Source organism: Clostridium sp. AF34-10BH, from assembly GCF_003478095.1.
In the GTDB taxonomy this organism is placed as follows: domain Bacteria; phylum Bacillota; class Clostridia; order Lachnospirales; family Lachnospiraceae; genus Acetatifactor; species Acetatifactor acetigignens.
This window is the reverse complement of the sequence record NZ_QUEC01000001.1, coordinates 1-115343: the sequence shown is the minus strand read 5'-3', so window position 1 is coordinate 115343 and position 115343 is coordinate 1. Positions and strand designations below refer to the sequence as shown.

Annotated in this window: 101 protein-coding genes and 1 tRNA gene (1 of these 102 running past the window's edge); 48 read left to right on the top strand and 54 right to left on the bottom strand. The window is 43.3% G+C overall.

Translation table 11 applies throughout. The features are described 5' to 3' along the window. Positions 1 to 1254 carry the 3' portion of a methyl-accepting chemotaxis protein gene (locus tag DWZ61_RS00515; RefSeq protein WP_118537128.1) on the top strand. 843 nt of this gene lie to the left of the window's left edge, so only the last 1254 of its 2097 coding nucleotides appear in the window; its start codon lies beyond the left edge, outside the window; the stop codon is at positions 1252 to 1254. 59 nt (positions 1255 to 1313) lie between these two features. On the opposite strand, the gene DWZ61_RS00510 is transcribed toward DWZ61_RS00515, so the two are convergent. The 8 genes from DWZ61_RS00510 to DWZ61_RS00475 all read right to left on the bottom strand — a co-directional run bounded on the left by DWZ61_RS00510 (position 1314) and on the right by DWZ61_RS00475 (position 12937). After that, positions 1314 to 2201, bottom strand: a complete 888-nt coding sequence (locus DWZ61_RS00510) for an AraC family transcriptional regulator (protein ID WP_118537127.1) — start codon at positions 2199 to 2201, stop codon at positions 1314 to 1316. Between the two features lie 38 nt (positions 2202 to 2239). Continuing rightward, positions 2240 to 3589: a CapA family protein gene (locus DWZ61_RS00505; RefSeq protein ID WP_182426958.1), complete on the bottom strand. Its 1350-nt coding sequence runs from the start codon at positions 3587 to 3589 to the stop codon at positions 2240 to 2242. A gap of 27 nt (positions 3590 to 3616) precedes the next feature. Then, on the bottom strand, positions 3617 to 5170 hold the full coding sequence (locus DWZ61_RS00500; protein ID WP_117465385.1) for an LCP family protein: 1554 nt from the start codon (positions 5168 to 5170) through the stop codon (positions 3617 to 3619). Positions 5171 to 5404: 234 nt separating this feature from the next. Continuing rightward, complete coding sequence (locus tag DWZ61_RS00495) at positions 5405 to 6004, bottom strand: cytidylate kinase-like family protein (RefSeq protein ID WP_118537125.1); 600 nt, start codon at positions 6002 to 6004, stop codon at positions 5405 to 5407. A gap of 67 nt (positions 6005 to 6071) precedes the next feature. Continuing rightward, complete coding sequence (locus DWZ61_RS00490) at positions 6072 to 7430, bottom strand: SLC13 family permease (RefSeq protein ID WP_347475397.1); 1359 nt, start codon at positions 7428 to 7430, stop codon at positions 6072 to 6074. A 201-nt stretch (positions 7431 to 7631) separates the two neighbouring features. Then, on the bottom strand, positions 7632 to 10445 hold the full coding sequence (locus tag DWZ61_RS00485; RefSeq protein WP_118537124.1) for a glycoside hydrolase family 3 protein: 2814 nt from the start codon (positions 10443 to 10445) through the stop codon (positions 7632 to 7634). Positions 10446 to 10579: 134 nt separating this feature from the next. After that, positions 10580 to 11848, bottom strand: coding sequence for a GHKL domain-containing protein (locus DWZ61_RS00480; protein WP_118537123.1), 1269 nt, complete (start codon positions 11846 to 11848; stop codon positions 10580 to 10582). Positions 11849 to 12094: 246 nt separating this feature from the next. Next, positions 12095 to 12937, bottom strand: a complete 843-nt coding sequence (locus DWZ61_RS00475; protein WP_118537122.1) for an AraC family transcriptional regulator — start codon at positions 12935 to 12937, stop codon at positions 12095 to 12097. A gap of 150 nt (positions 12938 to 13087) precedes the next feature. Here DWZ61_RS00475 and DWZ61_RS00470 point away from each other — a divergent pair, with 150 nt between their 5' ends. Next, positions 13088 to 14164 (top strand): glycoside hydrolase family 88 protein, encoded by a 1077-nt coding sequence (locus tag DWZ61_RS00470; RefSeq protein WP_118537121.1) that lies wholly within the window; start codon positions 13088 to 13090, stop codon positions 14162 to 14164. Positions 14165 to 14259: 95 nt separating this feature from the next. Here DWZ61_RS00470 and DWZ61_RS00465 read toward each other — a convergent pair whose 3' ends face one another. Beyond that, the gene (locus DWZ61_RS00465; protein ID WP_118503063.1) at positions 14260 to 14799 is read right to left on the bottom strand and encodes a prolyl-tRNA synthetase associated domain-containing protein; all 540 of its coding nucleotides are present in this window, start codon (positions 14797 to 14799) and stop codon (positions 14260 to 14262) included. Between the two features lie 20 nt (positions 14800 to 14819). Further along, positions 14820 to 15446 carry a lactate utilization protein gene (locus DWZ61_RS00460; protein ID WP_118537120.1) on the bottom strand — a complete coding sequence of 209 codons (627 nt, stop codon included), beginning with the start codon at positions 15444 to 15446 and terminating at the stop codon, positions 14820 to 14822. A gap of 355 nt (positions 15447 to 15801) precedes the next feature. On the opposite strand from DWZ61_RS00460, the gene DWZ61_RS00455 reads away from it, so the two are divergent. Next, complete coding sequence (locus tag DWZ61_RS00455) at positions 15802 to 18429, top strand: cation-translocating P-type ATPase (RefSeq protein WP_118537119.1); 2628 nt, start codon at positions 15802 to 15804, stop codon at positions 18427 to 18429. Between the two features lie 5 nt (positions 18430 to 18434). Here DWZ61_RS00455 and DWZ61_RS00450 read toward each other — a convergent pair whose 3' ends face one another. Further along, a complete protein-coding gene (locus DWZ61_RS00450) occupies positions 18435 to 19994 on the bottom strand; it encodes a hypothetical protein (RefSeq protein ID WP_118537118.1) in 1560 nt (519 codons plus the stop codon). Between the two features lie 191 nt (positions 19995 to 20185). Further along, on the bottom strand, positions 20186 to 21178 hold the full coding sequence (locus DWZ61_RS00445) for a Fic family protein (RefSeq protein ID WP_118537117.1): 993 nt from the start codon (positions 21176 to 21178) through the stop codon (positions 20186 to 20188). Between the two features lie 270 nt (positions 21179 to 21448). Here DWZ61_RS00445 and DWZ61_RS00440 point away from each other — a divergent pair, with 270 nt between their 5' ends. After that, positions 21449 to 22219 carry an HAD family hydrolase gene (locus DWZ61_RS00440; RefSeq protein ID WP_118537116.1) on the top strand — a complete coding sequence of 257 codons (771 nt, stop codon included), beginning with the start codon at positions 21449 to 21451 and terminating at the stop codon, positions 22217 to 22219. A gap of 9 nt (positions 22220 to 22228) precedes the next feature. On the opposite strand, the gene DWZ61_RS00435 is transcribed toward DWZ61_RS00440, so the two are convergent. Genes DWZ61_RS00435 through DWZ61_RS00425 form a run of 3 tightly spaced genes read right to left on the bottom strand, consistent with a single transcriptional unit; the run spans position 22229 to position 23823 of the window. Further along, positions 22229 to 22876, bottom strand: a complete 648-nt coding sequence (locus DWZ61_RS00435) for a GNAT family N-acetyltransferase (protein WP_118537115.1) — start codon at positions 22874 to 22876, stop codon at positions 22229 to 22231. 30 nt (positions 22877 to 22906) lie between these two features. Next, positions 22907 to 23557 (bottom strand): SdpI family protein, encoded by a 651-nt coding sequence (locus tag DWZ61_RS00430; RefSeq protein ID WP_118537114.1) that lies wholly within the window; start codon positions 23555 to 23557, stop codon positions 22907 to 22909. Further along, positions 23554 to 23823: an autorepressor SdpR family transcription factor gene (locus DWZ61_RS00425; RefSeq protein WP_118537241.1), complete on the bottom strand. Its 270-nt coding sequence runs from the start codon at positions 23821 to 23823 to the stop codon at positions 23554 to 23556. The genes DWZ61_RS00430 and DWZ61_RS00425 overlap by 4 nt, the downstream gene beginning before the upstream one ends. A 333-nt stretch (positions 23824 to 24156) precedes the next feature. On the opposite strand from DWZ61_RS00425, the gene DWZ61_RS20015 reads away from it, so the two are divergent. Continuing rightward, complete coding sequence (locus DWZ61_RS20015) at positions 24157 to 24492, top strand: nucleotidyl transferase AbiEii/AbiGii toxin family protein (protein WP_243026323.1); 336 nt, start codon at positions 24157 to 24159, stop codon at positions 24490 to 24492. A gap of 53 nt (positions 24493 to 24545) precedes the next feature. On the opposite strand, the gene DWZ61_RS00415 is transcribed toward DWZ61_RS20015, so the two are convergent. The 5 genes from DWZ61_RS00415 to DWZ61_RS00390 form a co-directional block, all read right to left on the bottom strand. Continuing rightward, positions 24546 to 25826, bottom strand: coding sequence for a glycoside hydrolase family 3 N-terminal domain-containing protein (locus tag DWZ61_RS00415; protein ID WP_118537113.1), 1281 nt, complete (start codon positions 25824 to 25826; stop codon positions 24546 to 24548). A gap of 205 nt (positions 25827 to 26031) precedes the next feature. Further along, on the bottom strand, positions 26032 to 26895 hold the full coding sequence (locus DWZ61_RS00405; RefSeq protein WP_118537111.1) for a YitT family protein: 864 nt from the start codon (positions 26893 to 26895) through the stop codon (positions 26032 to 26034). 62 nt (positions 26896 to 26957) lie between these two features. Further along, positions 26958 to 28676, bottom strand: coding sequence for a glycoside hydrolase family 13 protein (locus DWZ61_RS00400; protein WP_118537110.1), 1719 nt, complete (start codon positions 28674 to 28676; stop codon positions 26958 to 26960). Positions 28677 to 29056: 380 nt separating this feature from the next. Then, the gene (locus DWZ61_RS00395) at positions 29057 to 30289 is read right to left on the bottom strand and encodes an ATP-binding protein (protein WP_118537109.1); all 1233 of its coding nucleotides are present in this window, start codon (positions 30287 to 30289) and stop codon (positions 29057 to 29059) included. A 151-nt stretch (positions 30290 to 30440) separates the two neighbouring features. Beyond that, positions 30441 to 30998, bottom strand: coding sequence for a DUF4366 domain-containing protein (locus tag DWZ61_RS00390; protein WP_243026322.1), 558 nt, complete (start codon positions 30996 to 30998; stop codon positions 30441 to 30443). Between the two features lie 35 nt (positions 30999 to 31033). Here DWZ61_RS00390 and DWZ61_RS20005 point away from each other — a divergent pair, with 35 nt between their 5' ends. Beyond that, a complete protein-coding gene (locus tag DWZ61_RS20005; protein WP_243026321.1) occupies positions 31034 to 31420 on the top strand; it encodes a transposase in 387 nt (128 codons plus the stop codon). Between the two features lie 473 nt (positions 31421 to 31893). Here DWZ61_RS20005 and DWZ61_RS00380 read toward each other — a convergent pair whose 3' ends face one another. The 16 genes from DWZ61_RS00380 to DWZ61_RS00305 all read right to left on the bottom strand — a co-directional run bounded on the left by DWZ61_RS00380 (position 31894) and on the right by DWZ61_RS00305 (position 45998). Beyond that, a complete protein-coding gene (locus tag DWZ61_RS00380) occupies positions 31894 to 32640 on the bottom strand; it encodes a GntR family transcriptional regulator (RefSeq protein ID WP_182426957.1) in 747 nt (248 codons plus the stop codon). Positions 32641 to 32771: 131 nt separating this feature from the next. Next, positions 32772 to 33740 carry an SIS domain-containing protein gene (locus DWZ61_RS00375; RefSeq protein ID WP_118537107.1) on the bottom strand — a complete coding sequence of 323 codons (969 nt, stop codon included), beginning with the start codon at positions 33738 to 33740 and terminating at the stop codon, positions 32772 to 32774. 25 nt (positions 33741 to 33765) lie between these two features. Further along, positions 33766 to 34605, bottom strand: coding sequence for a carbohydrate ABC transporter permease (locus tag DWZ61_RS00370; RefSeq protein ID WP_118537106.1), 840 nt, complete (start codon positions 34603 to 34605; stop codon positions 33766 to 33768). A 9-nt stretch (positions 34606 to 34614) separates the two neighbouring features. After that, on the bottom strand, positions 34615 to 35493 hold the full coding sequence (locus DWZ61_RS00365; RefSeq protein WP_118537105.1) for a sugar ABC transporter permease: 879 nt from the start codon (positions 35491 to 35493) through the stop codon (positions 34615 to 34617). Between the two features lie 26 nt (positions 35494 to 35519). Continuing rightward, complete coding sequence (locus DWZ61_RS00360; protein ID WP_118537104.1) at positions 35520 to 36890, bottom strand: extracellular solute-binding protein; 1371 nt, start codon at positions 36888 to 36890, stop codon at positions 35520 to 35522. A 31-nt stretch (positions 36891 to 36921) separates the two neighbouring features. After that, on the bottom strand, positions 36922 to 37809 hold the full coding sequence (locus DWZ61_RS00355) for a PfkB family carbohydrate kinase (protein WP_118537103.1): 888 nt from the start codon (positions 37807 to 37809) through the stop codon (positions 36922 to 36924). A gap of 17 nt (positions 37810 to 37826) precedes the next feature. Further along, positions 37827 to 38795: an SIS domain-containing protein gene (locus DWZ61_RS00350; RefSeq protein WP_118537102.1), complete on the bottom strand. Its 969-nt coding sequence runs from the start codon at positions 38793 to 38795 to the stop codon at positions 37827 to 37829. Between the two features lie 132 nt (positions 38796 to 38927). Next, positions 38928 to 39374, bottom strand: coding sequence for a ParB/RepB/Spo0J family partition protein (locus DWZ61_RS00345; RefSeq protein WP_118537101.1), 447 nt, complete (start codon positions 39372 to 39374; stop codon positions 38928 to 38930). A gap of 335 nt (positions 39375 to 39709) precedes the next feature. Next, positions 39710 to 39781 (bottom strand) — tRNA-Arg (locus tag DWZ61_RS00340). Between the two features lie 261 nt (positions 39782 to 40042). Further along, positions 40043 to 40951, bottom strand: a complete 909-nt coding sequence (locus DWZ61_RS00335) for a DUF3881 family protein (RefSeq protein WP_118537100.1) — start codon at positions 40949 to 40951, stop codon at positions 40043 to 40045. A 124-nt stretch (positions 40952 to 41075) separates the two neighbouring features. Beyond that, positions 41076 to 42362: a serine--tRNA ligase gene (serS, locus tag DWZ61_RS00330; protein WP_118537099.1), complete on the bottom strand. Its 1287-nt coding sequence runs from the start codon at positions 42360 to 42362 to the stop codon at positions 41076 to 41078. Positions 42363 to 42399: 37 nt separating this feature from the next. Then, positions 42400 to 43452 (bottom strand): HD domain-containing phosphohydrolase, encoded by a 1053-nt coding sequence (locus DWZ61_RS00325; protein WP_118537098.1) that lies wholly within the window; start codon positions 43450 to 43452, stop codon positions 42400 to 42402. A 16-nt stretch (positions 43453 to 43468) separates the two neighbouring features. Further along, positions 43469 to 43987 carry a DUF4446 family protein gene (locus tag DWZ61_RS00320; RefSeq protein ID WP_118501498.1) on the bottom strand — a complete coding sequence of 173 codons (519 nt, stop codon included), beginning with the start codon at positions 43985 to 43987 and terminating at the stop codon, positions 43469 to 43471. Positions 43988 to 44027: 40 nt separating this feature from the next. Further along, the gene (locus tag DWZ61_RS00315) at positions 44028 to 44927 is read right to left on the bottom strand and encodes a ParB/RepB/Spo0J family partition protein (protein ID WP_022313457.1); all 900 of its coding nucleotides are present in this window, start codon (positions 44925 to 44927) and stop codon (positions 44028 to 44030) included. Positions 44928 to 44953: 26 nt separating this feature from the next. Beyond that, on the bottom strand, positions 44954 to 45715 hold the full coding sequence (locus tag DWZ61_RS00310) for an AAA family ATPase (protein ID WP_022313456.1): 762 nt from the start codon (positions 45713 to 45715) through the stop codon (positions 44954 to 44956). A gap of 31 nt (positions 45716 to 45746) precedes the next feature. Next, positions 45747 to 45998 (bottom strand): hypothetical protein, encoded by a 252-nt coding sequence (locus DWZ61_RS00305; protein ID WP_022313455.1) that lies wholly within the window; start codon positions 45996 to 45998, stop codon positions 45747 to 45749. A 402-nt stretch (positions 45999 to 46400) separates the two neighbouring features. Here DWZ61_RS00305 and DWZ61_RS00300 point away from each other — a divergent pair, with 402 nt between their 5' ends. Then, entirely contained in the window at positions 46401 to 46883 is a 483-nt protein-coding gene (locus DWZ61_RS00300; protein ID WP_118537097.1) for a YbaK/EbsC family protein, read from the top strand. On the opposite strand, the gene DWZ61_RS00295 is transcribed toward DWZ61_RS00300, so the two are convergent. The 11 genes from DWZ61_RS00295 to rpmH form a co-directional block, all read right to left on the bottom strand. After that, positions 46880 to 47524 carry a response regulator transcription factor gene (locus tag DWZ61_RS00295; RefSeq protein WP_117466826.1) on the bottom strand — a complete coding sequence of 215 codons (645 nt, stop codon included), beginning with the start codon at positions 47522 to 47524 and terminating at the stop codon, positions 46880 to 46882. The two genes, DWZ61_RS00300 and DWZ61_RS00295, sit on opposite strands and share 4 nt — an antisense overlap. Before the next feature lie 38 nt (positions 47525 to 47562). Continuing rightward, the gene (locus DWZ61_RS00290) at positions 47563 to 48279 is read right to left on the bottom strand and encodes a sensor histidine kinase (protein ID WP_118501500.1); all 717 of its coding nucleotides are present in this window, start codon (positions 48277 to 48279) and stop codon (positions 47563 to 47565) included. Between the two features lie 136 nt (positions 48280 to 48415). Next, positions 48416 to 49141: a 16S rRNA (guanine(527)-N(7))-methyltransferase RsmG gene (gene rsmG / locus DWZ61_RS00285; protein WP_118537096.1), complete on the bottom strand. Its 726-nt coding sequence runs from the start codon at positions 49139 to 49141 to the stop codon at positions 48416 to 48418. An 18-nt stretch (positions 49142 to 49159) separates the two neighbouring features. Beyond that, positions 49160 to 51055, bottom strand: coding sequence for a tRNA uridine-5-carboxymethylaminomethyl(34) synthesis enzyme MnmG (mnmG, locus tag DWZ61_RS00280; RefSeq protein WP_118537095.1), 1896 nt, complete (start codon positions 51053 to 51055; stop codon positions 49160 to 49162). Positions 51056 to 51075: 20 nt separating this feature from the next. Continuing rightward, on the bottom strand, positions 51076 to 52500 hold the full coding sequence (gene mnmE / locus DWZ61_RS00275; RefSeq protein ID WP_118537094.1) for a tRNA uridine-5-carboxymethylaminomethyl(34) synthesis GTPase MnmE: 1425 nt from the start codon (positions 52498 to 52500) through the stop codon (positions 51076 to 51078). Between the two features lie 35 nt (positions 52501 to 52535). Continuing rightward, a complete protein-coding gene (locus DWZ61_RS00270; RefSeq protein ID WP_182426956.1) occupies positions 52536 to 54230 on the bottom strand; it encodes a sulfatase-like hydrolase/transferase in 1695 nt (564 codons plus the stop codon). A 123-nt stretch (positions 54231 to 54353) separates the two neighbouring features. Beyond that, on the bottom strand, positions 54354 to 54980 hold the full coding sequence (jag, locus tag DWZ61_RS00265; protein WP_118537092.1) for an RNA-binding cell elongation regulator Jag/EloR: 627 nt from the start codon (positions 54978 to 54980) through the stop codon (positions 54354 to 54356). Positions 54981 to 55014: 34 nt separating this feature from the next. Continuing rightward, a complete protein-coding gene (locus DWZ61_RS00260) occupies positions 55015 to 56310 on the bottom strand; it encodes a YidC/Oxa1 family membrane protein insertase (protein ID WP_118537091.1) in 1296 nt (431 codons plus the stop codon). Between the two features lie 38 nt (positions 56311 to 56348). Next, positions 56349 to 56558 carry a membrane protein insertion efficiency factor YidD gene (yidD, locus tag DWZ61_RS00255; RefSeq protein WP_117466812.1) on the bottom strand — a complete coding sequence of 70 codons (210 nt, stop codon included), beginning with the start codon at positions 56556 to 56558 and terminating at the stop codon, positions 56349 to 56351. Between the two features lie 13 nt (positions 56559 to 56571). Beyond that, on the bottom strand, positions 56572 to 56925 hold the full coding sequence (gene rnpA / locus DWZ61_RS00250; protein WP_022311903.1) for a ribonuclease P protein component: 354 nt from the start codon (positions 56923 to 56925) through the stop codon (positions 56572 to 56574). A gap of 52 nt (positions 56926 to 56977) precedes the next feature. Further along, positions 56978 to 57112, bottom strand: a complete 135-nt coding sequence (gene rpmH, locus DWZ61_RS00245) for a 50S ribosomal protein L34 (protein ID WP_022154017.1) — start codon at positions 57110 to 57112, stop codon at positions 56978 to 56980. Between the two features lie 556 nt (positions 57113 to 57668). On the opposite strand from rpmH, the gene dnaA reads away from it, so the two are divergent. From dnaA to DWZ61_RS00205, 8 genes are all read left to right on the top strand, one after another. After that, entirely contained in the window at positions 57669 to 59033 is a 1365-nt protein-coding gene (gene dnaA / locus DWZ61_RS00240; protein WP_022311904.1) for a chromosomal replication initiator protein DnaA, read from the top strand. Between the two features lie 320 nt (positions 59034 to 59353). Further along, entirely contained in the window at positions 59354 to 60463 is a 1110-nt protein-coding gene (dnaN, locus tag DWZ61_RS00235) for a DNA polymerase III subunit beta (RefSeq protein WP_118537090.1), read from the top strand. Positions 60464 to 60486: 23 nt separating this feature from the next. Then, the gene (locus DWZ61_RS00230) at positions 60487 to 60693 is read left to right on the top strand and encodes an RNA-binding S4 domain-containing protein (RefSeq protein WP_118537089.1); all 207 of its coding nucleotides are present in this window, start codon (positions 60487 to 60489) and stop codon (positions 60691 to 60693) included. 10 nt (positions 60694 to 60703) lie between these two features. Then, complete coding sequence (gene recF / locus DWZ61_RS00225) at positions 60704 to 61855, top strand: DNA replication/repair protein RecF (RefSeq protein ID WP_118501514.1); 1152 nt, start codon at positions 60704 to 60706, stop codon at positions 61853 to 61855. Positions 61856 to 61873: 18 nt separating this feature from the next. Next, positions 61874 to 64117 carry a DNA topoisomerase (ATP-hydrolyzing) subunit B gene (gene gyrB, locus DWZ61_RS00220; RefSeq protein WP_207664166.1) on the top strand — a complete coding sequence of 748 codons (2244 nt, stop codon included), beginning with the start codon at positions 61874 to 61876 and terminating at the stop codon, positions 64115 to 64117. A gap of 86 nt (positions 64118 to 64203) precedes the next feature. Beyond that, positions 64204 to 66804 carry a DNA gyrase subunit A gene (gyrA, locus tag DWZ61_RS00215; protein WP_118501516.1) on the top strand — a complete coding sequence of 867 codons (2601 nt, stop codon included), beginning with the start codon at positions 64204 to 64206 and terminating at the stop codon, positions 66802 to 66804. A gap of 238 nt (positions 66805 to 67042) precedes the next feature. Then, positions 67043 to 68221, top strand: coding sequence for a cation:proton antiporter (locus tag DWZ61_RS00210; RefSeq protein WP_117466802.1), 1179 nt, complete (start codon positions 67043 to 67045; stop codon positions 68219 to 68221). Between the two features lie 5 nt (positions 68222 to 68226). Beyond that, on the top strand, positions 68227 to 68976 hold the full coding sequence (locus DWZ61_RS00205; protein WP_331682142.1) for a hypothetical protein: 750 nt from the start codon (positions 68227 to 68229) through the stop codon (positions 68974 to 68976). A 36-nt stretch (positions 68977 to 69012) separates the two neighbouring features. Here the strand turns inward: DWZ61_RS00205 and DWZ61_RS00200 are convergent, their stop codons facing one another. From DWZ61_RS00200 to DWZ61_RS00190, 3 genes are read right to left on the bottom strand one after another with little or no spacing between them, the layout of a single operon-like run. Then, a complete protein-coding gene (locus DWZ61_RS00200) occupies positions 69013 to 70440 on the bottom strand; it encodes a HAMP domain-containing sensor histidine kinase (protein ID WP_118537088.1) in 1428 nt (475 codons plus the stop codon). 24 nt (positions 70441 to 70464) lie between these two features. Further along, the gene (locus tag DWZ61_RS00195) at positions 70465 to 71166 is read right to left on the bottom strand and encodes a response regulator transcription factor (protein WP_118537087.1); all 702 of its coding nucleotides are present in this window, start codon (positions 71164 to 71166) and stop codon (positions 70465 to 70467) included. A 24-nt stretch (positions 71167 to 71190) separates the two neighbouring features. Next, positions 71191 to 73572 carry an endonuclease MutS2 gene (locus DWZ61_RS00190; protein ID WP_118537238.1) on the bottom strand — a complete coding sequence of 794 codons (2382 nt, stop codon included), beginning with the start codon at positions 73570 to 73572 and terminating at the stop codon, positions 71191 to 71193. Positions 73573 to 73974: 402 nt separating this feature from the next. On the opposite strand from DWZ61_RS00190, the gene DWZ61_RS00185 reads away from it, so the two are divergent. The 18 genes from DWZ61_RS00185 to DWZ61_RS19995 all read left to right on the top strand — a co-directional run bounded on the left by DWZ61_RS00185 (position 73975) and on the right by DWZ61_RS19995 (position 91563). Next, entirely contained in the window at positions 73975 to 75333 is a 1359-nt protein-coding gene (locus DWZ61_RS00185; RefSeq protein ID WP_118537086.1) for a trypsin-like peptidase domain-containing protein, read from the top strand. Positions 75334 to 75359: 26 nt separating this feature from the next. Beyond that, positions 75360 to 76307, top strand: a complete 948-nt coding sequence (locus DWZ61_RS00180) for an HD domain-containing protein (RefSeq protein WP_118537237.1) — start codon at positions 75360 to 75362, stop codon at positions 76305 to 76307. Positions 76308 to 76349: 42 nt separating this feature from the next. Beyond that, a complete protein-coding gene (locus tag DWZ61_RS00175; protein ID WP_118537085.1) occupies positions 76350 to 77516 on the top strand; it encodes an FprA family A-type flavoprotein in 1167 nt (388 codons plus the stop codon). A 133-nt stretch (positions 77517 to 77649) separates the two neighbouring features. Next, on the top strand, positions 77650 to 79176 hold the full coding sequence (gene rlmD, locus DWZ61_RS00170; protein WP_182426955.1) for a 23S rRNA (uracil(1939)-C(5))-methyltransferase RlmD: 1527 nt from the start codon (positions 77650 to 77652) through the stop codon (positions 79174 to 79176). 287 nt (positions 79177 to 79463) lie between these two features. Further along, positions 79464 to 80153, top strand: a complete 690-nt coding sequence (locus tag DWZ61_RS00165; protein ID WP_118537084.1) for a response regulator transcription factor — start codon at positions 79464 to 79466, stop codon at positions 80151 to 80153. Continuing rightward, the gene (locus DWZ61_RS00160; RefSeq protein WP_118537083.1) at positions 80129 to 81394 is read left to right on the top strand and encodes a HAMP domain-containing sensor histidine kinase; all 1266 of its coding nucleotides are present in this window, start codon (positions 80129 to 80131) and stop codon (positions 81392 to 81394) included. The genes DWZ61_RS00165 and DWZ61_RS00160 overlap by 25 nt, the downstream gene beginning before the upstream one ends. 113 nt (positions 81395 to 81507) lie before the next feature. Next, entirely contained in the window at positions 81508 to 82182 is a 675-nt protein-coding gene (locus DWZ61_RS00155) for an ABC transporter ATP-binding protein (protein ID WP_006426335.1), read from the top strand. After that, positions 82179 to 84608, top strand: coding sequence for an ABC transporter permease (locus DWZ61_RS00150; RefSeq protein WP_118537082.1), 2430 nt, complete (start codon positions 82179 to 82181; stop codon positions 84606 to 84608). The genes DWZ61_RS00155 and DWZ61_RS00150 overlap by 4 nt, the downstream gene beginning before the upstream one ends. 211 nt (positions 84609 to 84819) lie before the next feature. Then, positions 84820 to 85857: a helix-turn-helix transcriptional regulator gene (locus DWZ61_RS00145; RefSeq protein WP_118501534.1), complete on the top strand. Its 1038-nt coding sequence runs from the start codon at positions 84820 to 84822 to the stop codon at positions 85855 to 85857. A 251-nt stretch (positions 85858 to 86108) separates the two neighbouring features. Next, the gene (locus DWZ61_RS00140; protein ID WP_118537081.1) at positions 86109 to 86387 is read left to right on the top strand and encodes a helix-turn-helix domain-containing protein; all 279 of its coding nucleotides are present in this window, start codon (positions 86109 to 86111) and stop codon (positions 86385 to 86387) included. An 80-nt stretch (positions 86388 to 86467) separates the two neighbouring features. Further along, positions 86468 to 87418, top strand: coding sequence for an ORF6N domain-containing protein (locus DWZ61_RS00135; RefSeq protein ID WP_118537080.1), 951 nt, complete (start codon positions 86468 to 86470; stop codon positions 87416 to 87418). Positions 87419 to 87576: 158 nt separating this feature from the next. Then, a complete protein-coding gene (locus DWZ61_RS00130; protein ID WP_118537079.1) occupies positions 87577 to 88494 on the top strand; it encodes a YafY family protein in 918 nt (305 codons plus the stop codon). Beyond that, positions 88491 to 88910 (top strand): VOC family protein, encoded by a 420-nt coding sequence (locus tag DWZ61_RS00125; protein WP_118501538.1) that lies wholly within the window; start codon positions 88491 to 88493, stop codon positions 88908 to 88910. Before DWZ61_RS00130 ends, DWZ61_RS00125 begins: the two co-directional genes overlap by 4 nt. Before the next feature lie 5 nt (positions 88911 to 88915). Then, a complete protein-coding gene (locus DWZ61_RS00120) occupies positions 88916 to 89602 on the top strand; it encodes a GyrI-like domain-containing protein (RefSeq protein ID WP_118537078.1) in 687 nt (228 codons plus the stop codon). Positions 89603 to 89621: 19 nt separating this feature from the next. Then, positions 89622 to 89948 (top strand): TfoX/Sxy family protein, encoded by a 327-nt coding sequence (locus DWZ61_RS00115; RefSeq protein ID WP_118537077.1) that lies wholly within the window; start codon positions 89622 to 89624, stop codon positions 89946 to 89948. Between the two features lie 198 nt (positions 89949 to 90146). Further along, a complete protein-coding gene (locus DWZ61_RS00110) occupies positions 90147 to 90509 on the top strand; it encodes a helix-turn-helix transcriptional regulator (protein ID WP_117465156.1) in 363 nt (120 codons plus the stop codon). Between the two features lie 40 nt (positions 90510 to 90549). Then, positions 90550 to 91017 carry an ORF6N domain-containing protein gene (locus DWZ61_RS20000; protein ID WP_243026320.1) on the top strand — a complete coding sequence of 156 codons (468 nt, stop codon included), beginning with the start codon at positions 90550 to 90552 and terminating at the stop codon, positions 91015 to 91017. Further along, on the top strand, positions 91018 to 91563 hold the full coding sequence (locus tag DWZ61_RS19995) for a hypothetical protein (protein ID WP_243026319.1): 546 nt from the start codon (positions 91018 to 91020) through the stop codon (positions 91561 to 91563). Positions 91564 to 91570: 7 nt separating this feature from the next. Here DWZ61_RS19995 and DWZ61_RS00100 read toward each other — a convergent pair whose 3' ends face one another. Further along, positions 91571 to 92491 (bottom strand): AraC family transcriptional regulator, encoded by a 921-nt coding sequence (locus DWZ61_RS00100; protein WP_117465158.1) that lies wholly within the window; start codon positions 92489 to 92491, stop codon positions 91571 to 91573. 159 nt (positions 92492 to 92650) lie between these two features. On the opposite strand from DWZ61_RS00100, the gene DWZ61_RS00095 reads away from it, so the two are divergent. Continuing rightward, on the top strand, positions 92651 to 93124 hold the full coding sequence (locus tag DWZ61_RS00095; RefSeq protein WP_118501544.1) for a GNAT family N-acetyltransferase: 474 nt from the start codon (positions 92651 to 92653) through the stop codon (positions 93122 to 93124). A 189-nt stretch (positions 93125 to 93313) separates the two neighbouring features. After that, positions 93314 to 94897: a glycosyltransferase family 39 protein gene (locus DWZ61_RS00085; RefSeq protein ID WP_182426954.1), complete on the top strand. Its 1584-nt coding sequence runs from the start codon at positions 93314 to 93316 to the stop codon at positions 94895 to 94897. 70 nt (positions 94898 to 94967) lie between these two features. Here DWZ61_RS00085 and DWZ61_RS00080 read toward each other — a convergent pair whose 3' ends face one another. The 3 genes from DWZ61_RS00080 to DWZ61_RS00070 form a co-directional block, all read right to left on the bottom strand. Then, positions 94968 to 95489 carry a hypothetical protein gene (locus DWZ61_RS00080; RefSeq protein ID WP_118537075.1) on the bottom strand — a complete coding sequence of 174 codons (522 nt, stop codon included), beginning with the start codon at positions 95487 to 95489 and terminating at the stop codon, positions 94968 to 94970. Between the two features lie 79 nt (positions 95490 to 95568). Further along, positions 95569 to 96930, bottom strand: a complete 1362-nt coding sequence (locus DWZ61_RS00075; RefSeq protein WP_118537074.1) for a Mur ligase family protein — start codon at positions 96928 to 96930, stop codon at positions 95569 to 95571. Between the two features lie 104 nt (positions 96931 to 97034). Further along, the gene (locus DWZ61_RS00070; protein WP_118537073.1) at positions 97035 to 97895 is read right to left on the bottom strand and encodes a RimK family alpha-L-glutamate ligase; all 861 of its coding nucleotides are present in this window, start codon (positions 97893 to 97895) and stop codon (positions 97035 to 97037) included. A 276-nt stretch (positions 97896 to 98171) separates the two neighbouring features. On the opposite strand from DWZ61_RS00070, the gene DWZ61_RS00065 reads away from it, so the two are divergent. The 13 genes from DWZ61_RS00065 to DWZ61_RS00005 all read left to right on the top strand — a co-directional run bounded on the left by DWZ61_RS00065 (position 98172) and on the right by DWZ61_RS00005 (position 115246). Then, positions 98172 to 98750 carry a xanthine phosphoribosyltransferase gene (locus tag DWZ61_RS00065; protein ID WP_022153634.1) on the top strand — a complete coding sequence of 193 codons (579 nt, stop codon included), beginning with the start codon at positions 98172 to 98174 and terminating at the stop codon, positions 98748 to 98750. 247 nt (positions 98751 to 98997) lie between these two features. Beyond that, a complete protein-coding gene (locus DWZ61_RS00060; protein WP_118537072.1) occupies positions 98998 to 100275 on the top strand; it encodes a BMP family ABC transporter substrate-binding protein in 1278 nt (425 codons plus the stop codon). A 180-nt stretch (positions 100276 to 100455) separates the two neighbouring features. Further along, positions 100456 to 102000, top strand: coding sequence for an ABC transporter ATP-binding protein (locus tag DWZ61_RS00055; RefSeq protein WP_118537071.1), 1545 nt, complete (start codon positions 100456 to 100458; stop codon positions 101998 to 102000). Beyond that, positions 101984 to 103087 carry an ABC transporter permease gene (locus tag DWZ61_RS00050; RefSeq protein WP_117465166.1) on the top strand — a complete coding sequence of 368 codons (1104 nt, stop codon included), beginning with the start codon at positions 101984 to 101986 and terminating at the stop codon, positions 103085 to 103087. The genes DWZ61_RS00055 and DWZ61_RS00050 overlap by 17 nt, the downstream gene beginning before the upstream one ends. Positions 103088 to 103089: 2 nt before the next feature. Next, a complete protein-coding gene (locus tag DWZ61_RS00045; RefSeq protein WP_118537070.1) occupies positions 103090 to 104091 on the top strand; it encodes an ABC transporter permease in 1002 nt (333 codons plus the stop codon). Between the two features lie 189 nt (positions 104092 to 104280). Further along, positions 104281 to 105486: a glycosyltransferase family 4 protein gene (locus DWZ61_RS00040; protein WP_118537069.1), complete on the top strand. Its 1206-nt coding sequence runs from the start codon at positions 104281 to 104283 to the stop codon at positions 105484 to 105486. Next, positions 105383 to 106030, top strand: coding sequence for a TVP38/TMEM64 family protein (locus DWZ61_RS19990; protein WP_243026329.1), 648 nt, complete (start codon positions 105383 to 105385; stop codon positions 106028 to 106030). Before DWZ61_RS00040 ends, DWZ61_RS19990 begins: the two co-directional genes overlap by 104 nt. A 12-nt stretch (positions 106031 to 106042) precedes the next feature. Beyond that, entirely contained in the window at positions 106043 to 107047 is a 1005-nt protein-coding gene (locus tag DWZ61_RS00030) for a glycosyltransferase family 4 protein (protein ID WP_118537067.1), read from the top strand. A 67-nt stretch (positions 107048 to 107114) separates the two neighbouring features. Then, positions 107115 to 107600: a cytidylate kinase-like family protein gene (locus DWZ61_RS00025; RefSeq protein WP_022153626.1), complete on the top strand. Its 486-nt coding sequence runs from the start codon at positions 107115 to 107117 to the stop codon at positions 107598 to 107600. Positions 107601 to 108050: 450 nt separating this feature from the next. Further along, positions 108051 to 110057 (top strand): 2-isopropylmalate synthase, encoded by a 2007-nt coding sequence (locus DWZ61_RS00020; protein WP_118537066.1) that lies wholly within the window; start codon positions 108051 to 108053, stop codon positions 110055 to 110057. A 323-nt stretch (positions 110058 to 110380) separates the two neighbouring features. Then, positions 110381 to 111550, top strand: a complete 1170-nt coding sequence (locus DWZ61_RS00015; RefSeq protein ID WP_331682139.1) for a galactokinase — start codon at positions 110381 to 110383, stop codon at positions 111548 to 111550. Positions 111551 to 111619: 69 nt separating this feature from the next. Beyond that, positions 111620 to 113122, top strand: coding sequence for a UDP-glucose--hexose-1-phosphate uridylyltransferase (gene galT, locus DWZ61_RS00010; protein ID WP_117465311.1), 1503 nt, complete (start codon positions 111620 to 111622; stop codon positions 113120 to 113122). 441 nt (positions 113123 to 113563) lie between these two features. Continuing rightward, on the top strand, positions 113564 to 115246 hold the full coding sequence (locus tag DWZ61_RS00005; protein WP_117465312.1) for a methyl-accepting chemotaxis protein: 1683 nt from the start codon (positions 113564 to 113566) through the stop codon (positions 115244 to 115246). Positions 115247 to 115343 lie beyond the last annotated feature (97 nt).

Sequence of the window (115343 nt, the reverse complement as noted above, 5' to 3'; positions counted from 1 at the left end):
GATCTGCAAAGTTTGGTAAGCACTGCCACCACGATGTCAGAGCTTTCTACGGAGCTGGAAAATGTCCTGCAGAATTTCCAGCAGGAATTTGGCATGGTGAAGCAGGAGACCGGTACCATCGAAAAAATTACAAATCAGACGAACCTGCTGGCCTTAAACGCTTCCATTGAAGCTGCCAGAGCCGGTGAAGCAGGCAAGGGCTTCGCAGTGGTAGCTGATCAGATCCGTACCTTAAGTACTGAAACCCACGCTTCCTCCGGACAGATCAGAGAAGCTCTGTCCCGTCTGGATGCTACTTCCGCTAAGATGACCGCTTCCATTGAAGAGACCTTGAAGCTGATTCAGGTTACCCTGGAAAAGGTAACACATACCGGTGAAAATGTAAATCAGATCGCATCTGATTCCGCACAGCTCGGCAGACATATTCAGGTAGTTGATAACGCAATTAAAGAAGTCGAAAGCTCCAATACCCAGCTGGTATCCAATATGGAACAGGTAACTAACATCGTGGAGACCATTACCGGCTGTATTGCACACTCCAGTCAGACCAGTGAGCGTATGCTCAGTAAATATGAAGAGACCGCTGCCAATATCAATACCATTGAAGATGTCATGGAGAACATGATGTGTGATCTGGGTATCGGCGGCTTCATGGGTATCGAAGATATTCAGCCAGGCATGAAGATCGATCTGAAATTAGCCGGTCAGGGAGATACGGAATACCTTGGAGAACTCATCGAACAGATTCCGGAAGGTCTGCTGGTATCCTGTCAGAAGGAGCTTGCACTCACCGATACCGCTTCCTGCACCTTACAGATCACTGCGGGCAACATCCTGTATTGTTGGGACAAGGCAGTCATCTCTCCTGCTCCTGAAAAGGGTGCTCATGCCTTCAAAATCGTCATTAATACCAGACCCCGGATTAATAACCGCCGTAAATACCCCCGTATGGATCTGGACAATGCCTGCACCATTAAGTTCAAAAATTCCGACACGGAATACACGGCTACCATGGATAATATCAGTGCCAACGGCTTTGCTTTCCTGGCGACAGACAATATCTTCACCCAGAGCAAGAATGCCTCGGTCACTGTCACTATCCATGATTTCGCTCTCCCGGATCACAATGTGCTGGAAGGACGTATCATCCGCTGCTCCGACGATAACGGTCTGTTCATCGTAGGCTGCCAGATGCCGGAGGACAACTTCTATATTCTGGAATATGTAGAGAAAAATCTGGAAAGTAAGAAATAGTCAAATACAAAAGGGTGCCGCTGTGCGACACCCTTTCTTGTTTGGTTTTATAGTTTCATCTATGGCTTCAGGAGCCGGGCGATCAGACCCTCGACCTCCTGGAGCTGTTCTTTTGTGCTCTCCTTATGACTTTCCTTGCGGTATTTCGAAGGGGACATTCCCTTCATAGCGTGAAAGGCCTTGGTAAATACCAGGGCATCGCTGTATCCGCAGGACAATGCAATACTCTCGATAGGATAATTCGTGGAGTCCAGAAGCTCTCTCGCCTTGGTAATACGGAAGGTAGTAAGGAACTGCTGGGGAGACATCCCCAGATAGTTCTGGAACAGCGTATATAAATAGCTGCGGTTGATACACACATAGTCCGCCACATCCGTGACCTTGATGGGGTTACAGTAGTTGCTCTGGATAAAGGAAACCGCTTTTTTCACATACTGGTTCCCCTTATCCTCTTCCTCTCTTGCCACCACACCGGCGCTGTCGGCGATCACCGACAGAAATACTCCCAGCAGTCCGTTCCGCCGCAGATCATCCGCAATGCCAAAGGTATTATGCTCCATCATATCCCGGACAATGGAATATAGTTCCTCTGATTTATCACAGGAAAAAATAGGATGTCTGTCTGACAGTCCCATGCTGTGTAAATATTCTTCTGCCCGGCTTCCGGCGAACCCCACCCACAGATAACTCCAGGGGTCCTTCGCATCTGCCTGATAAAAAGCCAGTTCATTGGGCTGGATCAGAAATCCGTAGCCCGCTTCCAGCTGGTATTCCTTGTCGTGGAATCGGAAATGTCCCTTGCCACTCAGGACATAGTGGATCAGGTAATGTGGCTTGGAGGCCGGTCCGAAGCTGTGCAGCGGTTCCGTCTGGGAGCACCCGCAGCAGTTCACGTACAGACTTCCTGTTTTATCATTGACAAAATCCAGTTTAAATGCTTTTTCCATCGTGGAACCGTACCCTTTCCGCGTTGCCGCCTTTTCCTCTAATTCACAAGAATCCCGCCGTTTTCATCAAATTCGACACCGAAATCCCGGCTGTATTCATTCATACGCTGCAAAATTCTCTTCTTATCCTCACCTGCTGCCGGAGTAGGCTTAAAATCATTCCGGGTGGACACAGAACTCACCATGCAGGGAATGATCCTGGCATTCCGGTCCTCCACCTTCTGTCCGTTTTCGAATGTAAAGGTCTGCTGGAAGATCATGGTATCCTTATCTGCCGGGTTCCGGTTCGCTCCGAAGCAGAAATTCGCCAGGCTATAGATGATATATCTGCCCTTATATTCTTCGATTCCCTGAAGGACGTGGGGATGATGACCAATGACCAGATCCACACCCCAGTCAATGCATTTTCTGCCAAGTACCTGTTGGTAATTCTCCGGATAAGTATCTTTCTCGATCCCCCAGTGACAACAGGCCAGGATCAGGTCCACATTCTGTTCCCGCAGGGTCTCGATATTGTTCTGGATCAGCTTTTCCGCCTGTGCGCCCCACTCTACCTCATTGACAGAGATTATTCCTATTTTCAGGTTCCGTTCTCCGCCGTGGGCTGCCGCACTGTCCGGGATCTCATAGATACCCACATTTTTATCATAAGCATAAATGATCCCTTCCTGCTCTAATGCCACCACAGTATCCCGGCTTCCCTGTTCGCCATAATCCAGGCGGTGATTGTTGGCGAAGCTGACGGCCTCAATGCTCCCCAGCGTCAGCAGATGAGCATAGGCTGGATCCCCTTTGATGCAGTAGGTCTGTCCCTCCCGCATCTGTTCCGATGTGGTCAGAGGCCCTTCCAGATTCACGATGGTCATATCGTCCGCCGCAAAGATGTCTCTCACATTTTCAAAGAAATAACCTTCGTCCTCCGCCTGATCATAGGCCTGACGGAAGGAGGCACTGTAGTCTTGTTCCTGATGATTTCCCAACGTTACATCCCCTGCTGCGGAGATGGTGATCGTATAACGTTCACCCGTCAAATCACCGGAGTCATGGCAAGATCCCGATGTTGTTGCGTTCTCTCCACCGGAAGCCGTCCCTGTCTGTGCCCCCGTAGCAGAATCTTCTGCCGTCTGCCCAGCCTGCGTAGTTGCATTGTAACCGCCGATAGGCTGCGCCAGATCTTCCCTTCCCGGAATGTAGACCTGCTGGGTCAGATCATCGCCACATCCACCAAGCATTATGACTGCCGCTGCACAGAACAGTGCTGCAAACCTTTGTTTTCGATACCCCATAAGCTGCTCCCTCATTATCGTAGCATGATCCGCATCTTTGGTGCTTACCGTTGCTTCGCAACTATCATGATCCCATTCGCCGTTCGTCAATCCTGCAAGCACATTGACTCTCATACGTCAATTATAATATCATTCCGCAGAAGCCTCCGATGTGGAAGTAATGTCTCCGTCTCCGTACAGATTCTCCTGCAGGAATTTCTTGTTGGCTTCGAAATCCACTTCCAGCACTGCCATCTTACGGATGGTCGCATCCTTATAGGTGCCCTCCAGTGGAATGCTGTTCTGGATAATATCGTAAGTCACGGCCTTAGGTGCCATAAGGCTCAGCCGATAGCATTCTGTCTGGGTCAGATTCGTGGTCAGATTCGGCATCAGACCATCGATCAGCTCCTGGGGATTGGTCAGCATTCCCTGCGGAAGCTTGTGGATCACCTCTGCCAATACCTTTCTCTGCCTCTCGGTTCTGCCGAAATCCGTACCGATATAACGGTTTCTGCAATACGCCAGTGCCTGCGGTCCGTTCAGGTGTACCATACCGCCGGAAGTATCTTCAAAATAGTCGGTACCTTCCGGTCTTCCCAGCAGAATGTTGTATTCCACCAGATAACCATTGACATATTCCACTTCCTTGCTGGTCAGCTCAAGATCCACACCGCCCACTGCATCCACCAGATTGGCAAATGCTTCAAAGTTCACCAGTACATAGCGGCTGATATGAATATCGAAATTCTGCTCAATAGTCTCCATCAGCAGTTCTGCGCCGCCATAGGAATATGCCGCATTCAGACGATTCCCCTTATGTCCCGGAATGTCCACATACATATCACGGAGCAGGGATGTCATGTAGATCTTCTTCGTCTTGTTGCTGATGGACAGCAGGATCATGGCATCTGATCTGCCGTCTTCACCGTTTTCACGGGAATCGTTACCGATCAGCAGAATATTGGTCACGCCTTCTTCCTTCATGGGAGAGGACGCTACCGACTCGATCTTCTCATAGTTCATCTCTCCGTAGACCTTTCCTACCAGCACATACAATCCTGCTGCCAGGAATACAAGGATCAGCGCCACTGCGATCAGGAAACGCTTGAGTCCTGACTTTTTCTTCTTTCTGCCGCTCCCGGCTCCCTTTTTATTTCCTTTTCTGTTCCTTTTATCCGCTTTCGTGTCTATCTCCTCACGCTTCCCGGATCTTCTTCCGGAGCGTTTTCTATCGTTATAATCGTCCTCATAGTCCTCTACATAGTCATCCCGTCTGCTGCGGCGGGTTCTGCCTGAGGTCTCCTGTCTGCGGTGATCAGCGTTACTGCTACGGCCGCCACCGTTACGACTCTCTGAAGTCTTACGTGCCGTCTCTCTGCGGGCTGCCTGTCTCCTGCGGTATGTGGGATCATCCCAGTCCTCTGCATAGTCCTCACGGGATCCTGCTCTTCTGTCGGATCCGATCACATCCAGTTCCTCCTCTTCCTCGTCATCTTCCCTCATATCATACATCTGCGGAGCCGGGCGGGCTGCCTCACGCTCCGCAGAGTGTGTCCCCGCATTCGCCGCCGGGCGCCCCGTACTGCGGCGGGCTCCCGCTCCGGATGCCTGCATTTCCTGCATCTCCTGTTGTAAAAAGGCTTCCAGACCCTTTTGTATATCTTCCATCTCCTGAATGGAGTCTCTTTCCTTATCGCTCATCCTGTACCTCACTTCCACATACCTGATTTTGCACTCTTTTATTCCTATTCATCTTCTAGGATAATACCATAATCTGCTGTATTCGTCACGACAGAAATCCTTAAAATTTGTTTAAATGTTATCCGGTATTTCTTAAGAAACGCCAACAAGAAAGACCATCTGCGGCAGCTACACGATTTTCTTTCGTATGCTTTCCTCAGATGGTCTCTGCATTTTTGTTGACTTATGTCTGCTTTATTTATGAGCAAGCCTTGCGTCTATGTAATTTTTCAGAGATTCCACCGTCTCTTCTACACCCAGCTTGCTGCTGTTGATAGACAGATCGTAATTACGGGAATCGCCCCATTTTACCTTACAATGACTATTGTGGTAAGACTTTCTGCGACGGTCCTTCTCGATCATACGCTCTTCCGCATGACGGGCATCCAACTCATAGATCCGCATAACACGTTCGATCTTGGCCTCTCTGTCTCCCAATACGAAGATAGAGATCAGGTGCGGATTGTCCTTCAGCACGATTTCGGAACAACGTCCTACGATCACGAAGGATTCTCCTGCCTCTGCTTTTTTCTTAATGTAATCGAACTGCATTCTGGCCACATTGTCTGCCGGAGAGCTGTTCATTCCCATTACACTGCGGTACAGGAATTTATTACGTCTCTTTTCGTCGAACTCAGCCAGCTCCTTGCTGCTTACATTCATGCTTGCAGCCACCTCATCTAACAGGTTGTGATCGTACATCGGCAGTTTGTAATACTCTGCCAGCTTCTGTGCGATCTCATGTCCGCCGCTGCCGTATTCACGGCTGACGGAGATAATCAGTTGTTCACTCATGGGTCTGCCCTCCTTATGGCTGGATGTATTTCCAAAATTTTTTAAACTCGTATTCTGCAAATACATCTTACAGATATCTTGCATAGATCATCAGCATAGAGATCCCTACTACTATTATAGTCGCAGGTGCCATAACTTTGCAATATTTTCCCCACTTAATCATATGACCGGCTTTCGCTGCGGTGGCGATACCTACTACGTTGGCAGAAGCTCCGATGGGAGTTGCGCTTCCTCCAATATCGGTTCCCATAGCCAGTGCCCATGCCAGAATGGACAGGTCCACACCCTGGGTAGCGGACAGACTGCTGATAATAGGGATCATGGTAGCCGCAAAAGGAATATTATCCACGAAGGCGCTGGCAATCGCAGAGATCCACAGGATAATAGCGATCATCAGCATCAGATTGCCGTTGCTGATGTCTCCGATGAAATTCGCCATAACTTTCAGGATGCCGGTCTGCTCCAGGCCGCCCACTACCATGAACAGTCCGATGAAGAACAACAGGGTCTTGTAATCGATCTGTTTGATCAGTTTCAGTGCGTCCTTGCCTGCTGCAATTAAAGTCACGATAGAAATGAATACACCAATACAGGATACGGTCAGACCGGTTTGTGCGTGGGTCACCAGCAGAACTACCGCACACAGGAAAATAATAGTGCTGATAATAAATCCTTTTTTATCGGTAATGGCTTCGGAAGGATCCGGGTAGGTCTGGTTGCTGCCTGCTGCAGCTGCCTCACTGGCACGCAGTTCCTTGTGGAATACCAGATAGAAATACAGTACGACCACAACCAGGGAAACGCCTGCGATCACACCGGTATTGGTCAGGAAATCCGTGAAGGAATATCCCAGGGAAGTACCGATGATGATATTGGGGGGATCTCCGCACATGGTAGCGGATCCTCCCAGATTCGCACAGAACACTTCTGCCAGAATCATAGGCACCGGATTGAATTTCAACAGTTGTGACAATTCAATGGTAACGGCTGCCAGGAACAGGATTACGGTAATACTGTCAATGAACATTGCCAGAATACCGGATAATACCATAAAGGTGACAAACAGCGGTACAACCTTATACTTGACCATCTTGGCAAGGCGCATGCACAGCCAGCGGAAGAATCCCACCCGGGCCATTCCCTCTACCATGATCATCATTCCTGCTACGAACACGATGGTCTCCCAGTTGATACCACTGGAAGCCTCTGCGGACTGTCCCGCCGTGTACCAGAAATGACTTGTGAAAAAGCTGCCTAAGTTCAAAGTCTCCAACACTGCGCTCATACTGTGCATTCCCAGTCCGAATACCAGTACCAGTGTCAGCAGGCCGCAGCCTAATGTGATAATGTGTCTCTCCCATACTTCCAGGACGATCAGTACAAACATCGCCAGAAATATGATTACTGCAAGTATTTGTGCTACCACTTTCCCTGCCTCCTTGCTAATTTTTCTTTAGAACATACAAGAGTAGATTCTATCCGAAATATCGGCATAAGTCAATTCTTCTTTTGGTTTCTATGCATAAATATTCCGTTAAGGTTTTTTACAAATTGCGACGCATAAAAAACTCCGGAAGATCCTGCCTGCATACCGATCTTTCGGAGCCTTTTTATTGCTTATATTGTTTTATTCATTTCGAAAGCTTTCGATATCGTTCTTTCCCACATAACGTAAGAACATCCGGTTCATGTCAATGCCGCTTTCTCCGAAATACAACTTCATGTACTTCTCGCCGTCCTGTCGGATTGCAAGAGTCACGGACTGTTCCACAGCCTTGCCCTCTGTGCCGTTGATGGTCACGGTCTGCTGTAATGTATTATTCAGGAACACGGAAATAGGCAGCTGCGCCAGCGGGCCCAACGTGGAACTCATCCGGAATACCAGTTCGTACCGTCCGATCTTCGTGAAACGCAGCTGGTATACCGCACCGGTACCTTTCTTTGTGGACAGCTTCTCCAGCGGAAGTTCAATCTCCTCTCCGGTCTTCGGCTCCGGCAGTTCCATCCGGGCCAGCACCTGTCCACTGTCTCCTGCTCCCTCTGTGCTTATCGGACTGTGAAGCTCCGTACACTCCTCTTCCTCTCTGCCAAGCAGCCTCTCCATGGCAACAGAACGTAACAGGAAGCAGCAGATGTTTGCAGCATTCCGCATAAGCTGCGCTCTGGTCAGCCTGCCGTCTGCCAGTCCTTCCGCAGTGTTGTCCTTATTAGAATTAGATGCTGCGTCTGCGGTCACCATGTAAATATCATTCTGCGCCCGTACCATGGGAATCGTCTGTTTCCCGGAGCCTGGCTCACCTTCCTCATTGATCTTTGCCCACCAGTCGGTCATGACAATACCCTGATAGCCCCATTCCTTACGGAGAATGGTTGTCAGAAGATCATAGCTGCCTGCGGTCCACAGTCCGTTCACCGGGCCATAGGTGGACATGATGCTGTAGGCTCCGCCCTGTTTTACGGCGATCTCAAATCCTTTCAGATAGATCTCCCGCAACGCCCTCTCGGATACAATAGCATTGGCATCATGCCGTTTGAATTCCTGATTATTACATGCAAAATGCTTGATGGTTCCGGTAACTCCATATTTTCCCATGCCTTTCAGCTGTGCCGCCGCCATGGTACCGGTGAGGTACGGATCCTCGGAAAAATACTCAAAGTTACGTCCGTTCAACGGATTTCTGTGAATATTGATGCCGGGGCCTAAGAGGGAATCAATCTTGTTCTTGCGAAGCTCCATGCCCTCCATCTCATACAGTTCTTCCACCAACTCCGGATCAAAGGTACATGCCAGCAACGTACCGTTCGGCAGTGCATAGGCCATGGTACCGCAGTCCATACGGATGCCGGAAGGACCATCGGAACAGCAGGCCACCGGAATACCGAATTGCTGCAGTCCATCCGTCACACCGCCGAAAGCTGCTGCTGTTCCGGGGGTAACTTTCGGGGAACACATGCCTTCTCCGCGGGTCATACAGATCAGATCTTCGTCTGACAGCTGTGTCAGAAACTGCTCCGGCGTGATTTTTTTGTCGTAAACATCCGCCAGTTTCCAGCCCTGATCTCCCACATATTCGCTCTGGGTGGGTCTTTCCCGCAAAATACGTTCCGCCAGATCTATGGTCCGTAAGGGCACATCCTCCCAGTTGGCGATGGCATGGTCATTCTCTCCGAAGAAAAACGGTCTCAGGCGCTTAAATGCCTGCACCGGAGCCAGTGCTTCCGTAACGGTTTGTACGACCTGCAGCTCCGCTAATGTCACTCTTCCGACTTCTCTTGCACTCCGCACATCGGTACCGACATAGAAGATATAGTCTCCTGCTTCCAATACATAGCAGGATTTATGTCCAGTGACACCACTGTCATCATAGGACGCAAGCTCCGTCAGTTCTGCTTTCAGGATCAGTTCTTCACTTGCTCCGGGCTTCAGTTCTTCCGTCTTGGCATAGGCTGCCAGCTGACGCAGCGGCTTTCCCAGCTTTCCCTGAGGAGCCTCCACATAGACCTGTATGGTCTCTCTGCCGGACATACCGCCAACATTTGTCACTTTCTCAATGACAGTTGCCTCGGTACCCTGCACTGCCAGTCCCATGCTCTCTGTCTGGAACCGGGTATAGGACAGTCCAAAGCCAAAGGGATATTTTACCTTGTCTCTGGCAAAGGTCTCAAAATAGCGATAACCTACATAGATGTCCTCGGTATAAAAATTCTCCACCGGATCCCCGAAATTCTCCGTGGAAGGATAATCCTCAATATCTTCCGCAATAGTATCGCTGAGCTTACCACCGGGATTCACTTTTCCTGTCAGGACATCTACCGTAGCTCTGCCGCCCTCCTGGCCGCCCTGCCATACATAGAGCACAGCCTGTGGCTGATACCGGTCGACCCACTTCATATCCATGATATTACCCACATTCAGCACAACGATCGTCCTGGCAAATGCATTGCAGACATTACGAAGAATTTCTTCCTCCGCAGCTGTCAGCAGATAACTGCCTTCCGCAGCACTATTATCCTTGTCTTCTCCTGCGGTTCGGCCGAGAACCACAATCGCCAGATCCGACTGTTCCGCCGCCTGTCTCGCCAGTTCTTCGCTGACGGGCATTTCTTCCTGGTTCCAGGGCTCCATGGCCCATCCCTCTCCTATATCAAAAGGATGATCCTTCAGCCATTCCCGGTACTGTGCCTCCAGTACCTCATTCACCTGTACGGTGCCGTCTTCCTTGAGACTGTCTGTAATATTGGTCACATATGGAGCATTGACCATACCTCCGGAACCCGTACCGCTCTTATAATGCTCGAACTGGGTTCTGCCGAAGATCGACACCCTCTGCCCTTTTTGCAGAGGCAGCACACCGTCTTCATTTCGAAGCAGTACGCTTCCCTCCGCCGCCACACGTCTTGCCAGTTCCGCATATTTCTCATAATCCAATGTATATTTCATATATCTGTCTGCTCCCTTCCTGTTATATCTATATTTCTGTATCTTTTATCCTAATAATAGCATTAATTTCCCAATACATCCACAAGAAAAGCTCTTTCTCTGACAGAAAGAGCCTCAAAAACATTTTATTGATTTTACAAGATGATCCGAACCACAAAATCCCCATCCTCCATAAAAAACTGATATTGTCCGCTAAGTTTTTCTACATAATATACGATGCTTCTGGCTCCCAGCCCGTGTCCCGAACGTTCTGTCACCGGAACGCCATCCGCAAATGTGGGAACACTACGCACTGTATTTTTCTCCATCAGAAGAAGATGCCCCGCCTTTTCCGACAGAGACAATTCTATGTATCGTTTATCCTCCGGCAGCTCCTGTACGGCATGCATGGCATTTTCCAGTACGTTTGACAGGATCGCACAGAACATCATTTCAGAGCAGGGAAGTTTCTCTCCAATGCTGACCTGTATCTCCCATCGGATCCTCTGCTCCTCAAACCGCATATTATAGATGGACAGTACGGAATTCACCATCTCATTTCTACAATAGGTCTTGATCACTGTATCATCATAAGTCTGGCTGACCTCATTCAGATATTCCAGCGCCTTGTCGGTTTCTCCCTGTTGGATCAGTGTTCGCAGCACCGACAGATGATGCCTCGTATCATGCCGCAAAATGGACATCTTTTTCTCGCTTTTTCTCGTATTGGTCATTTCTGTCTGGAATGAATTCAGCTGCATCTGGATCAGTTCATTGTACTGCTCTGCCTTGTTCTTCATCTCGTACTCCCGGAAATATACCAGTAAAAAGAGCAGATACGTCAGGCACATGGCAAAGCCCAGGAACTCCGGCACCGCCTTATTGCCGGAATACAACAGACTGGAAAATTTGGTCGTGGCATAGTCAAAAATGTAATAAATGATCGGCAGGCTTCCAATGATCAGAAGTTCCCGATCCGTTTTGGCAAACAGCATGGCTGTGGTCTGGCATACATACCGGCATAAAAGGATGAAAGCTCCCACCGTCACCAGAATACGACAGACATAATAGCACCATTCCTGTCCTGTCAGAGCCAAAGCAAACAGTCCCATCCAGTTACTGCACTGACAACATAGATATGCCGTGAAAATAGAAATCAGGGAAGGAAGAATACGGAATTTATAATGCAAAACCAGTACAAATAACAATGGGGCATGCACGATCAGTGGATAAATCTGATCTACTGTTTCTGTTCCAAAGAGAAGTACACACAGAACATATAGAATTCCTGAAACAACCGCCAATGACAACAATTGCAATATATTTTTCTTATCCTGCTTCACTCCCAGAAAAAATGCCGACAGGAAGATTCCAAACAGCATTGTCGTTGTATGATGTGTATATGTTAATATCTGTAGTACCATTTTCTTCTCTCTTTCGTATTCTTACCATACATTTTTTACGGTATAAACCATTTCTGTTATATGACCCACCCCGATATGCGAATAGAGGGTAGGATTGTGGGAGTGCGTAGCACGTAGGCATCAAAGCCGGGGGCCTTTGACCTCGACTTTATTATATAAGACTCTCAACGAGAAATCAATTTGTGGATGATTTGACTTTTTGCGTCACAAATGTCAGCATGTCTCGCCTGTGGGATTTAGTAGCTTCTACGCCTTTCGCCGGCGTCTGGTATCACTGGGACTGACACCATAAGCATTGCGGTAGGTTCTGGAAAAATGCACCAATGACGCAAATCCGGTCTTCTGCGCGATCTCCTGGATCGCCAGAGAAGACTCCACCAGAAGTCTTCCGGCTCTGGTCAGCCGGACATTGGTAAGGTATTCCAGAACGGTGGCTCCGGTCACCTCGCGGAAAATACGGCAAAAATAGTATTTACTTAAATGGATCTGGGATGCGATGGTCTCCAGATCTATTTTTTCCGCATAATGGGCATTGATATAGGCGATGGCATCCAGAATCTCCTGTCTGGGAGCTGCGGAGAGCTCCGGCATCTGTGTCCGCTCCTGCCTCGTATAGTAGTCTCTGCACAGTAGCAGCAGTTCCAGACAATAGTTTTGCTTTAATTTCTCGGCCACAGCATCGTGGCGGTTATAATATTTCCGCAATCGTTCGAAGACCTCTGCCAGTTCTCCGGATTGTTCCGGTGTCAGATGCAGAATATCATTCTGCAGGACCTCCAAAAACCGCTGTTTTTCCGCAGGCTTTAACATTTCATCCAGATAATCCGGTGCAAAGTTCAGAACATACCGGGCATAGAAATCCGAGGACAGGCTCTGCATATAATGGGTCTGGTAAGGCTTGATCAGGATGATGTCACCCGGATTCAGCACATGACAGACACCATCCAGAAAGATGTATCGCACTCCTTTCACCACAAAAAACAATTCGTAGGTATCGTGGTAATGATTGGTCTGCATGTCATTTTTCTTAGAGGTCTCTATGTATTCCAAAAACAGATCCGAATAGGGATCAAAAATCGTACGAAGCATCTGTTTCCTTTCCCGGAAAAGATTCCGGCAAGATTCATATTATTACTTTTCACTATCGCAAGATATGTTAAACATTATCCAAAATAAACGATTATAATGTAATTATATAATAAATCTTGTGCTATGTGAAGTATATGGGAAGGAGAACTTATGGAGAAAAGACCTTTAGATTACGCAAAAGCATCCATGGATACCATGATGCGCAAATGGGAAGCCCCCAAGCTTCCGCCCGAAGGAAGATTCCACTATCATCAGGGCGTATTCCTGTCCGGAATGTACAAAAGCTATGAACTTTGCAAGGAGGAAAAATATTTCGATTACATCAAGTCCTGGATCGATGCTGTGATCACCGGAGGTGGAGTGATCAAGCAGGCTGATATGGGGCAGTTTGATGATATGCAGCCGGGTATTCTGTTATACCCTCTCTATCATCGTACCGGTGATGCCAGATATAAGAAAGCCCTGAATTCTCTGATGGCTGCCATTGATCATTATCCCACCACTCCCGAAGGCGGCTATTTCCACAAGGCTGATCTGCCGGAAGAAATGTGGCTGGATGGTCTGTACATGGAAGGTCCCCTGCGGGCACAGTATGGTGCAGAATTTGATCACCCCGAATATTTTAATGAGGTTATCTTCCAGGCTCTGACCATGCAGAAACATACCCGTGACCCCAAAACCGGTCTGCTGTATCATGCCTGGTCCTATGACAGGAAAGTAGAATGGGCTGATAAGGAGACCGGCTGCTCCCCCGAGTTCTGGGGCAGAGCTATGGGATGGGTGCCTGTAGCCCTCCTGGACGAACTGGATTTCATTCCCGCCGATCATCCGGACAGAGCAAAACTGGAAAAAATGGCAGTGGATCTGTTAAAGTCTCTGCTCGCATTCCAGTCTGAAGACGGCAGATGGTATCAGGTGGTCAACCGTGGCGATGATCCCGCCAACTGGCTGGAGAATTCCTGCAGCTGCCTGTATGTAGCGGCTCTGTGCAAAGCGATCCGCAAAGGTCTGCTGGATGCATCTTATCTGGAATATGCCCGCAAGGGTTATGAGGGTGTGATCCGCTCCCTGACCTGGGAAGGTGATGACCTCATTATCGGTAATGTCTGCATCGGAACCGGTGTCGGTGATTATGACCACTATATCCACCGTCCCGTATCCGCCAACGACCTGCACGGGGTCGGCGCCTTCCTTCTGATGTGTGAAGAGTGCGAACAGGTATTTTAATATCTTGTAACTATTCAGAGCCATGCAAAATCAGGCTTACAGATCCTCGCTGCCGGGATTCCGGCGGCGGGCAGATCTGCTTATATTATTACTTTTTACAGCTTTACTTTTACAAAATCATGTCCCATGGCGGGAAGCACCTTTTCGATCAGATCCGCCGTCCGCATGCGGAGGCTGGAGGTATTGATGCAGGGGTGGCATCCGAAATATTCGCTGTCCAGCACCTCTTCATCGATCAACAGCTTCACCTGATGTTCCTTATCGTTCATCAGACCGAGTACACTGACAGAGCCGGGGGTGATATCCAGGAATTTCTCCATGTATTCCGGCTTGGCAAAAGAAAGCCTCGCCGAGCCGATCTGTGCCGACAGATCCTTGGTATGGAACACCTTGGTATCCGGGATCATCAGCAGATAAAAGGCGGTCTCCTGACGGTTGCACAGAAACAGATTCTTACAGACTATGGACTCCAGGATCTCATCCACTTCCTTACAGTCCTCCATGGTCATCGCCGGAGCGTGATCCACACGGTCATATTCCACACCTAAGCTATCCAGCAGGTCATAGGTGCGTATCTCTTTGTCCAGTCTGCCTGTGGTATCGACAGGTCTTCCTTTTTGTAATACTAATGTCATTGTCTTTTCCCCTTTATTGTCTAATAACCAATGGTGTCGTTTACGAGGATCACATGGATCCTGTCCGTATGTCTGGAATATCTCGTGATCAGGAACTGACAGCAGATGGTATCCGGAGACTTGCAGTCGAAGCATTTTCCGGTTTCTTTGCAGGGAGTCTTGATGTCGAATCTCTGGGCGTTGATAGGTGCAGCCACGTTTCTCGCACGCTTCATGGCGCTGTCTAAGTCTGCGCAGACCTTGTTCATGCCGACGATGAAGATTACTTTCCTCGGTCCCTGGGCTATGCAGGAGACACGGTTGGAATTGCCGTCGATATTGACCATGACACCGTCGCTGGTGATGGCATTGGCACTGGAGAGGAAGATATCCGCATCGTATGCTGCCATCAGTCCTGCTCTGGCATCCATCTTAGAGCGATCGATATAGTGGTAATTGCCTGCTTCCAGAGCGGAGGTCAGTCCGATCTCTCCGGCGCTCATGCATCCACCCATAGCGATGGTGCTTCCCTCCGGGATCAGCTCCAGTGCCTGTTTCAGCGCGGCTTCTTTATCCTCTGCGTAGTAGCCCGACATGTTGCGGGACTGTAATCCCTTGATCACTGTCTTGGCCAGCTGTTCATTTCTTTTTCTGATCATTTCGTTCATCTCTTAACCTTCCTGCCTTTCCGTAATCTGCAAACTTTATTCCTGTGGGACGATTTCTTATTGGTCCTATTTTATCAAAAAAACAATTTCGTGTATAGCAACCAATAGAAATATTTGACAATACTTTTCGCATATGCTAGGATATTTCCAATATTAGGGAGTAGTTCACATCGGGTAACCGGTGTTGTGTTGGTCGTCATCACGTTAGTGAAGCCACAGGCAGTCGCTAACCGGGCAGTACACGTCTACAGAAATGGAACGAGACTTTTATTGTATGTTTATCATGCAGTAAAAGTCTTTTTTTGCGTGATAAACAAAGGATCCGGGTACATTATTTAAGAAGGAGGATTTGTATATGACACAAAAAAACATCTGGAATATTTCTGTAAAAGAACTCCTGGAAAAATATCAGGTGACAGAACAGGGGCTTACCACTGCCCGCGCGGAGGAGCTTCGCCTGGAAAAGGGTGAAAATATCCTGCAGGAGAGCAGGCGCAAAAGTATACCGGAAGTATTTATCAGTCAGTTTGCTGATCTGCTGGTAGTAATCCTGATCATTGCGGCAGCGATCTCCATGTTTTCCGGCAATACGGAGAGTACCATTGTAATCCTGCTGGTACTGGTGATCAACGCTATCCTGGGTACCCTGCAGCATGTAAAAGCCCAGCGTTCTCTGGATAGTCTCAGGCAGCTATCTTCGCCCAGTGCAAAAGTCATAAGAGACGGTGTGAAACGGGAAATTCCATCGAAGGATATTGTGCCGGGAGACATGATCGTATTGGAAGCGGGTGACATGATCGTGGCCGATGGCCGTATCCTGCACAGCTATTCGCTGCAGGCCAATGAAAGCTCTCTGACAGGCGAGTCTGCCAATGTAGAGAAAACAGATGCCGTTATAGAGGGTGATGTGGCACTTGCTGACCGGGCAAATATGGTCTATTCCGGAAGTCTGGTCACCTACGGACGCGCCGAGATGCTGGTGACTGCTACCGGCATGGAGACGGAGCTGGGTAAGATCGCTGGGCTGATGAATGCAGCCAAAGAGCGCAAGACACCGCTGCAAGAGAGCCTGGACAAGTTCAGCAGCAGACTTGCCATACTGATCCTGATCATATGTGCTGTCGTATTCTGCCTGTGTATCTATCGCCGGATGACGCTGTTGGATTCCATGATGTTTGCAGTGGCACTGGCTGTTGCTGCGATCCCTGAGGCACTGAGCTCCATTGTGACCATAGTGCAAGCCTTTGGTACACAGAAAATGGCAAAGGAAAATGCAATCATCAAGAATCTTAAGGCTGTGGAAAGTCTGGGCTGTGTCTCTGTTATCTGCTCTGATAAGACCGGAACACTGACACAGAATAAAATGACGGTGCAGCAGATCTATATAGAAGACCGGTTATACGAGCCGGACCAGCTTGACCTTTTGAATCAGACTCATCGCTATCTGCTCTACGACGCAGTCCTCAACAATGATTCGAGCATCGTCGATGACAAAGGCATCGGTGACCCTACAGAATACGCGCTTTTAGAAATGTTCCGAAGGATTGAAGCGGATACATCTTCTATTTTGAAAGAAGCAAATATGCATGAAGATATCCTCAGGCAGAACATGCAACGCCTTGAGGAAGTGCCTTTTGATTCCGACAGAAAGCTGATGAGTACGAAATATATGCTGCATGGTGTACCCACGATCCTCACCAAAGGTGCTGTGGATGTTCTCTTAGACCGCTGTGACTATGTGCGCTGCAGCGACGGTATCCGTCCTATGACGGAAGCTGAAAAAGACAAGATCCGTATGCAGAATCAGCTTTTTTCAGAAAATGGCCTGCGTGTATTGTCTTTTGCTTACAAGGAATCGGAGGAAAATCTCGACATCCATGCGGAGTATGGCTATACCTTCCTGGGTCTGATCTCTATGGTAGATCCTCCCAGAGAGGAATCTGCGGCTGCCGTTGCAGCTTCCAAGAGAGCCGGCATCCGTCCGGTCATGATCACCGGTGATCATAAGGTAACAGCAGTGGCAATTGCCCGCCGGATCGGAATATACGAAGAAGGAGACCTTGCACTGACAGGTGCGGAGCTGGATGCCATGAGCGACAGCGAACTGGAGGAACAGATCGCACAAATCTCCGTCTATGCCAGAGTATCTCCCGAGAACAAAATCCGGATTGTCGAGGCATGGCAGCGCAGAGGTAATATTGTTTCTATGACAGGAGACGGTGTGAATGATGCTCCTGCATTGAAAAAGGCAGACATCGGTGTCGCTATGGGAATTACCGGAACCGAGGTATCCAAGGATGCTGCGGACATGATTCTGTCGGATGATAATTTCGCAACGATCATCAAGGCAGTGGCAAACGGGCGTAATGTATACAGAAATATCAAAAATGCCATTTTGTTCCTGCTGTCCGGTAATACCGCCGGTATCTTAGCCGTATTATACACATCCCTGATGGGACTTCCTGTACCTTTTACACCCGTACATCTGCTGTTCATCAACCTGCTGACCGATTCTCTTCCGGCCCTGGCAATCGGCATGGAACCGGCAGATGACGACCTTCTGAAGGAAAAGCCCAGGAATCCACGCGAAGGAATCCTCACCAGAGGCTTTATGATTACGATGATAACACAGGGTCTGCTGATCGCAGCAGCCTCCATGACAGCTTATCACATCGGACTGACCGTCAGTTCGGCTATGGCCTCCACTATAGCTTTTGCCACACTGACACTGGCCAGATTGTTCCATGGTTTTAACTGCCGTGGCAGCGAATCCATCTTCCGGCTGGGACTGACCTCGAACCGATATAGCCTCTATGCTTTCACTGCGGGAGTCTCTTTACTGGCACTGGTAATCTTCATCCCGGGACTGCACAGTGTATTCAGCGTAGCCGATCTGCCTATGACAGCACTCGGTCAGATCGTAGGGCTCGCTTTCATGCCGACAGTGCTGATACAGATAATGAAAATTATCCGGCATAGATAATTGGTTTAATCAATATCTTCCACAGACTGCAATCTTTCCTTTTTTACCATCAGATATTCTTCTGCATAATGTGTCTCTTCGTCGGTCGTCAGAATGACCTCCTGCCCCTGCGGCATATCAATATCTGTTGCCACAAGCAGGAGGGAATCCTCCTTCAGCCAGCTTTCCAGCCCTGTGAAAAACTGCGGGTCGTAGTGATCTGCCCCTTTCAGCTCATTATGATATCTGTCAAAGGAATAGTTCACGGGAGACAGTACATTATAGTCATAATAGCAGACACCCTGCCCCGACCAAAGGCTTGTCGTTACCAGATAATCGTAACCATCCTTTTGTGTGAGGAATATCTGTACGTTCCCCGCATGGGCAATGGCGAATTCCTGCGACCACAGAGGAATGATTCCATATTGTCCATCTCCCAGATATTCGTAGACCGCTACCGTTCCCCAGTTTCCGGCCTTCCGCAATGCTTCTGTGAGATTTTCGTTTTCTTCCTCCAAATGAACCTTCGTTACAATCTTTTCCTTGTAACCGTTATGGGTCAGATCATAATATCCGGTATAGACTTCTGTCATATCCGGTTCTTCTTTGTCGATATTCTCCTCTTCCAAATAACGAGAATATGTTTTTTGTACCGAAAAATCTCCCAGAGAAAAATTACCATCTTTTTGCATGGATACCGGTGCCGTTATATTAAAGCCAGTCTCATAAACCAGGTCCGCCATCTCGTTCATATTTATGCCAACCCCTACATTTGCAAAGGGCTGTCCTCCACGAAAATCATACCGGATCTGCGCCCCCACACCGATGCTTTTATAAGTGTATCCTTCCAGTTTCTGCAACAGACGGGTCTGATCCAGATCAATACTCTTCTGAGCATCTATCTTTCCGTTTTTATCCAGAAAATCCACATGAAGTGTATGGAACTGTTCATCCAGCGTATCCGCCGCAAGGATCCGTCTTTCAAAATCTTCAACCACATTTGTATATTCGGAGACCTTCGGGGTTCCTTTCTGTACATCTACATAATACAGTCCTTCCACATGGACGCCAGTTCCTGTCCCCTGTATGGTAGAAATATAGTACTCCTTGTCGCCATCCCCGTCATAATCCGCGGCTTCTACCGCAGGAGGTGCCAAATACATGTTTTGCCAGGGAATCTCCACCCGGTATTCCTCGTCGCCGTCATGGATCACCAGACAGTCTTCTGCACCGTTGCCCCAGACACTGACCGACTCGTCATAAGAATATGACAGCACCCCATATTCTCCTTCCGGCAGTTCCCGGGCAGCATTGACCGAGACCTGATCCGCCAGGGTTTTCTCCTGGTATAGTCCGGTCTGGCAGGTAAGTTTCTCCGGCTCAGGTTCCGTTGTCGTCTCCGGGATTGTCTGTGAGGTGGCTGGAGTGGCTGTAGCGGTTTCCTGACTGATTCCTTCTGCCTGAGCAGATTCGGTATCAGAGATTTCCAAAGCGTCCCTACTGCTGCCGCAGCCTGTCAGAGAAAATGCCACGATCAATACCAATAATCCGCTGCTTATTTCTTTGTGAAGCTTTCTTTTGTACATACGCCCTCCCCCTATAGCCGGTAAATGCATTTTCTATCTTTATCATATCTAACGAATCTGGCAAAGTAAAGCCCAAAAAAGCCCAAAAAGTGCCGACACCATGCTTTTCGGTATCGGCACCTTTTCTTTTTAAAATGCTGAAAATCACTCTGAAGACATTGTAACACCTAAAGCCAGCTTTAGATCAAGAATTATTGTTTTACATATCTCTGATTTTTACTATTTGGCTTTTCCGGCAATGTCATTTTTATTAGTCCCAACTCTATGGCCGGCTTGATATAATTTTTTCGAAATGTTTCCTTGGATTTCAGATGCAGTGCCTCCATGATCGCATTAGCGGTATAGGGGACATCGTACTCCATTACTTCCAGCATCCGTTTTACATATTCTGACATACTTTCATTTGTCTTATTTACCTGTATGATAACCTCATCTAATACCTGATCTATCATACTCAACATAAATTCTATAAATACATCTGAATTTCCATTCACATGACATTTTGCTATTGCATCATAATATTCTGCCTGGAATCTTTCAATCTGACTTTCCAACGGAATATATTCAAACACATTTCTCCAACGATATAGCATTACCGTATGCCATAATCTGGCCATTCTTCCATTTCCGTCTGCAAAAGGATGTATAAACACAAATTCGTAATGAAAAACAGCTGACACAATAAGCGGATGTATTGTCCCTTCACTGCTTTTAACCCATGAAAATAAATCCTTCATCAGTTCATTTACCATATTCGGCGGCGGTGCCACAAAAATACACTGATCTCCGGAAAAGACACCCTCTTCCCCTTTTCTGAATACGCCGGATTCCTCTACTGTTCTATAGGTCATTATTCCATGGATTTTTATCAGATCTGACATGCTTTTGGGATTTATTTCCGAGATTTTTTCATATGCAGCATATGCATTTTTCACCTCTTGTATTTCCTTTTGATCTCCCAATACAAGATGACCATTGATGACATCTCTCACTTCAGCCAGAGACAAAGAATTTGCTTCTATTTTTAAGGAAGAATGAATGGATCGGATCCGGTTGTTTTTCCTTAAATGCGGTCTTGCCTCTAATTCTCTGTGACTGCTTATTTTACCTACTTTTTCAGATATAGAAGAAACAAGCTCCAACATTTTATTTGAGATCGTATATGGCGGTTCATATTTTCCCATTTATGTCACTCCATCTTGCTTATTATCTTGCTTACTATCTTACTCGTTTTGGATATCATTAGCAATCTTTTTATTTTTCGCTTAAACATTTTCTTTCTCCTTTCCGCATTTTTTTTACATATACTTTTGCATATTTCCGCATTTTTTACAACATTTCTTGTAGTAATCTAGAAAAGCAGCTATTAAATAAAAATAAGTATTCATGTATAATTTATGATATACTATTGTAACTATTCAAAATTATTGTTCTGAGAGAAAGGAATTCCGACTATGGGAATCAGATTAGTCTGCAGTGACCTCGATGGTACACTTTTACAATATGGAAAAAAAGAATTGGAAGGCGAGATTTTTGACCAGATCCGGGCACTTCATGACCGGGGGATCCTGTTTTGCCCGGCGTCTGGAAGACAGTATACCAGTCTGCGGAAGCTGTTCGCTCCGGTGGCGGATTGCTGTATTTTCTTATGTGAAAACGGTGGCGTGATCTACAAGGACGAGCTGTGCATTGCGAAAAATCCCATGCCCCGTGCCCTGGCGGAAGAGATTGCAGAAGATCTGTGGAGCCGGAGTGACGGGCAGGGCGAAGTCATGCTCTCCGGACAGAATACGGCTTATCTGATGGAACGTGGGCTGGGAATGCTGGACAGAATAAAGTTTATTGGCAACAACTATCAGGTCATTCAGGATCCTTCCGAAATTCCGGAGGATATCGTAAAGGTCTCTGTATATCTCCATGAAGGCGTAGCGGCTTATGCTGATCGCTTCGTCCCCCGCTGGGAGCAGGCGAACTGCGCAGTGGCGGGACCTTACTGGATCGATACCACCCTTGCCAACAAAGGCATCGGTGTCACCTCTATCTGCAGGATCCTTGGTATTGACCTTACAGATGTCATGGCATTCGGTGACAATTATAACGACGTATCCATGCTAGATATCGTGGGACATCCTTATATTATGGACGGAGCTGCCGGTCCGTTGAGAGAAAAATATCCGCAGCACACTCCCCGGCCGGAAGAAGTACTGCAGACTTTCCTGAAATAATTTTATTTTCTATACCTGTGCGGATATTTTCCCAGCAATAATCTCTGTTACTTCTTCCAGCGATTTGTCTGTGGCGGAGGCTATCTGCTCTGCCGACAGACCATTCTTATATATTTTGCTCTCTTTTATTTCCTCCCAGTGCGCTTTTGTCATTACATTTGTATGACCAGTTCTTACTTCCTTCAGTAAAGGCACGGGAACATTTTCGCAGGTATGATGGTACACGAAACCGACCTTTTCCTGCACTCTTTTGGATTTTTGATTTCCCTCATAATATCCGCACCATATGGTGTTCATCCCAAGTTCTTCGAATCCATGGCGCAGAATTTCCTTTGCGGCCTCCGGCATGTACCCTTTTCCCCAAAATGGCTGTCCCAGCCAATAGCCCAGTTCACACTCGTCCTCACGGTCTGTCATATCCGTGTGGCCCTTCAATTTCAGTTCAATGGCACCGATTGCCTTCCCATTCTCTTTTTCACAGATGGCATAGCACTCCGGACCATTGAATACATTTCTGATCACATCGAGGCTTTCCTCTACGGACTTGTGGGGTGGCCATCCTGCGATAGGGCCGACTTCCGAATCTTTTGCATACTCATATAAACTCTCTGCGTCTGCCTCTGTCCATTTTCTTAATACTAATCTTTTTGTTTTCATAAATAATCATTCTCCCATATAAGTGCAACCTCAAACTTCTCTTTTTTCTTGGTCATAGACCTTTTTCGAGTATAATATTGCAATAATCGTTGCTGATAATAAATACACCAATAATAAAATTGTACTGGTTATTCCATTGGCAAATGCAGCCGTAATAATGGTCAATACTCCTGCAACAACAATACTGATGGCTCCAAAACGGTTACTTTTTCTCCATGTATTATCATTATACATACTCCAGGCCGTTCGAAACCCAACTACCGTATTTCGCTTTGCCTTTGTCATATAATTTCCTACTACAACAAAAATAATTCCACATAAGATGCAGGAAATCCTTGCAATATCAACTGTTACCTTTGAACCATTCACATTTTCCTGCACACAAGAGGAATAAAGGATACAATAATTCATAATTCCAAACATGATAGCCTGCGATAGTCCTACCACGCATAGTACCCTTGCGGAGGAATTTGCTTCCATACGTTCTTTATCCGTACTTGCTTTCACGGTCTTTTTTTCGAATGTACCAATTAAAAGGTGCCAAAAGAATGTAACACACAAAATAACTATCGGAAAAATAAAAATTCCGATTTTATGCGGTATCATATCCGGTATCACCTGTAACATCATACTTGCAACCACCACTGGTAGCACCGCAACAATCCACATGATTTTTTTCATCCCTTTGCTCCTCCAAACTGGTTAATCCATAGAATTAATTCATCAAAAACTGTCGTATTGATTTCGTAAAATATAAAGTTTTTTTCCTTATATTCGGATACTAAGTCGGCGCTTTTTAACAGTTTTAAGTGGTAAGACAAAGCAGCCGGTGTGACTTGTAATTTTTCGGCAATCTCCCCGGCATTTAATCGGCCATCTTTTAGCATTATCAGAATCTCTCTCCGTTGTTGATCCGCCAATACTTTAAAAATATTTGTTTCTTTCATAATCTTCTTACCCATTTAAAATTATCTTTAAATAGAATATAGCATACTCCCTTTTGCTTGTCCACAGGTATTTAAAATATTTTTGAAATAGTTGTGTCTTCCGAAACATCTTTATTCAACTGGGGTGTGACGCTAATATTTACATAGATGAGAATGACAAACAGACTGTTATTTTCGCTTATCCAAATCTGTTCACAAATCCTTCTACCCTACAGGTAATCCGCCTGGAAATCGGTGCATTAGCAGCCTGGACACCTGCTAAAATTGCAAGCATTGAACCGTATACAGCTGTATACTACCCAAAAATCTTTGAGCAGAAAAATACTGAAATTCATGCCACAACGATATTCCAGACATTACTATGATCTTTATAGAATGGCCCAGACCCCTGTAAAAGATGTTGCTTTCTCTCACATAGATCTTCTGAAAACAGTAGTTGATTTCAAAATGAAATTTTATCCAAGAGCATGGGCTAAATATCCGGAAGCAATTCCCGGCACCTTAAAGCTGATTCCACCGAAATACCGCTTTCCAGCCCTCATCAATGATTATGAAGCTATGAAAGATATGTTATATGGCGATATTCCAAGCTTCAATACTATTATGGAATCAGTTCACCAATTAGAGAACGAGATCAATTCTCTTTACATAATTACTTTTTATTCCTAACAAGCTTCTTGCTATCTGTGAACTGCTGAATATCCACAATATTTATACAGAATTTATTGGGAAAAATTCTGATAATCCGCAATGATGCCCAGCTTTATTTTCATTTTCAAAATACGCAGAACCGATTCGTTGAGACGTTCCTCGGTAATCTCACCGGTTTCGACCGCCTTAATGACTGCGGGTACCTGTACTTCAAAATCGGTGCAGCACAGCATATCGTTTCCTGCCTGTACCGCCCTTACGGCAATCTCCGCATCCCCGGCGAACTGCCTTACTCCTTCCATGACCAGATCATCGGTAATGATCACGCCGTCAAACCCTAATTCATTACGCAAAATATTATGCACCGGCAGAGATATGGAGGCCGGCTCCTGATCATCCATGCAGGAAACCACATTGTGGGATACCAGTACCATATCGGCTCCGGCATCGATTCCTGCCTGAAACGGCAGAAAGTCAGAATTTACAAATGTTTCATAAGGACGTTCATCATAAGCAACACCGGTGTGCGTATCGGAGTTATTGCCATATCCCGGGAAATGTTTTAATACACTCCCCATGTGCTCTTCGGACATGACACCGACCACCGTTTGCACATAGACCGCCGTCTGTTCTGCATCCTGTCCGAAACTGCGGGCATATATAAAATCATTTGTATCCTGTGATACATCGCATACCGGAGCAAAATTCAGATTAATTCCCAGGTTCTGCAGTAATTGACATTTTTCCTGTGTGTCGCTCCGAATAAGATCCCATCCGCCCTGCGCATACAGTTCCTGAGGAGAGGCAAAAGGCGTTTCCCGTAAGTTCGCATTTTTGCTGACTCGGTTTACCGTGCCGCCTTCCTCATCCACACCGATCAGCAGAGGCACTTTTGCAGCATTCTGATAGCTTTGAATGGCTGCCGTTACTTCCTCTTTTGTTTTACCGGTAAAATCCCGTGCAAATAAGATATATCCGCCGAGATGATACTGTGTCACCTTGGATGCTGCATCCGTCTCCGGGCACCGGGCGATGAACATCTGTCCGACTTTTTCCTCTAAGGTCATTCCTGCCAGGAGTTCTTCTGCCCTCTGCTCTACAGGATCTTCCGTTTCCACCGGTTCACTTTCTTCCTTCTCCGGCAATTCCGTAAGATCTGCACTGTTCTCTGCGCTGTTGCCGCTCACATCAGAATCCGATACACTCTGTTCCGACATAGGCTCCGGCTGAACTTCCGGTATTATTTCCTGTGCAGACTCCTCTGTACTTCTTAAATTCCATAACAAAAAAACCAGAATTCCAACACATATGACAGATAAAACGATCACTGCGATATTCCGTACCTTTTTCATTTCGCATTTCTCCATAACCATATTATTAAGATGCCAGGGTCAAAAGGTCTAAGCCCACATGAGCTTGCTCATAAGTGGGTGAAAGACCTTATGCCCCGCCCCGATATGAGCATAAAAGTGGGATGATAATCCCACGATATGCGAATAGAGGGGAGGATTGTGAGAGTACGTAGCACGGAACAATCCGTAGGCATCAAAGTCAGGGTCAAAAGGCCCCGGTCTTCGGCTGATACTTCATACTCGATACATTATATACGGTAATAAACGCCTTGGGATCCAGTTCATTGATAAATTTCATTAACTTCTGGTACTCGCTTTTGTCCACAATGGTGATGATCTCGTTGTGTTTTTCAAAATGATAGGCACCGATGGCTTCATAGATCGTGGCACCGCTGTGCAGATCTCTTGTAATAAACTGGCGCAGTTCTTCCTCTTTCTTCGTAATAATGCAGACACGCCGCTTGATATTATTGTCAAAAATAAAATGATCCAGAATGATTCCGTTGAAATAGGTACCCAGGATACTCAGCACCACAGTTTTCTTATCATATACCAACGCTGCGGACAACGCCACACACATCCCGGACAGAGACATGGCCTTGCCCAGTTCCATATGCAGATATTTGTTCATGATCTTCGCCACAATATCCAATCCTCCGGAAGACGCATTCCGGTTAAACAGAATGCTCAGTCCCACGCTGACCACCAGAATATAGCAAAGCACGTCCAGCTCCTGACTGTCTGTCATGGAACCGAAATTCGGAAACAGCATCTCGAAAAGTCCTAAGAATACCGGCAGCATCACACTGGTGTACACCGTCTTTACCCCGAATTCTTTCCCGCAGGTGGCAAAGCCGATGAGCAGAAGCACTACATTCATGATCATCGTAATGACCGACAGTGGAAGTGGTATAAAGTTAGACAGCACAATGCCGAGACCGGAAATACTGCTGACCGACGCGTGACTTGGCACCAGGAAAAAGTAGACTGCTGCCGCGATGATGGCCACCGCCACAGTCAGGATCCCTGTCTCCTTCATTATTTCTGCATAATTTATTTTTTTCTTCATAATAACATTTTCTCCAACGATATATTTTAATTTGTTTCTATACTCTTCTCATCTTATTATTCTTAGAGTACTATTACAGCGGCATCAAGTCCCTCTATTTTTCCATCAAAGGGATTCTCTCTAAGTAAATCATATTTTTGCGCATACTCATTAAACATTCTTGCGCTGCTGCTGCAGTTGAAGATCAAAGCAAGTGTCTCTTCGTCATTTTTTCTGGTCAGGACGATCGTCTCTTCCCCGTCCCTTGCAGCTATTTCCAACGGTTCACCCTCTACGATACATGCATGGTTTTTTCGCACCTTCAGCAGCTGCTTATACCATTCAAACATCTCTTTATCCTGGTATTCTTCATCCCAGTACATACCACGTCTGCAATCCGGATCATTTGCTCCGGGCATCGCAAATTCATCTCCGTAATAAATCATAGGCATTCCCGGTAATAACAATTGAAAAGCTGCTGCCAAATGCTGCTTTTTCTTATTATCCTTACATAGATGTAAAAATCTTGCTGTATCATGGCTGTCGATCAGATTCCACATGAGAGGATAGCATTTTTTGTTTAAGCGCCCCTTCAAATATCCAAGATTCTGTATAAACTGGCTGACATTGATTTTTTCATCTGCAAGCAGATCTATGAGATTCAGGTAAAACGGATAATTCATGACCGTATCCCATTCATCTCCCTCAAGAAAATCTCCTGCATAATGCCAGATTTCCCCAATGATCAGCAGCTCCTTTTTTACTGCCTTAACAGCCTTTCTAAAGCGCTTCCAGAAGAAATGACTGATTTCGTCACCTACATCCATTCTCCATCCATCGATATCGCATTCCTTAATCCAATAACATGCAACATCTGTAACGAATTTTTCCACCTCCGGATTTTTCAGATTTAACTTTGGCATTCCATCATAATAACCAAAACATTTGAAGTTAGGAGTTTCTCCTTTTTCACCCTTCAGTGGAAATCTCTCGATAAAATACCAGTCCAGATATCTGGATTTTTCTTCTTTTTCTATAATATCCTTAAATGCAAAAAAATTTCTTCCTGTATGGTTGAATACCGCATCCATCACTACTTTCATTCCACACTCATGCGCTTTTTGCACCAGCTCCTTAAGATCCTCTGTTGTTCCGAAGGAAGGATCAATCTGATAATAATCAGTGGTATCATATTTATGGCTGGAATCCGATTTAAAAATAGGTGTTAAATACATAACATCTATTCCCAGCTTCTGAATATGATCCAAATGATCCATAATTCCTCTGAGATCACCATGCAGATTATCCTTAGATGTGATGGGTGCTTTATACCACAGTTCCTTGTCTATTGGCTGTGATGCTGCAAAGCGAGATGGAAAAATCTGATACACGACCTTGTTTGCTGCCCACTCCGGCACCTCAAACATTTCTTCCTCACGAAGGTTTTGCGGACAGTCGAACATTCTGTCCCTGTTTGTAATGCATTCCCTGCTAAACTCATAGTTGCCGTAATATACCTTTTCTCCCTGCATATCCGTAAATTCAAAATAATAGCGGAGACATATCAAATGCATCTGAAGCTGTGCCTCATAATAGTCATGAAACTGTGATGTGGCAACCTTCTTCATCGGAATCCTCTTTCGCGTATCCTTCCATTCCAATGGTATGTACTTGTCCTCATAATGGAGAATGATCTCTTTTATATCATCTTTTTTTACCTGCACACGTATCACGAATAAATCCTTATCGATTGCATAGCAGAATCTTTTATCCATATCATGAAGAATTGCCGAATATTCCATATTTTTTCCTTTCTATCGCTCGAAAAAAGCGTTTTTTCCTTCTTGATTATAATTCCTTTTTATTATGCTGCACAAGTCACAAAACGATAAAAAGGTCACCGTTTCTGCCTGTTCCGTTGGGGCAACGGAGGATTTCATTGCGCATTCTCCTCTGGAAATTTGTGTTCGTAACTGTCGAAATTTACAGAAATATTGATTTTATCAGTTATATCTTATAATTTTGGGAATATGTTATTGAGTTTCAGCTGTATGCGTTACACTATGTTCAGCCACAGGCAAAGGATTTTTGCAATCTGACACAGTTTCCTGGCCCTGAATCTCCATCAACATAAAATATCTCCATCATTTCAAAAGAGAATGACGGAGATATTTCGCCTTGTTTATTCTTGTAGCAACCAATCGGCTATATCATGGATTTCGATTCCTTCATAACTATATTTTGGATGTTTGGTTCTGGCAATAATCATTTTCGGATAAGCATCTCGGATCTGAAGCAGAGGAGAGCATTCTCTCTCAAATGTTTCCTGCCCGGAAATGTTGTCGCTGACCTGAATATAAATCTTCTCGCTGCCTCTCTGAGCAACAAAGTCGATCTCCTTTTGATAGAGCTTGCCGACATAGACATCATATCCACGGCGAAGAAGCTCGATGCAAACGATGTTTTCATATACTCTGCCGTAATCCATATTTCTGCTTCCCAGTATTGCATATCGAATACCACTGTCACAAAGATAGAACTTTTCAGAGCTTTCAAGGTATTTCTTGCCTCGGATGTCGTATCTCTTAATATCATAAAATACAAAAGCATTGCACAAATACTTAATGTACTTGCCGATGGTTACGTGATTGGTCGGAGTCTCATTTGCTGTCAGTAGCTGACTGACCTTATTCGGAGAAGTCAGGTTGCTGATATTATCCATAAGGAACTCGCTCAGACGCTGTAAAACCAAAGTGTCCGGGAGCGCATATTTCTGCACCAAATCTCTTGTAACAATCGTTTCGTAGACCTCTTTGATATAGTTTGTTCTGTCTTTTTCGGTTCTGTAAGCGTAAGAACCTGCTAAACCGCCCTTGATAGCGTAATTATCAAAGAGCTTATCTTTATCACTAACATCATCATAATATTGGCAATATTCTTGGAAGCTGAAGGGAAACACATGAATTTCAATATAGCGTCCGGTAAACAGAGTTGCCAGATCCGCACTCAACAGGAAAGCATTGGAGCCGGTTACATAAATGTCGTATTTTCCCTTAGAGTACAGGCTGTTGATTGCCAACTCAAACTTGGGACACATCTGAACCTCGTCTACAAACAGGTAGTTCGTTTTACTTTCCTGATAATGTTCTTCCACATAAGCGTGTAAGGCATGGTATTCCTTGATTTCTTCATACGCCAAATCCATGAAGTCAATGAAGATAATATTGATGTTCTCAAAATTGCTTTTCAAATACGCAATATACGCCTGCATCAGCTTGGACTTACCGGATCGACGAATGCCCGTGATGATCTTGATGTCAGGAGTACCATTCAGTTCAATGATTCTATCGAGATATTTTGCTCTCGTGATTGTTTTCATATAGTCACCCGCTTTCAAAAATTGAAGTTTTTTCATTTCTCGAAACCGCTTCGCTGTACTTATTATACTGTCTGCTAATAACATATGCAAGATGCCGCTTTCAAAAACATAAATTTTTTTATTTTTTGAAAGTGGAAACTATGTAAAGGCAATCCGAAGATTGCCCCAGGCATCAAGCCTATTCTGTTTACACAGGTTCATTATCATCTTCATCAACGGAGCTATCTGCATCATCGTCCTCAAACTCCGGATCGTATCCATAGTCCTCGTCATCGTCCACATAATCAGCATCCGGATCAGGCTTTGCCGCTTCCTGTGCCTTCTTCTTTTCCTGGACTTTCTTGAATACGAAGAATCCACCGCCACAGGCAAGCACAATCAGAGTAAGAAGTGCTGGGAGCATATTCGTGGATTTCGGCTTTTCCTCCGGTGTCGGTTCTGTAATTTCAGGAACCGTTTCAACCACTTCTGGCTTTGTTTCTTCAACCGGCTTAGTGACCTCTGCAACTTCCTCCTCGTCCATCAGCTTTAGCAGGTCGGCTTCATCCACCTGATTCAAAAAATGCACGGTTTCCTCGCCCTTATCATCACGGTCAATGATGATATAGAAGTAGTTTCCGCTTTTGGTAACGGCAGTAATGAATTGCTTTCCACTTTTCGTAGGTGAACCAACATCGTCAACCAGAGTCAGATTACCGTCAGGGGTAAGGGCAGGTTCGCTTGTGTCCGTGTCCATGTTCTGCATGAACGCACTCATTTCTTATACGCATTAAGGATGGTGTGAATGGAATAAAAAATGGATTATCACTTCCGGACAGCAATGAGTTTGATGTTGATATTTCTTTAAAACTATCCAGAAAGCAGACAAACGAAATGAAAGAACTCTACCTAAAAGAAAAGAACCATTATAAGTTTATTCCGCATAGCACTCCGTTTGATTTTCTGGATACCAAACTAAGGAAGCATGATCCAATACACTTTTACGAGCTTCATTTTAGAATCGTTAGGTTTAAGATATCGGATGACTTATATGAGACTGTATTAACAAATCTGAATTCATCCGAGTACACACCAGACAAGCTAAAAACACTATATGCAGCCCGTTGGGGAATAGAAACATCTTTTAGAGATTTGAAATATACGATAGGCTTATTGGATTTCCATTAAAAAAGGTGATGTGTATCTATCAGGAAATCTATGCATGACTGATAATGTATAACTTTGCAGAAATGATTACCTCGCACGTAGCCATTAAAAAGAAGCAAAGAAAATAATACTTATAAAGCCAATTTTTCCATAGCGGTACATATGTGTAGATTGTTCTATCAAGATAAAACAACATCACCCTGTTTAGAAGCCATCGTTGCAAAAAATCTTGTGCCCGTCAGACCCGGCAGGCATAAGGAACGTAACCTTACGCCCAAAATTTATCATGGCTTCCTCTATAGAGTAGCATAAAACGGTATAAATGAATACCTTTTTTGGCAGATGAAAGTCTGTCTATTTGTGTTGTCTCAAAAAGCAGAAAAGAGGATGAAGGAAAAATCTTCAACCTCTTTTTTAAATTTTTTTAGTTTACATCCACCTTAACTTAATGACATTGGCCATATAACCTGCTCTTATTTTTTGTTACCATGTTTTCAGCTACGCATTTCCAAATCCACATTGGTTGAATATACTGTCAATTTATAGATATCACTTCGAATAAGCTGACGGCTCTTATGTATGCAGTTACCTTCCTGGTCATTGACAAAATCGGTACACAAGAACAGAGCCTTTTGGGGCTTTATATCCAACAGTTTTGCCTCCTCCGCTGTTGCATAACAGATATCGATCTTTTTCTTAGCCATAGTAGGATAAATACCATGTTTATGCAGGATACCGTACAGAGACTGGGTCAGATCTTCCTGAAGAATAAAACTGAAACTTACAGGAAAATATATCGTCTCCAAAATTGTCCGAATTTCTTTTATCAGCAAAATTCTTCTTACTTCTATTACATTGTCATTAGGCTGTATTTTAAAATCCTGGACACAGGAAACAGGCGCCGGAATAACCATAACAGAGAGTATCTCTTTTTTTAGATCATACCCATGTTTTGAAAATATATCTGTAAATCCCAGGAGTTCCTGCGCATTGCTTTCTAAAGCAGGTACTGTGACAAACGTACCCTTTCCCTGTTTTTTTATAAGAATATTCTTTTCTACCAGGCTGTCGATCGCCGTTCTTACTGTCACCCTGCTTAACCCATACATTTTCCTCAGTTCTTCTTCTGAAGGAATTTTATCTCCACTTTTAAATTCACCAGCTTTAATTGCATTAAGAATCGCATCCGCTAATTGTGAGTAAAGAGGAGATTGGGAATTAACCTCTAAACTTTCTCTCATGATATTCCTCCTCATGTTCTACTCTTATACAATACCATATTATAGAAAATATCGCTAGATATTTTCTAATTAACCATCAATATATCATAAGGGGCAGTCACAAATTTCTTGCGACTGCCTCTTCTAAAATATTAATACTCTAATTTCCACATATATCTTCTTTGGGTCAGGGGATGTTTTCTTGCTTCTGCAATTGCTTCCGCATATACCCTTAAGATACCATCAATCAAAATAGGGTTGAAATAATCTTTTACCTTGGCCGGAATCACATTTGCCAGACCATAATCTTTCGCATCCACAACCGTTACCTTGGCCCCCATACGTTTTAAAAACGCCAGTGCCCGGGTGTCCATAGGCCTTGTATTTCCGTCATTCATAAAGAGCATAAAGGGAACATCTTTATCCGTCATCTCAAACGGCCCATGGAAATATTCACCGGCATTAAATGATGCCGAACTGAGCCATTGCATCTCCATTAAGAAGAAGCTGGAAAAACTGTATGCTATCTGCTGAGTAGGACCCGAACTCATAATATAAATAATCTTCTCGTCTTTATGTTCCTCGGCAAATTTCTTGGCAAGAGGTTTTGCATACGGAATCGAATCCTCAATGAGGCCGTATATTTTTTTCGTTCCTTCCATCATATCCCCATAATCCTCATAGCCTTCATACTGGTTTAATATCTCTGCTGCCAGTTCCAGGCATTTAGTTAGTTTTTCCATCTTAGCAGAGTAACTTTCGTAAAATCCATGGACAATAGCATAATCAGAATTCTTAACCAACGGGGAATCCGCATCATTAGAAAGACATATTACAGGCGCCCCCATCTTCCTGGCCTTCTTTGCCGCCTCTACGGTTTCAGGAGTCGCCCCTCCCAATGAACAGGTGATAACGATACTCTCCTTTCCCGCGGTCACCGGAGGATCATAATTGAATTCATTTGCTACAATTAATTCCGTTCTAAGTCTTTTTGCATTTCTTGCAAGAAAATATTTCGCGGGATACAAGTCGGACTGAGAAGCACCGCATCCTACAAAAAACACGCTGTTTATATCCGGGTAATCCTTTCTGATCCGTGTCACAATCTCTTGAATAGTCATTTTCCTTATCCTCCAATCTTCCTGTCTATCCTTTTACGCCGCCTGATGTCATATCTCTTATTAATTGTTTCTGGAACAGAAGATATACGATAACAACAGGCACACAGGACAATGCCAATCCGGCGATTAAAACCGGCCACTCCGTCTCCATGGAACTTTTCAAAGATAAAAGTCCTACCGGCACTGTCTTTAATTTCGCATTTTGAGTAAAACAAAGGGCGAACATTAATTCATTCCAAAAAGTCCTTACCGCCAGCATTCCGGCCGCTGATATAATTGGCTTTGACAGCGGTACGAAAATCCTCCACAATACCCCTGCTGGAGAGCACCCGTCAATAATAGCCGATTCTTCTATATCCTTTGGTATTCCGATAAAAAACGACCAGATAAGAAAGATCGTAAAAGGCAGACGAAATGCCACATAAGGGATGATCATAGCCCAATACGTATCGTAAAGATGGGTTCCGATCAAAATCTTATAAAGCGGAATCATTGCAACCATAGGCGCCAGCATCAAACCGCTCATCACAAAGATAAGAGCCGCTTTTGAATACTTAAATTTGATCCTTGCTATGGGGTAAGCTGCTAAAATACTGAATACCAGAGTCAAAACCGTTGAAACCCCAGTTACCCAAATACTGTTCAGCAGATACTTTCCGATCCCGTTAACCCAGGCCCTCTGGTAATTGTTCACCAGCCACGTTTCCGGAAAAGCGAACGGATCCAGCAAAAGTTCTGAGTTTGACTTAAATCCGCTCATGAACATCCACAAAAAGGGAACCAGTTCAATCGCCGCGATCAGCAGCAATATGATCATTACAATACTGAAGGCTACTTTCTCGGAATTCTTTTTTATCTTTTTCATAGCAGCCCCCTATTCCGTGTCAATGTTAGATAGTTTCAACTGCATTATAGATAACAGAAATGTAATGATAAATACCAAAGTCGCGATAGCAGACGCATATCCCATCTCATCTGTAGAAAATGCAGTTTTATAAAGATAGCTTCCCAAAACCTGGCTTGCCACTCCGGGGCCGCCGCTGGTCATTACATAAATTTCATCAAAAACCTTAAAAGAGCCGATAATGGTAATTACCATATTTACAATAATCATCCCTTTTGCCTGAGGAATTGTAATGTGAAAAAATCTTTTTAATCTGCCTGCACCATCAATAGTCGCTGCCTCATAAAGGTCTTCAGGAATCTTCTGTAAAGCAACGATAAATAGTACCATCGTGTAACCTGTGTACTGCCACTGGGAAACCATAGTAACTGCATAAATCGCCAGACTTTGGCTTCCCAGCCAATCTTTAGCCCAAAAGGAAAGACCTGCTGCTTTCAGCATAGGATTTAAAAATCCGAAGACAGGACTGTAAATCATCTGCCATAGCAATCCTACTACAGTCACAGAGATCAAGGACGGGAGGAAATAAACGGTCCTGAAAAACGGCTGACTCCCCCTGAACAGTTTATCCTCCAAAACAGCTGCTAAAACCAGGGCCAAACCCACCTGAAACGTTATGGAAAACACCGCATAGATCAGGTTATTTTTAATGCAAATCCTTATGGTAGGATCTGTAAACAAACGAATCAGGTTTTTGGTCCCCACAAACTGTTTTGTTGCCGAAAATGCACTCCACTGAAACAAAGCATAATAAAAATTCATCAGGATCGGCACATACACAAATAATATGATCAATGTAAATGCAGGCAAAAGGAATAGTATAATCGTTCGTTTTCTATGTTTTACCATATAACTCCTTTCCCTCAAGAGAACTTTTAATTTGCATATTCTTCGCGAACCTGCGCAGCTACATCCTGAATCTCTTTCATAATCTCACTGGCATCTTTTCCATCAATGATCAACTGAAGGTTTTCCAGGAATTTCTCTTTTACTCTTGACTCCGGAGCCGTATCCAGCCAAGTAGTAATTCCATCACTTTCCTCAAATGTATAATCATTAAATTCTACTATCGTCTTGTGTGCAGTTTCATTTGTAATCGTGTCTTTGGCAACAGGCTGAAGTCCTGTCTGTTTTGCCAGTTCCATCTGATTCTGCTTATTCGTGATGTATTTCAGAAAATCCACAGCCTCATCGGGATGTTTCGTTTCTGCTGATACCAAGAACAAATCACAGCCGCCGCATACGGTATTAAGAGTACCCTTCCCATTATCTGCTACAGGGAATTTCATCCATCCAAGATTATCGTCGCCTAATTCCACAGCCGCTTTTTCCATGGCCATAGAACCGCCGTACAACATGGCCGCCTTCTTCTCATAGAATAATAATGTTGCCTGGTCATAGGACAAAGAATTAATATTGTCATTAAAACATCCTGATTGTACCAGTTCCTGCAAAGCCTGAATCGCTTCTACATAACCCGGATCCGTCCACTCTCCTGTAGCCGGATTGCAGTCATTGGCATATACCTCTGATCCTACATACTGCGGAAACATCTGGGTCAGATAATGTGCTGTCGGCCAGTTCGGGTTATCGCCAAAGGCAATGGGAATATATCCATGGTCCTTCAATACCTGACATACCTCTTTCAATTCAGAGAAAGTCTCCGGCACTTCTATCCCACACTCTTCAAAGATAGCCTTATTATACTCCATAACAGACAGGCTGAAACGGAAGGGTACGCCTACATGCATATCATACATGTCCACATAATCCCAGAAAACAGAAGAAATACTGTCTTTCCATTCTGTATCCGCTTCAATATAAGGTGTCAGATCCAGCACTTTTCCGTTCCTGGCAAACTGTCCGGCAAACTCTCCCGGCCAGGAATAAAAGATGTCAGGAATCTCCCCGCCGCCTACCATGACCTTCAGCTTATCTTTCATGGCAACATCTCCTACCACTTCCACATTGATCTGAACGTTGGGGTGTTCTGCCATATATCCGTCTGCAAGACTTTGGAAATAATTCACATACCTCTCTTCCGGATAACGGTGAAGCCAGTTCAGCACAACCTTCTCTTTGCTGTCTGAATTTTCAGCTGATTTGCTTTCTCCTGCTGAAGTTGTTGATGCCGCAGTGGTTTCTGCCGCTGTTGTCGCCTGTGCACCCCCCTGGCTTCCCGAACAGCCTGCCAACGCCCCCAATACAATACTTGCTGCTAATAAAGCCGCTATTTTTTTTCTCATGTTAATCTCCTTTCAATTATAAAAATCCTTCTCATGTTCTAGGAATAAAATCTTTCTGCTGCGTATGTTCTTCCTGAAACGGAATTCCATCTCCGGCCGCTCCATATATGGTACAATTTCTGGCTGCAAACACAGCTCCCTGCCTCATGCAATCCTGCAGCCCTTCTTGTTCTATCTTCTCTCCGTCGGGAAAACGATACAGAAAAGCTATCAAAAAAGCAGTAAAAAAGGAATCCCCAGCCCCCAAAGTATCTACTACCCTCACAGGCATAGACGGCTGATAATAAAATTTATCTCCGTCATAAAGAACTGCCGGCTTCTCCCCCCGGCTGGCAAGAACATATTGTGCTCCCATCCGATGCCGCTCTTTCATCAGGCTCTCCGTTTCCCCATCTTCCATTGAACCTGCAGACAAAAACGCGAACTTACATAACGGGGTAATCTTCTCTATATTTTCCTGTGGAGAGTTATTGGAAAAATCATAGGCTATAGGTATTCCCGCATCATATAACTTCTGAAACTCCTCCGGTTTCATCTTGGACCCTTTACTGGAAATCACCAAATCCACGTCGTTCAAATAGGCAATATCTTCTTTTTCTAATACAACGGGATGTTTTCCGTTTACACCGCCGTGATTATGTCCGAAAAACACTCTGTCACCATCAACGATTTTAATTATGGCGTTCGGTGTCTCCCCTTCGTAATAGCGGCTCCTGGAATAATCGATTTCATAGAAATCCATCACTTTCTGGTTATGTCTTGCATAAGCGTCATTTCCAAATACTGTAATCATAACCGCTTCCGCCCCCAGCATTCTCGCAAACCGGCAGTCATTAAAATCACAGCCTCCCGGATAACCTATCTGGTGATCCAAATACAGATCCACGTTATTCTGTCCAAGACATGCGATCTTTACCAATTTTTATCCCTCCTAAATCAATATTCCACGTGATTCCACATATATCTTCTTACTGTCTTGTCATGCTGACGAATAATAGCCAATTCTGCCACAATTTGACTGAGCGCCGGATAAATGGCAATAGGATTGAAGAATTCACTTACAGAGTCAGGAAACAGATTCACTCCCATATCTTTTGCATCAATGATTGAGTACCTCTCCGCATATTTTTGGATGAAATTCATTACACGTTCATCCACAGGTCTTGTTCTTCCGTCATTCATAAGAAGTACAATGGCAAGATTTTTGTCTGTAGTTTCAAAAGGTCCATGGAAATATTCGCCCGTATTGATCTTCACTGCATGCATCCATTGAGTTTCAATCAAGCTGCATATCTCAAAGGCATATGCCATTCCATCAGTCGGTCCGCCGCCCATAACATAGATGACCGGTTCGTCCTTATATTCCATGGCAAACTTTTTCGCCCGAGGTGCAAAGTATTCCCTCCCTCTCGCATTGACACTTTCGATTTTTTCATAGGCGGCTACCGCATCCTCATATTTATCATAATCCTCAATTTGGTACAGCAGTTCAAAAGCCATCATCAGTACAAGAGCAAGATTATTCTTAGACATCTGTGCTGTCCCGCCAAATACAATATATTCATCAGCTTCTTTTACCATAGGATTCTCTTCAAAACCTACAACAGCAACTGTGGCAGCTCCAAGTTCTCTCGCCTTCTGGCAGGCCTTAATGGTCTCTGCTGTTCCACCCTTCGTACAGCAGATAACCAGAGAATTCTTTCCGCATGCCTTTGGTGTAGCATATACAAACTCGTTACTGGTATAGTAACCTACTTTTAGTGTTTTACTCTCGCTTTCCAAAAGGTATTTGGCTGGATACATGGCAGCCAAGGAACCACCACATGCAACAAAATACACACTGGTGATTCCGCCTTCTCCCTCTTTCCGGGCCAGGATATTGCTGATGATCGTTTTTGTCTTCATTCTTCTCCTCCTTTAAAAATACGTTATAAGTCGCATTTAATACGTCTTGATACGTTTATTATAGTCACATATCCTGCATTTGTCAACAAAAACCTGTTATAAAAATAAGTTTTGTAAGATCAGCAATGACGCTTAAAAATTTTTTCGCAGAATTTGTAAAAAAACCTCCCATTTTACCGTGAATCTTCCTGCCTTCCTTTTGATTGCTTCATACTTCATTTTGTAAGCAAATGCTTTTTCGCTTGGACTAATCATTTCCCGTTGTAAATTTGAATCAACCATAGATACAACCGCTTCATCATCTTTTAATACGCGAATGATCACAGGTACCTTACGATAACCAATCTTTTCAGCTGCAAATTTTCTTCTGTGGCCCGATATAATCTCATAAGTCCCATCCTGCCTCGGTCTGACTATCAGAGGATTTAATATTCCATACTTCTTAATACTCTCCTGCAATTCAATCATCTGACTGTCCGCCTGAACCTTGAATGGATGGTTTACAAATCCCCGAAGTCTTTCCAGCTCAATCTCTACAACTCTTTCATCCTGATCCAGCAATTCCTTCTTTTCTTCCATAGGCAACTTCCTTTCCCTGAACGCAAAAAAGCCCGTCCAGAATAGATTGTTTTTATCTAATCTGAACGGACTCTTCCGACAGGCCTGATATCACAGGCAAGAATATAGTGTTTTATCTCACTGCTTTTCCTAATTTTACACCCCAAAACTCATCCTACACTGTAGTTAATCCCTCTAGGTGACAGCCAGGAAAATGTGAATTGGTGACAAGCATCCATCCCCGCTGACAAAATCAGCATTTTCAACCTTGTTTCGCTGACAAATTTGTCACTGAAATTACAATTTTGCATGAAAAAAGCGGCAATGAAACTATCTTCATTACCGCTAAAAATGAGCGTCTCCTATAGGAATCGAACCTACAATAGAGTCTTAGGAGGACCCCGTTATATCCATTTAACTAAGGAGACAAATGCCGTATTTTCGGGCTTTTCAGCTCTTTTGGCTCCGGCTGCCATATCTATGAATTCAATCACTCTTGTGATGAATTTCCATTGTATCTTATTTTGACATTCAGGTCAATCCCTGTTGGAATCGAACTCTGACTTATCACTTTCCAACTTCCATAAGTCTCAACCATGATTGAACCTTAGGAGGCGCTTGTTATATCCATTTAACTATGGGAACACGTACAAAGAGTAGTATACCGAAAATATCACTATTTTGCAACCTTATTCCTCAGGAAAATTGATGTATCCCTGGAGCCAGATGACGCCCTTGAAGCGGCGGCCGACCTGAGGTTCTCCGTAGAGGTCTTTTTCGTTGATACATACGTCAAAGGACAATTCATTACATAAAATTGTAAGAATATACACTTTTTCTCCGGTGATATCATTGGTAGCAAGGCGCAGTTCCATGATCTCACCCAGAACGGAGTACTGGTCACATTCCACACCATAAGGCATGAAGTAAGTATCTACCAGGCTGAAGATATCGTCCTTCTGGATTCTTCTGGAGATAGTGGTATACATATCCATATCTTCCAAAGTCAGTGTCTCGATAGCATCTTCATCTCCCTGTCTTGCGGCAGCGAGAAGCTTGTTCCGGTTGGCAGAATCCTTTTTCACCCGAAGTACCTGCTCCTCGTCTTTTTTAATGGGAAACAGAATGCTGCCGGTCAGGGACAATCCGGATAAGGTAAGTGTAGTACCGCGGATTGGTAACTTTCCGGTGCTTTGTGCCTTAATATAAGGAATCCGGTTCCGCAGATAGAAAATCAGAGAGATTCCCACCTTGATATCGTCACAGATACCGGCATAGGAATCCTTTTCCGCATGACGTTCCACGGACACATCTTCATAAGAAGTAATCCCGCTTCCCGTCAGATAGGGGAAATAATATTCATAGATAAATTTGTCATTATCATCGAATTCACCGCAGACAGCCACACCAAAGACGCCGGATTCCACGGCCCCTTTGGCGCTTGTGTGATTTTTGCTGAATTCTCCGAGAAGAATACCTTCCTGATTCATGGTATATGCGCGATGGTCGGAATTCATGATCACATCCGTCAATAATTCTTTTAATTTTTTCCGGTCAGTATACTCGCTGAATCCGATGGCTCTCATATATTTATGCAAAAAATCACCTTCTTTCTGTCTCTGTTTTTTTACGATTTACATCTTTCGTTTTCTACTTCTGACGCTTCTATCGTGAATTATTCACATTTTATGAAAATCTACAAACAGTTTTCCACATTTTTATTTATTTCTGGGGGAATACTTTCTCCTTGCCACCCATATAAGGACGCAGAGCCACAGGAATGTTCACACTGCCATCCTCATTTACATTGTTCTCCAGGAATGCAATCAGTCCTCTGGGAGAAGCCAGTACGGTATTGTTCAGTGTGTGTACCAGGTAGGTACCGTTTTCACCCTTGGTACGGATGCCCAGACGTCTTGCCTGTGCATCACCCAGAGTGGAACAGGAACCGACTTCGAAGTACTTCTTCTGTCTGGGGCTCCATGCCTCTACGTCACAGGATTTTACCTTCAGATCTGCCAGGTCACCACTACAGCACTCCAGAGTACGAACGGGTACATCCAGACTGCGGAAGAACTCTACGGTATAGGACCACATCTTGTTATACCAGTCCATGGAATCCTCAGGCTTACACAGTACTACCATTTCCTGTTTTTCGAACTGGTGTACGCGGTACACACCTCTCTCCTCGATTCCATGGGAACCTACTTCCTTACGGAAGCAAGGGGAATAAGAAGTCATGGTAATGGGCAGGCTCTTCTCTTCTACGATCTGACCCTTGAACTTACCGATCATGGAATGCTCGGAAGTACCGATCAGGTACAGATCCTCGCCTTCGATCTTATACATCATAGCTTCCATCTCTGCGAAGCTCATAACACCGTTTACAACGCTGCTGCGGATCATGAAAGGAGGAATGCAATAGGTGAATCCCTTATCGATCATGAAATCTCTTGCATAGCTGATCATTGCGGAATGGATTCTTGCAGCATCGCCCATCAGGTAATAGAAACCGTTACCACTGGTACGTCCTGCGCTCTCCTTGTCCAGACCGTTCAGACGATCCAGAATATCTGCATGATAAGGAACCTCAAAATCAGGAACTATGGGCTCACCAAACTTCTCGATCTCTACGTTCTGGCTGTCATCCTTACCGATAGGAACGGACTCATCAATAATGTTGGGGATGACCATCATGATCTTGGTGATCTTCTCCTGCAGTTCGGTCTCGGAAGCTTCCAGTTCTGCCAGACGCTTTGCACCGGCAGCTACTTCTGCCTTCTTGGCTTCTGCCTCTTCCTTCTTGCCCTGACCCATCAGTGCACCGATCTCTTTGGAGATACGGTTTCTGGAAGCACGCAGATCATCTGCCTCCTGCTTTGCCTTTCTGCTCTCGGTATCCAGTGCAATCACTTCATCTACCAGAGGGAGCTTTTCATCCTGGTATTTTTTTCGGATGTTCTCCTTGACTACCTCGGGATTTTCTCTTAAAAATTTAATGTCTATCATGACTTCCTCCATTCTGCTGACATATATGTATGCAGCATTATTCTAATCCTTTTTCAATATATACATTCAGAACCTTTACAAGATCCACGATTCTCTCTTCCTGTAATTTCCGTCCATCCTTATCGCGGATGATCCGGATTATGGGACGATCCTGGAAATCTTTATTCTGAGATACCACGATGGCTTCTTCTCCGTCGTTAGTCAGTACATGACTTCCGGCGGGATAGACTGCAGTAAAACTTAAAAACGCGTCTACTATTTTACCATTATATTTCACATTTTTAAAGCTTTTTAAATATTCTACTGCTTCATAGACTCTGCTACGTCTCTGGGCAATACCACAGATCATTTCATCAAAGGCATCACATACGGCTACAATCTGACAGGAAAGTGGAATCTCCGCTTCTTTGAGTCGAAGCGGAAATCCGGATCCGTCCAGTCTCTCATGGTGATACAGGATGATTTTTTTTACTTCATCTGAAATCCATTCCTCATCTTTTACAGAAGTATATCCATATACCGGATGTTTCTTATACTCTGCCAATGCTTCCGGATTCATATCTTCCATGGATTTCCCTTCATAATCCAAAGTCGTATATCGAAGTCCGATATCATGCAGCAGGCATCCTACACCGATATCATGAATTACCTGCTTATCCACATTCATCCGAAGCGCCGTCAGGATAGCGAGAGAACTCAGACTGATGGAATGTTCGTAAATATCAGCACTTCGTTCCTTAATATCAAATACTTTTTCTACAACTTCTTTTTCATCCAGAATATTGGTAATGATCTCATCCGCTGCCTGGGTCAGCCCCTGCAATTCTTTGTTATTCTGGTAAGTATGTCTCTCCAGAATACTTTTTACTTTACTTCTTATCGTTTTTTCTATATCGTTTTTAAGTATTACGATTTCATTGGCCTCGTCTTCTTTTACGTAGACCTCCAGAATACCCATTTCCTCGATTTTATCGATATACTCTTTTTTTAATACTGCGCCTTCCGGAAGAATGATCTGATAATCCCAAGTCATCAATGACTGTGCAAGAATTTCGTTTCCGGTCAGCTCGCTCAGTTTCATTCTCTTCATATATAAACCCCTTTACTTATTCTCCCATTGCCATGGCAAGTGCTTCTGCTTCTTCTGCCCCCAGATCAATAGCACACTGGCCAAGCTTGATTTCTTTTGTATAAGAATAACAGCCTTCGGAACTGTGTACAGAATTGATAATAAAACCATTATTATTCTCATCCAGCAGAGCCAGTGAAAAACTCAGCTGCCCACCCATCTGGTTGAATGCATCGTACTTCACCAATCCCATTTTCTGATAAGCGGATTCCATATTCTTATATAAAGTGCGGATATCTTTCTTATTTTTCTCTGTATTTGCTTTTAGGAATTTATTGTCTTCATACAGACCGGCGATATCCTTTTCCAGACTTGCTCCATCTTTACCGCTGAGGAATTTGTCCAGTCTCTTTTTTAATTTGCTTGTTTTTCTGATCTGAACGATCAACAGGATCAAAAAGATGATCAACAGTAAAATCACTGCACCCATTCCGACCAGAAGGTAGCCCAGGTCAAATTCCCCCAGACCGATCTGATTCAAAAAAGTACTACTCATATTATTAACCGTGCCTTTCTTTCGTGCATCTTCTTTTCTCTTATTTATTCAGTACATCCAACAGTCTGTCCAGATCTTCATGATTGTAAAATTCAATTTCAATCTTACCGGATCCTTCTCCCCTGGATGTCACAGTAACTTTTCTGCCAAGTTTCTGCTTCAATTTTTCTTCAATATCCTGATATATTACCTGCATGGTCTTGTCATCTGTCTTCTTGGGCTTTGCCGGTTTATGTAGATTCTTTACCAATTTTTCCACATCACGGACACTCAGCTTTTCATCAAAAATACGCTGGGCCAGATTGTACTGCTCTTCCGGATTCTCTACAGCCAGCAAAGCTCTTGCATGTCCGGTGCTGATCATTTCATCTACCACCATACGCTGTACATCTTCATTCAGTTTCAACAGACGAATGGAGTTGGTTACTGCAGCACGGCTCTTGGATACTCTCTCTGCCACTTCATCCTGTTTCAGGTGAAACTCTGTTAAAAGTCTCTTGTATGCCTGTGCTTCTTCAATAGGATTCAGATCTTCACGCTGAATATTCTCAATCAGGGAAATCTCTACAATTTCCTGTTCCGTATAATTACGAATGATAACAGGAACTTCCTTCAGACCTGCCAACTTGGCTGCACGCCATCTTCTCTCACCGGCAATAATCTCATAATAATCCTTACGATCCTGTACCAGAATCGGCTGCAACAGACCAAACTGTTTGATAGAATCCGCCAGTTCCTGTAATGCATCCTCATCGAAATTCTTACGAGGCTGTTCTCTGTTCGGCTCTACCTTTGTAATTTTCACAAGGGTCTGCGGTTCCTTTTCTTCCGTTGTTGCTTCGCTTTTTGCTTTGGCTACTGCTTCTTTCTTTGTCTTTGTTTCCCCTAATGCATTGGGTATCAGGGAATCCAGACCTTTTCCCAATCCTCTTGCTGCCATACCGTTTTCTCCTATACTCTTCTCTTCTATTTATTCTTTATAACTTCTTCTGCCAACTGCATGTATGCTTCTGCTCCGGCTGATTTAGGATCATACATATTGATAGGCATACCATAACTGGGTGCTTCCGCCAGTCTGATATTTCTGGGAATCAATGTATTATACACCTTTTGATTCAAATTTTGTTTAACATTTTCTACCACCTGCATAGACAGATTGGTACGGGAATCATACATAGTGAAAACAACACCGTCAATATTGAGATTGGGATTCAATCTTTCTTTTACCAGATTGATAGTATGGATCAACTGACTCAATCCTTCCAAAGCATAATACTCGCACTGAATGGGAACCAACACACTATCCGCTGTAGTCATGGAATTGATGGTCAGCATATTCAAAGAAGGAGGACAATCAATAATAATAAAATCATAATCATCCTTAACGTAATCCACTTCGTTCTTTAATATGAATTCCTTCTTATCTACACCAATCAGTTCGATCTCAGCCGCTGCAAGATTTACATTGGAAGGAACTACGGATACATTTTTAATAACATTTGAGATAATACAATCTCTGATGGAACACTCTCCCAGAATTAACTCATAAATGGTATCTTCCAGTTCATTTTTTTCAATTCCAAATCCACTGGTAGTATTTCCCTGAGGATCTGTGTCGATTACCAATACTTTCTTTCCTTTTGCAGCCAGAGATGCAGACAAATTAATGGACGTAGTTGTTTTACCTACGCCACCCTTCTGGTTCGCTATTGCAATAATTCTACCCATACTTATTTTTCACCATGTCCTTCTTAATGATTTAGCCGTGCAAACCTCTGGACTGTCTGTCCATATCCTCTACAACGATATCATAGATTTCACCGAGAGAAGCACAATACTCAAGAACCTTCCAGGGTTCATTGGTATGAAAATGAATTTTGATCAGTTCTTCATCTCCTACTGCTAACAGACAATCTCCCTTGAAATGCTCTGTGATATAGTCGTTGATCTCATCTTCATCCAGATCTGTTCCTTCAATTAATAATTGTGTATCATATTTGAATTCTAACATTATAAAATCCTCCATTCTGTGATACAAACCACTCTATAATAATAGCATGAGCATTTCTATGTTACAAGGTAAAAATGCTACAAAAAGTTGATACTTTATACTCATTTGTTCTGTTTTTTACTAGATGTTGTATTCTTATATCTATGTTTTTTCCAGTAAGCATCATGTTTCACACCAAATATGTAAAATGTTTCACATTTTTACCCACTATATCTTGGGTTGTAATGTTTCACGTGAAACATTATCTTGTGTAATTTTCTTGTACATGGATAGAATGTTTCACGTGAAACATTCTATCCATAAATATCTATATATAGTGATCAAACAAAAGATATTTGTGTATCTTGTTTTGTTACAATTCCTATGATAGGATAACTAAAAAGAATGTGAGGTACGCAAGCTATGGCTATTGATAAAGTAAAAGAATATTTTAAACACCTTCATATGGAAGATCACATTTTAGAATTTGATGTATCCAGTGCTACTGTAGAACTGGCTGCAGAAGCTCTCCACTGTGAAGAAAAAAGGATTGCAAAGACAATGTCTTTCTTGGTTGGAGAACAACCTATTCTAATTGTAACAGCCGGTGATACTAAAATTGATAATGCAAAATACAGACACTTCTTTGGTGCAAAAGCTAAAATGATACCGGGAGAGGAAGTAGAAGCAATCATCGGACATGCCATCGGTGGTGTATGTCCTTTTGCTATAAATGAAAATGTGAAAGTATATTTAGACGAATCATTAAAAAGATTTCAAACTGTATTTCCGGCTGCAGGAAGTTCTAATAGTGCGATTGAATTAACAATCCCTGAATTGGAGAAATATTCAAACTTCCTGCAGTGGGTAGATGTGTGTAAGGATTGGCAGGAATCTGCTAACTAATACAATTTAATAAGATTATTTTTAATAGCAAATACAGCTGCCTGTGTTCGATCAGATACATCAATTTTTTTAAAGATATTAGAAATATGATTTTTTACCGTTCTCTCACTGATATTCAGAGATGTTGCAATTTCCTTATTGAACATTCCATTAGCAACCTCAATAAGCACTTCCAACTCTCTTTTCGTCAGACTGTTGATTTTTTCTTTGTCAATATCTCTGGATACCAGTCGGTTGTTTAATGCCGGTACCAGACTGGGTTGAATATAAGTTTCTCCCTGCATAATACAATTAATGGCATTTTTCAGTTCTGCGGATTCTGCATCTTTCATGATATAACCATCTACGCCAATGTCCACAGCTTTCAAAAGATATTCAACTTCATTGTGTACCGTTAATACCAATACTTTAACAGAGATATTTTTCTTCTTAATTTCCTGTAGCACTTCTATTCCATTCATAACAGGCATATTAATATCCAGAAGCAGTATATCAGGATGAACAGAAAGTAACTGCTCCATACATTCTACACCATTATTAGCTTCGGCAACCACAGAAATTGTACCGTCAAATTCCAGTAATTGACGGATTCCTTCTCTCATAAGAACATGATCATCTGCTAACATAACTTTTATACTCATATATATCCTCACTTGCTTGTGTATGCTTATACTTTGTCCTAGCTGTTCTTTTTTAAAGCTGAATGTAAATCTAAGGGAATTTTAATATCTATCATAGTTCCCCGACCAATCGCAGAACTGACATGAATTGTACCGTTCAGCAGATTGACACCCTCATGGATCAATGCTAATCCAAAATGACTGTTTGCTTTATCTTCCACTTCTTCCATGGTAAATCCCTTACCATTATCTTGTATTAAAATTTCATATTTCTGCTCTGTTTTTTTACAATGAAATAATACCCTGGTAGCCTGTGAATGCTTTTTTATATTTAACAGACATTCCTGAACCACACGGTATAAGGTAATGCAAAAATAATCATCTGTTTCACATGAAACAGCATCGATTTCTACGTCCATTATATAATCTCTGTCAGCATTCAAAAAGTCCAATAATCTTTCAAAAGAAGCCTTCAATCCCAGATCATCAAATGTCATAGGACGCAGATTGAAGATAGTACTTCTGATATCTTCAATGACATTATGCAATCCTTTACTCACAAAATTCAATTCCATCTTCGCTCTGGCGGGATCCTTATCAATATATAAGGAAGCCAGTTCAATCATATGAACAAAATGGGCAATATTCTGCAATGAAGTATCATGAAGTTCGGAAACAATTCTTTTTCTCTCCGTCTCCAACATCTCTATCATTTTCTTACCATTTTCTGTATTGCAACTACACTCATTCTTTTGTACATTTTCATCAATGTTCATATATCACCTTATAGAACATATGTTCTTATTTTGAATATTCCATTATATTTATCATACAGGAATAATATTATTGTGTAAAACTCTTTTTATTTATAAAAATAAATCTTAACAAATTTTTACATGTATTCTCTTCGTTTTATGACAAAGGTTCTTTGGATGGCAATCCCGCTTTTCTGGGATATTTGGCAGGTGTGGATTTTTCCTTTGTAATAATAAACAGATTGCGATAAATATCCGAATCGGGAAGTGTAAATTCAACCTGTCCATCCATTTTTCCACCAAGTATCTTCACAGCATGCTGTGCGGCATTCATCTCTTCTGTTATTTTTTCAGATTTATAAGAGATAAATTTGCCGCCGACCTTTACAAAAGGAAGGCAATACTCTGACAATGTGGAAAGATTTGCTACTGCCCTGGATACACAAAGATCATATTTTTCTCTGCATTTTCCAGGCTTTGCAAAATCTTCCGCACGTCCGTGAATTGTCTCCACTCCGGTAAGTCCCAATGCAGCAATCACTTCATTTAAAAAGTTAATTCTCTTATTCAGAGAATCTAGCAGTGTCACCTGCAGATCCGGAAATGCAATTTTCAAAACAAGTCCCGGAAATCCAGCACCGGTTCCCACATCAATGACTGTTTTATTCTGCGTAACATCATAGGCTTTGCAGAGGGATATGCTGTCCACAAAATGTTTTTTCATAACTTCGTCGTATTCCGTAATTGCTGTAAGATTCATGACCTCATTCCATTCCACCAACATTTCATAATATTTCAAAAACTGTTGGATCTGTTCATCACTTAAAGTCACACCCAGCGCTTTACAGTCTTTTTCAAATTGTTCTGTATTATAATCTGCCATGTATTCCTCCGCAGTATTCTACTTTGTTGCTTTATAATGTTCCAGATATACCAGTAAAACAGAGATATCTGCAGGAGATACTCCTGAGATACGGGAAGCCTGTCCTACCGAAACAGGACGGAATTCCTTCAGCTTCTGTCTCGCTTCCAGACGAAGTGACGGAACTTCATCATAGTCCAATGTCTCTGGGATCATTTTTTTCTCCATCTTGCGATACTGTTCTACCTGACGCTTCTGTCTTATAATATATCCTTCATATTTAATTTCAATTTCCACCTGTTCCACAACAGCAGAAGGCAAAGGATGTCTCTCCTTATCAATCGGAGCCAATGCTGCATATCCCAGCTCCGGTCTGCAGATCAGTTCTGCCAGAGTTGCCGCCGTTTTCAGAATCGAACTTCCGCTCTCTTCCAGAAAATGCTGAATTTCCTTATTGGCCCCAACAGAAGTATTTTTCAAACGCTGAATTTCACGATCGATCAGCTCCTCTTTTTCCACCAATGCATCATATTCCTGCTGAGAGATCAATCCAATCTCGTATCCTTTCTTACGCAGACGCAGATCCGCATTATCCTGACGAAGTAACAGACGATACTCTGCTCTGGAAGTCATCATACGATAAGGTTCTCTGTTATCCTTGGTCACCAGATCATCAATCAAAACTCCGATATAACTTTCGGAACGATCCAATATCAAAGGATCTCTATGCAAAACAGACATAGCTGCATTAATACCGGCGATCAATCCTTGGGATGCAGCCTCTTCATATCCACTGCTTCCGTTGAACTGTCCGCCACTAAACAGACCATTGATATTCTTAAACTCCAGAGAAGGATTCAACTGTTTTGCATTGATACAATCATATTCGATGGCATAGGCATTTCTTACAATTTCACAATGTTCCAATCCCGGAACCGTACGATACATAGCTAACTGTACATCTTCCGGAAGAGAGGAAGACATTCCTCCAACGTACATTTCATTCGTGTGCAGACCTTCTGGCTCGATAAATACCTGATGTCTCTCTTTTTCGGCAAATTTAACGACCTTGTCCTCAATGGAAGGACAATATCTGGGACCGGTACCCTCAATAATACCGGCATAGATAGGAGAGCGATCCAGATTATTCCGAATGATCTCATGGGTATTCTCATTAGTATAAGTCAGCCAGCAGGAAGCCTGTTCCTTCTGTACCGATTCCGGATCCGTAGAGAAAGAAAAGGGTACAATCCTCTCATCACCGAGCTGCTCTTCCATCTTGGAAAAATCAAGAGAACGCTTGTCCATTCTGGCGGGAGTTCCTGTCTTAAAACGACGCATTTCGATTCCCATAGCTTTCAAAGAATCCGTCAGATGATTGGCTGCCTGTAGTCCGTTCGGCCCAGTGTAAGTAATGGATTCTCCGCACAGGCATCTGGCCCGCAGATAAGTTCCAGTACAGAGAACAACAGCCTTACATTCATAGATAGCACCGGTAAAAGTCTTTAAACCGGTAATCTTTTTCTTGTGATCTTCGGTCTCTTCCCAGAGAAGTTCACAGACCTCCGCCTGCTTGATCAGAAGATTTTCCTGATTTTCCAGCACTTTACGCATGGCTCTGGAATATTCCGCCTTGTCCGCCTGTGCCCGCAGGGAATGTACTGCCGGTCCCTTGGACACATTCAGCATTTTCGACTGAATAAAAGTCTTATCAATATTTTTACCCATCTCTCCACCCAGAGCATCCAATTCTCTGACCAGATGTCCCTTGGAAGATCCTCCTACATTAGGGTTACAGGGCATCAATGCAATACTGTCTACACTTACTGTAAAAATTACTGTCTTCAGACCCAGTCTGGCGCAGGCCAGAGCAGCTTCACATCCGGCATGACCGGCACCTACTACACACACATCTACTTGTTTCTTTAGTTCCATAGTATTTTTCCTTCTGGTTGTTACTTACCCATACAAAATTTAGAGAAAATCTCATTCACCACATCTTCATCCACTTCTTCTCCTATGATCTTACCCAGAGAAGCATAGGCACTGGTCAGGTCAATGGAATAAAAATCTTCCGGCATTCCATCCTCAATACTTTGTTCTACCAGCTGCAAACTGTTCAAAGCATCCTGCAGGGCCTCTTTATGTCTGAGATTTGTTACAACCAACTCATTGTTATGCCTTAATTTTCCTTCGAAGAACATATTGCGGATTGTTTCTTCCAATTCTTCCATTCCGGAATTTTCCGAAGAAAGATCAATAGTAGAAGTACGAAGAATCTGAATCTCTCCGGTATGCTCCAACACCTTTTCCAGAGTTTCTTTCAGACTTTCTTCTGTGATTTTATTCTCCAGATCCGATTTATTCAACAGAATAATTGCCTTTTTTCCTTCCAATAAGGGGATGATATTCTGATCATCCTCATCCAGAGTTTCTGAAGCATCTACCACATACAGAATCAGGTCTGCTTCCACGGCATATTTTTTGGCACGTTCTACACCGATCTTTTCTACTACATCCTGTGTCTCATGGATTCCCGCCGTATCGATCATATTCAGACTGATGCCATGCAGATTGATGGTCTCATGCAAGGCATCTCTGGTGGTTCCGGCAATCTCCGTGACAATGGCTCTGTCCTCTCCCAACAACATATTCAGCAGAGAAGATTTTCCGGCATTGGGCTTTCCAACAATAACTGTGGATATGCCTTCTTTCATTAGTCTGCCGTTATCTGCGGTTGCCAATAATTTTTGAATTTCTTTTTCGAAACCTGTGACTTTTTCAGCTAATTGTTCCGGATATCCTTCCAGGCTGATATGCTCCGGATCATCCAATGCCGATTCTATAAAAGCAATCTGATATAAAATATCTTCCCGCAGGCTGCGAATCTTGTCCGAAAGTCTTCCCTTCAACTGGCTGACCGAAGAAGAAAGCGCATATTCGTTCTGGGAATGGATCACGTCAATAACCGCTTCCGCCCGGGATAAATCAATTCTGCCGTTTAGAAAAGCTCTCTTGGTGAATTCACCCGGTTCTGCCAGTCTGGCACCGGCCTGCAGCACTGTCTCCAATACTTTCTGCATCACCAACACACCACCATGACAGTTGATTTCCACCGTGTCTTCCATCGTATAGCTTTTTGGTGCTTTCATTACAGAGGTCATAACCTCATCAATGATATTCTCATCTTTATCAACAATATATCCATAATGGATCGTATGACTCTGTACCTTTGTCAGAATCTTTTTCCCGGATGTGGAACGGAAAATACTATCTACTATATATATGGCATTTTCACCACTGATTCTTACAATTCCGATTCCGGAATCTGATAGAGCCGTGGCAATAGCTGCTATTGTTTCCTTTTCAAAATTTTCCATACTGTTACTAATGCCTTTCCATGAACTGCCAACATCTATTTTGCATCAAACACTCTTCCTGTAGGAACAAGCGTCGATTCGTCTCCCGCATAACCAGTCTGTACATACTCCACCATATGATCTTCTCCCAGATATTTATAGAGAAGATATCTGCGCTCTCTCTGATCACCTTCTTTGTATGCAAAGCAATCATCAGACGCTGTGCCATTCATTAATTTATAATAGGCCTCTACCAGATCCTCATACGAGATCGGTGCTCCGGATACTTGTAAATCATGACTTTCATTCAATCCCTTTACAAATAAAATAGGATGCTGTCTGCCGGTTTCGTTCTCGTTTTTCTGAGCTACTTTTACTGCTTCACCTTCTATGTTATATCCATGATCCGATAGTATGATAATGACAGAATTATCATAAACTCCTGCTTCTCTTAGTTTATTCAGATAAGCCATAGTAACAGTCATAGAAGATTCAATAGAAGTATAATAATCTGCATCATCTATTACGTTTACATCCTTATCAAAATAGAACGGAACATGTGCCCCCATTAAATGAATTAATTTAAATCTTTTTCCATCTACATAGGTTATATCATCTTCCTGTACATCCTTATAAAAATCATCATTTCTCCAGGAAAATAACTCTTCATCTTTGGAACTCATTTCCTGATTTTTGAGCATACTTACATTAAACCAGCAATACGGTTTTAATACATAAGGTGCGTATTTCATTCCCACCATTTTAATAATTCTGGTATTAAATAAAGAACGATCCCAAAGAGAAGATTTCGTATATGTTATATTATTAAAAGCACCATCCATGACGCCTTTTTCAAATTTATATTCGTCATCATAATTACTTAAAGTATAACCCTGCTCACGCAAATAATTAAAAAAAGGAGAACTCTTAAAAATTCGATTTCTATAATCTATAAAAGGTTCTTTATTTTCAAACCATTCTCCAGAAAGTATTAACGGTAAAGAATGCTCCGTGTATGCATACCCTGACATTGCGTTATTATAAAAAGTAAAATCAGTCATTGCATCTTCATATTCCGGATGTTCCTGCCACACTTGCCAGAAGCATTCTTCATCCACAGCATCTAATAAGAAAATAATAAAATTAGTATCTGTAGACATTTCAAACTGATCTACTTTTGTAAATCTTGCATATTCTTTTTTTTCAAAAATATTATTATTAATAGAAAGAACTGTAATCGTACTTACTAAAATCAATAATAAGAAAACACTTATATAAGAAACCGCCTTTTTTATCCTGTCATATTTTAAGACTATAAATAAAATCAGACAAACAATTGCTATGATCACCCACACAATAGTAGATTTTACAAACTGTGATTGATATAAACTCCAATTCACATCTGTTCCATCTAAAGGAGGTAAATTTTTAACCATATAGTTTCCCTGAATATAACAGGCTACAGTACCGGTAAAATAGCAATATAAAACAATTTTATAAGCAACATTTCCAAACAGATATACAACTAAAAAACCAACTATACTAAACAAAAGAAACAAAAAGAAATCCTTTATAATAAAAGGAAAAAGTAAATAAACATCATACCAAAATTCATCCACATTATTAATATAGAGTTCCAAAGGTGCATATATAAAAATCATAAAACAAAATGTCAGAGACAGAAAAAAAGCAGGCTTTAATTCTGCAAGCATCTTTCCATTATTCCATTTCTTCTGTAACCTACTTTTCATTCCTGTAAATCTCCTTAAAAATATAGACAAATTATACTCCAAAAAGCCAAGAGTTGTAAATAAAAGCCGGTACATAGAATAAATTCTAATACCGGCTTTTATCTTTTTCGTGCTTTCCTGTAATTATCTCTTCAGAGTAACTACAACTCTTCTAAAGGGCTCTTCTCCCTCACTATGAGTAGTAACATATTTATCATTCTGCAGTGCGGAATGAATAATTCTTCTCTCATAAGGATTCATAGGCTCCAGAGACACGCTTCTCTTGGTTCTCTTAACCTTATATGCAATGTTCTTGGCAAGATTCTCAAGAGTTTCTTTTCTGCGCTGACGATAATTCTCTGTGTCGACCTTTACATGAATGTACTCTTCAGACTCTTTATTGACTACCAGAGATACCAGATATTGTAAAGAATCCAGTGTCTGTCCTCTCTTACCGATCAGAACACCCATCTCGTTACCACTTAACTCGATGTCCATGCTCTTCTCTTCTTCGTTGTACTTAATATCAATGGCAACTTCCATGTTCATTGCCTGAAATACATCATTTAAAAATACTCTGGCAACTTCTTCTACAGAGCTTTTCTTTACTGCAGCCTTGATTACAGCGGGCTTTGCCCCGATTCCGAGGAATCCGGAAGAACCTTCTTCCACTACCTGATAATCCAACTTGTCACTGGTAACACCCAGCTTCTGACAAGCTTCCGTAATGGCATCACTGACTGTCTTTGCAGATACTTCGATCATGTCCATATTATTTACCTCCTCAATTAATCATAAGGAAAATTTATTTACGACTGTTCTTCTCGTTATAATCTCTTACCATATTTGCTTTTGCCATCATACTTCCGGGCTTAGCTTCTTTTACTTCGGAATAGCTGTCAGCGGATACTTCACTGTTATCCACATTAGAAGAAATATTAGCCTTTTTCTGAATGTTTTTAGTACTCATACTTGCATAAGCATTCAGCTTTTCCTGCTGTTCCTTCATCTTCTCCAGCTTCTTGGCACTCTTGGCTGAATTCTTCTTGATAATATCATCAAAATTCATCTTATCGATGTGCTTATTGATCACTACCTGCTGGATACTTCTGACAACACTACCTGCTACCCAGTAAAGACCCAGACCGGATGGTAATGTGAAGCAGAACCATGCAGACATCAGAGGCATGATCATGTTCATGGTCTTCATGGAAGAAGCCATTGCTGCAGCCTGATCATTACCATTAGAAGAAGTATCCTGCTGTGGCATCAGCTTTACGTTGATCCACTGTGTCAATGCAGACAAAACAGGAATAGCGATTGCTCCGATTACTAAAAGCCATGCTCCGTTAGCCCATGCTTCCTTCAACAGATAAGAAGGAGAGTTACCAATGTTCAGTCCCAGAAAGTTATTATATTCTTCCAGTTTGCTTACCGTATTGGTTACATCATTCGCAAGCGAAGGAAACTTCTCACTGATACTTGCAAAATCAGCGGTAGATGCTTTATTCAGACAGTCAATGATCGTATTCTGAACATATTCAGTATGTGTTCCTGCTACAAAACCTGCATTGGTAAACTGCTTGCTGTACATAGCGGAATTCGTCAGATTCTGAACCAGCTCTGTTGCACCTGCAGTATCGATAATATTGTCTACCAAAGGGAAGAAAGCTTCTTTTACTCTTCCAACATAAGCGGGAATTGCATAAATTACACGATACAGAGCAAACAGAATAGGCATCTGGATCAGCATATACAGACAGCTGCCTGTAGGAGATACTCCATACTTGGCATAAACTGCCTGAATTTCCTGATTTTGTGCCAGCTGTGCATCCTGATCCTTACGATTCTTGTATTTTGCCTGAATTGCCTGAATCTCGGGATTCATTTTAGCAGAAAGTTTGGAGAATTTCTGCTGTTTGATGGTAAGAGGCATCATCAACAGGTTCACAACAATTGTAAAAAGGATGATTGCGAGACCGATATTAGGAATACCGATCATGTTCAGAACTTCGAAGATTCCTTCCATTATCTTACCCAGCAGCCAGGCTACCTGTCCGATAATGAATGTGGAATTCTGTGTCAAAAGAATACCGTTCATTTATCCTCCTAATATTTGCCACCTTCTATCGGATATTCTCAAGGTACAGGATCATATCCTCCTTTAGAGAAAGGATTACATCGAAGAATTCTCCATGCAGCCAGAAGTCCTCCCTTGATCACACCATATTTTTCAATGGCTTCCAGACCATATTGAGAACAACTGGGAACATAAGGACACTTCGTACCTTTGTACGGTGAAATATATTTCTGATAGAACCTAATCATGGCTATAACTAATTTTTTCATATACAAATTTTATTTAATCCTGATAAAAATAGATTTTTATCAGATGATGAAGTTTTGCAAGATGCAGCAGCGCACTTTCCGCTTCTTCATATCCTATAGAAGCTGCGGCCGGTCTTGCAATGATTACCATATCCAAACCACTATTGAATACACTTTCATGTAATCTGTAACTTTCTCTGACCAGTCGGGTAATTCTATGTCTTACGACACTATTACCGACTTTTTTACTTACACTGATTCCGATTCTGTTCTTATCAAGGCCATTTTCCTTCACATACATGATAAAGTACTTGTTGGCATAAGATCTGCCATTCTTGTACACAAAACGGAACTGCTGATTATTTTTTAATGATTCCGAAAACTGCATGCACTCCTCCAACCGTGAAAGTTAAGAGAAAAAAAGGTCACATTGCTGTGACCTATGCGGATAATTTCTTTCTTCCTTTTGCACGTCTTGCTGCTAAAACTTTTCTTCCACCGGGAGTACTCATTCTGGCTCTGAAACCGTGAACCTTGGAATGGGAACGCTTTTTAGGCTGAAATGTCATCTTCATGGAAAGGCACCTCCTTCTCTAAACCTTCTTATATAAAAAGGTAAACATATTTTTCAACATTTGGGCGCATAAAAAATGCGCCTTCCTTTCGGAAAATAGCATATTGATTGTAATGTAAAAGCCCGTCAATGTCAAGCAAAATTCAATAAAAATGCTGAAAAATCAAGAGAAATAGGGCTTCCTGAAATTCATAAAATTTTTTAAATCGAGTTATCCACATAGATATACACCATATTTACCCACAAACGAGTTATCCACAGCATGTTGATTATTTGTGGATATTTATTTTTTTCAGATGGATATTCTGTGTAAATCCGGTGTAAAAGTGGACAATTTTACCGTAATTGTGGATATCTCGAAATTTGTCGGATTTATCCACATATGCACATCACTATCCACATCCCCTGTTAATATTCCCAGTTATGAACAACTTTATCAACAATATGTGGATAACTTTATCCATGACCTGTTCATAACTTACATTTGAATTATTTTTAATTCTATTATACAATGAAATGGAGTTTCGCACAGTGGGACTCTTAGCGGGAGGAAATTAATGGACGCAATCAAAGAAAACTGGACAACTGTCAAAGAAGCTGTCAGAAGAGAATACAGTCTTTCTGACATTTCTTATCATACATGGGTGGAGCCTTTGGAGTTTCATAATGTAGTGAATGATGTAGTAAGCATTATCATTCCTTCGGACCAGGCCCATGCCCTAAATTACATTTCATCAAAATATAAGAGCTTTTTTCAGGTAACTATTACCGAAATGTTCGATCATCCTTATGATATCAACTTTATCCTGGAGAAGGATGTCAAGGCAGAAGAACCTGCTGAAAATGAAATGGCTGTTCCTAATCAGATCTATGGTATTAATTATGAAGATGCCCATCTGAACCCTAAGTACAAATTCGATACCTTTGTCGTGGGAAGTAATAACAAATTTGCTCATTCCGCATCCCTTGCGGTAGCGGAATCTCCGGGAGAAGTCTACAATCCTCTCTATTTATATGGAGGTCCCGGTCTGGGCAAGACTCACCTGATGCATTCCATCGGACATTTTATTTTAGAACAGGATCCGGACAAAAAGGTTCTCTACGTTACCAGTGAGGAATTCACAAACGAAGTAATCGAATCCATTCGTAGTGGTAATGCGGCTTCCATGACCAAGCTGCGTGAGAAATACCGTAACGTGGATGTTCTCATGGTCGATGACGTACAATTTATTATAGGTAAGGAAAGTACCCAGGAGGAATTCTTCCATACTTTCAATGCCTTGCATGCTGCCCATAAACAGATCATTCTGTCTTCCGATAAACCGCCCAAGGAAATGGAAACTCTGGATGAAAGATTCCGTTCCCGTTTCGAATGGGGCCTGATTGCTGATATCCAGCCGCCCGATTATGAGACCCGAATGGCAATTTTACGGAAAAATGCAGAGACCTACGATCGTCAGATTGATGAAGAGATCATCAAATACATTGCCACAAATATTAAATCCAATATTCGTGAACTGGAAGGCGCGTTTAACAAGATCATTGCTTTTGCAAAATTAAATAAGGTAGATCTGACACTCTCTCTGGCCGAAGAAGCCCTGAAGGATGTCATCTACCCCAACAAGCCAAAGGAGATCACTCCTACTCTCATTATTAATGTAGTGGCAGAGCATTTTGGCGTAAAGCCGGAAGATATTACTTCCAAGAAGAGAAATTCCGAGTTCGTACAGCCCCGTCAGGTCGTAATGTACCTGTGCAGAGAGCTGACGGATACCTCCTTCACTAATATAGGAAAGCTTTTGGGCAAAAAAGACCATACAACGATCATTCACGGCGTAAATAAAGTGTCTGCGGAGATCCAGACGAACGAAGAACTTCGTAATAAAATCGATATTATCACAAAGAAGATAAATCCTTCTTAGAAGATATCTGTTAATAATTTTTCTTATTCTGAGGACAAGTTGTGTATATCTTTGGAATAAACGGTGTTCACCTGTTGATAACTTGTTTTAAGGTTCCGGAACAGAATCTGGACGGTGTGAATAATCTGAGAGTTATTCTTAGGTTATTCTGCCAAATCCACTAAGATTTCCATTCCATTTTGCCTTGAAAAATAGTATAATAAGACTGGTTATGCACATATCAACACCCCTTATTAAGGTGACTACGAAATTCTTTTAATATTTTTATACAACGCGTATCTGCGCGTACGCAAATCAACCAGAAAGGAAGTTATGCACACATGAAATTAGTCTGTTCGAAAGCCAATCTTTTAAATGGCGTACAAACTGTATCAAAAGCTGTTCCCAGTAAGACTACCATGTCTATTCTGGAATGTATTTTAGTAGATGCTACCAATGGAGAGATCAAGTTAACTGCCAACGATATGGAACTTGGTATCGAGACTACCATAGAAGGACAGATCGTAGAAAAGGGTATCATTGCTCTGGATGCAAAAATGTTCCTGGAAATCGTACGTAAACTTCCTGACAGTGACATTACCATTGAGACTGATGCTTCCTTCAAGGTAGTTATTACCTGTGAAAAAGCAAAATTCACGATCATCGGTAAATCTGGTGAAGATTTCTCTTATTTACCGGCAGTAGAAAAAGATGACAGTATTGTCATGAGTCAGTTTACACTGAAAGAGGTTGTAAGACAGACCATCTTCTCTATCTCTGACAATGATAATAATAAGCTGATGACAGGTGAACTTTTTGATATTAACGGAGAAGAGTTCAAGATCGTGTCCCTGGACGGACACCGTATCTCCATTCGTAAGATCCAGCTGAAGAACAGCTATTCTCCAAAAAAGGTAGTTGTTCCCGGAAAGACTCTGAACGAGGTAAGTAAGATTTTACCCGGAGATGCAGACAGTGATGTAACGATTTCCTTTACAGAAAAACATATTGTATTTGAATTTGATAAGACCGTTGTAGTATCCCGTCTGATCGAGGGAGAATATTTTAAGATCGACCAGATGCTTTCCAGCGATTATGAGACCAAAGTAAGAGTCAACAAGAGAGAGTTCTTAAACTGTATCGACCGTGCTACTCTTCTGGTAAAGGAGGGCGATAAGAAACCTATTATCGTAAATATCACAGACAGTGGAATGGAACTTAAAATCAATTCCGCTCTGGGAAGCATGAACGAAGAAATAGATATTCAGAAACAGGGTAAGGATCTGATGATTGGATTCAACCCCAAGTTCCTGATCGATGCTCTCCGTGTCATCGATGATGAGGAAGTGGATCTGTATATGGTAAATCCCAAGGCACCCTGTTTTATCAAGAATGCAGAGGAAAGCTATATTTACCTGATCCTTCCCGTGAACTTTACAACAGTTGCTTAAACTTAAGAACAGAGGTTAAATCAATGCATACGATCCGTTTAAAGGATGATTATATTAAGCTTGGTCAGGCATTAAAGGCAGCCGGTGTGGTAGAATCCGGCGTGGATGCCAAGTTCGCCGTACAGGATGGCCTGGTAGAGGTGAACGGACAGACGGAATTACAGCGTGGCAAAAAGCTGGTATCCGGAGATAAAGTGGAATATGATGGCGAGACCATCGTGATAGAATAAGCAGGTTACTATGATCATCAAATCAATCGAATTGGCAGATTACAGGAATTATGATTCTCTTGTCCTGCAGTTTGACCGGGGGACAAATATCCTCTACGGAGACAATGCGCAGGGCAAGACCAATATTCTGGAAGCAATCTATGTAGCTGCCACCACAAAATCGCATAAGGGAAGCAAGGACAGAGAAATCGTTAATTTCGACAAGGAAGAGGCACATATCAGAACTTATCTCGAGAAAGACGGTAAAGAAATCCGTGTGGATATGCATCTGAGAAAGTCCAAATCCAAAGGAATTGCCATAGATGGCCAGAAGATCAAGAAAGCAGCGGATCTTCTTGGGCTTTGTAATGTTGTGTTTTTTTCTCCGGAAGACTTGGGAATCATTAAAAATGGTCCCTCTGAGCGGAGAAGATTTGTAGATATGGAACTGTGCCAGCTGGACAATTTCTATCTCTACAATCTCAATCATTACAACAAAATTGTCAATCAGCGTAACAAGCTTCTCAAAGATATGTATATGAATCCGGATCTGAAGGAAACTCTGACTATCTGGGATATGCAGCTGGTATCTTACGGAAGTAAGATCATAGAGAGAAGAAAGCTGTTCGTGGAACAGCTCAATGAGATCATTTATGAGATTCATAAAAAATTATCCGGTGGGCGGGAAGAAATCCGTATCCAGTATGAGCCGGATGTGGAACTGGATGAATTTGAAAGTAAGCTGAGAAACAGTCAGGACCGGGATATGCGGGCAAAGATGACATCTGTGGGACCCCACAGAGATGATTTTTCTTTTCTGGTAGGGGACGTGGATATCCGTAAGTTCGGATCCCAGGGGCAACAGCGTACTGCTGCTCTCTCTCTGAAATTATCTGAGATCGAGCTGGTAAAAAGGATTACGAAAGATACGCCGGTATTATTACTTGACGATGTATTGTCTGAACTGGACAGTAACCGGCAAAACTATCTGTTGAACAGTATCGGGGATATTCAGACCATCATTACCTGTACCGGTCTGGAGGAATTTGTAAATAACCGGTTTGAAATCAACCGGGTATTCAAAGTATCCGCCGGAACTGTCACCTGTGTAAATGAAAATATGGGACTGAAATCCGAACCGGAAGAAACTCCGGCAGATGAGTATAATTTTGGCAGCCTGTAGGGCAGAATGTGAGGAATCATGAGCGAAGAAAATATGAACAATACCGCGGTAGAACATGAATATGGCGCGGATCAGATTCAGATATTGGAAGGTCTGGAAGCTGTAAGAAAGCGTCCGGGAATGTATATTGGTACCACATCCAGCAGAGGACTGCATCATCTGGTATATGAGATCGTAGACAATGCGGTGGATGAAGCACTGGCAGGATTCTGTGATACCATTGATGTAACCATCAATGAAGACAATTCCATCACCGTTATTGATAACGGACGAGGAATTCCGGTAGGCATCAATCACAAAGCAGGTATCCCTGCAGTAGAAGTCGTATTTACGATTCTGCATGCCGGCGGTAAGTTTGGCGGTGGGGGATACAAGGTATCCGGTGGTCTGCACGGTGTAGGTGCCTCTGTTGTAAATGCCCTCTCCAACTGGCTGGAAGTAGAAATTTGCCAGGGTGGCAAGGTATATAAGCAGCGTTATGAGAGAGGTCATGTATGCTATGCTCTGAAAGAAATCGGCACCTGCCCTATGGAAAAGACCGGAACGAAAGTTACTTTCCTGCCAGATGATACGATTTTTACTGAGACAACGGTATATGATTTTGATGTATTGAAGAGAAGACTCAGAGAGATGGCATTCCTGACCAAGGGGCTGCGCATCATTTTAAGAGATAATCGTACGGAAGAGGAAACTTCTCTGGAAGGTGGTTCTGTCGTTGACAGTGCAGCTGCGGAAGCTATGTCTACAGAGCACGAAAAGAAGCAGATCAGTGAACTGTTACAGAGGGCACAGGAAGATGCCATGGAAGCAGGAGCATCCACAGAAGCAGTGACTTCCGAAGAAACTTCAACTTCTGTGGATACAGCAAATGACTCTGAAGCATTTGCAGATGCTTTTGCTACGTCCGAGGAATCCACCAAAGCTCATACCGGCGGCAAGATCGGTAAGATACATACCATTACTCTGGAAAATGGTAAGAAGCAGAAAGTCGTTGAGTTCTACTATGAAGGTGGTATCAAGGAATTTGTTGCTTACCTGAACAAAAGTAAGGAGCCTTTATACGAAAACATTCTGTATTTTGAGGGTGAGAAGAATAATGTGTACGTGGAAGTATCCTTCCAGCACAATGATTCTTATAATGAGAGCGTATTCAGCTTTGTAAATAACATCAATACTCCCGAGGGAGGTACTCATTTACAGGGCTTCCGTAATGCTATTACGAAGACATTTAACGATTACGCAAGAAGAGCAAAGCTGTTAAAAGACAGTGAGCCGAATCTGTCCGGTGAAGATATCCGTGAGGGCCTGACTGCCATTGTCAGTGTCAAGATCGAGGATCCTCAGTTCGAAGGACAGACCAAGCAGAAACTGGGTAACAGTGAGGCAAGAGGCGCTGTTGACAATATTGTCAGTGAGCAGCTGACTTATTTCTTAGAGCAGAATCCGCAGATTGCAAAGTCCATCTGTGAGAAGTCGATTCTGGCACAGCGTGCCAGAGAGGCAGCCAGAAAGGCAAGAGACCTCACCAGGAGAAAGACCGCTCTGGATACCATGGCTCTGCCCGGTAAGCTGGCAGACTGTTCCGATAAGGATCCAAAGAACTGCGAGATTTACATCGTAGAGGGAGACTCCGCAGGAGGAAGTGCGAAGACAGCACGTTCCCGTGCAACACAGGCTATCCTGCCCCTGCGTGGTAAGATACTGAATGTAGAAAAGGCAAGACTGGATAAGATTTATGCCAATGCTGAGATCAAGGCAATGATCACTGCTTTTGGTACCGGAATCCATGAGGATTTTGATATTTCCAAGCTTCGTTACAACAAGATCATTCTGATGACCGATGCCGATGTAGACGGTGCGCATATCAGTACTCTTCTGCTGACTTTCATCTATCGGTTTATGCCGGAGCTGATCAAGCAGGGACATGTATTCCTGGCGAAGCCGCCTCTGTATAAGCTGGAGAAGAACAAGAAGGTATGGTATGCCTACAGTGATGAAGAACTGGACAGCATTCTCTCTGAAGTAGGTCGTGACCAGAACAACAAGATCCAGCGTTACAAAGGTCTGGGTGAGATGGATGCGGAACAGCTCTGGGAGACCACCATGGATCCGGAGAGACGTATTCTGCTCAGAGTCAACTACGATGAAGAGACTGAATCCGAACTGGATCTGACCTTTACCACACTGATGGGTGACAAGGTAGAACCCAGAAGAGAATTCATCGAAGAAAATGCTCAGTTTGTTAAGAATCTGGACATCTAATAACTATTCAGAGCCGTTATCAGGCTCTGAATAGTTACGATATTTAATAATAGAGAGTCGTATTTTACGACAGATTGTGAGGAAACATGAACGACGATATTTTTGATAAGCCTTCGGAGGCTGAGATTGATAAAATCCATGAAGTCGATCTGAAAGAAAAAATGGAAACTTTCTATATCGACTATGCCATGAGTGTTATCGCATCCCGTGCGCTTCCGGATGTGAGGGATGGTCTGAAGCCGGTACAGAGACGTGTACTCTATTCCATGATCGAACTGAACAATGGTCCCGACAAGCCGCATCGTAAGAGTGCCCGTATTGTCGGTGATACCATGGGTAAATATCATCCTCATGGTGACAGCTCCATCTACGGTGCATTGGTTAATATGGCACAGGACTGGTCTACGCGTTATCCTCTCGTAGACGGTCACGGTAACTTCGGCTCCATGGATGGTGACGGTGCCGCAGCAATGCGTTATACCGAGGCAAGACTTTCCAAGATTTCCATGGAATTATTGGCAGATATCGGTAAGAATACCGTAGATTTCGTACCGAACTTTGATGATACCGAAAAAGAGCCTGTAGTATTGCCCAGTCGTTATCCGAATCTGCTGGTCAACGGTACTACCGGTATTGCCGTAGGTATGGCTACTAATATTCCGCCTCACAATCTCCGTGAAGTGGTAAAGGCTGTCGTAAAAATTATTGATAATCGTGTGGAAGAAGACAGAGATACAACGATCGATGAGATTCTTCCCATTGTGAAGGCTCCTGATTTTCCTACCGGAGGATTGATCCTGGGTACCAGAGGTTGTGAAGAAGCCTATCGTACCGGCCGCGGTAAGATCAGAGTCCGTGCGGTGACCAATATAGAGACACTTCCAAACGGCAAGAGTCAGATCATTGCTACTGAGCTGCCTTACATGGTCAACAAGGCCAATCTGATCATCAAGATTGCCGAGCTGGTAAAATTAAAGAAAATCGATGGTATCACAGATATCCGTGATGAATCCAACCGTGAAGGTGTCCGTGTAGTCATTGAGCTTCGTAAGGATGCCAATGCCAATGTTATCCTGAATCAGCTGTACAAGCATACACAGCTTCAGGATACTTTTGGTGTGATCATGCTGGCGCTGATCAACAATCAGCCTAAGGTCATGAATCTGCTGGATATGCTGACTTATTACCTGAAACATCAGGAGGATGTGGTTACCAGAAGAACCAAATATGATCTGAACAAGGCTGAGGAAAGAGATCATATTTTACAGGGATTGTTAAAGGCTCTGGACTTCATTGACGAAGTTATTACTATTATCCGTGGCAGTCAGAATGCCCAGATTGCAAAAGAACGTTTGATGGAGAGATTTGAACTTTCTGATGTACAGGCACAGGCTATTGTGGATATGCGTCTGCGTGCTCTGACAGGTCTGGAAAGAGAGAAGCTGGAAAACGAGCATCAGGATCTGGTAGCAAAAATTGCGGAGTTGAAGGCTATTTTGGCAGATGAAAAGCTGTTATTAGGTGTTATTAAGACAGAAATGAGTGCTATCGCTGAGAAATACGGCGATGAAAGACGCAGTAAGATTGGTTATGACGAACTGGATATCTCCATGGAGGATCTGATTCCGAGGGAAAATACTATTATTGCCATGACCAGTCTCGGTTATATCAAGCGTATGACCGTAGATAATTTCAAGGCACAGAACCGCGGTGGTCGTGGAATCAAGGGAATGCAGACCATCGATGAAGATTATATTGAAGATCTGCTGATGACGACGACTCATCATTATCTGAACTTCTTCACCAATATGGGAAGAGTATACAGATTAAAAGCATATGAGATCCCGGAGGCAGGCCGTACCGCAAGAGGTACTGCTATCGTGAACCTCTTGCAGCTGACACCCGGTGAAAAGATCACCGCTATGATTCCTATTCATGAATACAGTGATGATAAGAATCTGTTCATGGTAACTAAGACCGGTATTGTGAAGAAGACCCCTCTGATGGAGTTCTCCAATGTCAGAAAGAACGGACTGACAGCGATTAACTTACGAGAAGAGGATGAGCTGATCGAGGTGAAAATCACTGACTGCAGCAGTGAAATCTTCCTGGTAACCAAACAGGGTATGTGCATCCGCTTCCAGGAGACGGATGTCCGGGCTACGGGCAGAGCTTCCATGGGTGTCATCGGTATGAACTTATCTCCCGGGGATGAGATCATCGGTATGCAGTTACAGACCCAGGGCAGCGATCTGCTGATCGTATCCGAGAACGGTATGGGCAAACGTACCAATATGGATGAATTTACCGTACAGAAACGTGGCGGTAAGGGTGTAAAATGCTACAAGATCGTAGAAAAGACCGGTGATGTGGTAGGTGCCAAGGCTGTAAATGATGATAACGAGATCATGATGATCACTACCGAAGGAATTATTATTCAGCTGCGTGTGCAGGATATCTCCACTTTGAGCAGAATTACATCAGGTGTAAAGCTGATCAATCTGGATGAGGGTGTTAAGGTTGCACAGATTGCCAAGGTACGTGAGAAGCTTTCCAACGGAGACCATGAATTCGACAATCTTGAGGAAGCCATGGAAGAAGTAGCACAGGAAGCTGTTTCTGAGGATGAGGAAGAAGCAGAAGAAAATCTGATTTTCCCTACCGAGGATTCTGAAGATGATGAATAAATAAGAGTTAATGATTAAGTTGAGCACTTTTCATATTGCAGAAAAAGATATATATGTGATATAACAAAAGTGCTCAATTTAGTGAGACACAGATAAAAGCAAGCGGCTGCGAAGCAGATATTTGTTTTTATAGGCTCACAAGTGAACGAATATCCCGCAAAGCAGGATGTAAAATGCAATAGCACGAATTCGTGAAGTTATAATGTAATAACTTAAATGAAAAAGAGGGGTATGAAAAATGGAATCTTATAGTATTTTCAGAGATTTGGCAATTATTATTGTATTTGCCAAGGTGTTTGGTATCATTGCGAGAAAATGTAAGGCACCACAGGTGGTAGGTGAAATCATTGCCGGTCTGTTGATCGGACCCAGTGTACTGGGACTGGTACAACAATCGGATTTTCTGATCCAGATGGCAGAAATCGGTGTTATTCTTCTGATGTTCTCCGCCGGACTGGAGACGAATCTGAAGGATCTGATGAAGACGGGATTTGTGGCATTTCTGATCGCATGCATGGGTGTATTTGTTCCTTTGGTAGGAGGAACATTGTTGTACATGGGATTTTACGGAGTGGCACCCTGGGGCTCTGAGAAATTCTATGAAGCTGTATTTATCGGTGTCATTATGACGGCTACCAGTGTAAGTATTACTGTGCAGTCTCTGAAAGAACTGGGAAAACTGAAAGGTAAAGTCGGCACAACAATCATGAGTGCCGCTATTATCGATGATGTCATTGGTATTATTGTACTTACTTTTGTCATCGGATTTAAAAATCCGGATTCCAATCCAGGAAGTGTAGTAATTTCTACTCTTCTGTTCTTCCTGTTTGCAATTGGTGTCGGATTTGTATTGTTCAAGGTATTCCAGTATCTGGATAACAAATATCCGCATACAAGACGTATTCCTATTTTAGGTCTGGCGCTCTGTTTTATTTTTGCTTATGTAGCGGAAGTATTCTTCGGTATTGCGGATATTACAGGTGCTTACGTGGCAGGTATTATCCTGTGTTCTATTCAGGATTCGGAATACATAGCCGAGAAGATGGATATCAATTCTTATATGATCTTCGGACCGATCTTTTTTGCAAGTATCGGACTTAAGACCAGCTTTGACCATTTGAACGGAGAATTTGTACTGTTCTCTATCGGATTTGTTATTGTTGCTCTGCTGTGCAAGATCATCGGTTGCGGTCTAATGGCGAGAATCTGCAGATTCAAAGGACCGGATGCCTTGAAAATCGGTGTCGGTATGATGACCAGAGGCGAGGTTGCCCTGATCGTAGCACAGAAGGGATTGTCTGTGGGAATGATCGGTGCGGAATACTTTACAGCAGTCATTCTGCTGATCATTGTATCCAGTATCTCCACTCCTATCCTGCTTAAGATTCTGTATACGAAGCATGCCGAGATTGATTAAAAAATATGGATCATATGGATCAGAAGCGTTTTGAAGAAGCTAAGAGAAAAATAATAGGCGTGGACCGTCAGAGACTGGGAATCGGAACTCTCTCAGAGAAGACGGTTCATGCTATTTTTAAGGACTATTATGAGCCGGACGAGGATCATCAGGAGATTCCCATAGAGAATTATGTAGCGGATATTTATAGGGATGGAGAGATCATAGAGATTCAGACGAGACAGTTTAACCGGATGCGGGGAAAATTGCAGACCTTTCTTCCTTTATATCCTGTGACTATTGTCTATCCGATCCCTTATGAAAAATGGCTGATCTGGATCGATGAAGACAGCGGAGAACTGAGTAAAAAACGGAAATCACCGAAAAAAGGCTGCACCTATCAGGCTTTTAAGGAACTATATAAGATCAAAATGTTCCTGAAGGATCCGAATATCCGATTTAAGTTCGTATTGGTGAATATGGAGGAATACCGGCTGTTGAACGGCTGGAGCCATGATAAGAAAAAGGGCTCCACACGGTATGACAGGATTCCTACGGATCTGATCGAAGAGGTGGAAATCAGACAACCGGAGGATTATCTGCAATTTGTGCCCTATGAGCTGGAAGAACCTTTTCACAGTAAAGATTTTGCAAAAGCCGCCCACATCCCTCTCTCACTGGCTCAGACCGTATTGAATATTCTGTTGGAAATGGGAACGGTGGAACGAATCGGAAAACAGGGAAACAGTTATTTATATCGTGTCATGGATATATAGATATATAGATGAAAAAAGAGGATTAAGTCGTATGGCTTAATCCTCTTCGTCTTCCTGATGGGATTTCGGCAGGGAGAAAATAAATTCACTTCCCACGCCGGGAGTACTGATCACATTGATATGCTCATTGTGAGCATTGATAATTTCTTTTACAATGGAAAGACCCAGCCCGGTTCCTTTTTTATCCTTGCCTCGGGATAGGTCGGACTTATAAAATCTGTCCCAGATCAGCTTCAGATCTTCTTTCGGGATACCAATTCCTGTGTCTTTTACGGAGACAAACAATTTATTTTTCTTCTCCGAGGTCTCAATGTGGATCACAGAATCATGGTGGCTGAACTTAATGGCATTGTCCATGAGATTATAGAGTACCTGCTGGATTTTGCCCATATCTGCATGGACATACATTTCATTGCCGGTCAGGATCATCTCAATAGCAATAGATTTGTTATGACAGGTGCCTTCAAAGGTGCTTGCAGTATTACGGATCACTTGATTGATATCAAAATCTGTTTTATCTAAGAGCATTCCTTTGGTGTTCAGATTATTCAGAGTCAGCAGGCTGTTGGTCAGCTTCGTCAGTCGTTCTGTTTCATTCAATACGATAGTAATGTATTTTTCGTGCATTTCCGGTGGAATCGTGCCATCCAGCATGGCTTCCAGATATCCTCTTATAGAGGTCAGAGGGGAACGGAAATCGTGTGATACATTGGCTACAAACTTTTTCTGATCATCCTCGGAACGGGCAATTTCGCTTGCCATATAATTCAGACAGGAAGCCAGATAACCGATTTCATCCTCACTATCCACCTGAAATTCATAATGCATATTACCGGCAGCATACTGCTCTGTGGCATGAGTGATCTTCCTCAGAGGAATATATACGATCTCAGTGAAAAAGATCAGAATGATCAGGGATAGCAGGAACAGGATTGCCAGGGTGATATAGGAAATATTCAGCAGGCTGTTACAGGATTTCTGAATATCATTCATATCGGTATGGATGACTACATAGCCTTTTACCTTGTAGTTGGAGGTAATGGGAGCAAATACAGTAAGTACATCCGAATCAAAATTACCGAAGAAATCACCAACAATGTAATAAGAGCCGCTGGTTACGGTCGAATCAAAATTCTCGATGACTACCACATTCTCCACATCTAAGGGACTATTGGTATCCAGTACCAGTCGTCCGGAGGGATTGATGATGCGAATCTCGGAATTCAGGTAGACCGCCAGGGAGTCCAGCTGCATTTTAACAGTCTCCAATGTTGTTTCACTGGTGTACAATCCGCCGGCATAGGTTCCGGCGATCAGGGTTGCTTCGGAATAGAGACTTTCTGCCTTTTCCCGGATCAGGTGTTCTTTGGTCATATTGGGAACAAAAGTTGTAACAATGATGAAACCAAATACACCAAAAATAAAATATGCAAGTATAAATTTTAGATAAAGTGTTTTTTTCATAACAAATCCTGCTTTTGGTATGACTTAATTACGTACTTCGAATTTATAGCCGATGCCCCAGATGGTGCTGATCTTCCAGTTGGCATGATCCTTGATCTTCTCACGGAGACGTTTGATGTGCACATCCACGGTACGGGTATCACCGATATATTCATAGCCCCAGATCTGATCCAGGAGCTGTTCTCTGGTGAATACATGGTTCGGTGAGGATGCTAAAAAGTAGAGAAGTTCCAGTTCCTTCGGCGGCATTTCCACAGTATGTCCCATATAAATGACGGAATAATTGGTCAGATTAATGGTCAGATCCGCATATTCCACACACTTGTCGTTGGGATTTTCTGTGGGGGCATTGGAGGACTTATAACGTCTGAGGACTGCTTTGGCACGTGCCACCAGTTCCTTGGAGTCAAAAGGTTTTTCCATATAATCATCCGCACCCAGCTCCAGTCCCAATACTTTGTCGAAGACTTCACCTTTTGCGGAGAGCATGATGATGGGAACGGAGTATTGTGCCCTGACCTCTCTGCACACCTGATAACCATCAATGCCGGGAAGCATCAGATCCAACAGAATCAGATTCGGAGCAAAGGTCTCCATAGCCGGCATCACGGATTCTCCGTCATTGACGATCATGGTATCAAAACATTCCTTCGTCAGATATAGGGAGATCAGTTCCGCAATATTATTATCATCATCTACAATGAGAATTTTCTGTTTACTTACCATGTAGTATAGACCTCCTGTCAGTTATTATTTAAAAGTAACAATGGTTACGCCGGCATCGCCTTCACCGTATTCACCCAACCGGTATTCTTTGACGTATTTCAGACGTTTTAAGTGAGACTGTACGGCACTGCGCAGGGCACCGGTGCCTTTTCCGTGCACGACTCTCACACTGGGGAGATGAGCCAGATAAGCGTCATCCAGGTATTTATCCAGTTTTGCAATGGCTTCATCTACCGTACATCCCAAAAGGTTGATCTCGGAGGACACGGAGAAGGACTTGGACATTTTCAACTTGCCGGTGTTGGTACGCTGCAGGGCAGGTGCTGTAATGGTCTCTTCTTTTACCGGTACGAGATCGTTAATATTCGTCTGCATTCTCATAATTCCACATTGTACGAAGAGGTTGCCCCTGGCATCCGGCAGTGTATTCACAATTCCTTTCAGATTCATGGAAATGATCTTTACGGAATCTCCTTTTTTCAGTTTCTTGGGATCCACGGTCTTCTGGTTGGCCGGCTTCTTTTGGTTATTACCAAGAGCCAATTTTCCGTTCTTTTCGTTGATCTTGTCACGGACCTTCTGTCTCTTTTTCTCTAGTTCCTTGATGTCGGCGGAAGCACCTGCTTTATTGAAATCACGGATGGTTTCGTCGGCTACATCCTTTGCTTCCTGAAGGATGGCTCTTGCTTTTTCATTGGCATCCCGCAGAATCTTATCCTTTGCCTGATCGATTTTTTCGTTTTTCTTCTGTAACTGTTCCTGTAACGTGCGGATCCGTTCCTTATATTCTGCAATCTCCTGCTGTTCTTTTTCAATGGTTACGCGGCTCTGTTCCAGATCTGCGATGACGTCTTCAAAGCTTTCGTCTTCTTTGCTGATCTGTTCTTTTGCAGCATGGATGATCTCGTCGGACAGTCCCAGCTTGGAAGAAATGGCGAAAGCATTACTTTTACCGGGAATACCGATGAGCAGACGGTAAGTAGGGCGAAGAGTCTCCATATCAAATTCGCAGCAGGCATTTTCCACGAAGTTCGTAGAAAGTGCGTAGATCTTCAACTCACTGTAATGGGTGGTGGCCATGGTACGGATGCCGCGGTCATGCAGGTAATTCAGAATTGCAATGGCCAGTGCAGCACCTTCCGTAGGATCTGTTCCGGCTCCCAATTCATCGAATAAGCACAGGGAATCCGCATCTGCGTGCTGCAAAATGTGGACAACTCTGGTCATATGAGAAGAAAATGTGGACAAACTCTGCTCAATACTCTGCTCATCCCCTATATCTGCATAAACTTCCGAGAAAATGGACAGTTCAGAACGATCCAGTGCCGGAATATGCAGTCCCGCCTGTCCCATCAGAGTAAAAAGTCCCACTGTCTTCAGAGATACGGTCTTACCACCGGTATTGGGACCTGTGATCACCAACAAGTCAAAATCTTTCCCCAGACGGACATCAATGGGAACAGCCTTTTTCTTATCCAACAGTGGATGACGGCCCTTACGGATCTGGATGTAATGCTCAGTGTTGAAAATAGGCTCTGTGGCATTCTGTTCCATGGCGAGTTTTGCCTTGGCAAAAATAAAGTCCAGCGTAGTCATGATCTTCTGATCCGCAGCAAGCTCTGAGGTATGAACAGCAGCCTGACTGCTCAGATCACTCAGAATAACTTCAATCTCCTCCTGCTCCTGCAGATCCAGTTCTTTTAACTGGTTGTTCAGATTCACGACAGCAGCCGGCTCGATGAAAAAGGTAGAACCGGTGGAGGACTGGTCATGCACCATACCGCTCACCTGGCTTTTATATTCGGCTTTTACGGGGATACAGTAGCGGTTATCACGCATGGTAATGACTGCATCCTGTAAAAAGGTACGGTAAGCGCCGTTTACCATAGAGGTCAGCTGGCTGTGGATCTTTTCGTTGGTGGACAGCTTGGAACGACGGATACTCTTTAATCTTGGGCTGGCATCATCAGCCATCTCTTCTTCCGACAGGATACAGCGGTTGATTTCGTTAGCCAGCTGTGTCATAGGAGTAAGGCCTTCAAAGTAGGCATCCAGACTGTCATTGGGAAGGTCTTCACGTTCTTTTTTCCCGTAGGTCTTGATTCGGTTGACGTTGTCCAGAAAGGATGCCAGCTTCAGCAGTTCGGACATAGACAGAGAACTGCCGATTTCCAGAGAACGGATCGAAAATCCTAGATCTCTGTTGCTGCCAAAAGAGGTGCTTCCAATACGGAAGAGACGGGCCAAGGCATCTTTGGTCTCCCGCTGGGCTGTTCTGATGGCGGAAAGGTCGGTAGAAGGCACCAGATCGCGGCAAAGCTTTTTACCGGGCTCGGAGTCGGCCTTCTCCGTGAGGAGGTCGATGATTTTCGTATATTCTAAAGTAGTGAGTACTTTTGTGTTCATATGGGACTCCTTAATATTATTGAAAATACGCAGTACAAGCTCACTGCCGGGCTTTCGCCCTATCAAAATCGGATCTGTCAATTCCGCCTGCAAGCAGTCGAATTGACATCTCTCGATTTTGGTACTGCTCAATGCTGGTTTACATAATAATACGATTTCTACGTGCTGCGCACTCTCGAAATCGTTACATCCATTCGCAATCCGGACTATCGTCCTTCTTGCTCATGTCTGTTTGCTCCCCTCATAGAAATCCTGCTTTGCCTGCAAGCAGTCACGCAGGATTTTATGGGTGAGCTTATTATACCATATTTATTGCCTTTTTTGGTACAGTTTTGTATAATTGAGATATTAGAGTCCTAAGGAAAAGCCGAAGTATCTGTAGGCAGCAGAGGAGGCATATTTATGGCGGATTCCCAAGAAAATAAGCAGAAGGAACAAAATGACGTTTCTGAGAAAAAATTTATGATAGAAAAAATCAAGGAACGTCCGGTAAATAAGAAAAAGCTGTTGCGCAGAACTTTGATCACGGCTTCTATGGCAGTGATCTTCGGTCTGGTGGCATGCTTCACTTTTTTGGTTTTGGAACCGGTGATCAGTAACTGGTTGTACCCGGAGGAGGAACCACAGGTGGTGGTATTCCCCGAAGATCAGGATGAGATGTCTCCGGAACAGATGCTGACAGAGAATATGCAGCAGGAGAATCAGAACAATCAGTCCTCTTCTGTTTCCGGTGAAGTTATGGAACAGGAGCAGATCCGGGAACTGTTATCCGGAATCATATTGGACCTGGATAATTATAAGCAGATTTACAACGCTCTTGCCCAGTATGTGGCAGAGATGAACCGTTCTATGGTTACTGTGACAGGAGTGTCATCCGGTGTGGACTGGTTCAACAATGTAAATGAGAGCAAAAACCAGTCATCCGGTGTGATCATAGCGCAAAATGGCAAGCAATTACTGATTTTAACCGATTATTCTCCGGTAAAACAAGCAGATGACATTATTGTCACATTCAACGAGGGCACACAGGCAGATGCATCTTTGAAGGAAAAAGATGAGACTACAGGTCTGGCGGTGATTGCCGTAGAACTGGATACTCTGAATGAAGATTTTCTGAAGAATGATATTACGATCGCTACTTTTGGATCTTCTAATATCAAAGATATTGCCGGACTTCCGGTGGTGGCTCTGGGGCGTCCCATGGGTACGAACGGCTCACTGGGATATGGCATCATTACTTCTTCCGCCAGTGAGTCGGCGGCATCGGATACCACTTATCGGATTCTGCAGACGAATATTGTAGGCAGTCAGAATGCAGGAGGCGTATTATTCAATCTTCAGGGACAGGTCATTGGTATCATTACCAATGGCAAATCTGCCACAGATATGAAAAATATGGTTTGTGCTTACGGTATTACGGAATTGAAGCGTCATATCGAGAAAATGTCGAATGGAGAAAAATTCGCCTATCTGGGTCTTAAGGGTGTGGATGTCACAGAGGAAGCCAACAGCGAACTTGGGGTTCCTTACGGAGCTTATATTAAAGAGGTAGAAATGGACTCTCCTGCGATGCTGGCGGGAATCCAGCAGGGAGATGTCATCACAGGATTCGGTGAACGCGTGATCATCAGCTTTGACGAGTATACGAACTCTCTGCTCAGTATGAAACCGGGAGATAGTGTAGAACTGACGATTATGCGGCAGTCACAGCAGGAATATAAAGAGATGAAATTCGACATCACATTAACGGTGTTGAAATAGATTGACAGAAAGGTATGGACAACAATATGAAATTCATTAAAGAGTTAAAAGAAGGCGACAGAGTGTTTGATATTTATCTGTGCAAACATAAACAGGAGGCTGTTACCAAGAACGGCAAACCCTATGAAAGCGTGATTTTACAGGATAAGACCGGAACTATTGATGCCAAGGTATGGGAGCCGAACAATCCGGGCATCGGTGATTATGATGATCTGGATTACATAGAGGTATACGGTGATGTGACGAATTTCCAGGGGCAGCTGCAGATCAGCGTGAAACGTATCCGTGTCTGCCATGAGGGAGAATACAATCCTTCCGATTATCTGCCGGTGAGCTCCAAAGGCATCGACACTATGTACAATGAATTAAAGACTCTGATCGGAAGTATTAAGAATACCTATCTACATCAGCTGTTGCAGGATTTGTTTATTGACGATGCTGATTTTGCGAAGAAATTCTGCAACTCTTCTGCAGCCAAGACAGTGCATCATGGTTTCGTGGGCGGATTGCTGGAGCATACCTTGGGAGTTACCAAGCTGTGTGACTACTACTGCTCTGCTTATCCTATTTTACAGAGAGATCTGCTTCTGACGGCGGCTATGTGCCATGATATCGGAAAGGTAAAAGAGATTTCCGCTTTTCCGGTAAACGATTATACAGATGACGGACAGTTATTGGGACATATCGTGATGGGTGCACAGATGGTTGGGGAACGTGCCGCTAAGATCGACGGATTCCCTCACAATCTGCTGGCAGAATTACAGCATTGTATTCTGGCTCATCACGGCAAACTGGAATACGGCTCCCCCAAGGTGCCTGCACTGATCGAGGCAGTAGCTCTGAATTATGCGGATGATACGGATGCCAAAATGGAGACCTTTAAGGAAATTTTGGAAAATAACAGTGAAAACAGTGGCTGGCTTGGTTACAACAGATTGTTTGAATCCAATCTGCGTGCTACCAAAATGGAGTAAATGACAATTCTTCTATGAACAGACAGGAAAGTGAGGAAGCATATGGAAATCAGTGCATGTGTAAAATATGTAGGTGTAAACGATCATCAGGTAGATCTGTTTGAGGGACAGTATAAGGTTCCAAACGGAATGTCTTACAACTCCTATGTGATCCTGGATGATAAAATCGCCGTTATGGACACAGTGGATGGATTTTTTACGGAAGAATGGCTGAACAATGTAGAACAGGTTCTTGACGGGAAAATGCCCGATTATCTTGTTATACAGCATATGGAACCGGATCATTCCGCCAGTATTCCGGCTTTTCTGAAAAAATATCCCAAAGCCACAGTAGTATCCACAGCTAAGGGATTCCAGTTCATGGAACAGTTTTTCCCGGAGTTTTTCGCCGTGCAGGGATTACCTGCGGAACAACACATCGTTGCGGCGAATGATGGTGTCCTGGAGCTTGGACAGCACAGCCTGCATTTTGTCTATGCTCCCATGGTGCATTGGCCGGAGGTCATGATGACTTATGAAACAACCGAAAAAATACTGTTTGCTGCAGATGGTTTCGGTAAATTCGGTGCTTTGGACGTAGAGGAAGAATGGACCGATGAGGCGCGGCGTTACTATATCGGCATCGTCGGAAAATACGGTCCACAGGTACAGGCGGTTCTGAAAAAAGCGGCAGGACTGGACATTCAGACCATCTGCTCTCTTCACGGTCCGGTACTTAAGGAGAATCTGGGATTCTATCTGGAAAAATATGATAAGTGGTCTTCCTATCAGCCGGAAGAATCCGGAGTGGTAATTGCCTATGCTTCTGTCTATGGCAATACCAGAAATGCTGCGGAGTATCTGACTGATGTTTTACAGGAAAAAGGACAGAAAACAGTACTGTACGATCTGGCAAGATGCGATAAAGCAAAAGCTGTTGCCGATGCTTTCCGTTATGACAGACTGGTGCTGGCGGGTATTACTTATAATGGAGACCTCTTCCCCTGCATGCGTAGTTATATCGAAGGTCTGACCGAGCGTAATTACCAGAATCGTAAGGTGGCAATCATTGAGAACGGCACCTGGGCACCCATGGCAGGCAAACTGATCCTTGGAATGTTTGAAAAAAGCAAGAATCTGACATTTACGGAGACTACGGTAAGCATCAAGTCCGCCATGAATGAGCAGAACAAAGAAGAAATCGGGAAGCTGGCAGAGGAACTTTCCTGAGAAAGTTTTTCACACGTAAATTTGTGCCTGCACAGTGTACCAAAGTACGAGGGACTGATGTAAGCGATACTGGAAGTACACGGTACTGAAGTACCGGAAAATTTGTAGGCTACGGAAAGGCATAAGGATATTTATGGAATATAAGAAAAATGATCGTGTAACGCTGACCATAGAGGATATGGGAAGTGACGGAGAAGGAATCGGTAAAGTAGACGGTTTTACCCTCTTTATCAAAGATGCCGTTATCGGTGATCAGGTGGAAGCCAAGATCATAAAAAGTAAAAAGCACTACGCTTATGCCAGATTAGAGAAGGTGTTACAGCCTTCTCCTTTTCGTGTGGAACCGAAATGCGATTATCACAGACAGTGCGGTGGTTGTCAGCTGCAGGCACTCTCCTACTCCGAGCAGCTGCATTTCAAGGAACAGAAGATCCGCAACAATCTGATCCGGATCGGTGGATTCGATACGGAATACATTGATAAATGTATGGAGCCCATCATAGGCATGAAGGAACCCTTCCACTATCGCAATAAGGCACAGTATCCCATAGGAACCGACCGGGATGGCAATGTCATCACCGGTTTTTATGCCGGACACACCCATACCATCATTGCCAATACAGACTGCGCCCTTGGTGCTTCTGAGAATCAGCAGATCCTCGAAACCATACTCTCCTATATGCGGAAAAACAAAGTGACCGCTTATGACGAAGTCACCGGTAAAGGACTGGTGCGTCATGTATTGATCCGAAAGGGCTTTACCAGTGGACAGTTAATGGTATGTCTGGTCATTAATAAGAAAATGACAAAAATGTCATATATTTCCACAGGCGTACAGAAGAATACCAACGAGTTTTTGCCCAATCAGGGAGAATTACTGGCTGCACTGGCAGAAATACAAGGTATGACAAGTGTGTCAGTCAGCATCAATACCGAGAAAACCAATGTAATCATGGGTACCGAGATCCATAACCTCTGGGGTGAGAGCACCATTGAGGATACGATCCACGTAAGAGACATGCAGAAAGAAAATTACCCTTATACCGGGGATGCATTAACCTTCAAGATCTCTCCTCTCTCCTTCTATCAGGTAAATCCCGTACAGACCGAGAAGCTTTACAGCCTGGCGTTGGAATATGCGGGACTGACTGGAAAAGAGACTGTTTGGGATCTCTACTGTGGTATCGGAACCATCTCTCTCTTCCTGGCGGGCAAAGCCAAAAAGGTATGCGGTGTGGAAATCATCCCCCAGGCCATCGACGATGCCAGAGAGAATGCAAAGAGAAATCATATTGAAAATGCTGAGTTTTTCGTGGGCAAAGCAGAGGAAGTCCTGCCGGAATTCTACGAAAAGACGACTACAGAGGCATCTTCCGATGAAATGCTCCATCCGGATGTGATTGTCGTAGATCCGCCCCGAAAAGGATGCGATGATGCCTGCTTAAACACCATGCTCCGTATGCAGCCCGAACGCATCGTATACGTCAGTTGCGACTCCGCCACCCTTGCCAGAGATCTGAAGATCCTCTGCGATGGTGGATATGAGATCCGGAAGGTCCGGGGCGTGGACCAGTTTGGAATGACTGTGCATGTGGAGACAGTTGTTCTTTTGTCCCAACTGAAACAAAAGCCGGATGATTATATTAATGTCAACAATTGAACTTGATGATGTGGATATAACATCTGCAGAGACTAAGGCATCTCACAGGTGAAGAGAAAATGCGGAATTGAGGTTGCAAAGAATTTGCGCGTTGCAACAAGGAGAATGGACTGCTTGCAGGGCAATTCGACGACTGCCGCGACAGACTTGGAACTTGTTCCAAGTCCTAATTTACCTAAAAATGAAGATAGCAGGCAACCGCAGTGTCCAGAAGATAAAGAGAGTGCAATTGTGGAGGCATTGAAGCATTTTAAGATGAATAGTTAATAAAGAGAGGTGCAGATGCTATGCCAGGTATACTCGTGGTTGAAGATGATGAAAATTTAAATCGTGGAATTACATTTTCACTGAAAAAATCCGGATATGAGGTTTTTTCAGCAGAATCAGTGAAAAAAGCGAAAAGAATTGTAAGTGATCATAATGTGGATGTTACCATTTGTGATGTGAATCTTCCGGATGGGAATGGACTGGAATTTGTAAGGTGGATGAGATGCAATTATAATACATACATTATTTGTCTTACAGCACTAGATCAGGAGATGGATCAGGTCATGGGATATGAAGCAGGGGCAGATGATTATATTACAAAGCCGTTTAGTCTTTCAGTACTTCTTTTGAAAATAGAAGCACATTTCCGCCGCAGACAGGAGAAAACGGAAGCCGGAAAGATGATTTCCGGAGATATCGTATTTATCGCAGGAGAAATGAAAGTCCTGATAAAGAGTCGTGAAATCAGTCTGACGAAAACGGAGTTGAAAATGCTGACTCTTTTTCTTCAGAATCCGAAACAGATTCTTTCAAAAACACAAATATTGGAAAATGTGTTTGATCTGGAAGGGGATTTTGTGGATGAAAATACAATCGCTGTTAATGTCAGAAGACTCCGTGAGAAAATCGAAGACAATCCGGCTGCACCGGTCTATATAAAGAATATCAGAGGTCTTGGGTATATATGGAATCAGGAGGTAAGGCAGTGACAAAGAGATATCGCAAGAAGATCACAGTGGCGCTCTCCTTGGTATTGCCTGTCATAGTATTGTTTGCAATATTAAATTGCTTTACCACATATGTGTTTTATGAAGATTATAAATATAAAATGAATCTTATGACAGAGATTGCTGCAAAGGAAGAATTTTCCGGGCTGGATGCTGTTTCGGAATTGCTTAAGGATAAGGATATTGAAACCAACGAACAAGGAAGGCAATTATTGGAGCAATATGGATACTGGGGTAATAAAGGGAATGCATTTTATTTGCAATTCCGGCATCAGATTATGGTGACCGGTGCTGTAAGCACTGTGATATGCATGCTTCTTTTGACTTTTTTACTTTATTGGAAGAAAAAAGAAGATGCGTGTCATCAGAAAATTTTAGACCAGTTGGAAGAAATTCTGATCAGATTCCGTGAAAATAAATTTGATGATTTACTGAAAACGGAAAATCATGCTGAACTGGAAAAATTGAATGACCAGCTTGAAGCAATCGGACATCATATTCAGCTGCTAAAGGAAGAAGCACGGGAAGAAAAAGAGAGCACAAAAGAAATGGTTTCTGATATCTCTCACCAGTTAAAGACACCGGTTGCAGCTTTGGATACATGTTTTAGTGTGCTGATGCAGAATGACTTAAGTGCCACAGAACAGGAGGAGTTTCGTATCCGTTGTCGGAGTGCTCTGGATGGATTGGAGACATTATTGCAGTCGCTTCTTGAAATATCCAAGATGGAAACTGGACTGATTCAGATGAATAAGAAAAAACTTCCGCTTATGGATACTGTCATATCTGCTGTGAACTGTACTTATCCAAAAGCGGATGAGAAAGAAATTGAATTCGTTTTTGACTATGCAAAAGAGCTGGAAACATGCATGGTTATGCAGGATAAAAGATGGCTTGGTGAAGCTGTGATTAACGTTTTAGATAATGCGGTCAAGTACAGTCCGGGTGGTTCAAAAATATTTATCCGATTACAAAAAAGAAACGATCTTGTAAGAATGGAAATTGAGGATCAGGGAATTGGTATTCCGCAGAATGAGTATCACAAAATTTTTCAACGATTTTACAGAGGAAGTTCCAAGGAGGTCATGGAAAAGAGTGGTACAGGAATCGGACTTTTTCTATCGAGAGAAATTATCGAAAAACACGCAGGTACGATTACGGTAACCTCCGGCAAAAAGAAAAAAGGAAGCACGTTTGTGATTCAATTACCATATGTTGGTTAAATTTTAAGTGAGCAGAAATCTTACAATTCTGTAAGACTTCTGCTCGTTTTTTGAAAGTGAAATGAAAGATTGCCCTGATACAATTTGGATGTAGGATGAAAAGGAGGCAACACATGAGTGTGATATTAGAAACCAAGCAGCTTTGTAAGTTTTATGGCGCAGGTGAGAATCAGGTCAAAGCGGTCAATCAGGTGGACATTCAGATTGAGCAGGGAGAATTTGTAGCAATTGTTGGAAAGTCAGGTTCGGGTAAAAGTACATTACTTCATATGCTTGGAGGGCTAGACACCCCGACAAAAGGCAGTGTTACTTTAGCAGGGAAAGATTTATACAGGATGAAGGAAGATGCCCTTGCTGTTTTCCGCAGAAGAAAAATCGGATTTGTTTTTCAGGCATTTAATCTGGTTTCATCTGTTAATGTCTGGGAAAATATTGTACTGCCACTGGGGCTGGATGGAAGAAAAGTGGATGAAGCGTATGTAAATGATATTATTGCAACTCTGGGGATTGAAAACCGGATTTATAATCTGCCAAATCAGTTATCCGGAGGACAGCAGCAGAGAGTAGCAATTGCAAGAGCACTGGTGAATCGTCCGGAAATTATATTTGCAGATGAGCCGACAGGAAATCTTGATTCTAAGACCAGTGATGAGGTAATCGCTCTGCTTAAGATGACAGCAAAAAAATATGGACAGACAATTGTAATGATTACCCATGATGACGAAATTGCACAGGTCGCTGACCGTATTCTGGTGATTGAGGACGGACAGGTGGTGGATTTCAGATGAAGACAATAAGCAGGATTGCATATAGCAATGACAAAAGGAACAGGACAAGAAGTATACTGATCATGATGGCAATCTGTCTGACCACGATGCTGCTTGTTACCATCAGTACTGTGGGAAATGGGGTAATTCATTTACAGAAAAGTCAGGCGGCAGGCTCATATGGAAGCAACTACGGCCTGTTTATCGCCGCAGATGGTACGCAATTAAAAGAAGTGGAACGCAGAGCTGAGATATCTGATATCGGCATCATGTGTACGGAGGGCATCCTGAAAGGAAATGAAAATGGCGGCTTTGTCAGTGCGGATGAAACGGTCAGGAAAATGCTTCCCTATAATCAGGAATATGTGTTGAAGGAAGGTACCTATCCGGAAAAGGCGCAGGAAATTGCCGCAGGACGCGCTTTCTTTGATGCAGTGGGATACCATGATGTAAAGGTCGGAGACACCGTAACATTGGAGTACCGTTCCGGCATGCAGTCGGAATACGCACCGGTGGAATTTACTGTCAGCGGGATTTTATATGACCGGGATGAATATACCATCGAGGCTTCCTATGTTGTATTCGGTTCGCAGGATTTTTATAATGAGCGTGTTGCGGAGGGTGACAGGCAATATAATATCTATTTTACCTTGAGCGATTCTGCAGATGTATCTATGAATAATGTTGCGCCTGTTATAAAAGAAATCGCGGATTCCTGCGGCATTGACCAGAAAAACGTGATCATCAATGACCTCTACCTGCAGTGGGTATTGCAGCCGAGCTATGAAATGATTGTGGTTTGTGGAACCCTGATCCTCGGAATCGTGCTGTTTTCCGTTGTGGTCATTTATAATATCTTCCAGGTCGGGATCGCCCAGAAGGTTCAGGAGTACGGAAAAATCAAGGCGCTGGGTGCAACCAGAAAGCAGATGAAGCAGTTGATCTTTCGTGAGGGCATTCTTCTGGCGGTTCCTTCGATACCGCTGGGGCTGCTGTTTGGTTTCCTGATTGCAAAAGTCAGCTTCAACTGGCTGGTGGAGCAGGAAAATCTGGTATCGTCCGGAATCAAGAACCATCAGGTGCCTCTGTTTTCCCTGCCTGTTATGCTTCTCTGTATTTTCGTATCATTTCTTACCGTTGCTTTGGCACTGCGTAAACCAATGAAAATTGTTTCACGGATTTCACCTATCGAAGCAACACGGTATTTAGAAAATGCAGAAACACAAAAAAAAGGAAAACGAAATGGCAGAAAAAATGTCACCGTGTTTTCTATGGCAATGGCAAATGTAACGGGTAATCCCAAAAGAACTATTGGTACTATCCTCACAATGGGTTTTTCTTGCGTATTGTTTGTGATTATCTCTAATTATGTGGGAAATATTGACACGGAGCATGAAGCACGTCTTTCCGTTAATCATGGACAATTTGAACTGCAGCTTGACTATTCTGCTGAGTATGATGAAAGATATCCGGAGAATAATCTGGATACGATTCTGACGGATAATCCATTGAATGATTCAATGATTGAAGAAATCAAAAGCATTCCGGGAGTGACAGATGTCATGACGAGAGAGATTGTCTCTGTAAATCTGAACGGAACAAGATTTCCGGCTGATATTGTGAGTAAAAATGATTTTGATTTTATGCGCCAAGACGGGGATATTGGCTCTATGGACTATGATCAGGCGGTAAAGAATGGTGAAATTTTCTTTGGCTGGTCGGCGTGGATGGAACAAGATGGATATGCTCCGGGTGAATCTATTGCATTTGACTTTGAGAATGGAAGTGAAACCTATACCTATCAGGGAAAGATTGCAGGATCCTTTGTAAGCGCGGACACTTATCTTGTCATTCCGGAAGGTGTATACCGTTCCATGAATCCGAGGGGAACAGCCTATGGCTATCTGTGGGTGGACTGTGATAAAAAAGATGTTACATCTGTGGAACAGAGTCTGAATACTTTGATTTCTAATACTTCGCATATAAAAATGGATACCTATCATGCACAGGTACAATCTGCAGAATACGCAAGCCGTATGATGAAGCTTGGCTGCTATCTGTTCATGGCAATTGTCGGTCTCATTGGGTTTATGAATCTGGCAAACACCATGATCATCAATATCACCACGAAGAAGCAGGAATACGGTGTGCTGCAAGCGGTAGGCATGACCAATAAGCAGTTGAATCTGAGCTTACAAATACAGGGCCTGATTTTTACGGTTGGCACCATCTGTGTCGCACTTGCTGCCGGTCTGCCCCTTGGCTATGCACTGTTTTCCTATGCGAAGCATAATGGGATTTTTGGAATGAACGTTTATCACGTTCCTCTTATCCCGATTCTTGTTATGATTCTTCTGGTTGGTATTCTACAAATTGTGCTTTCCTGTGTTTTAAGCAGTAATCTGAAAAAGGAAACGCTGGTAGAAAGAATAAGGTATCAGGGATAGCAAGTAATATGTAATGAACTAGGTCTTAACGAAGAGGAGAAATAGATAACTTCCATTTTGTATGTATGATAAATCTAAACAGTATTTTAGCAACATTTCCTACTGGTTAATTAAATTGAATAGAAATTAAACACTGTTCAATTGAGCAATCTATATGAATCTGATATGCTGAGTATACAAAAGCTTTTGAATTTTTTAGGAGATGAAGCAAATGGATATAGGCGTTGTTATAAAAAAATACAGAAAAGAAGCTGGTATGACGCAGGAGGAGATGGCAAACAGATTAGGCGTGACGACACCGGCTGTAAACAAATGGGAGAATAGTAATTCCAAGCCGGATATTGAACTGCTGGCACCAATTGCAAGACTGCTTGATATTTCACTTGATACATTACTTTCTTTTCATGAAAAACTTTCAGATACTGAAATCGAAGAAATTATCAGGAAGATGGACAGGATGTTTTCAGAAGAAGGCTATGAAAAGACTTATGAATGGGCATTGAGACTTATAAAGGAATATCCGAATTGTAATATGCTTATCTGGCAGACTGCGGTAATGCTTGATGCAAGAAGAATAACGGATAAATGCACGAATCAGGAAAAATATGATAAGCAGATTAACGCATGGTATGAGCTGGCACTACATGATGAGAATGAAGAGATACAGCATCATGCAGCAGATTCCTTATTTGGATTTTATTTACGTAAGAAGGATTACACCAAGGCAGAAAAATATCTGGACTATTTTTCAGAATACGATCCTATGAAAAGTTATTATCAGGGAAGATTACTCCAGAAGCAGGGAAAAATCAAAGAAGCATATGAAAAATATGAAAATATTATTTTTTCCGGCTTTAGTACACTTAATTTTGTTCTTTCCACAATGGCGGGACTGGCATTGCGGGAAAATGATATCGGTTATGCGAGATTTTTGTCAGGGAAGGTACAGGCAGTTGCACATACATTGGAAATGGGAAAATATAATGAGTATTCGCCAATGCTTGATATTGTATGTGCAGGGAAAGATGTAGAGGGAACATATAAGGTGGTAAAACATCTTCTTGATAATGTGGGTACTATGTATGATTTTAGAAAGTCCGGTTTATATAAGCATATGAAGTTCAGAGATATTGATGAAGCTATATTAGATGGTGTAAAAGAAAAACTTCTTGAAGGATTCAGAAAGGAGGAAGAATTCGGCTACATGGCAGGATATGAACCGTGGGAGAAATTAATTTTTGACAGATAAGTTTTTTGAAAACTGTCGTTTGGTAAAATCTATTCCATTTTTAAAAGTCTTGCGATAAAATATGTTCTGTGAGACGGTGTGCCTGTTGACGAGGAAGAAATAGTAAAGAGAATATAGGAATGAGAAGGAATCGAGAGATCGGTTCCTTTTTTATGCTTAGAATTAATTGATGACAAAATCAAATTGACATATAGAAGCTTGATTGATATGATATAGACAAAATGAAAATGGCATATTGGAGGAACATTAAGATGGATAAAGTTATAAATATTGAAGAGGCATTAAAAAGAATTGAGGAGTTGGAAAAAGAGAATGCAAAACTTCGGGAGGAATTGGAGTATTACAGAAATCGTAAGTTAAGCGGTCGTCAGAAACATAACGCCAAGTGGATGGCAATATATAATGATTTTGTTGTTGGGTATGAGAGCGGCATGACAATGGTAGAAATTGCGAAGCGGAACAATGTCAGTGAGAGGACGATTTATAGGTATAAAGCATATTATGACAAACTGAGGGAAAAAGGGGAATAGACCATTTTACTGATGTCAGTAATATGTTATATGAAAGTTGCGGACAAATTTTTTGACCGCAAAATGGATGGAGGAATTCTATGGCAGAAGATAAAAAGAAAGAAATAGATGTTGCAGTAATAGAAGTAACAGAAGAATATCTAAAAGAAAAACTGTATAAAATTAGGGGTAAAAGGGTATTGCTTGATGCTGATTTAGCAGAGATATATGGCTATGATACGAAGGGATTTAATAGACAGGTAAAAAATAATATTGAAAAATTTGATGAAGATTTTATGTTTGAATTGACAGATGAGGAATTAGAAGATTTGCGGTACAAAAATTGTACCGCAAATATAAGTTCAAAAAGTCGTTATAATCCTCATGTATTTACAGAGCAAGGATTATATATGCTGATGACTGTCTTGAAAGGACCGTTGGCTGTTAAGCAGAGCAAGGCATTAATAAGAACCTTTAAGAAAATGAAAGATTACATATTAGAAAATCGTGATTTAATAGGTCAGCGGGAAATACTTCAGTTAAGCATGGGAACTGCTAACAACAGAATAGAAATTAACAAAATCAACTCAGATATGATATCTCTTGAAAAACAGATTTCAGATGTTGCAGAAGGCTTGAAGGATGTTGTGACAAAATCTGAGTTAGCAGATATGATGAACAGCTTTGTTTCAGATGATGATGAAAAGTGGCTCATGTTTAATGCAAAATTTAGTAGTGCAGATGAGGTATATGAGTCCATTTATAAACAGGCAAAGTCGTCAATATATGTCGTTGACAATTATATTGGCTTAAGAACGCTGGTACACCTTAAGAATTCTCCGGCTGGAGTAGCTATTATTTTATTCAGTGATAATGTTGGAAATAATAAACTTCATAATATAGAATTTACGGATTTTTGCAAAGAATATCCAGCAGTAAAAATATCAATGAAAAAGACAGGCGGTATATTTCATGATCGATTTATCGTATTGGATTATGGAACTGCTGATGAAAGGGTTTTCTTATGTGGGGCTTCATCAAAGGAACTTTGATTTTACCACACTAGAGGAGATTGAGCCTGCGAACATTAGAAATAAAATCAGACGTTCGCAGGCTTTTTGTATACAGGAAAATTTTTCGCGGATATAATAAACATGACAGATAGTTGTCATGTTGAGTTAGATATGATAGGTATGGAGTATGAGAAACGATGAAAATAGATAGACTTATCGGTATATTGTCAATCTTACTGCAGGAAGAAAAGACAACGGCTCCTGAACTGGCAGAAAGATTTGAGGTATCTCGAAGGACAATAAATCGGGATATTGAAGACCTTTGTAAAGCAGGTATTCCTATAAAAACTGCACAGGGTACCGGTGGTGGTATCAGTATTATGGATGGATATCGTATGGACAGGACGATTTTGAGTTCCAAAGATATGCAGATGATTCTTGCGGGTTTGCGGAGTCTTGACAGTGTGAGCGGAAGCAGGTACTACAGTCAGCTGATGGAGAAAATCCAGACCGGATCATCAGAGTTCATCAGTGGAAGAGACTCTATGCTGATTGACTTATCTTCATGGTATAAGGGTTCTCTTGCTCCAAAGATCGAGGTAATGCAGAGTGCAATAGAAAACAGGCGCATCATACGATTTAAGTATTATGCTCCGTCCGGAGAGAGCAACCGAAGGGTAGAACCATATTATCTGGTTTTCCGGTGGTCGAGCTGGTATGTATGGGGGTGGTGTTTAGAACGTAAAGATTACAGGCTGTTCAAACTGAACCGTATGGATTGTGTTGTTGAAACAGACCATGGATTTCTGCGCAGAGAAGTACCAATGCCGGATTTGTCAAATGAGAAGATATTTCCGGGTGGGATAAAGGTAAAAGCTCTTTTCACACCGAATATGAAGTGGCGGCTGGTTGAAGAATTTGGACCGAACTGCTTTACAGAAACGGACGATGGAAGGCTGCTCTTTTCAGCAGACTATACGGATATGGAAAACCTTGTGACATGGCTTATGACATTTGGAGCAAAAGTAGAGGTGCTTGAGCCCGAAGAAGTGCGGGACATTATTCGCAGGAATGCAGAGGAAATATTAAAAATCTATGGAGGATTAGGAAAATGAGATTAGACGGTTTTGGGTTGTTTGTTGATGATATGGCAAAGATGATTCGTTTTTACAAGGCTGTTCTCGGATTTGAAATTAAGGAAGAAGAGAATACTTCCAATGTTTATCTTGTAAAAGACGGAACACTTTTTTTACTGTATGGGCGGAATGATTTTGAGAAGATGACAAACCGGCGATATGAGTATATCAAGGGTTTGAATGGTCATTCTGAAATAGCGCTATATGTTGATACTTTTGAAGAGGTGGACGAGGCATACAAGAAGGCTGTGGAAAATGGTGCAACATCTGTGCTTGAACCGGAACTTGAACCTTGGGGACAGAGAACCTGCTATATTGCTGATCCGGAAGGAAATATGATAGAGATTGGTTCCTGGAATAAGCCTTATGAAGAGAAGGACTTAGAGGGGGTGTAAAGGATATGGCTTTTGACTACAAGAAGGAATATAAAGAATTTTATATGCCGAAAGGCACACCGTCTATCGTAACTGTTCCGAAAATGAACTATATAGCGGTAAGGGGAAGCGGCAATCCAAATGATGCAGACGGAGAATACAAGCAGGCTATCGGACTTCTGTATGGAATTGCATTTACGATTAAAATGAGCAAAAAGGAAGATCATCAGATTAATGGATATTTCGATTATGTCGTGCCGCCATTAGAGGGATTCTGGTGGCAGGGTGAGCGGCGTCCAGGGGACGCCATGCTGCGAACCGACCAAGCCGGCAGGCGAGATGGAGTACCCGGAATTGATTATGCTCGTAAGGAAGATTTTAAGTGGATCTCTGTTATTCGCTTGCCGGATTTTGTTACCAGGGAAGATTTCGACTGGGCTGTCAGGAAAGCTACGGCAAAGAAAAAGCAGGATTTTTCTAAGGCTGAGTTTTTTTCCTATGAGGAAGGTCTTTGTGTACAGTGTATGCATATCGGAGCGTATGACGATGAGCCTGTTACGGTAGATGCAATGCACAGGTTTATGGAAGAACAGGGATACGCATTGGATATAACGGATCGGAGAATGCACCACGAGATTTATCTGAGCGATGCGAGGAAAGTAGCGCCGGAGAAGTTGAAGACTGCAATCAGGCATCCGATAAAGAGAGCCTAAGGGTGTGGAGGGAAATAATATGGCATCAACAAAAGAGTATTTGGATTTTGTTATGGGACAATTATCAGGACTGGATGAAGTCAGCAGCAGGGCAATGATGGGCGAATACATCCTTTATTACCGTGGAAGGATTTTTGGTGGAGTATATGATGACAGACTTTTGGTGAAGCCGGTCCCGATGGCATTGAGGTTGATGCCAGATGCCGAGATGGAACTACCTTATAATGGTGCTAAAGAAATGATTTTGGTTGATAATGTGGATGATCGGCAGTTTTTGTGTGAACTGGTTGAGAGTATGTGGGAAGAATTGCCGATGAAAAAATCTAAAAAGAAAAAAGGTATCTGATATTTATTATTGAACTTATAATTTTATCAGTTATAACTTATAAAATGGTAATTTAATGATTGAGATTCAGATATAAAAAAGTTCGAAGAACTTTTGTTTTCGAACTTTTTTATATTTATATTGAATATATGATTACCATGGTATAATATATATTCACAAAAATGAAATTTATAAGAATGAAATACAGGGGGAAATGGAATGACTATCAGTGAAAGAATATTAAAGGTATTAAAAGACAGAAATATGACGCAGGTTGAGTTTGCAAAACAGGTTGGTATTGCGACCAGTACGATCAGCGAATGGAAGAAAAAAAAGACCAATCCTACAGCCGATAAGATTATGGATATCTGCAATGTATTACAGATTACCCCGGAGCAGCTTCTTACCGGAAAGGGAATTGAAGACGAGGAAGAGATTGTTGCGGCAAGCCCGGAGAGTCGGTTTACACCTTATGACATTCAACTGATTGAAGACTACCATGGCCTTAAAGAAGAGCAGAAGAAGAGACTGATGGCTTATGTGGAGGCTTTGAAGAAAATAGAAAGCTTGGAAAACATGTAGTTGTGAAGTCGCAAATTGCGACTTCACGAAAGGACGGTTTATGGGAGAAGTATTAGAATTAAATACAGTAGATAATATCATAAATAGTATTTACATAATTCGTGGACAGCAAGTTATGCTGGATTCTGATTTAGCAAAAATATATGGCTATGAGGTAAAACGATTAAATGAACAGGTAAAAAGAAACATTAAGAGATTTCCGGAAGATTTTATGTTTCAGCTAACAAGAGAAGAAATTGATTTCGTGAAGTCGCAATTTGCGACTTCACGGATTACGTCTTTGTTTGAAGGACAAGAAGGTGGTCGAAGAAAACTACCATATGTTTTCACAGAGCAGGGAATTTATATGTTAGCTACAGTACTGAAAGGAGAATTAGCAGAACAGCAAAGTATTTTTATCATGCGTGCATTCAAAGAAATGCGCCATTATATCAGACAGAACAGGCAGTTTGTCACACAATCGGAAATGAATCTGGTTACGGCAAAAGTATCGGAATTATCTGTTTAGATGGCAGGTGTAGTAGATCGGCAGAAACAAACAGAAAAATCAATGGAAGAGATTCGAAAGAGCATTGATGTTATGAATGAGAATTTTATAACAGAGAAAGATTTCAAAAATTTTGTAATCTATAAGGGACAGAAGTTTGAAGCAGATGCAGCTTACATAGATATTTATCAACAGGCAGCAAAATCTATTTATGTGGTGGATGATTATATGAATACCAAGACATTACAACTTCTGTCGCAAAAACAATCCGGTGTTGAGGTAATTCTTTTTACAGAGAATGGTCATGGGAAAAAAGGTTTTCTCACAAGTGCTGTGGTCAATGATTTTATAAATCAATATCCAACACTTAGAATCAAACCCAATCCAGATTGTCATGATAGATGGATTGTTCTTGATTATGAATTACCTACGGAGGCAGTATATCATTGTGGTGCGTCAAGCAAAGATGCTGGTAAAAAGTTATGTGCAATAAATAAAGTGGATTCTGTTCAAATGATTCATCCAGTAATAGATAGATTACTTTTATTGCCAGATAAACAGATATAACTTACAGCTATAATTTTTTAACTTTATCGCCCTCAAACATACTATATCCTGTGGGATTTTTCCGAAATTCCGATGGTGAAATCCCAAGGTATTTTGTAAATTGCCGGTTGAAGTAGGAACCATACTTAAAACCACATTGATTGGCAATATCATCGATCTTAAGATTGGTATTAGATAATAGTTCCTGTGATATTTTAAGACGATAATGAAGCAGATATTCAATGCAGGTACAGTTAAGCTGTTGTTTGAAACGCTGGTTAAGTGTGGTTCGATTTAAGTGAACAAGCTCGCATAGAAAATTCAATGAGATATTGTTCCGGTAATTGGCATGAATGTAATCAGTGCAGATGGTAACTGGATTCGAATTCTCAGATAATTCGTAGAAATTTAATTTGCATTGATCCACATATATATCATAAATACAATTAAGTGCCTGACGAAGCATTCTTCTGATACGGCAAGTCCAGTAATCATCACTTTGTGCGTATGTTTCAGCACCAATCATAAGCATAAGTTCATTCAAGCGAATATATTGCTGTGGTGTTAAGTTAAAAATCCCCTGAAAATATCCATGATGCTTTGTGAACATATAAAGCATGTTTCTATCATAAACATATTGTTTGTCAATGGGAACTGAGTCATCAAGATTTTCAAAGTTTAAACAGGCTTTTATATACCATGGATCAAAATGAAATACCTTGGCACTTAAATGTGTGCGTTCCAGACATTGAAAATTATCGTATTGTGAGATACAAAGTACGGCAGGAGCCGTAACTGTCTGAATATGTTCATTGATTTTGACAGTTGTGCTTCCACAGGAAATCATAATGATAGTGCATCTGTTATCTACTGGCAATGATTCTAATGTATTATAAAAATCAAATTCAATGGGTATTTCTCTTTCCTTATGTCTATCATTCTGAGGCATATAAATCTCCTTTTGAAAATGAAATATTAAAATACATTATATGCAATTCTTAATTGTAAAAAGTATAAATATCTACTGCATATATGTAATTGAAAGTATAATTTACACACTATATACTTGTATATAGTATAAAATAAAGAAAAAGAGGTGTCTATAAAAATGGTCATACGATTTGCAAAAGAAAATGAATTAATACGGGTAAATGAATTAAGAAAACAGGTAAATGACCTGCATGTTGAAGGAAAATCCGAGGTTTTCAAGGCCGGTTTTAATAAGGAATTACAAGATCATGTATATACCATCTGGAAAGATCCCGAGCAGAAAATTATTGTGGCGGAATCGGAAGGAATGATCTGTGGTTTTGCTGTACTTCATCATATTCATAAACCGGAAACTCCTTTTATGCAGGAACGTGATTTTATGGATATTGATGAATTCTGTGTGGATAAAAAATACCGAAGGCAGGGAATTGCATCGGAAATGATAGCATTTATAAAAGCTTATACAAAGGAGCAGGGAATAAATCGTATGGAACTTAATATGTGGGAGTTTAATGAAGATGCACTTGCCTTTTATGAAGCAGTAGGATTCAAAACATACCGAAGATATATGGAAATGATGTTAAAAATCTGAATAGACAAGGAAAACGAAATATGGGTAGGTTTCCAGAAGACTTTATGTTTCAGTTTACGTAAACCGAATATGATAATCTGCGGGCCAAAATGTCATCGAAATCAATTTTCAGTTTTACAGAGACAATCCAATCATAAATATGATAAAATGAAAATAAATATTGGAAAGCAAAAAGGATATAAAAGACCTATGACATTAAAGAAAACAATAGAACAACATAAATACACCATATTGTTTTGTCTCATATTAGTATTTGGTTCTATATTGCGGTTGGTGCAGCTGGGGAAGGTTCCGGGCGGTTACCAGATGGACGAGGCTTATGGGGCTTTTAATGCGTATTCACTGTTTCACAGTGGGATCGATTCCACAGGACACTCCTATCCTGTGTATTTCGAGTCCTGGGGTGGCGGACAGAATGCGCTGAACTCGTATCTTATGCTTCCTCTTATGGTGTTCACCGGAGGTAAGATCACTCCACTGGTAGTAAGACTACCGCAGGCCATTGTAGCAATTTTATCTCTGGTGGCGGTTTATTTTCTGATGAAAGAGATGGTGAATGAAGCGGCCGGACTGTGGGCCATGCTTCTTCTCAGTGTATGTCCCTGGCATATCATGATGTCAAGGTGGGGACTGGAATCCAATCTGGCACCAGGGTTCTTGCTTTTTGGACTGACTTTTTTTGCCTATGGTCTGAAAAAACCGAGATTACTTATTTTGTCAGCACTCTCTTACGGTCTGAGCCTGTATTGTTATGCGACTATCTGGCCTATTGTTCCGCTGCTTATGTTGTCGGAATGGGGATACGGATTTCTTACAAAGACTTTGAAGATTAACAAATACTTCGTGATCCATGTGGTGATCATTGGATTACTGGCACTTCCGTTGTTGGCGTTTTTGCTGGTAAACAGAGGAATCCTCCCAGAGTTCTCCATAGGCCCTTTTTCGGTCTATGTAATGACGGATTTCAGAGTGAATGAAATAGCATCCTCTTTCCGTGATATTTTATACAATTTCAAAAATCTGCTGTATCTTCTGTATCGGCAGGATATCGGTCGTCCCTACGATGTGATCATGCCGTTTGGATTTTTCGGAATCACAGCCAGAGTACTGATCTTTCTGGGAGTTTTTTTACTGGTGATCCGCCTGATCCTAGCCTTACAGAAGAGACAGACAACATTATTATGGATGATATTCTTTCAACTGACCGGCGCATTGCTGCTGGGATTACTGGTTACCGTGGGAATGACCCAGATCAACTGCATCTATATTCCTCTTGTTTTGTGCGGAGCATTGTGCGTGTCTTCTTTGACAGATTTTCTGGGGAAAAAAGTGAATTTCTATGGAAAAATTGCAGTAAGCATTCTTTTGGTAGCACTTCTGCTGGGGGAAAATGTACAGTTTGAAAAGGCATATTTTACTTCTTATAAAGAGCTGGTCAGTGCCTATTTTCAGGAAGGCAGCGAGGAAGCCGTACAGAAAGCCATGGAGATTGCGGCGGAAAGCGGTCGTGAGATCGAGATCGAAGATGCCATCAAATATCCCAGTGTTTTGCTCTACGGAGAGATTGACGCTGCAGAATACCTTGCCAACAGGAATTTAAGCGATGTACCTCCCAAGCCGAAGGATTTTCTGGGAAAAGGAATCCGCTTCACCATGGGAATCGACTGGGAGCATATTGACAGAAATAAGATATATATTATTTACTATACAGATGCGGAAAAATTCGATGGATTCGCTCTCCTGCCCTGCCGGGACTGGTATGTGGCGTATTAAAATGAAAATAAAAAAGCCCTCACATATCATAAAAGGTGGGGGCTTTCGCGTGTCAAAAATTATGTTTCATTTACGCACTCAGATCCAGATTCCGTCCAATCAGCATGGCAGCATCGGCAGATTTCTTATTTTGCTGGTAAGGATTGCTCTCGTCACGGTAACTGATCTTGGTCGTGGTGGTGCCGCCGGCGGTGTAGACGGTGCCGCATTCGGGACATACCGCGGTCCGCAGGGACACTGTGGCGGAGAGAACCTTGCCGTTGTTCTGTGCGGCCCTGTTGTAAGCGTTCGTTACATGCTCCTGTTCGTGGGCACGAACTCTGGAGGAGGAAGCCTGTGGTGAAATATGAGATGCAGATTTGAAGGAGACCATTTCGTTGGAACCATCCTGATATTTCCGGTTCTTGCAGGTTTCGCATTCTGCGGGAGAAGACTTTCTGCCGGGCTTTTCTACATCGGATTTTCCGGGATTCAATACAACACCTTTCTCCTCGGGCTGTGCGGAAGATACCGCACCGGTAGAATAACCGTATCCGTAATTGCCGGTCAGACTATAATTATTAGAATAATTGATTCCGTAAATACCTGTCATGGGACTTCTCCTTTCTGCGTAATGTTTTGCTACTCTTCTATTTGCCCTCATTGTAGCACCTGTATCCGGTGAGGGCAAGTTAAGATTGCTGAAAAATCTGCTCTACTTCGGAAATTACCGAAGTCGTTCCCAAGATTACAATGGGATCCGAAAAAGAATCCGCCAGAGTCAGTGCCTGTTTCACGGAATCTGTCCATATTGTGCCAATATCTTCTTCTGCCAATGACTCCTGCTGTTTTTGGGAAAAATGATAATGCGGATTCCCGGATCTGGTGAGGATAATCCGGTTTGCCATACCTTTCATGGATCTGACCACACCGGCATAATCCTTATCCTCCGGAATTCCCACAATAACAGTGCAATTCCAAACCCCCAGATGTCGCAGGACTTCCTTTACATTCTCACAGCTGGTGGCATTGATACAGGCATCCAGCAGAACAAACAGCTTGGAACGCAGGACTTCCATGCGTCCCGGCCAGTGCAGCAGAGACAGATTTTTCCGGATGCCTGGCAAAGAAAAAACTGCGGATTCCCTGCGCAGATCAGACAGCACATCCACACACACAGCAAGTGCCAGAGCACAGTTTTTCGCCTGATGTTCTCCCAGCAACGGAATTTGTAAATCCGCATAAATGTTGTCTCCGATTTCAACATCAAACTGCATTCCGAAGCAGGTATAACGGATGTTTTCCGCATGAAAATCCCGACCGTAGATCTTATAGGGAATATGCAGAGTTTCGGCACGGCGCTGCAGAACTTCCAGAACTTCCGGTTCCTGCTCCGCAAAATAGACACACTTCTGCTCTCCGGTGATAACGTGGGATTTATCTTCCGCAATGGCAGTCAGCGTATCACCCAGTTCCCTCGTATGCTCCAGAAAAATCCGGTTGATCACGGCATAATCGTGACGTACATTATTCACATCATCGTATTTTGCACCTTTACCGCATTCCAGTACATTGAAATCCGTATGTTTTTCCGAAAAATAAGCCAGTGCCAGATCGGCCTGGATTCCCATGGGACTGATACATACTGATTCCGGCAGATCAGAGGCAATATTCAGAATCTCTGGCTGGATCTCTGTCATCAGACGGCAGAAGTCAGATTCACTGATCATCGTATCATTGACACGGAAGCGTTCGCGAAAGTCCGTGATATGAGGGCTGGTCATCAGTCCCACAGAGAATCTTGTCTGCAGGATTCGGGAGATCATGTTGGAAACGGAGCCTTTTCCCTTGCTTCCGGTGACAACGATGCAGGGAGTAACGGATTTTTGCCAAAGCAGGGATCTGGTCAATTCCGGGTGTCGTTTTCTGGCGTCCTTTGCAGCATAATCCTGATGTGAGGCAGCTCGCAGATAAGAGGCATAGACAAAGTCTTCCGCCTCCTTACGCGTAGTGATTTTATGAAATTGCAGTGATGTTTCGGAAGTGTTATTCATATAAATACCTTTTTGTAGCCTGCAATTTTCCAGATACTTTAGTATCATGTATTTTCGTACACTGTGCAGGCACATATTTGCGCATGAAAAAACTATTTTTTACACTAAGTCTTTGATGTAAAGTCAGATTGTATCGTCTCAATAATTTTTCCCGCAACATTTATGCCGGAAGCCTTTTCAATACCTTCCAGTCCCGGCATGACATTGATTTCGCAAAAATAAGGTTTTTCTCTGCCAAAAAGCAGATCAATTCCCAGAAAATCCAGTCCGGTCTGCTCGTAAATATCTGCGGCTATGGTACGGATGCCAGAAGTGACAGGGTAAGGCTCTACCGAAGCGCCCAGAGCTACATTTGCACGGAAATCCCCCTGGGATGTGCGCTGCATACAGGCAACGGCTTCTCCGCGGATGCTGTAAAAGCGCAGATCTCTGCCGTAGCTTTCTGAGATAAATTCTTCGAAGAGCCATTCCTTGGAGGAAGGGTAGTTAAGAGAGAGTTCCTCATAAGAAGCTTTATCCCGGATGCAGACGATTTCCTCTCCCATGGAGCTTTCCAGTCCTTTACCGACAAAAGGAAGCCCCAGTTGTTCTACAATAGAAGAAAAAGGCAACAGTGAAGTTCCCAGAAGATATTTCGGGATCAAAAAGGCTTCGGAATGAAGCCTTTGTACCTGTTCAAATTTATTAATATAGATATTATAAGCAGTTAAAGGATTATAGCTTCGGGTGGCAAGTGCATTTATAGCATCCTTTTCCCGCCCCCATTTATAGCGGTTGATGACAAAATCCACTGGTTCCAGTATTTTACCATGATTTATAACACCCTGCGGAGAGACCATAGTATCGTGGATCCCTACAATCTGCAGATCCATATCCAGGGCAGAAGCTTCCTGTACCAGGCGATTGCAGGTATAAGCGTTGGTCATAGTATTATATTTTTCTATGATATATCCTCTGATAGGCATAAGACACCTCGTAATTTCAGTATTCTCATGGTTAACATAGCAAAATGTTGTCAAAATAGCAAGAAATATAGTTCTTCTATTGAAAAAGGAGCAATATCCTGCGTATAATAAGAGGTATGAGAGCCTAAAAGTGGGATGATAATCCCACGATATGCGAATATTGGGTAGAATTGTGGTAGTGCGTAGCACGAAGCAATCCGTAGGTATCAAAGTCGGGGGCTTTTGACCCCGACATCATTAAAATATATTAAGAAGAAACAAAAGAGGAGACATACAATGAAATTACTCGAAGAGCGCATTCGCAAAGATGGTACAGTAAAAGCAGGGAATGTATTAAAAGTAGATTCTTTTCTGAATCATCAGATGGACATTGATCTGTTCAATGAAATGGGAAAAGAATGGGCGCGTCTGTTCGCAGACCGTAAGATTACGAAGATCCTGACGGTGGAGGCTTCCGGTATCGGCATTGCCTGTGTGGCAGCCCAGCATTTTCATGTACCTGTGGTATTTGCAAAAAAGTCCCAGTCCGTAAATATTGACGGTGAAGTATATTCCACCAAGATCGAATCCTTTACGCACAAGAGAGTATATGACGTGATCGTTTCCAAAAAATTCCTGCATCCGGAAGATCATATTCTGATCATTGATGATTTTCTGGCCAACGGATGCGCACTGGAGGGTCTGATCGACATTGTCAATAAAGCGGGAGCTTCTGTAGAGGGTGTTGGCATTGCCGTTGAGAAGGGATTCCAGAAGGGCGGCGACCTGATCCGTTCCAAGGGTATCCGTGTAGAGTCCCTCGCAATTGTGGAAAGTATGGATGACAAAACCGGAGAGATCACATTTCGATCTTAAGAGTCAGATAAGTCAGATAACTATTCAGAACCACATTCGCAAACGAGTTAATAAAAATTTAATACCTCTCTTGACAAGAAGTCAGACAAATGCTTATACTGACTAATGTTGAGAGAATACAATAAAGGGGTTGTATGAAAGATCATACTACCCTTTTTATGTTAAGGCTCAGCAGTTTATTCGCAGATCTGTGTCCGCGCTGCTACATGGATCTGTAACGAAGCAGCAGCGCAGAAAGAGGAGAATTATGAAAAAGAAAGTCGTAAGTTTACTCGCAGCTATGGCTCTCGCAGTTACTGCTCTGGCAGGATGCGGATCCAATGATGCAGCTACCACCGGCACAGATGCGGCAACTGTTGCAGCTACTACTGAGGTGGCAGCTACTACTGAAGCAGCAGCTGATGGCGAAGCTGTCAGTGGTGTAAAGGCAGGTTTTATTTTCCTGCATGATGAGAACTCTACTTATGATCTGAACTTCCTGAACGGAGCAAAGGCAGCTTGTGAGAAGCTTGGCATTGAGTACATGACCAAGACCAATATTCCTGAAGGACAGGAAGCTTATGAAGCAGCTTGTGAGCTTGCTGATGCAGGTTGTAATTTCATTTTCGCAGACAGCTTTGGACATGAGGACTACATCATCGAGGCTGCTAAGGAGTATCCCAATGTTCAGTTCAGCCATGCAACCGGAACCAAGGCTCATACTGAGGGTCTGGACAACTTCCACAATGCATTTGCTTCCATCTATGATGGCCGTTACCTTGCAGGTATCGTTGCAGGCATGAAGCTGAATGAGATGATCGCTAACGGTGATATTACCGAGGATCAGGCTAAGATGGGTTATGTAGGTGCTTATACATATGCAGAAGTTATGTCCGGTTATACCTCATTCTTCCTGGGTGCCCGTTCCGTATGCCCCAGCGTTACCATGGATGTAACCTTTACCGGTTCCTGGTACGATGAGACCGCTGAGAAGGAAGCAGCTAACAAGCTGATCGAGGGCGGATGTGTACTGATCAGCCAGCATGCAGACTCCATGGGTGCTCCTACCGCATGTGAGACCGCAGGCGTTCCCAACGTATCTTACAACGGAAGCACTGAGGCAGCCTGCCCCAATACCTTCCTGGTATCTTCCAGAGTTAACTGGGAGCCTTACTTTGAGTATGCTATTAAATGTGTAGCAGATGGAACTCCTATCGATACCGATTGGTGTGGTACTCTGGAGACCGGCTCTGTAGAGCTGAGCGATCTTGGTGCTGCTGTAGCAGATGGTACCGCAGAAGCAGTAGAAGCTGCAAAGGCTGATCTGATCGCAGGCAAGGCTCATGTATATGATATCACCACCTTTACTGTAGACGGTAAGACCCTGGACAGCTATGAAGCTGATATTGATACTGATCCTGATTATACTCCCGATCATGAGGTAGTAAGTGACGGATACTTCCATGAGTCCGATGTTGCATTCCGTTCCGCTCCTTACTTCAATGTAAGAATTGATGGAATCAACCTGTTGGATGAGCAGTATTAATTGACTTATTGAAATAGCCCGGACGGCGCAGCGTTTATTGCCGCGCCGCCCTTTTTCTACCTTATGGATCTTTTGCTTTTGCGGATGGATGAGGTAGAAAAGGGGCGGCCAGTGTGCTTATGCCAGGTATTAAAAGACCTGAAAATTGCAGGTCATGGATAAATTGGAAAGGTGACTAGGATGGAAAAAGAGACAAAAGTAGCTGCGGTTTCGATGAAAAACATTACCAAGACTTTTGGATCCGTGATTGCCAATGATAAGGTAAATCTGGATATCTATAAGGGTGAGATATTATCACTGCTTGGGGAAAACGGCAGCGGTAAGACGACACTGATGAATATGCTCTCCGGTATTTATTTCCCGGATGAGGGACAGATCTTTATTAACGGTAAGGAAGAGGTCATCAAATCCCCCAAGGATGCGTTACGGCTGGGAATCGGTATGGTGCATCAGCATTTTAAGCTGATCGATGTACTTTCCGCTACCGAGAATATCATCCTGGGTCTGGAAGGCAGGCTTAATATCAAGGAGGCATCCCGTAAAATAGAGGAGATCTGTGACAAATACGGTTTTGAAGTAGATCCGAAGCAGAAAATCTATGATATGACGGTATCCCAGAAGCAGACCGTGGAGATTGTAAAGGTGCTGTATCGTGGTGCGGATATCCTGATCCTGGATGAGCCTACCGCCGTACTGACACCGCAGGAGACAGAGAAGCTTTTCAATGTTCTCCGGAAAATGAGAGATGACGGCAAGGCTATTGTTATCATTACCCATAAAATGCATGAAGTGGAATCACTGTCCGACAGGGTGGCTGTGCTTCGTAACGGTCAGTATATTGGAAGCATGCTGACAAAGGATACCACCGTTACGGAAATGACCAATATGATGGTGGGACATGCGGTTACTTTGAATATTGTCAGACCGGAACCTGTGAATCCCAAGCCCCGTATCGAGGTAGAGGGACTGACGGTTCGTAATGAAGAAGGAATCGTCAAGTTAAAGGATGTGTCCTTTACCGCCAACAGCGGTGAGATTCTGGGAATCGCCGGTATCTCCGGCTGCGGACAGAAGGAACTTCTGGAAGCTATCGCCGGATTACAAGTGGTGGAGACCGGTACGATTCATTATGTAGAGGACGATGGCAGCAAGGAAATGCTGATCGGCAAGGATCCGTTGAAGATCGCAGAGATGGGTGTTTCACTTTCCTTCGTGCCGGAAGATCGTCTCGGCATGGGTCTGGTGGGCAATATGGACCTGACAGACAATATGATGTTACGTTCCTTCCGACAGGGACATACACCGTTTACGAACAGGAAACCTTCCAAACAGCTTGCGACTGATGTGGTAGAAAATCTGGAGGTTGTAACCCCGGGTATCACCACTCCGGTACGCAGATTGTCCGGTGGTAATGTACAGAAGGTTCTCGTTGGAAGAGAGATTGCGTCTGCACCTACCGTATTGTTAACGGCTTATGCGGTACGTGGACTGGATATCAATTCTTCGTATACTATATATGACCTGATCAATGAACAGAAGAAAAAGGGCGTTGCCGTAATTTTCGTAGGTGAGGATCTGGATGTGCTGATGGAGCTGTCCGACCGTATCATGGTGCTGTGCGGCGGAGAAGTCAGCGGTATCCTCGATGCGAGAAAGACAGATAAAAATGAGGTTGGTATGCTGATGACCAGAGTAGGAGGCAAAGAACATGAAGGAGAAGAATAAAGAGCCTTTGTTTCATATCGTAAAAAGAGATGCTCTCCCCTGGTATAAATCTCTGGGTATCCGTTTCGTAGCGATTCTGTTGGCGTTGATCCTGTGCGGTATCATTACGACGATCACCACGGGAATCAATCCTTTACAGGTATATCAGTCTATTATTCTGGGAGCTTTCGGATCCGTCCGTAAGACCTGGGTTACTTTTCAGAATATTGCGATCCTGTTGTTGATTGCACTGGCACTGACTCCGGCATTCAAGATGAAATTCTGGAATATCGGCGGTGAGGGACAGGTCTTGATCGGGGGTCTGGCATCCGCAGCCTGCATGATCTGCCTGGGGGACAAGCTTCCGGGTGCAGTTGTGATCCTGTGCATGATCGTGGCAAGTCTGGCAGCAGGAGCCATCTGGGGCTTCATTCCCGCATTTTTCAAGGCGAAATGGAATACCAATGAGACGCTGTCTACGCTGATGATGAACTACATAGCTACTCAGTTGGTGGCATTTTATACGATAGTATGGGAGGTTCCCAAGGGATCCGGTAAGATCGGTATCATCAACCAGAACACCAATGTGGGCTGGCTACCGCAGATCTTCGGCTCCAAATATCTGTTAAGTATTGTAGTGGCAGTAGTGATCACGATATTTATGTATGTATATTTGAACTACAGTAAGCAGGGATATGAGATCTCTGTTGTGGGTGAGAGCGAAAATACTGCAAAATATGTGGGTATTAAGGTGGAAAAGGTAATTATCCGTACCATGCTTCTGTCCGGTGCACTGTGCGGACTGGTAGGCCTGCTTCTGGTAGGAGGCATCAATCATACTGTGACTACCACGATTGCAGGTGGACAGGGATTTACCGCTGTACTGGTATCCTGGATGTCCAAGTTCAATCCTCTGACCATGGTATTCTCCAGCTTCCTGATCATATTCATGGATCGCGGAGCCAGTGAGATCTCTACCAATTTTGGACTGAATCATTCTTACTCCGATATTCTGACAGGTATTATCCTGTTCTTTATCATCGGCTGTGAGTTCTTCATTACTTACAGACTGCAGTTCCGTAAAAAAGCAGAAAAGGAGGAACAGTAATCATGTGGTCATTTTTACTTGCATTTATTCCGAGAGCAATCGTACAGGGAATTCCTCTGTTATACGGGAGTACCGGTGAGATCATCACGGAGAAGTCCGGTAATCTGAATCTGGGAATCCCCGGCGTCATGTATGTGGGAGGTATCTGTGGTGTCATCGGATCTTTCTTCTATGAGAGATCCGCAGGAGACGCGGCGAACATGAATGGGTTTCTTGCCATTGCGATTCCGATGCTCTGCTGCCTGTTAGGATCCCTGTTGATGGGATTGCTGTACTGCTTCCTGACTGTCACCCTGCGGGCGAACCAGAACGTGACCGGTCTGGCAATGACCACCTTCGGTGTTGGCTTCGGTAACTTCTTCGGCGGATCCCTGATCAAGCTGGTAAACAGTGATGTACCTTCCATTGCACTGTCTGCTACCAGCAGCTATTTCAGCAAATCCCTTCCTTTTGCGGTGAAGCTGGGATGGTTCGGCAAGTTGTTTTTATCCTATGGATTCCTGGCGTATCTGGCAGTGATCATAGCGTTTGCGGCATCTTATATTCTGAGTCATACCAGAACCGGTCTGCATTTGAGAGCGGTCGGTGAAGGTCCCAATACCGCAGATGCGGCTGGCATCAACGTATCCCGGTACAAATACATTGCTACCTGTGTGGGATGTATGATCGCAGGTCTGGGAGGTTTGTATTATGTAATGGACTATGCCTGCGGTGTCTGGTCCAACGATGCCTTTGGTGACAGAGGCTGGCTTGCCATCGCACTGGTCATCTTCACCATCTGGAGACCGAATATCAGCGTATTCGCATCCTTCCTTTTCGGCGGACTGTATATCCTGTATCTGTATCTGCCCACCGGTATCGAACATATGGAGTATCAGGAGCTGTACAAGATGATTCCTTATGTCGTAACATTACTGGTACTGGTCATCACCAGCATGCGGAGCAAGAGAGAGAATCAGCCCCCTGCAAGTCTGGGACTGGCGTACTTCAGAGAAGAAAGATAATAATTTTATAGAAAGACGATTAAAAACGGCGTTTTCCGGAAATTTCCGGAGAATGCTGTTTTTTAGTGCACATTTTGGAAAAAACTCACAGAAACTTTAGGAAAACTTTTGATTTTATTCGGATGGAATTTACCTGTGTCTGTTATGCTGAGATCAATTCAGAGAAAATAAACGGAAGGGAGAAAAAAGATGAAAGTATTGATCACAACAGACTGGTACAAGCCGGCCATCAACGGAGTTGTTACTTCGGTATGCAATCTGCGGGAGGAATTACAGCAAAGAGGACATGAAGTGAAGATCCTGACTCTGTCCCGTACAGCTCGTTCCTACGAAGAAGAGGGTGTGATCTATATGGGTTCCGTGAATGCCGGATATATTTATCCGGGAGCAAGACTTCGGGTGTCCCCGGGACGCGAACTGTATCGCGGGATTATAGAGTGGAATCCGGATATTGTGCATTCCCAGTGTGAATTTTCTACCTTTTTCATGGCAAAAAAGATCGCAGAGGAATGTAAGACCCCTCTGGTGCATACTTACCATACTGTATACGAAGATTATACCCACTATTTTTCCCCTTACAAGAAATGGGGCAGGAATATGGTACAGTTCCTGACGCGACAGATCTCCGAGAAGGTGGACAGTATGATCGCTCCCAGCACAAAAATAGAGACATTACTAAAAGACTATGGCATTCATTGTCCGGTATCAGTGATCCCATCGGGGATTGATCTGAGTAAATATGACGCGCAGACCCGGACGGATTCCCGGGAGAGAATCCGAAGAAAATATAAAATGGACCGGAAGACCACAGTGCTTTTATATGTAGGTCGTCTGGCAAAAGAGAAGAATGTGGAAGAATTGCTGGAGTACCAGCAGAAAATTCAGGAGAGCGGCACAATACTGATGATTGTAGGCAGCGGTCCTTATTTGGAGACTTTACGGAAAAAGGCAGCAGAACTGGGTGTGACGGAAAGCGTTATTTTTACCGGAATGGTATCACCCGCTGAAGTAGCATCTTATTATCCGGCAGGAGATCTGTTCGTTAGCGCTTCCACCAGTGAGACCCAGGGGCTTACCTATGCGGAAGCACTGGCAGCAGGATTACCGTTATTATGCAGAAGGGATCAATGCCTGCGGGCGGTTGTGGAAGAGGGAAAAAACGGCTGGCAGTACCGGACCGAAGAGGAATTCTTGAAAGACCTGAAGAACTGGAAGGAGAAAGAAGACGATGAACGCAGAGGAATGTGCAGTTATGCAAAACAGTCCGCAGAAATATTTTCCCAAAAAAGATTTGCGGGAAGCATGGAACAACTATACCAGCGACAGATCGAAGAAAAACAGGTCGAAAGAGAAAAACGCTTGGCAAAGAGTCGTCAATATTGCATCCTGGGTTAGTCTGATCCTCTGTGGAATACTGGCAGTCTGGAGCTATCAGAGCGGCATTTTCCAATCGGTGGAGACCATGCAGCAGTTTGTGAACCGTTTCGGAATGATCGGTGCACTGATCTTCGTGCTGATCCAGATCGTTCAGGTGGTGTTTCCCATCATACCGGGTGGCATCAGCTGTCTGGCAGGAGTGCTGCTCTTTGGAGCGGTGCCGGGATTTTTCTATAATTATATAGGAATCAGTGTGGGTTCCTGTATTGCTTTTGGAATAGCAAGAAGTCTGGGAAGACCGGTGCTGTACAAGATGTTTCCCGGGAAAATGATTGAAAAATACCTGACATGGACGGAGTTGAAGGGGAGATTTTTGAAATTATTTGCACTGGCAATCTTCCTGCCGGTGGCACCGGATGATTTTCTCTGTTATCTCGCCGGAACAACGAACATGACATGGAAACAGTTTGTGACAGTCATCTTTCTGGGGAAGCCTTTCTCCATTGCGCTGTATAGTCTGGGACTGACGACACTGTTCCAGGTGATTTTCCACCTGGTATAGGAGAGTATACTTATGAAAATTTATATATATAAAGGCGGACTTTCACTGGTGGCAAAAAGCGGCGTCGGCAGCGCCATCCGCCATCAGGAGAAGATGCTGCGAGCAGCAAAAGTGACCGTGACGGACGTCTGGAAAGAGGCGGATATCGTACAGATCAATACCGTATTGCCTGATTCGCCGTTGGTGGCACGGCGGGCAAGACGGCAGGGGAAAAAGGTCGTCTATTATGGGCATTCCACTATGGAAGATTTTAAGAATTCTTTTATCGGTTCCAATCTGGCGGCTCCTTTATTCAAAAAATGGATCCGCCATTGTTATAGACAGGGAGATGTGGTTATCACACCAACGGAATACTCCCGGAAATTGTTAATGAAATATGATCTGCATCGGGAGATTTACGCACTGACCAATGGTGTGGACACTGAATTTTTCCACAAAACAGAGCAGGCAGGTGGACGATTCCGGATATTTTTTCATCTTCCTGTGGATAAAAAGGTCGTGATATCCGCCGGGCATCTGATTCACAGAAAAGGAATCGGGGATTTTCTGGAAATGGCAAAAAGGATGCCAGACATTATTTTTCTATGGTTTGGGGGCGGGAACAATGCATTGATTCCGGCAGAGATCAAAAAGGCTGTGGCAGAGAAGCCGGAAAATGTGATCTTTGCCGGTTTCCAACCGTCCGGGATCCTGCGGGATGCGTACTGTGGTGCGGATGCATTTGCTTTTTTCAGTTATGAAGAGACGGAAGGAATCGTGGTATTGGAGGCATTATCCTGTGAGATTCCTGTGATCGTGAGAGACATTCCGGTGTATGAAGGGTGGCTTACCGACGGCGAGCAGGTGCGCAAAGCCAGAAATCCGGATTCCTACGAGCAGGCAGTCCGAGACATCTTGTATGAAGAACCGCGGGAAAAAGTAAGACGCAGAATCCGGGCAGGCAGGGCACTGGCGGAGGAACACAGCATGCGGGCGACAGGTGAGAAACTGTATCAGATAGAGCAGAAGCTTTTGTAGACATCCCTCTTGCAAATTCAGAGTCTTTATCATAAAATGAGAGTACCTTACAAAGGAGGTGCTTACGATGAACCTTGTAATTACTATTAGCCGAAGATTCGGAACAGGAGCCAGTCTGATCGCACAGGAGTTGTCTGAGAAGCTGGGGGTGCCGGTGTATGATAAGGCGTACATAGAGCATGAGCTGGATGGTGACAGTTATGCTACGGAAGCGGAGGTCATTAAGGAATTGGCGGAACATCCCTGTATTATTCTGGGACGTTGTGCATCCGAGATCCTGAAGGATCAGCCGAATGTATTTAACGTGTATGTGTGCGCGGATAAGGAAGATCGTATTGAACGTATCATGAAGAAGGAAAGCCTTCCTCATGATGAGGCAAAAGAAATGCTTGAGAAAAATGATGCGGAGCGCGCCGACTATTATTATGAAAATACCGGTAAAGTGTGGGGTGATGTGAATAATTATCATATGATCCTCGATACCACCAAACTGGGAATCGAAAATTGTGCGGATATCCTGATCCGGTATTTTGAAAGAGTGGAAATTATTTGACAGCCCGGAATGCGAATAGGCGTTACGATTTCGAGAGTATGCAGTACGAAGAAATCGTTTAGGATATAAATAGGGAATAGATTGTAAACAGATGTCTCACACGGACATCTGTTTTTCTATGAAAAACATCTTAAACACAGTAATAAAATTAATCAATTATACAACGTTATAAAATTAAAAGTATGATTTTAAATATAACAAAAAATGATATATACAATTGAAAATTTTAATCAAATAATAAAACGGAATAATCACCGAATAAAATGACCTTTTTCTTGAATTTATAGATATATGACAAAAATGTCACATTAAAATACATCAATTAACAAGATAAGAACATAACTTGCTTACAGAAATTATGAGTGTTAAGATAGTGCAATCAGATAAGTGAAAATAGTAAAAATAACAGGTTTTGAAAATAAAAAGTAATCATATGGCAGGAGGATTTCCATGAACAGCGCAGACATAGCAGCAAAATATCAGAAAACTTATTTTATGCCCCCCGAGGTGACCTACGACTGGGTGAAGAAGGACAGCATTACCAAGCCCCCCATCTGGTGCAGCGTTGACTTGAGAGATGGTAACCAGGCTTTGATCGATCCCATGAGCCTGGAAGATAAGCTGGAATTCTTCAAGCTGTTGGTAAAGATCGGTTTCAAGGAGATCGAGGTTGGTTTTCCTGCTTCTTCCGATACCGAGTACAATTTTATCCGTGCCTTGATCGAACGCGACATGATTCCCAATGATGTGACCATTCAGGTGTTGACGCAGGCGAGAGAACATATCATCCGCAAGACCTTTGAAGCGGTAAAAGGTGCGCCCCACGCAGTAATCCATCTATACAACTCTACTTCCGTAGAGCAGAGAGAACAGGTATTTAAGAAAGATAAAGAAGCCATCAAGAAGCTGGCAGTAGACGGCGCCCAGATGTTAAAGAATCTGGCAGACGAGACCGAAGGCAACTTTACCTTTGAGTACAGCCCTGAGAGCTTTTCCCAGACCGAGGTGGATTATGCACTGGAAGTCTGCAATGCAGTACTGGATGTATGGAAGCCTACCGCTGACCGCAAGGCCATCATCAATCTGCCCACCACCGTACAGGTGGCAATGCCCCACGTATTTGCCTGTCAGGTAGAATATATGCACAAGCATTTGAAATATCGTGACAATGTAGTACTCAGCGTACATCCTCACAATGACAGGGGCTGTGGCATCAGTGATGCGGAATTCGGCGTACTGGCCGGAGCAGACCGTGTGGAAGGTACTTTGTTCGGCAACGGCGAACGTACCGGTAACGTGGATCTGGTAACTGTTGCGCTGAACATGATGTGCCACGGCGTGGACAGTGGACTGGATTTCTCCCATATTATGGAGATCCGCGAAGCTTATGAGAACTTCACCGGCATGAAGGTACATGAAAGAGTGCCCTATGCAGGAGATCTGGTATTTACCGCATTTTCCGGTTCCCATCAGGATGCCATCAGCAAAGGTATGGCATGGCAGAAGGAAGGCAAGACCGGCAAGCGTTGGGATATCCCTTATCTGCCCATCGATCCTGCGGATGTGGGAAGAGAGTACGAATCCGATGTTATCCGTATCAACAGTGTATCCGGTAAGGGCGGCGTAGCGTTCGTATTGAAGCAGCAGTTTGGCTTCTCGCTGCCCGCAGCCATGAAGGAAGAGGTTGGTTACCTTGTAAAAGGTATTTCCGACAGACGTCATCAGGAATTACTTCCCAAGGAGATCTATGCGATCTTCGAGGAAAATTATATTTATCCCCGCAGCATCTTCAACATTCCGGAGTGCCACTTCAAACAGGAGAACGGCATTCAGGCAGAGGTGACTATCGAGCAGGGCGGAGCTTCCAGAGCCATTACTACTATGGGTAACGGACGTCTGGATGCAGTCAGCAATGCCATCAAGACATACTTTGGTATTACCTACGAGTTGTCTGTATATGAAGAGCATGCAATTTCCAGAGGCTCCAATTCCAAGGCTGCCACCTATGTTGGTATCGTCCATGACGGTAAATTCTACTGGGGCGTCGGCGTAGATGAAGATATTATCAAGAGTTCTATCGCCGCACTGGTGTCCGCGGTGAATAAGCTGGCAGCAGAACAGCATATTACCTCCGGCAGAGAAGAGCGGATCGTGGAGATCATCAGTTTCATCCAGAAGAACTATGTGGATGTGACATTGGATATGCTGGTAGATACTTTCCATCTCTCCAAGCCTTACCTGTCCAAGTACATTAAGGAAAAGGCCGGCATGACCTTCCAGGAGGTCGTTCGGGAAGAGCGCATGAAAAAAGCAAGAATGCTCTTAAAGGAGACCAATCAGACGGTGGAGACCATTGCAGCCAACGTTGGTTACGAGAATGTGGAGCACTTTAACCGCCTATTCAAAAAGGCATATGACATGACTCCGGTACAGTATCGAAAACAGAGCGCGGAATAAAGTACGCCGTGGAACTGCGCCATGCACATTCGTAGACGTACTGCGTCTACTTCATGTACGGCTGTCGCCGTATAAATCCAAAAAGAAAAGCACGTCCTCGTGAGCAAGCTCCCAGGGCGTGTTTTTCTTTTTGGATTTGCATGGCTCGTAGCTTTTAACATAATGACAGGTTTGGAAAACATAAATAAATAGAAAAAACCGTTTTTTTTTATTATGATGAAAACATAGAGCAAGAGAATTCGCAGTCTGGCATTCCGCCGGAGCGTAACGAAAGAAAACATAAATGTAAGAGGCTTACATCGTAAGCAGACAGGAGTAGAAAAATGGAAATGAAAGAGACGATTCTGAAAACTTTCGCAGAAGTATTTGGAGATGCAGAGGGCACCAAGGCTTATTTTGCACCGGGACGTGTGAATCTGATCGGTGAACATACCGACTATAACGGCGGACACGTTTTCCCCTGCGCACTGACCATCGGTACCTATGGTGTGGCAAGAAAGAGAAACGACAATAAGCTGCGTTTCTATTCCATGAATTTCGGACATCTGGGAGTGATCGAATCTTCTCTGGAGGATCTGGTACCCAGCAAGGAAGCAGGCTGGACCAATTATCCCAAGGGAGTGATCTGGGCTTTCGGTGAGAAGGGCATGAAAGTGACTTCCGGTATGGATCTGCTGCTGAACGGTAATATCCCCAACGGTTCCGGACTTTCCTCTTCCGCTTCTGTAGAAGTGCTGACCGGCTACATTCTGAGAGATTTCTTCGGATTTGATGTGACCAATCAGGATCTTGCACTGATCGGACAGTTCTCCGAGAACAAATACAACAAGGTAAACTGCGGTATCATGGATCAGTTTGCCATTGCCATGGGCAAAAAGGATAATGCTATTTTTCTGGACACCGCAACTCTGGAATATGAGTACGCACCGATCCATCTGGAAAATGCGAAGATCGTGATCGCATGCAGCAATAAAAAGAGAGGCCTGGGAGATTCCAAGTACAATGAGCGTCGCAGCGAGTGCGAGACTGCACTGGCAGAACTGCAGCAGGTAGTGAAGATCAAGACTCTGGGTGATCTGGACGAGGAGACTTTCGAGAAGTTCAAAGCTATTATCAAGAGCGATGTCCGCAGAAAGCGCGCAAAGCACGCTGTATATGAGAATCAGAGAACCGTTCGTGCGGTAGAAGCTCTGAAGAACAACGATGTGAAGCTGTTTGGTGAGCTGATGAATGCTTCCCATGTATCTTTGCGGGATGATTATGAGGTAACAGGTATCGAGCTGGATACTCTGGTAGAAGAAGCATGGAAGGTAGACGGTGTTATTGGTTCCCGTATGACAGGTGCCGGTTTCGGCGGATGTACCGTAAGCATTGTAAAGGATGAGGCTATTGACACCTTTATCGATCAGGTAGGCAAGGCATATAAGGAGAAGATCGGTTATGCAGCTGATTTCTATGTAGTAGAGATCGGTGACGGCCCCCAGACCCTGTAAGAAATTAAGATCCGACGAGAATAGAGAGTGCGATGCCGGAGAAATCCGGTATTGCAGAATGGAGAAAAAATGGATATTCAGGTATTAATTCGTAAATTGGTATCCTACGGAGTACAGACAGGACTGGTTCCGGAGGAAGATGTGATCTACACGACCAACCGTCTGTTGGAGCTGTTTGAACTGGATGAACTGGAAGAGCGCGACAATGTGACCATGCGTGAGGATGAACTGGAAGAGGTTCTGAAGGGTATGCTGGATTATGCTTACGAAAAAGGCATTCTCAAGGAGAACAGTGTGGTGTATCGTGACCTTTTCGATACGAAGATCATGGGCATGCTGATGCCCAGACCCAGTGAAGTAATCCGTCATTTCCACGAACTGTACGAGCAGGTATCTCCCGAGGCAGCTACCGACTATTATTACAAATTAAGCAGAGATTCCGACTATATCCGTCGTTATCGTATCTGCAAGGATATGAAATGGGTAGCACCCACCAAATACGGCGATCTGGACATTACCATCAACCTGTCCAAGCCTGAGAAGGATCCCAAGGCTATTGCTGCAGCGAAGCTGGCAAAACAGGCCGGTTATCCGAAATGCCTGCTGTGCCGTGAAAATGAAGGTTATGCAGGCCGTGTGAATCATCCCGCCCGCCAGAACCACCGCATCATTCCGGTGACCATCAATGGCAGCCAGTGGGGATTCCAGTATTCTCCGTATGTATATTACAATGAGCATTGCATCGTATTTAATTCTCAGCATGTACCTATGAGGATTGAGCATGCGACCTTCTGCAAGCTGTTTGATTTTGTAAAGCAGTTCCCTCATTATTTTGTAGGTTCCAATGCGGACCTGCCCATCGTAGGCGGTTCTATTTTAAGTCACGATCATTTCCAGGGTGGTCATTATGAGTTCGCCATGGCCAAGGCGCCTGTAGAGAAAAACTTCTCTGTAGCAGGTTATGAAGATGTGGATGCCGGTATCGTGGCATGGCCTATGTCTGTGATCCGCCTCAGCGGTATGGATACCGACCGCATTATTGCACTGGCAGATGTGATCCTGAATAAATGGAGAGAATATACGGATGAAGAGGCTTTCATCTATGCCTATACCGATAACGAGCCTCATAACACCATCACTCCCATTGCCAGAAAGCGCGGAGACAAGTTCGAACTGGATCTGGTGCTGCGTAACAATATCACTACTGAGGAACATCCTCTGGGTGTATATCATCCGCATGCAAAGCTGCATCATATCAAGAAGGAGAACATCGGTCTGATCGAGGTTATGGGTCTGGCCGTACTGCCCGCCCGCCTGAAGGGTGAGATGGCGCATCTGAAGGAAGCAATCCTCGCCGGTAAGGACTTAAGAGCCGATGAAGAACTGGCAAAGCATGCAGACTGGGTAGATGAATTCCGACCGAAATACGATGCTATCACTGCAGAGAACATCGACGGTATCGTAGAGAAGGAGATCGGTCTGGTATTCATGCAGGTATTGGAAGATGCCGGTGTCTACAAGAGAACTGAGGAAGGTCAGAAGGCGTTCGACCGTTTTGTAAAGAGCTTGTAATAATAGTTCAGCCATAGAATGACAGAACCGGCGATTGGGTGCTTGCACACAAAGCGACGGAGAGCGTGATAATGCGACTTTGCGAATGGCGCGGTCTGAACGTTTGTTGTAAAATGTTTGTTGCGAGGAAAAGGAATTGTGGTGACACAATTCTTCAGACTGTAGACAAAGCTCCTTCCTGTGAGGGAGCTTTGTCTACAGTCTGTTTATTTATCGTTATCTTCTCTTTTCCGAATCATGCCTCTTACTTTTTATAGTACCATCTTCCTGTATAGGGTGCAAGTCGTCACTGATGGTTCGTATAAATAATTTTACGCGTTTTTGCTGTATTTTTAAAGGTGCGAGATTTGTATAATTCCGATAATTGTAGTATACTGTAGGAAAAAATTTTTCGTAACACATCAGTTCACCATGTATTACAGAAAAGAGGTTATATTTCAAATGAAAAAGCAAAGCAAAGTAACCAGTCAGTCTGCCATGCTGCAGCAAAACACAAGATCAACCTATCGGATACTGATCATCAGCATCGTTATGCTGATCCTGTTCATCGGATCCAACATGTATCTGAGCCGGATCAATTCCCAGCAGCTGGAAGCTACCATGTATCTGAACCAGTATCGTCTGGGTTCCAAGACGCTGACCGCTGCCGTACAGTCTTACGCAGTCACCGGAGACCAGACCTACTATGACAATTATATGAAGGAATTAAACGAGGACAAAAATCGTGACATTGCCTGGGAAGGTCTTCAGAAAGACGGTCTGACCGACAATGAATGGGCACTGTTAAACCATATTGCTGAAATGTCCAACGGTCTGGTTCCTCTGGAAGAAGAAGCCATGGATAAGGCCGGTTCCGGAGATACACAAGCAGCTATTTCTTATGTATTTGGTGAGGAATATGAATCTACCGTACAGGAGATCACTGCAACCACAGATAATTGTATCAATGATATCCAGGCACGTATGGCTCAGAAGCAAAATACTCTGAATCTGATAATGATCACTACCATGGTGATTTTCATTCTCTGCTTCCTGACCATTGCCCGCAAGATTGTCACCACACTGACCTTTGCAAAACAGGAACTGCTGATTCCCATTGTAAAAGTATCCGAGCAGATGAAAGTACTTGCGCAGGGACATTTTGACAGCCGTCTGGATCTGCCGGAGGATGACAGTGAAGTCGGCATCATGGTGCAGGCCGTTCATTTCATGAACGACAACTTTACCAAGATGATCACCGAGATTTCCGAGATCTTAGGTCAGATGGGTCAGGGCAATTACCGTGTAGAGCCTACGGAAGAATATGTCGGTGACTTTGTACAGATCAAGGATTCCATGGTGAAGATCATTGCCGATATGAAGAAGACACTGTCCACCATTCAGGTCAGCGCACAGGAGATCGATGGTGGTTCCGAGCAGCTGGCACAGGCAGCTACCGATCTGGCAGAAGGTTGTACCGCACAGGCCTCCAAGATTTCCGAAGCATCCCAGATGATCGACGCTATGGCAAAGAGTATTGAAGAAAAAGCCAGAGTTGCACAGGAGACCGCAGATATCTCCAAGCAGTCCGCACAGACGGTTGCTGATGGCAATGCCAAGATGCAGGAACTGAAAGTCGCAATCGGTGAGATCAGTAAATGTTCCGAGGAGATTCGTTCTATCATTCAGGTCATTGAGGATATCGCTTCCCAGACCAACCTCCTGTCACTGAATGCCTCCATCGAGGCTGCCCGTGCCGGAGAAGCAGGCCGCGGATTTGCTGTCGTAGCCGAGCAGGTCAAGAATCTGGCGGAACAGTCCACCGAGGCTGCCGGAGAGACCACAAAGCTGATCGGGAGCACCATCGATGCTGTCAACAAGGGAATCGCCATTGCAGAAGAAACCGAAGCCAGCATGGATCAGGTAATGGAAGAAGCCGAGGCTTCTACCAAGCGTATGGTTGATATGGCACAGGCCCTTCAGGCTGAAGTGTCCAGCGTCCAGCAGATCGATGAAAACATCGCTCATGTGGCCGGAATCGTGGACAACAACTCCGCATCTTCTCAGGAGACCGCCGCTGTCAGCGAAGAACAGTCCGCGCAGGTACATACTATGTTACAGCTGATGCATCAGTTCCAGATCTAGTTTTCAGAATGATAAAGCCTGAGTGCTTCTAAAGAAGCCTCAGGCTCAGACTGTAGACAAAGCTCCTTCCTGTGAGGGAGCTTTTCTTGTGTCATGA

Coding starts and splice junctions, on each gene's coding strand:
- DWZ61_RS00510 (WP_118537127.1), bottom strand. CDS start 2,201: ATGGAAAAAGCATTTAAACTGGATTTTGTCAATGATAAAACAGGAAGT.
- DWZ61_RS00500 (WP_117465385.1), bottom strand. CDS start 5,170: ATGAGCGATAAGGAAAGAGACTCCATTCAGGAGATGGAAGATATACAA.
- DWZ61_RS00495 (WP_118537125.1), bottom strand. CDS start 6,004: ATGAGTGAACAACTGATTATCTCCGTCAGCCGTGAATACGGCAGCGGC.
- DWZ61_RS00485 (WP_118537124.1), bottom strand. CDS start 10,445: ATGAAATATACATTGGATTATGAGAAATATGCGGAACTGGCAAGACGT.
- DWZ61_RS00480 (WP_118537123.1), bottom strand. CDS start 11,848: ATGGTACTACAGATATTAACATATACACATCATACAACGACAATGCTG.
- DWZ61_RS00475 (WP_118537122.1), bottom strand. CDS start 12,937: ATGCTTCGTACGATTTTTGATCCCTATTCGGATCTGTTTTTGGAATAC.
- DWZ61_RS00470 (WP_118537121.1), top strand. CDS start 13,088: ATGGAGAAAAGACCTTTAGATTACGCAAAAGCATCCATGGATACCATG.
- DWZ61_RS00465 (WP_118503063.1), bottom strand. CDS start 14,799: ATGACATTAGTATTACAAAAAGGAAGACCTGTCGATACCACAGGCAGA.
- DWZ61_RS00460 (WP_118537120.1), bottom strand. CDS start 15,446: ATGAACGAAATGATCAGAAAAAGAAATGAACAGCTGGCCAAGACAGTG.
- DWZ61_RS00455 (WP_118537119.1), top strand. CDS start 15,802: ATGACACAAAAAAACATCTGGAATATTTCTGTAAAAGAACTCCTGGAA.
- DWZ61_RS00450 (WP_118537118.1), bottom strand. CDS start 19,994: ATGTACAAAAGAAAGCTTCACAAAGAAATAAGCAGCGGATTATTGGTA.
- DWZ61_RS00445 (WP_118537117.1), bottom strand. CDS start 21,178: ATGGGAAAATATGAACCGCCATATACGATCTCAAATAAAATGTTGGAG.
- DWZ61_RS00440 (WP_118537116.1), top strand. CDS start 21,449: ATGGGAATCAGATTAGTCTGCAGTGACCTCGATGGTACACTTTTACAA.
- DWZ61_RS00435 (WP_118537115.1), bottom strand. CDS start 22,876: ATGAAAACAAAAAGATTAGTATTAAGAAAATGGACAGAGGCAGACGCA.
- DWZ61_RS00430 (WP_118537114.1), bottom strand. CDS start 23,557: ATGAAAAAAATCATGTGGATTGTTGCGGTGCTACCAGTGGTGGTTGCA.
- DWZ61_RS00425 (WP_118537241.1), bottom strand. CDS start 23,823: ATGAAAGAAACAAATATTTTTAAAGTATTGGCGGATCAACAACGGAGA.
- DWZ61_RS20015 (WP_243026323.1), top strand. CDS start 24,157: ATGCCACAACGATATTCCAGACATTACTATGATCTTTATAGAATGGCC.
- DWZ61_RS00415 (WP_118537113.1), bottom strand. CDS start 25,826: ATGAAAAAGGTACGGAATATCGCAGTGATCGTTTTATCTGTCATATGT.
- DWZ61_RS00405 (WP_118537111.1), bottom strand. CDS start 26,895: ATGAAGAAAAAAATAAATTATGCAGAAATAATGAAGGAGACAGGGATC.
- DWZ61_RS00400 (WP_118537110.1), bottom strand. CDS start 28,676: ATGGAATATTCGGCAATTCTTCATGATATGGATAAAAGATTCTGCTAT.
- DWZ61_RS00395 (WP_118537109.1), bottom strand. CDS start 30,289: ATGAAAAAACTTCAATTTTTGAAAGCGGGTGACTATATGAAAACAATC.
- DWZ61_RS00390 (WP_243026322.1), bottom strand. CDS start 30,998: ATGCAGAACATGGACACGGACACAAGCGAACCTGCCCTTACCCCTGAC.
- DWZ61_RS00380 (WP_182426957.1), bottom strand. CDS start 32,640: ATGAGAGAAAGTTTAGAGGTTAATTCCCAATCTCCTCTTTACTCACAA.
- DWZ61_RS00375 (WP_118537107.1), bottom strand. CDS start 33,740: ATGACTATTCAAGAGATTGTGACACGGATCAGAAAGGATTACCCGGAT.
- DWZ61_RS00370 (WP_118537106.1), bottom strand. CDS start 34,605: ATGAAAAAGATAAAAAAGAATTCCGAGAAAGTAGCCTTCAGTATTGTA.
- DWZ61_RS00365 (WP_118537105.1), bottom strand. CDS start 35,493: ATGGTAAAACATAGAAAACGAACGATTATACTATTCCTTTTGCCTGCA.
- DWZ61_RS00360 (WP_118537104.1), bottom strand. CDS start 36,890: ATGAGAAAAAAAATAGCGGCTTTATTAGCAGCAAGTATTGTATTGGGG.
- DWZ61_RS00350 (WP_118537102.1), bottom strand. CDS start 38,795: ATGAAGACAAAAACGATCATCAGCAATATCCTGGCCCGGAAAGAGGGA.
- DWZ61_RS00345 (WP_118537101.1), bottom strand. CDS start 39,374: ATGGAAGAAAAGAAGGAATTGCTGGATCAGGATGAAAGAGTTGTAGAG.
- serS (WP_118537099.1), bottom strand. CDS start 42,362: ATGATAGACATTAAATTTTTAAGAGAAAATCCCGAGGTAGTCAAGGAG.
- DWZ61_RS00325 (WP_118537098.1), bottom strand. CDS start 43,452: ATGAAGAGAATGAAACTGAGCGAGCTGACCGGAAACGAAATTCTTGCA.
- DWZ61_RS00320 (WP_118501498.1), bottom strand. CDS start 43,987: ATGAGTAGTACTTTTTTGAATCAGATCGGTCTGGGGGAATTTGACCTG.
- DWZ61_RS00315 (WP_022313457.1), bottom strand. CDS start 44,927: ATGGCAGCAAGAGGATTGGGAAAAGGTCTGGATTCCCTGATACCCAAT.
- DWZ61_RS00310 (WP_022313456.1), bottom strand. CDS start 45,715: ATGGGTAGAATTATTGCAATAGCGAACCAGAAGGGTGGCGTAGGTAAA.
- DWZ61_RS00305 (WP_022313455.1), bottom strand. CDS start 45,998: ATGTTAGAATTCAAATATGATACACAATTATTAATTGAAGGAACAGAT.
- DWZ61_RS00300 (WP_118537097.1), top strand. CDS start 46,401: ATGGCTATTGATAAAGTAAAAGAATATTTTAAACACCTTCATATGGAA.
- DWZ61_RS00295 (WP_117466826.1), bottom strand. CDS start 47,524: ATGAGTATAAAAGTTATGTTAGCAGATGATCATGTTCTTATGAGAGAA.
- DWZ61_RS00290 (WP_118501500.1), bottom strand. CDS start 48,279: ATGAACATTGATGAAAATGTACAAAAGAATGAGTGTAGTTGCAATACA.
- rsmG (WP_118537096.1), bottom strand. CDS start 49,141: ATGGCAGATTATAATACAGAACAATTTGAAAAAGACTGTAAAGCGCTG.
- mnmG (WP_118537095.1), bottom strand. CDS start 51,055: ATGGAACTAAAGAAACAAGTAGATGTGTGTGTAGTAGGTGCCGGTCAT.
- mnmE (WP_118537094.1), bottom strand. CDS start 52,500: ATGGAAAATTTTGAAAAGGAAACAATAGCAGCTATTGCCACGGCTCTA.
- DWZ61_RS00270 (WP_182426956.1), bottom strand. CDS start 54,230: ATGAAAAGTAGGTTACAGAAGAAATGGAATAATGGAAAGATGCTTGCA.
- jag (WP_118537092.1), bottom strand. CDS start 54,980: ATGGACATGATCGAAGTATCTGCAAAGACAGTCAGTGATGCCATTACG.
- DWZ61_RS00260 (WP_118537091.1), bottom strand. CDS start 56,310: ATGAACGGTATTCTTTTGACACAGAATTCCACATTCATTATCGGACAG.
- yidD (WP_117466812.1), bottom strand. CDS start 56,558: ATGAAAAAATTAGTTATAGCCATGATTAGGTTCTATCAGAAATATATT.
- rnpA (WP_022311903.1), bottom strand. CDS start 56,925: ATGCAGTTTTCGGAATCATTAAAAAATAATCAGCAGTTCCGTTTTGTG.
- rpmH (WP_022154017.1), bottom strand. CDS start 57,112: ATGAAGATGACATTTCAGCCTAAAAAGCGTTCCCATTCCAAGGTTCAC.
- dnaA (WP_022311904.1), top strand. CDS start 57,669: ATGGACGCAATCAAAGAAAACTGGACAACTGTCAAAGAAGCTGTCAGA.
- dnaN (WP_118537090.1), top strand. CDS start 59,354: ATGAAATTAGTCTGTTCGAAAGCCAATCTTTTAAATGGCGTACAAACT.
- DWZ61_RS00230 (WP_118537089.1), top strand. CDS start 60,487: ATGCATACGATCCGTTTAAAGGATGATTATATTAAGCTTGGTCAGGCA.
- recF (WP_118501514.1), top strand. CDS start 60,704: ATGATCATCAAATCAATCGAATTGGCAGATTACAGGAATTATGATTCT.
- gyrB (WP_207664166.1), top strand. CDS start 61,874: ATGAGCGAAGAAAATATGAACAATACCGCGGTAGAACATGAATATGGC.
- gyrA (WP_118501516.1), top strand. CDS start 64,204: ATGAACGACGATATTTTTGATAAGCCTTCGGAGGCTGAGATTGATAAA.
- DWZ61_RS00210 (WP_117466802.1), top strand. CDS start 67,043: ATGGAATCTTATAGTATTTTCAGAGATTTGGCAATTATTATTGTATTT.
- DWZ61_RS00205 (WP_331682142.1), top strand. CDS start 68,227: ATGGATCATATGGATCAGAAGCGTTTTGAAGAAGCTAAGAGAAAAATA.
- DWZ61_RS00200 (WP_118537088.1), bottom strand. CDS start 70,440: ATGAAAAAAACACTTTATCTAAAATTTATACTTGCATATTTTATTTTT.
- DWZ61_RS00195 (WP_118537087.1), bottom strand. CDS start 71,166: ATGGTAAGTAAACAGAAAATTCTCATTGTAGATGATGATAATAATATT.
- DWZ61_RS00190 (WP_118537238.1), bottom strand. CDS start 73,572: ATGAACACAAAAGTACTCACTACTTTAGAATATACGAAAATCATCGAC.
- DWZ61_RS00185 (WP_118537086.1), top strand. CDS start 73,975: ATGGCGGATTCCCAAGAAAATAAGCAGAAGGAACAAAATGACGTTTCT.
- DWZ61_RS00180 (WP_118537237.1), top strand. CDS start 75,360: ATGAAATTCATTAAAGAGTTAAAAGAAGGCGACAGAGTGTTTGATATT.
- DWZ61_RS00175 (WP_118537085.1), top strand. CDS start 76,350: ATGGAAATCAGTGCATGTGTAAAATATGTAGGTGTAAACGATCATCAG.
- rlmD (WP_182426955.1), top strand. CDS start 77,650: ATGGAATATAAGAAAAATGATCGTGTAACGCTGACCATAGAGGATATG.
- DWZ61_RS00165 (WP_118537084.1), top strand. CDS start 79,464: ATGCCAGGTATACTCGTGGTTGAAGATGATGAAAATTTAAATCGTGGA.
- DWZ61_RS00160 (WP_118537083.1), top strand. CDS start 80,129: ATGGAATCAGGAGGTAAGGCAGTGACAAAGAGATATCGCAAGAAGATC.
- DWZ61_RS00155 (WP_006426335.1), top strand. CDS start 81,508: ATGAGTGTGATATTAGAAACCAAGCAGCTTTGTAAGTTTTATGGCGCA.
- DWZ61_RS00150 (WP_118537082.1), top strand. CDS start 82,179: ATGAAGACAATAAGCAGGATTGCATATAGCAATGACAAAAGGAACAGG.
- DWZ61_RS00145 (WP_118501534.1), top strand. CDS start 84,820: ATGGATATAGGCGTTGTTATAAAAAAATACAGAAAAGAAGCTGGTATG.
- DWZ61_RS00140 (WP_118537081.1), top strand. CDS start 86,109: ATGGATAAAGTTATAAATATTGAAGAGGCATTAAAAAGAATTGAGGAG.
- DWZ61_RS00135 (WP_118537080.1), top strand. CDS start 86,468: ATGGCAGAAGATAAAAAGAAAGAAATAGATGTTGCAGTAATAGAAGTA.
- DWZ61_RS00130 (WP_118537079.1), top strand. CDS start 87,577: ATGAAAATAGATAGACTTATCGGTATATTGTCAATCTTACTGCAGGAA.
- DWZ61_RS00125 (WP_118501538.1), top strand. CDS start 88,491: ATGAGATTAGACGGTTTTGGGTTGTTTGTTGATGATATGGCAAAGATG.
- DWZ61_RS00120 (WP_118537078.1), top strand. CDS start 88,916: ATGGCTTTTGACTACAAGAAGGAATATAAAGAATTTTATATGCCGAAA.
- DWZ61_RS00115 (WP_118537077.1), top strand. CDS start 89,622: ATGGCATCAACAAAAGAGTATTTGGATTTTGTTATGGGACAATTATCA.
- DWZ61_RS00110 (WP_117465156.1), top strand. CDS start 90,147: ATGACTATCAGTGAAAGAATATTAAAGGTATTAAAAGACAGAAATATG.
- DWZ61_RS20000 (WP_243026320.1), top strand. CDS start 90,550: ATGGGAGAAGTATTAGAATTAAATACAGTAGATAATATCATAAATAGT.
- DWZ61_RS19995 (WP_243026319.1), top strand. CDS start 91,018: ATGGCAGGTGTAGTAGATCGGCAGAAACAAACAGAAAAATCAATGGAA.
- DWZ61_RS00100 (WP_117465158.1), bottom strand. CDS start 92,491: ATGCCTCAGAATGATAGACATAAGGAAAGAGAAATACCCATTGAATTT.
- DWZ61_RS00095 (WP_118501544.1), top strand. CDS start 92,651: ATGGTCATACGATTTGCAAAAGAAAATGAATTAATACGGGTAAATGAA.
- DWZ61_RS00085 (WP_182426954.1), top strand. CDS start 93,314: ATGACATTAAAGAAAACAATAGAACAACATAAATACACCATATTGTTT.
- DWZ61_RS00080 (WP_118537075.1), bottom strand. CDS start 95,489: ATGACAGGTATTTACGGAATCAATTATTCTAATAATTATAGTCTGACC.
- DWZ61_RS00075 (WP_118537074.1), bottom strand. CDS start 96,930: ATGAATAACACTTCCGAAACATCACTGCAATTTCATAAAATCACTACG.
- DWZ61_RS00070 (WP_118537073.1), bottom strand. CDS start 97,895: ATGCCTATCAGAGGATATATCATAGAAAAATATAATACTATGACCAAC.
- DWZ61_RS00065 (WP_022153634.1), top strand. CDS start 98,172: ATGAAATTACTCGAAGAGCGCATTCGCAAAGATGGTACAGTAAAAGCA.
- DWZ61_RS00060 (WP_118537072.1), top strand. CDS start 98,998: ATGAAAAAGAAAGTCGTAAGTTTACTCGCAGCTATGGCTCTCGCAGTT.
- DWZ61_RS00055 (WP_118537071.1), top strand. CDS start 100,456: ATGGAAAAAGAGACAAAAGTAGCTGCGGTTTCGATGAAAAACATTACC.
- DWZ61_RS00050 (WP_117465166.1), top strand. CDS start 101,984: ATGAAGGAGAAGAATAAAGAGCCTTTGTTTCATATCGTAAAAAGAGAT.
- DWZ61_RS00045 (WP_118537070.1), top strand. CDS start 103,090: ATGTGGTCATTTTTACTTGCATTTATTCCGAGAGCAATCGTACAGGGA.
- DWZ61_RS00040 (WP_118537069.1), top strand. CDS start 104,281: ATGAAAGTATTGATCACAACAGACTGGTACAAGCCGGCCATCAACGGA.
- DWZ61_RS00030 (WP_118537067.1), top strand. CDS start 106,043: ATGAAAATTTATATATATAAAGGCGGACTTTCACTGGTGGCAAAAAGC.
- DWZ61_RS00025 (WP_022153626.1), top strand. CDS start 107,115: ATGAACCTTGTAATTACTATTAGCCGAAGATTCGGAACAGGAGCCAGT.
- DWZ61_RS00020 (WP_118537066.1), top strand. CDS start 108,051: ATGAACAGCGCAGACATAGCAGCAAAATATCAGAAAACTTATTTTATG.
- DWZ61_RS00015 (WP_331682139.1), top strand. CDS start 110,381: ATGGAAATGAAAGAGACGATTCTGAAAACTTTCGCAGAAGTATTTGGA.
- galT (WP_117465311.1), top strand. CDS start 111,620: ATGGATATTCAGGTATTAATTCGTAAATTGGTATCCTACGGAGTACAG.
- DWZ61_RS00005 (WP_117465312.1), top strand. CDS start 113,564: ATGAAAAAGCAAAGCAAAGTAACCAGTCAGTCTGCCATGCTGCAGCAA.